This is a genomic window from Paraburkholderia haematera (assembly GCF_905220975.1).
Taxonomy (GTDB): Bacteria; Pseudomonadota; Gammaproteobacteria; order Burkholderiales; family Burkholderiaceae; genus Paraburkholderia; species Paraburkholderia haematera.
In genome coordinates, this window is the sequence record NZ_CAJNBK010000022.1 from 1 (window position 1) to 114,974 (window position 114,974).

Sequence of the window (114,974 nt, forward strand, 5' to 3'; positions counted from 1 at the left end):
AAGGTGGAATACCGCCACGACTGGGCGAACAAACAGGTGTTCCTGAAGAACGACGGTTCGTACGGCAAGTCCAACGACCTGCTCGCGACGCAGTTCATCTACTCGTTCTAAAACGACCCGCCTCGTCACGTGGCCCGGCTATTTCGCGGGCCACGCGCCAAGGCCTCTTCTGCATGCTCTGCCTATGCTCCGATTCTCAAACCAGCCTCACGTCGCCTCGTATTACGCAGCAACCGCCAACGACACCACGCGCCATCCCCCGCTCGAAGAGACCATCACTGTCGACGTCTGTGTGATCGGCGCGGGACTCACCGGCATCTCGACTGCATTGAACCTCGCCGAACGCGGTCACACGGTCGCGGTGCTCGAAGCATCGAAGGTCGGATGGGCCGCGAGCGGCCGCAACGGCGGCCAGTTAATCGGCGGTTTTGCCTGCGATATCGACACATTCGCGAAGTTCATGCCCGCGAATGACGTGAAGCGTGTTTGGGACATGGGGCTCGAAACCCTGGATATCGTCAAGGAGCGTGTCGCGAAGCATCAGATCGACTGCGACCTGACCATCGGTTATCTGACCGCGGCGAACAAGCCGCGCGATACGGACGCGCTGCAAAAATGGCGCGACGAAGCGCAACAGCGCTTCGGCTATAACGGCTACAGTTATGTCGATGCCGACGGCGTCTGCGACTATGTTCAATCGCAGCGCTACCTCGGCGGATTATTCGATGCCGACAGCGGTCACCTGCATCCTCTGAATTACACGCTCGGTCTGGCCCGCGCGGCACGCGCCGCCGGCGTACAGATTTTCGAAGACAGTTGCGTCACGGCGCTGCGTCAGGAAAACGGCCGGCATGTGGCTGAAACCGCGCGCGGCAAGGTGAATGCGCAATTCGTCGTGCTCGCCTGCAATACCTATCTCGGCGAACTCGCGCCGGATGTCGCCAGCAAGATCATGCCGGTCGGCACCTACGTGATCGCCACCGAACCGCTCGACCCCGATCGCGCCGAAGCGCTGATGCCCGCGAAAGCGGCCGTGTGCGACAGCCGCTTCGTGCTGGACTATTTCCGGCCTGCTCCCGACAACCGCCTCCTGTGGGGCGGCAAAGTCAGCTATTCGACGTTCGCGCCGCGCAACCTCGGCGAGGCGATGCGCCGCGACATGCTGAAGACCTTCCCGCAACTCGACGACGTCAAAATCGACTATGCGTGGGGCGGTTTCGTCGACATTACAATGAATCGCGCGCCGCATTTCGGGCGCCTGTCGCCTACCGTCTATTTCGCCCAGGGCTTTTCGGGCCATGGCGTGAATACCACGGGGCTTGCCGGTAAACTGATCGCCGAAGCCATCGACGGCCAGGCTTCGCGCTTCGATCTGTTCAGCAAGATTCGTCACCGCGACTTCCCGGGCGGCGCTACACTGCGCACCCCTGCCCTCGTGCTCGCGATGGCCTGGTATCGAATGAAGGATCTGCTTTGATGAATGCTCCGACTCCTGGCTCCGCTGGTTTCCACACCCTCGACCGCCGCGCCGATGCGCTGATCGCCAACTCCTACTACGAAGCGAGCGCGGCCCGTCCGCTTGCCGACGATCCGGTGCTCGACGGCACCGTGGAAGCCGACGTCTGCGTGATCGGCGCGGGTTTCTCCGGTTTATCGGTGGCGTTGGAATGCCGGGCGCGCGGTTTGTCGGTCGTCGTGCTCGATGCGCACCGCCCGGGTTGGGGCGCATCGGGCCGCAACGGCGGGCAGACGCTGGTCGGTTTCGCCAAAGACGAGATCATTGAGCGTCAACTCGGTCTCGACGGTGCGCGCGCCGCGTGGGCCATGTCGGTGGAAGGTGTGGGTCTGGTGCGCGAGCGCATCGAGCGTTACGGCATCGAGTGCGACTTCACCTCCGGCTATCTGACGGTGGCGACCAAACCGAAGCGCGTGCCGGATTTGCGCTCGTGGATGGAGTCGGCCTCACAACGCTGGGGATATACGAAACTCTCGTGGCTCGATACCGATGAAGTGCGTTCTCGCGTCGCGTCGCAACGCTATCTGGCGGGCGTCTACGATCCGTTTTCCGGCCATCTGCATCCGCTCAAATACTGCCTCGGCCTCGCCGACGCAGCACGTCGTGAAGGCGCTCAACTGTTCGCGCATTCGCCAGTGATCGAAATCGTGCGCGGCGCGCGCCCTGTTGTGCGGACCGCGAACGGCGAGGTGCGCTGCCGTTTCGTCGCCGCGTGCGGTAACGCGACGATCGGCGACGTGTTGCCTGCGCCGGTGGCCGCGCGCATTGCGCCGATTGCATCGTATATCGTCGCCACGGAGCCGCTTGGCAAAGCACGCGCCGACGCACTGATCAAAGGGCGCGAGGCGATTTGCGACAACAACTTCTTCCTCGATTACTTCCGCTTGTCGGCGGATCATCGTGTGCTGTTCGGTGGACGCGCGAGTTCGACCGGTGCGTCGCCCGTACAACTCGGCGAAGAGATTCGCAAGCGCATGATCGGCGTGTTCCCGCAACTCGGCGATGTGCGAATCGACTATGCGTGGGGTGGTTTTGTCGACGTGACGCGCAATCGCGCGCCAGACTTCGGCTCGATCGATCCGAACTACTTCTACGTGCAAGGTTTTTCCGGGCACGGTGTGGCGTTGACCGGCATTGCCGGACGCGTCATTGCAAAGGCCATGGCCGGTGAGACAGCGGCCTTCGATCTGTTCGCGCAGTTGCGGCATGCGCGCTTTCCGGGCGGGCCGGCCTTGCGCGGGCCGGCGCTCGAACTCGGGATGATGTATCACCGGATTCTCGAGTTGTTCTAGTCTGGGGTGCCAGTCTCTCCTGACGAAAGCCATCCCGGCCATCACCGCAGCGAGCGCGCTCATTCGGGCGACCGCGTGACGCAAGCTCGGCTCGCTGCGAGTGACGCGACTGCGTCACCCTGATCGGGGAATTGCCGCAAAGGCGCCTCGAGACGCACATCGGTCTACTTCTCGGGTCAGGCTGCGCACCGTTGCCACCTTATGAGCGGCCCTCACGCGCCGTACCATTCCTGCCCTTCCTGCCAAAACTGTGGTGTGGCGACGCAACGTGACCAGATGGTCCGTGTTCAGCTTAGTGAAGCTTCGCGTCATCGAGCGGTAGGAGCAATGCCGTCACGTCGACATCTTCGCCGAGTTCGGGCCAGTGCAACTGCTGCCGGTCAATCGAAATGGCGAAATGCCCACGTTCCATCGGCGACGCAGACTCAAGGAGCGGAAACAACTCCAGAGGAAAATAAGCGGCCCGGCCGTCTGCCAGGTCCAGCACCAAAAACTTCGCATCGAAATGCACGTTCACCGCAGCGCCTTTCATGATCAGCTCCTGAAGAGGAACAGCACTCCGAGCATAGAGTGCCGCGGCCCCTCATTCAAGCAGGAAAATCTGGCGTGAACACAGTGATGCCGCGCACCATCTGAAACCGGAAACGCCGTCTGCGCTCACGCAAACATCGCCTAGTTGCGACCGCTATGGATTATTGCTTCCGGAACGGGCAGCGGGACCATGGGATTGCGCAAAAACCTGTATGGATGTACAGTACTCTAAACGCAACTTCATAGACACGAGCAGGCATTTTTTTCCGGGAGAGGCTTCATGGATATGCGCGTTCGCAAGGCCGTCAGCCATCCAATGCCCGAAATTGCGGCGTTTGTCGCCGGCATGAAATCTGCGTTTGGCGAGCAGGAAATCGATGAAACCATTCGTCGTGGCCGAGCCGGGGAGCCGACCTTCTTTGCGAGCGAAAATGGCCACTCGGTGGGCACCGCTCGTCCGGTGGCTACGAATGTCTGGCGTGTCGACGGCGCCGTGCGTGACCGCCACTACTGTGACGGTTGCGACGGGTCGTGCGTCGGAGGGGATGTATCCTGCAGCGATAGACTGAATCGCATCGCCAAGGAGAAACAATAGTGAAACGGGTTGGCTGCGGGTTGCTTTTACTGGCGTGTACTTCGGCCGCATTTGCAGGTGAGCACTACGTCGAGGTCTGGAATCCGCCCGAAGCTCGGGGTGGATTGCTTCAGGGAACAGTCGCACCGAAGTCGCCTACGCCTAAGCGGCGTGTGCCCCATTTGGTAAAAACACGGGCGCATCGCCCGTCGACCACCGCCACGAAGCTGGCCGTGAAGCAGGGAACGGCCGGTGCAGGTGCGCGACACGTTACGCCTGACGTATCGGAAATCCCCCGTCTGATAACGCCCGAGGGGAACGTGCTGCGCGTTGATGCTCACAACGCGCATGTTGAGGTCGTGCGCTGATGGAATCGGGAAGCTACAAGGGATACCGCATCTTCGGTCACGCCATACTTCAGCAAGAGGACATCCTTTCGCCTGAACGATACGCCGGCAGCGGGACCATCACCCGCGACACAAAGATGGTTGAGGCCTCCGGGGTACTCGGTGTTTTTGATACGGAAGAAGAGGCTCAGCTCGCGGGGCTAGGTTGGGCGCGCGCCTGGGTCGATAGCCACGGCTAGCAGCGGCTTAAGCGGCTTAACGTCAGTCCGCAGCAGCCTATGCGGGGCGAATATCACGGCACCAGCATCGGCGATGGGCGTGAAGCTTCGAAAAGCCCGGTAAGTCTGGCCGCCGACTGTCATCCGGTTTACACCGACCTGAGTCAAATCGTCCTCCTCGCCGGCTGGGTCGCCAACGTAGGCAGAACAGACGTCCGTACCGTCGCGCTGGAACGGAAAAACCAGAACGGCGCGATCAAGACGCAATAGCCACCTGCTTTACTATTGCCGGTCGTCAATACCATACTGTCATACCTTTTCGTATTCCGCTTTTGAGGAGACGCCGATGACCGTTCAACTCACGCCCGAATTCGCGTCCAGATTCGCCAATCTCGCGCTCGCCCATCTCACGCGCGAGTATCCGAACAAACTGACCCACTCGCTTGCCGGTCCTCAAGATGTGCAAGGCCCGCGTGCTCTGCATCCAATTTTTTACGGCAGCTACGACTGGCATTCATGCGTGCATGGCTACTGGCTGATCCTGCATCTGCTCGACCGCTTTCCCGATCTGCCTGAAGCAGCACGCATCGTCGCGGTGGTCGACGCGCACTTCACCGAAGCGAACGTGGCCGGCGAGCTCGCGTATCTCGACCTGCCGCACAACCGCGGTTTCGAGCGCCCGTATGGGTGGGCGTGGCTGCTCGCGCTGAGCGCGCAACTCCATTCGCCGACACTACCGGAAGCAGCGCGCTGGTCCAAGGTTCTTGCGCCGCTTACCGAGGCCTTTGTCGAACGCTTCGAGGAATTTTTGCCAAAAGCGACCTACCCGTTGCGCGTCGGTACGCACTTCAACATGGCATTCGCGCTTGCGCTCACGCTAGATTTCGCACGACAAACGTCGCGTGAATCGCTTGAGGCGCTGCTGGTGAATACGGCGGAACGCTGGTTTCTGAACGATGTCGCGTGTCAGGCGTGGGAGCCTGCCGGCGACGAGTTCCTGTCGCCCTCGCTAATGGAGGCGGAGTTGATGCGGCGCGTGTTGGCGCCTGCGCAATTTGTCGAATGGTTCAGCCGCTTTTTGCCGGACCTCGGCGCGAAGAAGCCCGCCACGCTGTTCGAACCCGTCACCGTGACCGACCGCACCGACGGCAAGATTGCCCACCTGGACGGCCTGAATCTGAGCCGCGCATGGTGCCAGCGCTCGCTGGCGCGCGCACTGCCCGCCGGCGACGTGCGCCGCACGGTATTGTTCGACTCGGCCGAGCGTCATCTTCTGAGCGCCCTGCCGCACGTGGCCGGCGACTATATGGGCGAACACTGGCTGGGCACGTTCGCCACGCTCGCACTGGAAGCGTGAACGGTGATCCGACCGAGCGCTTGTTGAAGGCAAAAACGGCGCCGCAAGCGTGAAACGGTTTGAGCAAGCTACCGATTCGCGCCGCGAGCGCCGTGTTTTTTGCCGCGTGATTCAGCGTGATTCAGGCGTGATTCAAGCGCCGCCGGTTGCAACCCGGCGCGCGAATCCGCCGGCTCCGTGCATTACTGGCCAGTCAGCTTTTTAGGCTTCGGCGGCGCCTGAACCTTGTTGTACTGAAACTCGGGGGTCGCCTTCAAAGCATCCTTGGTCGCGCCAGCCAGATAGAAATTTCCAGAACGAATATCCAGCGCGGCGATCGGCACCGCTACGTCATGCGACGCCACGCCAAGAAATCCGCCGGCGGAGACGATCGCCGCGGACAGCGAGCCGTCGGGAGCGACCACCAGATCGCGGATCGAACCAATCTTCTCGTTCTGGTCGTTATACACCGCCTTGCCGAGAATGCTCTTCTTCACACTCCAGCCGCTCAGTAGCGCATTCGATTGCTCGACCGTGACGCTCAAAGGTTGTGTGCCGGCAACTTGCGCCTGCGCACCAAAGCTGGTTGCAGCTACCGCGACCACAACAACAAGTTTGCTCAAAGTCATTCCGTTCACTCCGTTCTTAATAGACTTGACCGGCGCATGGCCTGCGCCGAAGGAATCGCTGCAAAACGATGATACAGACTACCCGGCATACCTGCATTCAGCCGGGCTACGGCGACAACCGCATAACGGTAAAATCGAGTCCGGCGATAACGCCCGTTTAGAGGTGGAAGTTTGACTGAGCTTGAGCAGGGTTTCATTCTGACCCGACATTGGCGGGATACGCCCGCCGGCACGGAAGTGGATTTCTGGCTGGCAACAGACGGCGGGCCCCGTCACATCCGCCTGCGCCCTCAGCCTTCCGTGGCTTTCATTCCGGCAGAGCACCGGGAGCGCGCGGAAATGATCCTGCGCCGTGAGGCGCCGCTCGATCTGCGCCCGCTCGATCTGAGCGATTTCCAGCATCGGACGGTGATGGGGCTTTACTGCCCGCAGTACCGGCAATTGACGGGCTTCGAGAAACGCCTGAAACAAGGCGGCGTCGATGTCTACGAGGCCGATATTTTCCCGCCCGAGCGCTACATGATGGAGCGGTTCATTACCGCGCCGGTGTGGTTCGGCGGCGATCCTCAGCAAAACGGCCCGCTTCTGAATGGCGAATTGAAGCCGGCTACACACTACCGGCCATCATTGAAGCTGGTGTCGCTCGATATCGAAACCAGCGCGCACGCCGAGCTCTATTCCATCGCGCTCGAAGGGTGCGGACAGCGTCAGGTCTATATGCTCGGACCGCCAAACGGTGAAGATTGCGATGGCGGCGGTATCGACTTCGACCTCGAATACTGCGAAACCCGCGCACAGTTGCTCGAAAAATTGAACACGTGGCTGGAACGGCACGACCCCGACGCGATCATCGGCTGGAATCTGGTGCAATTCGATTTGCGTGTGCTGCAGCAGCACGCCGAACAATTGCGCGTGCCGCTGCGGCTCGGCCGCGGCGGCGCAGTGATGGAATGGCGCGAGCACGGTCACAAACAGAACCATTTCTTCGCAGGCGCCGCGGGAAGATTGATCATCGACGGTATCGAAGCGTTGCGCTCCGCCACATGGAGTTTCCCTTCGTTCAGCCTCGAATATGTAGCGCGTTCCGTATTGGGCGAAGGCAAGTCGATCGACAATCCCTATCAGCGCATGGATGAAATCCAGCGCCGCTTCGACGAGGACAAGCCTGCCCTTGCACGGTACAACCTGAAAGATTGCGAGCTGGTGACGCGCATCTTTGCGAAGACCGAGTTGCTGCCGTTTCTGCTGGAGCGCGCGACGGTCACCGGCCTGCCCGCGGACCGCAGCGGCGGATCGGTCGCGGCATTCACGCATCTGTATATGCCGAGGATGCATCGGCAAGGCTACGTCGCACCGAATCTCGGCGACGTAGCCGGTGCCGCGAGCCCCGGTGGTTTCGTGATGGATTCGCGGCCCGGCCTCTACGATTCCGTACTGGTGCTCGACTACAAGAGCCTGTACCCGTCGATCATCCGTACGTTTCTCATCGACCCGGTGGGTCTCGTGGAAGGCATGCGCAATCCCGGCGACGACCAGTCGGTGCCTGGCTTTCTCGGCGCACGCTTCTCGCGCACACACCATTGTTTGCCGTCGATCGTCGGCCAGGTGTGGCAAGGGCGCGAAGCCGCCAAACGCGAGCACAACAAGCCGCTTTCGCAGGCCTTAAAGATCATCATGAACGCCTTTTATGGCGTGCTCGGCTCCACCGGCTGCCGGTTCTTCGACCCGCGTCTCGCGTCGTCGATCACCATGCGCGGCCATGAAATCATGCACGCCACGCGTGAGCTGATCGTGGCGCAAGGCTACGAAGTCATCTACGGCGACACGGATTCAACGTTCGTGTGGCTGAAGCACGCGCATAGTGAAGAAGACGCGAGCCGCATCGGCCGTGCGCTCGTCGAGCATATCAACGCGTGGTGGCGCCAGAGCCTGCAGGCGCGTTTCGGGCTCGATAGCGCGCTCGAGTTGCAATTCGAGCGGCACTACAAGCGCTTTTTCATGCCGACGATTCGCGGCGCCGAGGAAGGCAGCAAGAAACGCTATGCCGGGCTGACTGTTTTGCCCGACGGCAGCGAGGATATCGTCTACAAAGGGCTCGAAACCGTGCGGACCGACTGGACGCCGCTCGCGCAGCAGTTCCAGCAGGAACTCTATGGGCGAATCTTCAGGCAACAGCCGTATCAGGACTATGTGCGCGACTACGTTCGCGATACGTTGTCAGGAAAACTGGACGATCAGCTCGTGTACCGCAAGCGGCTGCGCCGCTCGCTCGGCGAGTACGAGCGCAACGTGCCGCCGCACGTGCGCGCGGCACGGGTGGCCGACGAGTTCAACCGTCAACAGGGGCGTCCGTTGCAATACCAGAACGGCGGCTGGATCAGCTATGTCATGACGACCGCCGGGCCGGAGCCGCTCGAAACGTTGCGCTCCGCAATCGACTACGAACACTATCTGACGCGGCAGTTGCAACCGGTCGCCGACGCGATCCTGCCGCTATTGCGCGACGACTTTACGACCTTGATGTCGGGGCAGAAACAGTTGTTCTGACGGAAGGGACACACTGTCGGGACCATCGGCAACAGCACAGGCACGCCGACGCTGTAACAGGTTTTAAGTCTCCCTTCAGGACTTTTAAGGTCCAACTGGGTCACCATGCACGGCATCGTGATCTAATTTGTGGTACCGGCATCGCGCCCATTCATCGAGGAGTCCCCTATGCTGCACGGCTCGTTTTTGTCCGCCGCCAGCGTGGCCGCGGGATTGCCACCTGTCAAACGCGCATAGGCCGTTGTAATGAGTGACACTGCCCTGCCGAGCGCGATGCCGGCCGCGCCCATGGCGGCGCTCCCCCTGTCGCCCGCGCATACGCGTCTTCTGCTCCTGGGCCTCGGCCTCGCGACCGGGATGGAGTTCTATACGTTCGACAGCATGAACCTCGTGCTGGCCGATCTGACCGGCACGCTCGGCGTATCGGCGGACGAAGCGAGCTGGCTGCTGACTGTCTATAGCTGCGCCCTGTTCCTCGGCGTACCGGTCTCCGTCTGGATGGCCGGGCACTATGGCTACAAGCGCTTCCTGATCTCGACCATCGTCGTGTTCGCGATCGCCTCCATGGGGTGTGCGATATCCCCGAATCTCGAATCGATGCTGATCTGGCGCGCCGTCCAGGGGTTGGCCGGCGCGGGCCTCGTCGTATGGTGGCGGGCGAGCATCTACGTTCTGATGGCCAAACCGCAGCGCAGCCCTTCGTTGATGAAGGCCTCCACGCTGCTCTACTTATCAAGCGCGGCGGGGCTTCTGGTGAGCGGCTATATCACCGACCATTTCAACTGGCGGCTGATTTTTCTGCCGAATCTGTTGTACGCGGCCGGCGCGATATGGCTGCTGGCCCGCTACTTTCCGACGCTCCCGCCGCCCGCCTCCGACCGCGTGATCCGGACCGACTGGCTCGGCATCGCCCTCCTCGCGACGGCGCTGATCTCGCTTCAGATCATCCTCAATCGCGGTGAAATCGACGACTGGTTTGGATCCTTTCATATTCGCGTGCTAGCGTGGACGAGCGGCGCGGCTCTGCTTCTTTTCATTATCTGGCAAGCGACTCCGGCGAATCGAACGCCGCTCCTCTGGCTCGGCCTGCTGCGTGACCGCTACGTGCTGTCGTCCGCGCTGATCGGTGTCTTCACCGGCATGATCCTGTCGGGTAGCCTGTTCGTACTGCCCGAATTTTTGCGCAATCTGTCGACCCATACCCATAGTGCGACCCAGACCGGACAGATCATATGCGTCTATGCGTTGACGGCTGCGGCCATCCGGCCGCTCATGGTCGGTCTTATCGCGCGAATCGGTCAGCGCAAAACGATCGTGATCGCGCTCGTCATGTTGATCGCGTCGATGGTTCTGTTCAACCGCCTGCTGACGACGGACACGCCCGGCTATTACTACATTCTTCCGCTGATTCTTTACGCCTGCTGCCTGTCGCCGTTGCTACCCGCGGTGGGCAGCGGCACGGTAGCGAGAATCGAGCAGAACAAGCTGCTCGACGGCGTTTCGCTTTACATGACCTTCAGGCAGTTCGGCGCGTCGCTCGGGGTCGCGCTGCTGACCATTCTCATCGGGCATCGCGAGACGCTTCATTCATCGCGCCTCTTCGAACACCTGCGCCACGACAATCCGGTCACACGAGACTGGCTCGCGTCGGTGAGCGCAACGCTGGTCACACGCGGTGGTTATTCTCCTGTCGAGAGCCAACGCGCGGCGGTAAAAATGCTGGCCGAAGCAGGCGCGCACCAGGCCGCCACCCTCGCCTACGCGGACGCTTTCGCCTTCATGGCGGCGGTCGGTGTCATCGCACTGTGCCTCGTCCCCATCATTCCGCCGACCCCGGTAGCCAAAAAATAAGGAGCGCGGCCATGCGAACCCTGTCTCTTCGAAACTCTTTCCACACTCGCGAACGGAGCCAGCGATGAGCGACGCGCCCCCGGTTCAAAAACCGGCCACCCCGCCGCCGCCCGCTGTTGCGCCTGCGGCGCCCCCGCCGCCTGACAATCGACGCTGGCTGATCCTCGGCCTGCTCGTGTTGATCGTTCTGCTCGCGATCGCCGCGTATTTCCTGGTGCCGGGCCTGTACGAGCAAGAGACCGACGACGCCTATGTCGACGCGCATCTGGTCTCGGTCATTCCCAAGGTCCCGGCTTACGTGCAGACCCTTCATGTCAACGACAACAGCAAGGTGACCGCCGGCGAGCTCCTTGTCGAACTCGACCCGCGCGACTATGTCGTTCAGGTGGATCTGGCACGCGCCAATGTCGAGGCCACCATTGGGAAGCTCGAAGAGGCTCGCAATCAGGTCGCGGTGGCCGACGCCAATATCGGCCAGCAAAAGGCTGAGCTTGACGTTGCCCATGCCAATGCGAAACTTGCCGGCGCCAATCTGGCGCGGCTGCAATCCGTCTCCGATGTGCGCGCCGTGTCGTCGGAACGCGTCGACGAGGGAAAGGCGGCGGCCGACGGCACGCGGGCCTCTGTGACGGCGGCCCAGGTCAAGGTCGATGCACTACAGGCGCAGGCCACGCTTGCACGCGCCCAGGTGAAAACGGCGGAGGCCTCGGTCGCTCAGGCTCAAGCCATGCTCGCGCAAGCGACGCTCAATCTCTCATACACGAAGATCTACGCAACCGAGTCCGGCAGCGTCGCAAACAAAAGCGTCGAGAAAGGCAACTTCGTGCAGCCTGGACAAACGCTGTTGTCGGTCGTCCCGGACAAGCTCTTTGTGATCGCGAACTACAAGGAAACACAATTGACCTACGTTCGACCCGGTCAGTCGGTCAAGGTCTTCGTCGATGCGTTTCCGGACTTGCGGCTGCGCGGTCACGTCGACAGCATCCAGCGCGGCACCGGCTCGCACTTCGCGCTTCTGCCGCCGGAAAACGCAACGGGCAATTTTGTGAAGGTGGTGCAGCGCGTGCCGGTAAAAATCGAACTCGACAACCCAGGAGACGCGCTTAAATTGATCTCGCCGGGCATGTCTGTCGAAACGGAAATCTTCGTCAGGGAGCGCCCGGCATGGCTCGGCTTCGGAAACTAGCGGCAGCGCCGCCGAGTCGCCCTCCTTACCCGCGACGACGGATCGCAGGCCTGGGCGCAATCGTCGCGACATGGGCGGGACTCCTCACGGGTTGTACCGTGGGCCCCGACTACGTGCCGCCGAAACCCGTCATGCCGGCGGCATTTACAGAGCAAACCGGCTCGGCGGCAAATGCGGCAAGCACGGCAAAAGAAGCGCAAACGTCGCATGACGCCTGGTGGGAAGGCTTCGATGACGCGACGCTCAACGCGCTCATGACCGAAGCGCTGCATGCCGCCCCCGACCTCGCCATTGCCCAGGCTCGCGTACGTGAAGCGCGGGCCTTGCGAGGCATCGCAGGCGCGGAGCAATACCCCACCGCCAGCGCAGGCGCCCTATACGATCGGACTCACGGTAGCGCCAATGTGCCGGTCGGCGTGCCGCCTGGCGGCCTCGGTCCGGGCGCTAACGGCAATCTATGGCAGGCGGGTTTCGACGCTTCGTGGGAGATCGACGTATTCGGCGGCAAACGTCGCGGCGTCGAATCGGCCGATGCCTCGTATCAAGCCGCCGTGGCCGACATGGGCGACGTCGAGTTGACCTTGCTCGCGGAGGTGGCGCGCAACTACATCGAGTTACGCGGGGTGCAGCGGCAACTCGCCGTCGCGCGCAATAATTTGTCCATTCAGCAAGACTCGTTGTCGCTGACCCGGTCGCAATTCGACGCGGGCCTCGCCTCGCGTCTCGATGTACTGCGCGCACAGGCTCAAGTCTCCGATACCGAAGCCGCGATCCCAACCTTCCAGGCGGACGAACGCGCGTCCATTTATCGCATTGGCGCGCTGATCGGGCATCCGCCGGAAGAATTGCTTGCCCAGCTGGATACGCCCCAAGCGATTCCTTCGGCCGTGGCGGACGTGCCTGTTGGCCTTCCGTCCGACCTCCTGCGCCGCCGGCCGGATATCCGGGCAGCCGACCGCCGGATTGCCGCCGCGAATGCCCGTATCGGCGTCGCTCAGGCCGATCTCTACCCCCACTTCTCGCTGACTGGCGTTGCCGGCCTGGAGAGCCTGAACGCATCGACGTTTCTCACCGCGCCGAGCCGCTATTTCTCGATTGGTCCGAACATTAGCTGGCTCATATTCGACGCCGGTAAGGTCCGCTTCGCAATGCGTGCCGAAGAGGCGCGGACCGATCAGGCCGCGGCCGTGTACCAGCGAACGGTTCTGGGGGCGTTGCGCGATGTCGAAACCGCCCTCGTGTCTTATGCGCAGTCACACGTTCGGCGTGATCGGCTCGCTGCCGAGGTCGCCGCAGACCGCGAGGCGGTGACCATCGCGACGCGGCTCTACCGGCAGGGGCTCAATGACTTCCTCTCCGTGCTGGACGCAGAACGCTCACTGTACGCCGCCGACGACAAGCTGGCGCAAAGCGATCGTGATATGGCGCTTGCACTCGTCGCGCTTTACAAGGCGCTCGGTGGCGGCTGGCAGGAGGCGACCGACGCCGCCCATGTCGCCGCCGGGCAGCCCTGATGCAGGCATGTCATGACGAAATCACCGCCTATATCGACGACATGGCCAAGTTGTTGTCCATAAAACGAATGACTTGATTGCAATCGTTCAGATTGAGCCACGCTCGTGTTTCCACTAGCCCTCGCCGTGAATAGAATTAAAGGGCGTTAAACCGACGCGCTTCAGATCAAGCGGAGAGGTTCATCATGAAAGTCACTACGTTTTTCGTGGCCGTGCTTTTAAGCATTTCTTTTTCTACACCGGTCTTTGCCAATGAGCACATGCATGTGAATCACGACCACGAACACACGCGCTATCAACCAGTCCGCACGGACCGGAGCGGCTCGGATCAGAATACATCGGCTCAGGGGTCACAGAACAACACCCAGACCGTGCCGGGCAGCAAGTAAGAACGAAGAGCGCCCGTCTCGTCCTAGCGTGCGTAGCGGAGCAGGAAGTCCCGCAACGGCGGATTCACACTACCGGCATGCGTCAAATTCGGCGTGTGTCCCGCTCGGTCGACCAGAACAAGATCCTTGCAGTTCGGCAACCGGGCGGCGAGCGCCTCGGCGCAGTCAGGGCTGATGGCGGCGTCGTCGCGTCCGTGGAATACGATTGACGTATGCGTGATTTCGCCAAGACGCGGCGTGATGTCATCGCGCGATACAAGGGCATTGACCGGATGTTCGAAGTGATCCGCGCTGGCGTTCATCCATTTGCGAATCCATTCCGACGCCGCGTACTCGGGACCGAACAGAAACACCGACAGATTCTGCGCGACATTCTTCGCACCATTGCGTGCCCACTCCGCTTTCAGTTCTTCGAAAGACTGCTGGACCGCTTCGGAGTCGATATCGCTTCGTGTCGATATCAGGGCGATCGCCCGAAAACGATCCGGCTCCAGCAACGCCGCACGCATCGATATAAATCCGCCTTGAGACATGCCGACCAGCGATGCCGAGGCCACCTCCAGATGGTCGAGCAAGGCAATGAGATCGAGCGCCGAGTCCCAGTAGCTGAAGGCCCGGGTCACGGCGCCCGTCGCACCGAAACCCCGCTGGTCCCAGACGACGCACCGGAACTCATTACGGAGTTCCTCGATGTTCGGCTGGAACATGTCGCTATCCATCAGGAAGCCATGACTGAAGACAACGACAGGCGCCCCGGCAGGGCCGAACTCATCGTATGCAAAGCGTATCCCATCGCGTTCAAAAAACGGCATGCCTATCCCTACTTTCGAATAACACGGTGGATTCAATATAAGCCCACCTCCTCTGGAACACCTGACCGAAAGCGCCGATTGCTTGTCAAATCGTCCAGACTTTCCACACCCTGCATGCAGGTCGGAACAGGTTTCTACCCATTGACTGCACTCCTTACTTTTGATTAAGTGACGTCTATGCGAATTGTCGATAGACAAGCTTGCCGCAAGATCTCACCGCTTATTGAAGCGTCTTTTTTTGTATTCATGGAACCCGGCAAGCGTTACGCGCCGCCCCGTTCCACGAGGAGAAATGTTGGGTATGACGAACGTACCAATTGACGGAGACAAGCCCGTCTGGATTCTGCAAGGAAGTTTCGGGCGAGCAACGGTTAACTTCATTAGCCGTCCGCTTGTCGCTCACGCTCACGCCCAATACCAGTTCCTTTTCAAGCTTGGTGGAAGCAACAGCAATTTCCGCATCGGCGCGGACGATTGCGCGCTGACAGCGGAGCGGGCAATCTGTCTGAATCCGTGGGTCGAACACTCAAAAAGCGGCAGCGACGACGAACCCTCCTTGATCCTTTCCCTCGTCGTCGAAGCCCCCTGGTTGCGCCAGCAATTGAAACTCGCTGAAAGCGGCACCGCGAGTATTTTTCCGAAGGCTGAGGTTGTCGTGACGCCGGACGTGCGGCATCACGTGGATCGTATCGCCGCGGCGATCACCAACCACCTGGTCGCTCAGGACGACAATTGCATGCCCATTCTTGCGGATCTGGTGACCGCACTCGGTCGGGATTTTGCCGATCCTGCGTTGACGGCCGGCATTATTCCGTCAGGCAGACCGATTGATTTTCGCATCCGCAAAGCGGTGGATTTCATCAAGCACGCTTCAGTGACGAATCCCACGGTCGCCCAGGTGGCAGCTCAAGTCGGCCTGTCCAGGTCGAGATTCTTCCAGCAATTCCGGCTATGCATGGGCATTTCACCGCAGCACTATATCGACTGGGTCCGTATGTCTCATGCAATCCAGTTGCTTGGCGCTAGCAATAAACCGCTTTCCGACGTAGCCGAGGAGTTGGGGTTCGAAGAACACAGTCACTTCACGCGTTTCTTCGCACAACACATGGGTGTGCCACCCAGTGAGTTTCGCAGGCATTCGGTAACGCTGGATAATCAGCGTAGCTAAACGTTGGCGTGGGGCTCCGAACGATCCCCACACCCTTTTAAAGCCAGGATTGCTTCAGCCGGAATCAGGCCGCGGACTTCCGTACGCCGTAGCCACTTTCACTGATCGACGCGTCGGCGGCGACCGGATTGCCCAGCACGCCCAGCCCATCGATCTCGATCTCGACCCAGTCTCCCGGCCGCATATGCACCAGACCCGGCGTCGGGAAGGGGCCATACTGGCGCGAGAGATCGCGGCCCTCGACGTCATCCGGCTGAGGCTTCAACGCGCCAGGCGTTCCCATTGCGATCAGGTCGCCAGGCCGCAAACGATAGCCCTGACTCAGATAGCTGATCACTTGCGCCACGCTCAACAGCATGTCGTCGAGCGGCGCGCTCTGACGAACGACACCGTTAATGCGAGTCATGACAGTGTGCTTTGCAGGATCGCCAAATTCGTCGCGAGTCATCAGCCACGGCCCATAAGACCCGGATGCTTCGAAATTCTTGCCGAGACCGAATTGACGATTGTGCATCTGGAACTCGCGAACCGATCCTTCGTTGAGGCAGGTGTAACCGGCCACATGTTCGAGCGCTCGCTCCACCGGAATATAGCGGCCAGGCGTGCCGATCACGACACCGAGTTCGCCTTCATAGTCGAACGCGCGTGCAACGGATTCCACCGGCGCCAGGATCGGCTCGCCGGCGCCGACGTAGGACGCAGCCGTGCGCATGAAAAGGTGGGGAAATTCCTTCGACGTTTGAAGTCCCGTCTCCGCGATATGACTCTTGAAGTTCAACGCCAGTGCCCACATCGCGTTCGGGCGGTCCAGGAAGGGTTTGAGCGTGACGTCAGCGAGAGCCCGATCGCCTTGCCGCCCCTCTGCCGCTTGCCGCAGCCGCGTTAGCCCATCCTCCTGCTCCAGGATTGAAATCAGGCTGGAAGGAAGGTCCGGGGCAATGTCGGAGACAGCGATGAAATGGGTCGGGCTGGTGACGATACCGAGTGCGGTGCGGCCGCCGTCGGCGTAAGCAATAATCTTCATGATCGAAAGTATCTTTGCGTTGGATTAGAAAAGCTCGACGTGGCGAGACTCAGTGCTCCACCACGGCACGATCGGGAAACTTTTGCGCCGCTCTGCGGCCGATCAACGATAGGGCTGCGAGCGCGAAGATCGCAGCACCGGCAGGCACAACGGAGGTGAGGACAATGTCGCGTACCGGCCAGCCGAGCGACAGCAAACCACCGCCAATCGCAGGCCCGACGAAAGAGCCGACCCGCCCGATCGCATGCCCCCAGCCAACCCCGGTTGCGCGAATTTCCGGCGGATAGAAAGCGACGGCGAGCGCGGTCTGCCCCATGATGCCGTTGACCAGACCGGCGCCGATCACGCCGATGAGCAGCAACACGATGCCTGGCGCCACCGCCGCCTGACTAAGCCCGGTAATGCTGAGAATCACCAGCAACAGCCCCACCACCAGCGCCGATTTCACCTTGATCCTGCCGGCGAGCGTCATCATTGCGACAGCCCCGGTCATCAGGATGTTGCCGCTCAGGCCACCGATACTGAAAGCGGCCATGCCGACTGACGCATGCTCTGCCGAGAAGCCGAAATCCACCAGCAGCGTCGGCACCCAGAACAGCAACGCGTAGACGTCCATGAAGATCAGGAACGAAAATAGCCACAGCAGGCACGTGTAGGCACCCAGACCGTTCTCGAACAGCGCCTTGAGCGGGTTTGACGCACGCACGGCGGCGGTATTGGCTATCACCGGGGGGCGCGCCGGGAGGATGCGAAAGAACGCGGGGACCAGCAGGAAAGGCAGGACGCCGCCGGTCACGAAGATAGACTGCCAGCCGAAGTGACTCATCAGCGGGCCGCCCGTCACGCCGCCCGTGACCGCGCCAACGGACATGCCTGTCGTAATGAGCAGGGACGCCGCAACCTTATGCTTCGCGCCAATAATGCCGGCCGCCGCCGTAATCGCAATCGGCAACGCCGCACCCAGACCGATGGCCGCCGCGAGGCGCATGACGGACAAGCTCGCGATATCGCTTGCATACGACGTCAGCAGCGTGCTCCCGGCGAACAGCACCACGCTGGCGACACCCATGTAACGGTGTCCGAAACGTTGAGCGAGTGGACCGGAGATCATGAAGCCAATCGCCGCGCCAATGTTCGTCGCCACGAAAACGGTGGTGAAGAGCGCCGGCGCCAGATGCCATTCATGAGCGAGCTTCGGCACGACAAAGGAGATCGATGTCGTGTTGAAGCCGTCCATCACGATCACCAGGAAGCACACTAGCAAGGCCAGTAGCGGCCTTGCACGGCGTGTTGCGGCCAGCCCGCCCTCTATAGACGGTTTCGGGTCTTTCGCATTCATCGAATCATCTCCTTGCAACACGTGCTCGGGCACGCGACCCGGCCGAAATGCTATAGCCAGGCATCAGGCAACACCTGTTCAACTGTTGCGCCACCATGGCTTCAGGCCCGTATGGACGTTGCGATACGCTCTTGCAGCGCGGCGGAAAAAATGCGCTTCGGCAGCATGCAATGAATTCCCTTGGGCGGAATGGTCGAGTAGACGGTTCCGGTCTGATTGGCGTATTGCGTCACCCGAAAGCTGCCTGCCACGCTATAGATTCCGTAGCAATCTTCCGGTGCAATGCCGGTGGCGGCGGACAGCCAACTGATCATCTGGCGCAGGCAGGCAACCAGTGAATTCTCAAGCGAGTCGGAAAATCCGAAACCGATCCAGTGGTCAGGCGTCTCTGCCATCGGCACTTTCAGTGCGGCGCCCTTGTGCAGGATGTACTGAATGCGCATTTCTTCGAAGGCCGTCTCGATCGAGGTCTGATCGACGTTGCCCTCACCCGAGGCCCCCATGGAGCCGCCCGTCCAAACCCGCGCGCCGTCGACCTGTACCGGCAGGAAGATCGAGGTGTCCACACCCAGCACCGCACAGTCCAGATTGCCGCCGTAATTGCCGGCGAGATTCGCGCTGATGGGTTTCTCGCCGGTCGGTTGCGCGGCGATATACGCCTGAAACGGCTTGAGCGGAATATTGACACCCGGCACATACGCGGCTGCGGTCCTGTCCTTGTCGAATTTCAGATAGCGCAGGTAAGGCTTGAAATCGTGCGGCAATGCGCCGACGCCGGGAGGCGCGGAATTCCAGCCCCAGTCGATCGGGCGCATCTTCACCATGCGGCATTCGACCAGATCGCCCGCCTCGGCGCCAATGATCGAAACGGGCCCAATCAACGAGAAGGGACCGTTGGGGTACTTCTTGCGGATCGGCTCGCGCTCCTTGAAGGTCAGCCCATACTTGGCCTCATTGCCCCAATTGGTCCACGTGCCGTCATACCAGACGGTATCGCCGGACTTGATCGTGACCGCAGTCGGCGCGCTCGGCTCGATCTGCCCGACCTTGACCGTGTCCAGCGAAGGCACGAGCCTGATGGTCTGTCCGGTACGCGAGGCCGCGGCACTCCCCGCCTCCTGCGACGTGCCGCTTTGCGCGCGAACCGCGCCGGACAAACCCAAAGCACCTGCCGCAAACGCACCGAATCCCAGCTTCAGGATCGATCGGCGGCAAGCGTCGGTGGCATCAGATGTCGCGGCAAGCCTGTCGTCCACGGCGCTGGTTGTGGCCGCTGCATCACGTTGTTCTGTTTCGCGTTTCATGAAAATCTTCCCAATTTCGTTTCAATAGGACACGACGTGTCATCGCACAGTCGTTGCACCGATTGCTTCAATTGCACCCTTGACGACCTGATCGTCGATCTCCGAGGGCGCACCACTCGCACCAACCGCACCTAGCAGATGCCCGCCGACAAAGACTGGAAACACACCTCGTGCCGGCAGAAACGGCGCGAAATACCCCGCACCCGAAACATTGCTGTACTCCGAAGGATCGTCCCTGAAACGCTGCTCCAGCGTTGTACCGGACTGGCCACCCAGTGCCACGGAGGCAAAGGCTTTGCCACGGGCGAAATCGACGCTGGCAAAGGGCGCACCGTCCATACGCACAGCCATGATGAGGTGGCCTCCCGGATCGAGTACGGCGAAACTCATCGCGAGATGGCGGCTCTGTGCGGCTGCCGTTGCGATCTCAACAAGCTTCATGGCCTGCTTGATGCTCAGCGAATAGCTTGCAAGCGGGGCTGCGGCCTGCTGCGCCTGAGTCACGTCGGCGGCGCAAACGTTGCTCAGAAATACGAGGCACGCCGAACCAAGGAATGTGGCCAATACGGCCTTGCTTGACCGGGCGGAACGACAGAATCTCAAGCTAGTCTCCTCTTCATGACACCTCGAGCCGCGCTCGATAGATGAAGCTTATGCTGGGGAGCGCGCCTCGCTATAACCAAAGAGATCGCGCGCTTACCAGCAAGTCCGATAATCTTTGATCGGGCTTATCGCTGGGGATGCTGCCCCCAGCGCCGCCCTTGAAGTCGAGCGCTCTTACTGACCCGATCCGGACGCCGGTGCGGCCTGTTTCGATGCCGCTGCTTTACGCTCCGCGTCCATCAGATTCTGCGGATAGTTATCCTGATTGCCCGACTCCCGATAGCCGTTCTTTTCGAGTGCCTTCAACTCGGCGTTCTTCTTTTCCCGGCGTGCTTTGCTCGCAGCCTTACGCTGAGCTTTGGCGATCTGCTTGGGCGTGGAGGCGCTCATGGATGCGGACGCCTGCTCGCCACTAGCCGGTTGTTGAGCCATTGCCGTGGGCGCCTCGACAAGCACCAGACCAAGCGCTACGACGAGTGCAGTTGAAACTGCACGAAACTGGACCATGATTGAGTCTCTTTGAAAGTTGAATGAATGAAGACAGATGAACCGCGATGCCGCAAAGCTTTGTCGTCCGGCGCACGCCTTTCGCGCCGGACGACCGCCGGGCCGCTTGTTGCCTTGCTTATTGCCTTGCTTATAGCGTTGCTTATTGCCTTGCTTTGGCACCGCCAGGTGCGTCGCTTACTGAGTCGCGAATACCGTTACGCCGGCGCCCGCAAACTGCTCCGAATGGCCCGGGCCATGCGGCACAAAGACACGATGCGACTCACCGTCCACCGCTACCGAGTGCGCGCCCATCGTGGTCGGAACAATCGCGACGATGCTGCGCGTAGCGGCGTCGATAATGCCGAGCGCCGGGTCGAACTTCGCCGTCTTGCTGCCAACCTGCGAGACGTTATCCGCCGAACGGTGGCCGGCGGCCAGGAAGTAGCGATTGGACACCGCGTCATACACGACTTCGTCCGCGCCGCCGAACGGCAACTCGGCAACGGTTTTGCCGTTCGTACGGTCGATGATCACCGTGGTCTGCTTGCCACCCTCGTCCGGATCACATCCGACCAACGCATCGTTGCCCGGGCCCATTGCAAGGCCGGTCGGGCCTTCACAACCCTTCAGTGTGAATACGTTCGCAATGACAGGCTTGCCTTCGAGAACCGAGGCGACCGGAATCACATCCACCTCCCCCTTCGGGTTGGCTTTCGTGCCATCGTTGTTCAGTACGAAGTTCTTGCCCTTCGGGTCATATGCGCACGCTTCAAGACCGGTCGAGTCCTTCAACGTGAGTTTGCCGATCACTTCCTGCGTCTCGGTATTGATGAAGGTGGCAAAAGGCGGCTCCTCCGCGCCACTCGAGAACATCACGACATGGTGCTCAGGGTCCAGACAACTCTCGTCGGCGCGGATGCCGGACGAGCTGACGGTAATGGTCTTGACGAGCTTCTTGGTTGCCACGTCGATCACCTTGACCGAGTTGACATCGCCTACGTACACCAGCGACGTGCCCGGCACCGGCGTGACACCGGACGGCCCCGATTTGTCATGGTTAGGCCCAATACCGGCGAAGTTCGCCGAAATCTGGTCGAGCAGCGTGGCCGTTTTCGCGTCGAACACGTCGAGCGTGGCGTTCGCTCCGTCTGCAAGGTAGTACTTGCCGTCCGCCGATGCGCTGATATCGAAGCCAAACGGCTTGGCGCTCGTCACCGGAATATTCGCAACCCATTTGGGTGCGGTCTCCGCCGCGTCGCTCGCCCACGTATAAGCGCCGGCCGCCAACGTACCCGCCAAAGCCAGTCCAAGGTATGTGCGTTTCATGTGTTGACTCCTCCAATCGATCGTTAAAATTTCCAGCCGCAGCTGGGACGGGGAGCACTTCCCCAATTCGGTTATCACGACGCAGACAAACCCGCGTCATATGGGTGCCTAGAAAGCGTGATACATGCCGATACGCACGTCAGCCTGCTGACCCGCCAGCGAGGGCGAGAAGCTTCCGCCGATGACGGCGTCCACACCGGACGAAGCCTTCAGGTAGTCCGAGGAGATATAGACCTGGGTCCGTTTGGACAGCGAATAAAGCGCCGCTGCGGTCACCTGATTCCACGTGTGGCCTTCGAAGCCGGTGTGCTGATAGCCCAGCACCAGCTGCGCGGCGGGTGTGACCTGGTAGGTCGCGCCGGTTTCATAGACATGCATGACCGAGGTCTGGGCCTGGTACTTCAGGACCGTGTCGCTGAAGTCGCCGTAAAGCGTGAAGTCTCCAATCGCGTACGAAGCGCCGATCCCGAACGTTCCCAGAGAGCTGATCTGGAACTCCGGCATCAGATCGGTCGCGGCGTTATCCGCCACGGTGGCGACAGGCACATTGAAGAACGTGTGGACACCAATTTGCGCATAGGGGTCCAGCGTGGGCTTGGCCTGGTACGTGTACGCAGCGCCAGCGGTGAAAGGTCCATTGGCGTATTGCAAACCGGCACTCCAACCGCTTCCGTCGTGGAAGCTTCCCGCCGTATTGCTGAACCCGTACATCGCGCCAAACGTGAAACCGCCCCACACGGGACTCGTGTACTTGATGGAGTTTTTCAGGCGGTCATTGTTGGTGTGATCGAAGTCACCCTGGTGGATCGCGTAGCCGCTGCCGGAAGCGCCCACGTTGAACTGGCCAAAGAAGTCCGCGCTGAAATCGAACTGATTGCCCATTGTCAACGTGCCGTAGTCGGTCTGAAGACCCACCCAGGCTTGCTGACCAAACAAGGTGTTCGGCTGATTGAGCTGACCGTTGTTCAGGTTGAACAGAGTCGACAATTTGAACACGGTCTTGACGCCGCCGCCCATATCTTCGACGCCCGTCAATATCCACAGGTTCGGGAACAGCACACCGCTATCTGCCTTGTAATTGTGGTGACCGCCCTCGTTGTCGACGAACGTGATACCGTCGTCCAGTTTGCCCGCCATCGTGATGCTACTTTGCGCAAAGCTCGCACAGCTCAAACCCGCGCTGCACAACCCCGCACCGATGACCGCAGCAATCAGCCTTCTTTTCATGTCTTCCTCACTCGCTCTAAGTAATGGATTCACTGCCAGCCGCTTCCGAATTCACAGCTCGCTTTTATATATTCGTTGTACGAATCTTTCAGGCAGGAAAGGCGGCCAGATAAAACACACGATACGTCCGCAAGACAGCCGGATCATCCCGGCCATCGCCCTGGCCGGCTTACCGGCTCACCACCACGCCAAATCCTTCCTCAAGCTCAATCTATGCAAACCAAATGCAATCGATTGCATTCTATTCCGCAATCTCCGTTCGTCGAGGAATTTATCGACTCACGTTTTCCCTCGGTGTTTCGTTTGATCAGACGAGATTTATTAAACGATAGATTGCTTAATAGTCCGTACTGATTCAAATGCTTTCAGGAATATGGCGACAATCGATCGTGCCCATTCTCGTGATGCATTCCCGACCGATCTGGCTCGAGGTCGCGCTTGTGTCGACCGGATCGTTATCCAGATAATACGGAACATCGGCTTAAAGACCTTGACCTCGAAGTCTCGCCACTTATCAAAGCGTCCGTTTTCGTGACTAACGCTAGCGGCGGCTGGACCTGGCGGCAACGGCGGCAAAAAGAACCTGCAAGACGAACAACACAATGAGCGACAAACCACCCTGAGGTCGTTTATCGCCCGACTAACGTCAGCCGATCCGCTCTTTTCTGCCCCGTCCGAGCACGTCCGCGAGTACGGCAATGAGCAGAACGGCGCCAACGATCAAGGGTTGCCAGTTTGCGTTAAGGTTCAGGAGGTTCATCCCGTCGATCACGAGCGCAAGAATGAGGCACCCGGACAGCGTGCCCAGCAAACTCCCCGCCCCGCCGAACAGAGATGTGCCACCGATCAAAATGGCCGCGATCACGGGAAGCAGAAGCGGCTCGCCCATGGCTGAATCTGCTGCATTGACCCGCGCGAGATAGATGAGCGCCGCAATCCCGGACATCAAGCCACTGATCGTATAGACCGCAATTTTGCGCCGCCGTACCGGTATGCCTGAAAGCCGCGCAACTTCGCTATTGGCGCCGATCGCATAGATTTCCCGGCCGAAATTGAGTCCTCCCGTCACGATCGTCGCGCCAATGAGCACGAATACCATCATGTAGACAGGCAACGGTATGCCGCCAAGAAATCCTGTGCCCAGCGTTCTGAACCCCGCCGGAAACCCGTAGATTTCGTTACCGCCCATGTAATGGAATGCGAGCCCCTGCACGACCCAAAGCATCCCGTAGGTGGCGAGAAACGGCGGTAGCCGCAGCAACGTCACCGCAAGACCATTGAGCAGCCCGATCAGCGTGCTGCAAGAAAGCGCCATGACGGCCGCCAGAACCGGCGACCCGCCTGTCTTCATGACACCCGCCGCCAGACAGGCCGAGAGCGTAAGATTGGCCGCGATCGAGAGATCAAAGCCGCCGGACAGGATCACCAGCGTGAGCCCCGAGGCAAGCAGGAACATCAGGCTCGCCTGACGCAGAACGTTGAGCAGATTGGGGGTTGCGGAGAACGAAGACGTCGCGAAGGCCAATGCTATCCCGATCAGAACGATCAGCACGGCGCGGTAGATCAGCGTAGCCGTTTCCTCACGAACATGATGACGCACATCCAGTTGACTGACGCGGGACCACGTGAAGCGGGAGTTGTTCGGAATACTCATACTTTCGCTCCATTGACTCTGGACTTGCGCACACTATCGATAACAACAACGAGAAGCACCAGCATCCCGACAGACACCACCTGAAGCGAGGATTCAACGCCAAGGAGATTCAAGGCATTGCGCAAGACGCCGATCGTCAGAACGCCCATGACCGTGCCGAACAACCATCCTTCGCCACGTTCGAACGACGTGCCACCGAGCACCACGGCCGCAATCGCATCGAACTCCATGCCGATCGCCGAGGCGGGTTCGGCTGAATTCATCCGGCCGACCAGCACCAGCGCCGCCAATCCGACCATCAGGCCACCGAAGACATAGATCGCCATATGAAAGGCTTTGGCCTTGATACCGGCGAGAAGCAGCGCATCCCGATTGCCGCCGATGGCGAACACATAGGTGCCGAACCGGGTGTGATACAGCAGCAGATGAGTAAGCGCATAGGCAAGCAGCGCAAAGATCACCGGGAACGGAATGCCGAGAAGGGTCCACGCATAGAGCTGAGCCACGCTGGGGTTCGCGACGACAACCGCGTTGCCGTCCGTCAGCACTAGCGCGACACCGTGGGCAATGCCGAGCGTGCCCAGTGTGACGACAAAGGGCGGAAGCCCCAGTTTCGCGATAAGTGCGCCGTTGAAGAAACCGGTCAGCATCCCCACCGCCACTGAAGCACATAACGCCGGCGCGATGCCCCATCCCAAGCCCAGAGCCTGAGCGAAAACGACCGCACAGAGACTGAGGAGCGCCCCCACGGAGAGGTCGAGCCCCTCGCTCAGGATGACCAGCGTCATCGGCATGGCGATCATGAGCAGGATCGAGACCTGCAGGCCGATGTTGGTGATGTTGCCACTCGATGCAAATCCGGGCACACCGAGCATCGCCGCCACCACGAGTACCGCACTCGCCGCGACAATCGACGGCACAGGTCGCCGCTTTCGTATCACGCTGATTCTTTCAACCGTTGCTTCCATCATTTAACTCCCATGCATCGCCAGGCGAAGAATGTTCTGTTCGCTCAAGTTTTCTCTGGGCAATTCACCCGAGACCACGCCTTCGCGCATGACGTAGGCGCGATCGCAAACGTGAACGATCTCCGTCAATTCAGAACTGATGAGCAGAACGGCGGCACCGTCTTTAATCAGGTTCTCGATCAAGTTGAAAATTTCCGTCTTGGCGCCTATGTCAATGCCGCGCGTCGGTTCATCGAATATGAACAATCGGCATCCGGCACTGAGCCATTTACCAATTACGATCTTCTGCTGATTGCCGCCGCTCAGGACACGGGCACACTTGTTGGGGTCGCCAGGCGCGATCCGCAAGGAATCAATCAGCGCTTTAGTCGCACTCCTTGCTTTCTCCGCCTGATACCACCCTCTCGGAAAGAGTTTCCACAGGCTGGAAGTCAGCAGGTTTTCGTGCACTGAGCGCTTTAGCGCCAGCCCCTCCTGCTTCCGGTTCTCAGGAATCAGGCCCACGCCCATCGCTGCGACTTTGTGAGGACCGCCGGTCACCGCTTCTCCAAAAACGGTGACCTGGCCGGTTTGAATCGGATCCGCGCCGAAGACCGCCCGCACGACCTCTGTGCGCCCCGCGCCGACCAGTCCCGAGAGTCCGACGATCTCGCCGCACCGGACCTGCAGATCGACGCCTCGCACGCCGGTTGTCGTGGTCAGTTGGCGCACGTCGAGCGCGACCTTGCCCGGCTCGCCGAAATATTGGCGCTTGTACACCGTTCCGACTGCGCGGCCAACCATCAACGCGATCAGTTCATCGGGTGTCGCCGCGGTAGCCAGCATCGACTGCACCAGACGGCCGTCACGCAATACCGTGACACGGTCGCCCAGGTCGAACACCTCCTTCATGCGATGGGAGATATAGACAATCGCGACACCGGACTCGCGCAGCTTCCTGACGACACTGAACAGCGCCTCGGCTTCGCGATCCGAAATCGCGGCCGTCGGTTCGTCCATGACCACTACGCGGGCATGGTGCGAGAGCGCCTTTGCGATTTCCACCATCTGCTGTTGCGCGACGCCGAGGTCGGCCGCATAAGCATGGGTATCGTAGGCAAGGCCGAGTTCTTCGAGCGCGGCTCTCGCGTCGAGATGCATCTTGCGATGATCGATCAGGCCAAAGCGATTGCGCGGCTCGCGGCCCAGATAGATGTTCTGCGCAATCGTCAGATGCGGTACGAGGGAGAACTCCTGGAAGATCACCGCAATGCCGAGACGTTTGGCGTCGGCAGGCGACTCGATGGTGATCGGCTGGCCGTTGCTGAAGAACTCGCCGGAGTCGGCTCTGTACGCACCGAACAGGACCTTCATCAAGGACGACTTTCCTGCGCCGTTCTCTCCGAGAAGCATATGCACTTCACCGGCATACAACTGAAGGTCGACGTCAGTCAGGGCGCGCACACCCGGGAAGCTCTTGCAGATTTTGCGCAATTCCAGAAGAGGCACGCCATCGGTCGGAATCGTTGTTTCCATGTTTGCCTTCATTGTGTGACTTGAGCAGCCGCTGGTGATGCCGGCATCCCGTTCGAGCGACATCCGGCACCGCGGCAGCGCGAACGCTTGCCTCGTTAGTTACTCACGACGTCGCCCCACTTCGGACACTGCCGCTTGTCGCCCGGCACTTCGAATGGGGCGTAGTTCGTTTTGTCGATGACAATGCCCTTGATCAGAATGGTCTGCGGAACGGACTCCTTACGCACCGTTCTTACGGCCGCCATCGTGGCAATGCAGCCCATCTTGTAGCCGTTGAATTCGGCGGTCGCGAGCAGCCTGCCGTCCTTGATGGCTTTGACCGACTCCGGCACGCCGCCAATACCCACTACCTTGGTCTGCTTCTGACCCGCTGCCTCCAATGCCTCGATCGCCCCCATCGCCATCACGTCCGCCGCCGCGAGAACACCGTCGATTTTCGGATTCGACTGAATCAGGTTTTCCATCACCTGAAGCGCCTGCAAACGCTGATAGTTCGCAGGCTGGGAGGCGAGCAGCCTGACGTCAGGAAACTCCTCCAGTGCCTTGTGGAAACCGCGTACCCGATCATCGCTCGTGGTGGAACCCTTCACGCCCTCAAGAATGACGACATTGCCTTTCCCGCCCATGCTCTTCAGCAGATAGCGACCGACTTCCAGCCCGAGATTGAAGTCGTCGGCAACAACGACAGAGGCGAACTTGCCGCCCGCGACCCGGTCGTTGTAGTTGACGATCGGGATGCCGATCGCGTTGACCTTCTCGATCGCCGGAACGACGCCATGAGGATTGACACCCATGAACAGCACGACATTGGGTTTTCTGACGCTCACGTCTTCGAGCTCACTGAGCTGCTCGCCAAGATCGTTGGGCCGTGTCGGCGCGTAGTGGGTCACCGAAACGCCGAGGTCTTTGGCTGCCGCGTCAACGCCGGCATGGACGAGCGCGAAATGCGGATCGACCTGATTCTTGTAGAAGGCCGCCACGGTCTCGCCTGTTGCAAAAGCGCTTGAGCTTGCCGCGATGCCCAGTGCGAACGCGCAGGTGGTGAGAAGGTGTTTTTTTGCCAGTCGGCTGGTCAGTTCTGTGGTCAGTTTCAAGGTCGTCTCCGTTTAACAGTTTTTTGGTGGGCCTGAAGCGAGTGCCCGAATCCGGTACGCCGGCCCGAGTGCGGGAATGCATTTCGGGAAGCATGTCCAATCTTGCGCACCACTCATGCAATCGATTGCTTAAAAGCATCTCGATTATTAAGCCGTTGCTGCATCATGCTTGCCGTTCTGGTTCTTTTATCGTGCGACAATCTTTATGCAAACGTATGCATATACTAGCCCGACAGATACCTTTGTCAATTCATTTATGACGCTCTGTGCATAGGGTTTGTACTTGCAACATTGAGAGCAACCCTTTGCACCTATACAATGACTTCCATGGCCAAAACATCAGAATCCCGGGCAACAAACCGCGTCACCATTCGCGAAGTGGCGCTGCATGCGTCTGTCAACGCGTCGACGGTCTCGCGCGCCCTCAATCCCGCAACCCGCCACCTGATCGGCGACGAAGTCGTCCGCCGGGTGCTGGCGTCCGCGAAATCGCTTGGCTACCGGCAGAACAAGCTCGCGTCCGCGCTTCGCGGAGGCCAGTCACGTGTGGTCGGGGTGTGCCTGCCCGATATCGAGAACCCGGTATTCCCGCCAATCGTCTGTGGCATCGAAGAAGAACTCGCTGCCGTTGGCTATGGCGTTCTGATCGCCAACACCGTTGGAACCCTGGAAGACCAGGAACGCATGCTCGAACAGATGCTCGAGCGCCAGGTCGACGGCCTGGTCCTCGCCACCGCGGCCCGTCACGACCCGTTAGTACGCCGTTGCATTCTCGACGGCATACCTGTCGTGCTGGTGAATCGCGCGGAGGAAGGCGGACAGGTGCCGGAAGTCATCAACGACGACTTCCTCTCCATGAAGCTGGCGGTCGATCATCTCGTCAAGCTGGGGCACAAGCGAATTGCCCATCTCGCCGGCCCTGAACGCCTGGCAACCGGACTCTCGCGAATCCAGGGCTTCCAGATGGCGACGCAGCAGCATCGCCTGACCGGAACCGTTATCCTCGAGGCCGCCGAGTTCACGCGTGAAGCAGGTCGCGCGGCCTGCGATCAGCTTCTGAAAGAGCACAGAAGCGTGACCGCGATCATTGCCGCGAATGACCTGATCGCGCTCGGGTGCTACGACGTTTTTGCGGAACAACGTCTCGCCTGCCCTAAGGATATTTCGCTCATCGGTCATAACGACATGCCGCTTCTCGACATGCTCCATCCGCCACTCACCACGTTGCGCATCCAGCACAGGGAAATGGGCCGTCAGGCCGCAAGACTGCTGCTCGGGATGATTGCGGCACCGGGCGCAGCGCCGCACCGCATTACACTCCCCCCCGAACTGATGGTTCGCGGCTCGACCGCCATGCCGCGCAACGCGCCGCTGCGAGCGAGAACATCGAAAACCGCGCCCGCTTCCGCTGAGTGAGCACAGAAGCGCCAGGGTTCAACCTGAAGCGCCGCGTTCAGGCGGTCTAACGTCCTGACGGGCCAGCCATTCGCGCGGCGAATGGCCGATCCGCGATTTAAATAACGTCGAAAACGCGCTCGATGTGAAGCCGAGAGCACGGGCCGTCTCCGCCACGGAAATCCCGTGCACCAGTGCGCACATCGCCGCGCCGACCTGCACCTCCCGGCGCCATCGGCCGACACTGGCACCCAGTTCTTTGGTAAAAATCCGGCTCAAGGTACGGCAACTTACGCCAGCACGGTTTGCTGCATCTTCGAGCGCCACATCGCGGGTTGGATGCATGAGCAGCGACTCGCATAGCGCCGCGACACGGCTTCCCAATGACGGCATACGGACAGCAAAATTCCCTGCCATTTCAGGCATCGCGCGCAGCTCGTCGGCCAATAGCGCCACGACCGCTGCATATGAGCGCTCGACAATCGACCGCTGCGTCGCCGAGAAGATGGCGATCAATACGTCGGAGCAGTTCAGAACGCGCGCCACCGGTACAAAATCGGCACTCAGGCCGGTATCGATTCGAAGCACGCAAATATCGGCTTCGTACACCGCAGAAACGCTATGCGCGACGGCCGGCGGAAGCCAGATACCATGGCCCTGCGTCACGCAGTACGCGCGCCGCCCCGCCGTCATCCACACACCCCCTTGCCGCACATAGATAAAGCAGCCGGCAGTGACGGTTTGGGCGTACCGCTGTTCACCCGCGCCAAGCCGTATATCCGTCGCAACACCGGTGGACTGCATCATGCGCGACCCTTGTGGTCCGCCATGGAAAGCATGCGTACGGTCATCGCTCCCGTCGCCTCATCCACTGTGCTCAGGGTGCAGAAACGGCATTGCAAGCAGAATCTTTGCCGGGTTGCTGGAACGGTTGTGCAGTGCGCGCCGTTCGCCTGGCGCAATACGGCACGAATCGAAGGCCATGAGAACAGCCTCGCCACTTTCGGTTATCACGGTGACTTCGCCTTCCAGCACCACATAATGTTTCTCAACCGGCGACGCGCCCGATGTGGTGTAGCCGCCCTGCTCGATCGTCGAAACACCTAGCCACAGCGATTCTGCCGGTCCGGCTTCATGGCCTTGAAGCCGGACGCACCGCATCGAAAAGTGGTTGGGCGGAAAATATTCGGGTGCCCCTTCAAAGCGGGTGATGTTCATGGCTTGAGCAGAACCCGGTTAGCCGCCCCGCGGAAAACGGCCTGATACGCGAGCGCCGCATCGGAGAGATCGAAGACAAAATCGTCAACGATAGGGAACGGCTTCAACGTGCCACGTTCGAAAGCCGGCAACAACGCGTCGAGAATGAGCGCGCCTTCCGTGCTGTCGAGCGCGAGCGTGTCGATGCCGACATACGTATGCTGCCCCCGATAGAACGTGAAGATGTCAAACGGCACCGGGCGCTCGATCGTGGAGATGAAAATCTGCGTCCCGCGCACCGCCATGGCCTTGTTGGCCTTCTCAAAGTATGGACTGCCAACTGTGTTGTACACAATGTCCGCGCCATGACCATCTGTCAACTGACGAACCACCTCGTCGATGTCTTGCGACGATGCGTCGATCATGGTGACGTCGGCATTTGCATGGCCGATGTACGGTTCACTCTTGCGCTCGACGCCAAACACCTTGGCCCCGGCCTGGGTTGCGAGTTGAATCGCTGCCTGCCCCACCTTTCCGTTTGCACCCAGCACAAGGACCACGTCGCCTTGTTCCACGCCACCCGCCCGTTGCAGCCCTTCGAAGGCGGTAACAAACGGTACGCCGATCGCACCCGCCTCCTCCATGGTCAGATTTTCCGGTTTGACGCGCACGCTGCCCAAGGGCACCGCGAGATAGGCGGCATGCGTGCCGTCACGCCGGATACCGAGTTCGCCGCCGCTGCCCCACACTTCCTTGCCGAGCATCTCCTGCGGCCCCTCGACAACGACGCCGGCGTAATCCCGACCCGGTGTGCGCGGCCACACCGCGTGCGGCATGAAACCCAGCACGGCCTTGACGTCGCTCGGATTCACCGCGGCACTCACCACGCGCACGAGACACTCGGCAAAGTCGACGTCCGGCGCATCTTGCGCGCCAATATGCAGATCGAGCGAATCGATACCGGCGCTCTTTTCCAATACACGAACTGTTTTCATTTTCTATTTCCTAAAAGGTCAAGATGACAGGTCGAGCCGTTCTGTAACGCTCGGCGAGTGCCACGTAGCGGGCAGCCGAGGCTGCCATTCCCTCGAATTCTTCGTCGTTCAGCGTGCGCAGCAAACGCGCCGGATTCCCCGCCCACAACTCACCGGCACCCACCACCTTGCGAGGCGTGAGAACCGCCCCCGCAGCCAGCATGCCGCCTGACCGGATGACGGCTCCATCGAGTACGCGCGCGCCGAACCCGACAAACCCCGTATCTTCAATCGTGCAGGCGTGCAGAATCGCGCCATGGCCAACGGTCACGTCGTCGCCGATGATCACGGACAGACCGTTGGTCGTGCCGTGGATGACCGTGCCGTCCTGGATGTTCGTGCGCATGCCGATCACAATTTCCCGGACGTCGCCGCGCAGCACGCAGTTAAACCAAACAGACGACTGGCGGCCGATGCTCACGTCGCCAACCAGCGTCGTGCCATGGGCGACATAGACGCTCGGATCCACCTTCGGCGCGCCGAATACCGACGCGTCCTGAACCGCGCTCATCGGTTCAGGCCCAGAAGCTCGCGCGCTTCCTGGCTGGTCGCCAGTTCACCGCCCAGCGAATACACGATGTCGCGGGCACGCATGACCAGCTCCGCATTGCTTTCGGCGAGCACACCTTTGGCGATGTAGATGTTGTCTTCGAGTCCGACCCGCACATGGCCGCCCGCCAGCCACGCCTGGGCGACGATCGGGAACTCGAAGCGGCCGACACCGAAGGCCGACCAGACGGCCTCACGGGGCAGCAGATCACGTGCGTAAAGCAGCGTTTCCGGACTGGCCGAAAAGCCGTATTTGACGCCCATCACCAGGGTCCAAAGCCCCGGCCCGTCCAGCACGCCGTCTTTGATCAGGTCCAACGCGAGATGCAGGTCACCGGAGTCGAAAATCTCAAGCTCGGGCTTCACACCCGCCTCGCGGATGACGTTGGCCATGCGCGTGACATTCTTAGGTGTATTGATGACCACGTCGCCGCCGGAGTTCATCGTGTTCAGGTCGAGACTGCAGATGTCCGGCCTGAGCTCGAGAATATGCTCGACGCGCCTTTCCGGCGGCAGCAAGGTGGTGCCTGGCGCCGCGACTCGGGGGTCGGCGTCGCTCGGGATAAAGCGGCCGCCCGGGCCTGTGGTCAGATTGATGATGAGATCGGCATTTACCGCACGGATGCGCTCGATGACTTCCCGGTAAAGCGCCACATCCATCGAGGGCCGCCCCGTTTCGGGATCGCGCACGTGGATGTGAACGGCGGCCGCACCGGCACGCGCCGCCTCGAGCGAGGCGGTCGCGATCTGCGCGGGTGTGATCGGCAGCCCCGGGTGCTGCTCCGGTTTGGTGATATTGCCTGTTACAGCGCAGGTGATGATGGTCTTGCGGGAATGCATATTGAGCCTCGCTGCAACTAGTTCAGGCGACGGCCACCGTCCACGACGATGGTCACCCCAGTGCTGAATGTCAGATGAGTGGCGCAAGCCTCGATAGCCGCCGCGATATCGTCCGTCGTCCCGATGCGGCCGAGCGGCGTGGTAGCAGCCACCTTCTCGTTGAAGTCATCGCCACGGCCGGGAACGAAAGTTGTGTCGACCACCCCCGGGGACACGTTCAGCACGCGAATGCGAGGTGCAAGCGCGCGGCCAAGCGACGCCGCCATCACATCGAGCCCGGCTTTGGCCGCGCAGTAGGCGATGTTGCTGCCGACGCCCGTCGTGCCGGAAATCGATGAAACGTTGACGACGAGGCCGTCCCCCGACGCATCGAGCAATTCACGAAAAGCGCGGATGGCCGCGAATTGCCCGCGCCAGTTGACCTTCAGAATCTCGTCGATCAATTCGTCGGTGAGCGCATTCAGATCGGCATGCTTGACGGGTTGAGTGAAGCCCGCCGTGTTCACGAGAATGTCCGCGCGGCCATACCGGTCGCGCACCAGACCGGCCAGCGCGTTCAGGCGCTCGCTCTCGGTAATGGATGCCAGCGCCGCGCTGTGACCCTCGCCCGGCAATTCGTCGGCCACGCGCTGCGCCCGGGCCAGGTCACGCTGACCTACTACGACGACGCGGGCACCGGCTTTCGCAAGACGATGGGCAGCAGCAGCGCCGATACCGCCGGTTCCGCCCAGGATGACCGCAACCTTCCCTGAAAGTGTGTTGGACACGTAAGACCTCTTCTTTACTTGATGGGGGGAGTTGGGTAGGTCGGCGTTCCTTCGGCAAGGACGAAGTCGTAGTCGAGTGTGTAGTACAGCCTGTCTACGTCCCGCTGCGGCCCCGTGCCGGAATCGTGGCGCTCGAACGTGCCGACAAGGCGGCGGTTGACACCGAACACGACGTCGGAATTCAGGTGCTCCGAGTCGTCGGCAAACACTTGCGAGACCAGGGTTGCGTAGCCTTGCGCGATGATGACGAAGTGCAGATGAGCCGGCCGGAACGGGTGGCGATTCTGCTTTTCAAGCAGCACGCCGACCGGCCCGTCCGTGGGCACCGGGTAGCCCGCAGGACGTACGCTCTTGCAGGTGAACCGCCCCTCGCTGTCGGTATAGAAGTGGCCACGCAGGTTCTTGTCGGGCTGGCTCGAGTCCTGGTTTTCGTACAAGCCGACCGGCGAGGCCTGCCAGACGTCGACTTTGGCGTTGGCGACAGGCTCACCTTGGGTGTTGAGCACGCGGCCGTTCACGAAAAGCGGCGAGCCGGGTGAATTCTCGCAGGCGATGCACTCACCATTCGCGTACTGCGGCGAGTCGCCCCGGTAGAACGGCCCCAACAGTGCGCCCGGCGTGCGGCCGCTTGCGTCCGAGTTGTTCAGCAATGTAACCAGGGTCGAAAGACCCAGCACGTCAGCGAGCAGGACGACTTCATTGTGCTTGTCGTTGCAGGCCAGCCCGACCGCCCTCACGAAATCCAGGCCCTTTTCGAATTCCTCGTCGGTCAGCTTCACCTGCTTCAGGAAAGCATGACCATGCTCCACTAGCGCGTCGAGAATCTCCTTGAGCCGGGGATTATCGGTCTCGCTCATTGCCGCCTTGACAACCGCGGTTATCGAAGCGGGGTCGTCGACGATGTTCTTCAGATGGTTTGAATCTTCCACAGGTCACCTCCGTCAATGCAATCGTTTGCATAGTAAATTGCAAATGTGCCGATGTCAAAGCTTTAAGATGGCATAGTTAACCCTGATTACGCGGGAAATTGGAGTGGCAACGTGTGCGCTAACCGCGCAACCGATTGCATCTTGATGGCTTCTGCCACGCCGTTCAATCGCTATTGAATATTTTTCGTTGCGCGATGCGAATGACGACCGGCGTGAGCGCCGCGCCCTGACACGGGCCGTCGACGCACTGGCCGTCTTCGAAGCGGAACATCGCGCTGTGATGCGCGCACATCAGCAGTTCGGCGTCGTAGGCCCAGAACGTGTTGGGTTCGTAGTTCAGCGGAATCGAAAAATGCGGGCACACATTGCGATAGGCCCAGGCTTCGTCGCCACGGCGTAAGACGACAACGCCTGGCGCACCGGCTTGCCGCGCGGGAATTTCGAGCGCGCCGCCGTCAGGAATGTCGTCGAGCGCGCACAGGTAGACCGCTTGAGGTTCGGGACTCGCCGCGTTCATTGCACACCTCACGCACGATGGGGAGCCGACGGCGTTTCGACGACATCGGTCGAAGCGCCGTTACGCGAAACTTGCTGCACTGCGCCTGTATCGAGAAATACGACGCGCCGGCCCACCGGAAACAGTTGCAAACCGTAGCGGCGCGATACGAAACCCCATAGGCCTTGCGGAAAGAACATCGTCACGACAATGGCAAGCGCACCGAGGCCGATCAGATACCAGGTGCCGAAATCGGACAGGAACTGGTTCAGCACGAAGAAAATCAGTGCGCCGACAATCGGCCCTTCGAGCGTGCCCAGGCCGCCGATCATCACGATAAAAATACCGAATGCGGTCCAGTTCACCGAGAACGCGGCGTCGGGCGAAATGCGCAGATTGCCGACGAAGTACAGGCCGCCGGCCAGCGCCGTACCGCACGCCGATACCAGGTAGACAATCAACCTCGCGCGCTTCACGTCGACACCCTGGCTGCTGGCGGCCACCGCGTTGTCGCGCATCGCGGTCAGTGCGAGGCCGGCCTTCGAGCGCAGGAACAGATACAACAAGCCGATCGCCGCCGCGACAATGGCGAGAGCAAGCCATAGCGTCAGCGATTCGCGCAGCGCACGCGGCACGTCTTGCAGTGCGGTGAGACTGGTGCCGGAGCCGCCGCCGAGCACCGACACGTTCGCCACCGTCAGCCGGAACACTTCCGCAATCACCCATGTGCCGATTGCGAAGTAGCCGCCTTCCAGCCGGAACGCCACCAGCGAGACGGGAATCGCCACGACCGTCGCGATCACGGCCGCAATCGGCACCGCGACGAACGGCGAGATTCCACAATAGTTGGCGAGAATCAGCATCCCATAGCCGCCGATTCCGAAAAACGCCTGCTGACCGATCGACACCATCCCGCCATAGCCCGCCAGCAGATTCCACATCAAGGCGAACACCAGATACGACGCGAGCTGCACGAAGTCGCGCATCGCATCACGCCCGGCCCACCATGGCGCGCTCGCCACCGTCAGCGCCACGATCAGCAACACGACGATCGCCACGCGGCTCGCGCGGGTCGCGCGCCGTACTTCAAAGCCCCCTGCGGGCCCGTTCGATTGCATTGTCATGACGCGCCTCTATGCGGTTTTGGGCAGCAAGCCCTGCGGCCGGGCTACCAGCACGGCAAGGAACACCACGTGGCCGAGCCAGATACCCCAGCCGGGATCGAAGTAAAAGCCCACCTGCTGCGCAATACCGAGCGCCATGCCGCCGACGAAGGTGCCCCAGAACGAGCCCATCCCGCCGATGATCACCGCCTCGAACGCATACAGCAGCAACGCCGGGCCGTCGGTGGGCGACACCGCCGTGCGCATCGAATACAGCGCGGCGGCGACCGCGATCAGCACGAATGCGATACCCATCGCCAGCGCATAGGTGCGGCGATACGAGACGCCCATCAACTGCACGATCTCGCGATCGTCCGAGGTGGCGCGAAACGCGCGGCCAAGCGGCGTGCGGCCGAATAGCCACTGCATGGCGAAAGCCAAAGCAGTGGTGACGACCAACGTGACAAGCGGCAGATAGCCCAGCGTGATGCCACCCGCGCCGCCCGCGAGCGTGAGGCTCTGCGACTCGAAGCTACCCGTTGCGACCGACCGTGGATCGGCGGAGAACACCTGTTGCAACACGTTCTGGATCACGATCGACAATCCGAACGTGACGATCAGCGAAGGCAGCGGATCGCGGCTGCTGACCCGGTTGAGGAGCGTGTACTGCACCGCGTAACCTGCGCCAAACGCAATCACGAGCAGCAGAACCAGCGACACGGCGAGCGGCAGATGCGCGTAGTTCGTCAGGGCGAACAGCACGAACACCAGCAGCACGATGAAGTCGCCGTGCGCGGTGTTGGTGAGCCGCATTACGCCGAACACCAGCGATTGGCCCATCGCGAAGAGCCCGTACAGCGCGCCGAGCAGCACGCCCTGTACCACGAGATTGATGAATGTGTTCATGCCACCGCTCCAAAATACGCTTGCGTGATCGCTTCGTCCGACACCTCGGCCGATACGCCGGCCAGCGATACGCGTCCTTCCTGGAAGCAATAGAAACGCGACGACACACGGCGGGCCAGTTGCACGTCCTGCTCGACCACGATCGCGCTCATGCCGCCCGCGACGATCGCGGGGAGTGCCGCATAGATCTCGCGCACGATTACCGGCGCGAGCCCGAGCGAAAGTTCGTCGCACATCAGCAGATCAGGATTGCTCATCAATGCACGGCCGATCGCGACCATTTGCTGCTGACCGCCGGACAACGCGGTGGCCGCATGGTAACGGCGCTCCTGCAACGCCGGAAACAGCGCGTAGACGCTTTTCAGGTTCCAGCGACCCGGCCGTTTGGAGAACGCGCCGAGCAGCAGGTTCTCTTCCACGGTCAAGCTGGCGAACAGGCGCCGGCCTTCCGGCACGAGAGCAATGCCCTTGCCGACAATGCTCGCCGCAGCCGCGCCGCCGATCGGCGCGCCGCGATACAGGATCTGATCGGCAACATGCGGGCGCAGCAGTCCCGCCACCGATTTCAGAAAGGTCGACTTGCCCGCGCCATTCGAGCCGATCAGCGCGATCACCTCGCCGGGCGCGACCGTCACGTCGATGCCGAACAGCGCCTGGAAGTCGCCGTAAAACGCGCTCAACCCGCGGGTCTCCAGCAATGCCGACATGATCAAGCCTCCAGTCCGAGGTACACGCGCCGCACTTCGGGGTCGTCCATCACGGCGGCGGGCAGGCCTTCGGCGAGCCGCTTGCCGAAGTTGATGACGAGCAGCCGGTCGGCCACCGCGAGCAGCGCATGCACCACGTGCTCGATCCACACAATCGTCACGCCCGCCGCCTTGACGCGGCGAATCTCGTCGACGAGTTCGTGCGTTTCGGGTTCGGTCAGGCCGCCCGCGATCTCATCCAGCAGCAGCAGTTGCGGCCGCGTGGCCAAAGCGCGGGCCAGTTCGAGGCGTTTGCGGTCCAGCAGGCCCAGCGTGCCGGCCAGCTGGTTGGCGCGCGCCTTGAGACCCGTGCGTTCGAGCACATCCATGCAGACGTCGTAGGCGGCATGCTCGGCCAGTTCACCGCCGAAGGTCGCACCGACCAGCAGGTTTTCGAATACCGTCATGCCGCCGAACGGCCGCGGCACCTGATACGAGCGGCCGATCCCCGCCGCGCAGCGGCGATGCGGCGGTAAGTGGTTCACATCCGCGCCGTCGAATTCGACACGGCCCTGATCGGGCCGCACGTCACCGCTGACGAGATTGAACAGCGTGGTTTTGCCGGCGCCGTTCGGACCGAGGATGCCGTACGTTTCGCCGCGTTCCACTGCAAAGCTGATGTCATCGGTCACCTGCAGCGCGCCATAACGCTTCGACACGCCGGTTAGTCTGAGAACTGGGTTCATCGCCACTCTCCGCTATACATTCACGCGATCAGCTTGAGCGGGCCGGACAGCGGCACGTTCGGTGCGAGCTGGTTGTTGACGATGGCGAGATCGAAGGGATGCTTCTGTCCTGATCCTTGTGCACGGCGCCACTGGCCGCCGACCAGCGGCGTCTTCGCAACGTTCTTCACCGGCCCGCTGCCCCACGCGACATGACCGACCAGCGTATCGAGCTTCGTCGACGCCACGGCGTCGCGGATCGCTTCGTTCGAGTCGACATCTTTCGCGCGCTTTAACGAATCGACGGCGATTTCGAACAGTGCATGCGCGAAGCCGATCGGTTGCGTCCATTGTTTCGACGTGATGCGCTCGTAGTCGTCCGCGACTTGCCGCGCGCTTTGTCCCGTCAACGACGACTTGAACGGATGCGACGGCGACCACCACACCTCGGTAGAGAGTCCATCGCCGAGATCGCCGAGCGCTTCGATCGAAGTGGGAAACAGCAGTGCCTTGCCGATCGAAATGACTTTAGGCTTCAGGCCTTGCTGGCGCGCCTGCACGAGGAAGTTCTTCGCATCGGGTGGGATCACGACGCCGGTGACGATCTGTGCATTCGCCTGCTTGAACGACGAAATCTGCGCGGAGAAGTCCTGCGTCATGCTCTGGAAGCGGCCCGGGTCTTTCAGCGTGAAGCCCTTTTGCGCAAGCGCCGGCGGAAAACCGAGCTTTGCGTCGCCCCAGGCGTTGCCGTCGCCGTCGTTCGGAAACAGGCCGCCCACGCTGTGATTGGTCTGCACCGATTGCCACATGCCGGTGAAGACCGTAATCACGTCCTCCAGTCCCCAGAAGAAGTGGTACGTAAAGCGGAAGCCCTTCTTCGGATCGCCCTTTCTGCCGAAGAACCACGGCTGCCAGGGCACCACCGTCGATACGCAGGGCATCTCGTTCAGCTCGCACGCGTCGCTGACCGGATTCGCGGTCTCGGGCGTGCCGGATACGAGCATGATGTCGACCTTGTCCTTCAGGATCAGATCGTTGGCGACTTCACCGGCGCGATTCGGATTCGACTGGCTGTCCTTGACGACAATCGACACCGGATAGGTTTTTCCGCCAATGACGATGCCGTTTTTCAGCGCCGTCTGCATCTGCTGGATCGTGAAACGGTCTGCTTCGCCGAACGGCGCGAGCGGGCCCGTTTGTGGCGAGACGTAGCCGATTTTCAGCGTACGCGGGCCGGCAGCGAAGACGAGCGGCGAGAACGCCGAGGTTGACGCGGCGAGCGCGCCGCCCGCCGCGAGCGTGACGAAGCGGCGGCGCTTCGCATCGAAGGAATGGCTGTCCATGGTTGTCTCCTGAATATTTTTGTATGTGTTGGGGGCGCTCGCGCTAATCCGGCCGTCTGCCTTCGAAGGCAGCTTCCAGCAGCGCACGTAGCGGCGTTCGTTCGACCGGCCGCGGATTCCAGTACGGATTCTTCAGCGCGAGATCGAGCGCGACGTCGAGATCGGTTGCGCTCACTCCGATGTCTTTTAGCGCGGTCGGCGCGCCGTGATCGCGGGCCAGGTCGAAAACACCCCGGGCAGCGTCGTCGGCGTGCAATGCACGCGCAATGCGCTTCATTGCCTCGGGTGCGGCTTCGCGGTTATAGGCGAGTACGTGCGGCAAGACGATCGTGTGCGTCTCCGCATGCGGCAGATTGAAAGTGCCGCCGAGCGTATGGCACAGCTTGTGATGCAAGGCCATGCCGACGCTGCCAAGCACCGCGCCGCACAGCCATGCGCCATAAAGACATTCGCCACGCGCAGTGAGATCGTCAGGCTGCCGCATCACGCGAGGCAGGCCCTCGCCGAGCGCACGGATCCCGTCTTCCGCCATCAGCGCGATGATCGGATTCCTGTCCTGCGCGTAGAGCCCTTCTGCCGCATGCGCGATTGCGTTGATGCCGCTCGTCAGCGATAACGCGGGTGGCAGCGACGTGGTCAACGACGGGTCGTAGATCACGGTCTTCGGCAGCACACGCAGATCGCGGCCGGTCTTTTTGATGCCGCCTTCGGTGAGGCCGTAAATCGGCGTCATTTCGGAACCGGCATAAGTGGTCGGAATCGCGATGATCGGCAGCGCGGTTTCAAGCGCGATCGCCTTGCCGAGTCCCGTCGTCGACCCCCCGCCTATCGCGATGGCGCAATCGGCGCCCACCTGGGTGGCAAAGTCACGCGCCGCGCGAGCAGTTTCGATCGGCACGTGCATCACGGCTTCGGCATAGACGCCTGCCGCCCGCGAGCCGAGACTTGCCGCCAGCGCTTCGGCCTGGGCACGCTGTTGCGGCGTGGAGAGCACGATTGCCCGCGTCGCGCCGAGCAGACCGATTTCACGATCGAGCTGATCGAGGCTGCCCGCGCCGAAGATCACGCGTGACGGCAGGCCGTTGTAGATGAACGGTTCCATGGCGGTTCAGCGCGGGTAGTAAGGAGGAATCTGCGCATCCACGTTGACCCAGACCGACTTGGGCTGCGTGTATTCGCGCATCGCTTCGAAACCCATTTCGCGGCCATAGCCGCTCGCGCCGACACCGCCGAACGGCGACGCGGGGCTCACGCGCTTGTAGCAGTTGATCCACACCATGCCGGCGCGAATCTCGCGCGCCACGAGATGCGCGCGTTGGAGATCACGTGTCCAGAGACCCGCGCCGAGACCGTATTCCGTGCCGTTCGCGATCGCCAGCGCTTCTTCGTCCGTGCGGAAGGTCGTGACCGTCATGAACGGACCGAACACTTCTTCCTGCGATACACGATGCTCCGGCTTCGCTTCAACGATGGTGGGCTCGACATAGCAGCCATTCGCCAGCGCTGCGTCGTCGGGCGCCTTGCCGCCCGCCAGCACGCGACCGCCCTGTTCGCGTGCGACATCGACGAACGACAGCACGCGGTCGCGATGCTGGCGCGAGGTGAGCGGGCCCATTTCGGTCAGTGGATCGAGCGGATTGCCGATCCGGATCGTGCGGCTCAACGCGGTGAACTTCTCCAGCACTTCGTCAGCGATCGACTCATGCACAATCATCCGCGAGCCGGCAATGCAAGCCTGCCCCTGGTTATGGAAGATCGCGAACGCGGAGCCTTGCACCACGGCGTCGATATTGGCGTCGCCGAACACGATGTTCGCCCCCTTGCCGCCGAGTTCGAGCTGCACCTTCTTCAGATTGCCGCTCGAGGCCTGCACGATCTTGCGGCCCACTGCCGTCGACCCGGTGAAGGCCACCTTGCTGATCTCCGGATGCTCGGCGATGTACTGGCCGGCCACGTGACCCAAGCCCGGCAAAATATTGACGACGCCCTCGGGAAAACCCACTTCAGCCATCAGCTCGGCAATCGCGAGACTCGACAGCGGCGTGAGTTCAGCCGGTTTCATGATCACGCAATTGCCCGCGGCGAGCGCCGGCGCCATCTTCCAGCTCGTGAACATCAGCGGAAAATTCCACGGCACCACCTGCCCGACAATGCCGACGGGCTCACGCGTCATGTAATTCAGAAAGCCTTGCTCGACCGGAATCACCGAGCCTTCGAACTTGTCGGCCATGCCGCCGAAATAGCGGAACGTGGCTGCCGTGCGCGGCACATCGAGATTGCGCGTATCGCGGATCGGGTGGCCGGTGTCGAGCGATTCGAGACGCGCCAGAGCGTCGGCATTCGCTTCGATTGCGTCGGCGAGCTTGAGCAGCAGGCGCCCCCGCTCCATCGCGGCGAGATTGCTCCACTTCGGAAACGCCGCCTTCGCCGCCGCCACGGCAAGATCGACATCGGCGGGTCCGGCCATCGCGACGTCGGCGATCACCGAGTTGTCATGCGGATTGAGGGAAGCGAGGGTCTCGCCGTTTGCAGCCGGCACGAAGCGGCCGCCGATGAAGAGTTGCGTTTGCATATCAGTCCCGCGCAAAAAAAATCTGGACGTGACATTCCCCGCGGCGCCAGCAGTCTGGCGCCGTTCGATCGACGATCGGAGGGATGCCGGGGCGTTACATCTGGATCGGATACGGCGGCAGTTCGCCGCTTTCGTAGCGCCTGGGCAGATCGGGCGTGGCGTTCTCCCACACCAGCAGCATCGAACGCTTCTGCGAGTAGCCCTTGTGGCGGATATCGGCCGGCATGGCGGCGATATCGCCCGCGTTCATCGTGATGCGTGCACGCGGCTCACCGCTATCCTTGTCGGCGACGTCCCAGATGATCTGGTCGGACAGTTGCAGGAACCACTCGACACGGTCGTTGCCATGAAACACCGGCAGCACGAACTCCTCGGTGGTCGGACAGAACAGGCTCTGCTGGCAGACCGACGTGACCGACGGATTCCACGTCACGTCCGAGCGCGACAGGTACTTGAAGAGGCTGAACGCATGCAATGCGCCTTCAAAGCCTGGCTCCGCGTGGATCTCGGGTTCGTCCTGGACCACGTCCGCAAACTGGCGGTTGACCGGCAGGTCATCGCGCAACGGCGAATCGCCTTCGAGGCCGGGCATGCGCTTGGTGGCAATCCGCGTGCGCTCGATGGCCGCGATGTTGTCGCCATGTTTCGTGCCGAAGGCGGAGCCTGTTTCTTCGGGTGCGGCGAACGGGTCGAAGCCTTCGTTGACCCAGTCCCTCAGAATCGCCTTGAAAGTAGCCATGATGAGCGGCGTGTCGAACTGCTGCATGTGATCGATGCCCGCTTCCTTGAAACTCGCGTTGTACGCACCGGCGTACATGTCGACCTTGCCGTAGTGATTGCGCGTGCCGATCACTTCGTCGAAGTTGACCCAGCCGTAAAAGAAGCCCCAGGCCACGTCGCGCATCATGGCGCGCAGGAAGTCGTCGGCGTGCATCTGGTGTGAGCGGATCTGGCCTTTCGCGGGCCATTTGACCGTGGCGAAATAAGCGTCGCGGCTGAATTCGAAATCACCGAGGCGAAACGTGCGATATCCGGTCACCACGTCGGCTTCGCTCGCGGTGACGTTCTGCAGGGTGCTGGTTTTGTCCATGATGGGCTCCAGAAGAGGATCGTTCGTGTAGAGGGAATCAGTGGATGCAGATGTCGGCCCACTTCTCGACCGAATAGCGTCCGAGGATCGTCTGCACGAGCAGCACGCCCTTCGTCTTTGCTTCGAAGCGATACGCGGCGCCCGCGGGCAGCAGTGCCTGGTGGCCGCGGCGCAGCCGCACATAACCCATCGCCTGGCCTGCCGGCTGGCCTTCGAGCCGCACGCTGCCTTCGGTCTGCGCGTCGACCAGCGGTCCGTCCGAGGGCTTGATGAAATAGATATCGACTTCGCCGTCGAGCGCGACCGCGAATTCATCGTGTGACGCGGCAAACCACGGCGATGAGCCTTCCGCGCGCAGCGTCTCGATCACGTACTTGAGATTCTTGCCGACGACGATTTTCTCGTAGGGCGCTGCGCGGCTCGCGACGTCGAACACATTCGACATGGCGTAATGCTCCGGTTTGCCCTTGATGATTTCGATGGAGCCTTTGCGGAAATTGTCCAGGCTGCCGAACCAGGTCTGTTGCATGTCTGCCTCCAGTTGATCTACGAATCCATGAATGCGTTGCTTGGATCGAAGAGTAAGTGGCGGCAGGCGCAACAGCAATGTTCTGAGGGTCGGGAAACGCGAACCATGGGTGCTTGAAAATCACGCCAGGGAAACTACCTGGCGAAAAACCCAGGTAACCCGGGTGGTCCTCCAATGGTTCTTCGGTGGTGCTCAGTCTTCGGCCAGCTCCTCGCCGACGCTTTTCGTTTCGTCGTCGGGTGGCGCAATGCCGAGCGCCCTGTCCCACTGCGGTTCGCGCAGATAGCGGGCGCGCAGGAAGTCGACGAAAGCCTTGACCTTGGTGGTCGAGCGGTGTGACGCGGGATAGACCGCCGACAGCCATAACGGCGGCGCTGCGTACTCCGGCAGCACGCGTTCAAGGCGCCGCTCGAGCAGATCGGCGGCGGCGACCATCGTCGGCAGATAGACGACGCCCGCACCGGCTCGTGCAAACTCGAGCAGCAGATGCACGCTATTGGTCTTGAGCACGGGATTCAGTGCGATTTCGAAGCACTCGTTGCCGCGCATCAGCGGCCACTTGTCGCCCCAAGGATAGTACGAGTAACGGGCGAAATCGTGCCGCAGCAGGTCGAGCGGCGTCTCGATCACGGGCTCCTCCTTCAGATAACCGGGCGCCGCGCACAGCACGCCTCGCACCGGAAACAGCCGCCGCTCCACCAGCAGATTCGACGCCGGCGGATAGATCTGCAAGGCCAGATCGAAACCCTCCTGCACCGGATCGATCACCCGGTCGTTGACGGTCACGACGAACTCCACGCGTGGGTAAGCGGCGCGGAATTCGATCAGCGTTTGCGAAAAATGGCCAAGCGCGAAGCCCGGCAGAACGTGGATATTGAGCGTGCCGGCGAGCGCCTGCGGATCGCCGCGCGAGCGTCCGGACAGATCGTGGACCTTGTTGACCAGTTCGGCGCATTCGCGGTAATAGGTCTCGCCGAGTTCAGACAGGCGCACCGCGCGAGTTGAACGATGAAAGAGCGGCACGCCGAAATGGTCTTCGAGCTGCTTGACGCGCGAGGTCACCACCGATTTGGCGACGCCCAACTGGCGCGCGGCCCCGGCGAAGCTCTGCGCTTCCGCGGCCCGCACAAACGCTTCCATCGACATGAACAGGTCCATGCTGTCTCCTTCGGTTACCGTGGCCCGCAGCCCGCGTTGCTAACGGCAAGTGTAGCCTGCTTCGGGAATCCGGACGCCTTGCTGAACCACAGGCCGCACGCGTTATTCAAGGCTGCCATCACCACCATCACCGTCTTGCGCTCGACGCGGAGCCGACCGTCTGGAAGATATTGAAGAGGATCACCCGATCTGCAGATTCCGTCCGAAGTCGTCGATAAGGACCCGCAGCTTCGGCGAAGCGTAACGGCTTGCCGGCCACAAGATCCCGAAGGCAACGGTCTGGTCGATGAAATCGTCGGGCACGATCTGTCATGCACCGCTCGCCAGTGCATCGCGCACAAGCAAAGTCGGCAGGAAGATGCGGCCCTTGTTCGGAAGCGCCAGAACAACCGGCCCCGAAAATACAATTGTGATCACCATTGACTTATCGGAATCCAGCCCGCAAAATCGATGTCAATCACCATTGTGATTGGGTGGTCCCATCAAACTGTGCCGGCATAACGCGGCGCCACGCCACTGACATCTCCAATGGCGCTTAACGCGTCCCTACCGTTCGCCATATCATGGGTTGGACAGTACGGCCGCAATCGTGAGGTCACCGTCTTGTGATGACACATACCGTACATAAAGGATGGAGCAATGAGCACGTTACTCGAAGACGCAGTGCTGGCCCACGGTGGGATCGGCAACTGGAAGAAACACCGCGCGGCTTCCGCGAGCCTCGATATTGGCGGAGCGATATGGCAGCTTAAGGGCCAGCCCAACATGTTCAGAGACATCGAACTGGACGCGAGCCTGGAACAGCAGCACGTATCAATGACGTCGCAAACCGCAGGATGGAAAGGTGTGTTTACGCCGGACCGGGTGAGCATCGAATTGCCGGAGCAACACCGCGTCGAACAACGCGACGCACCGCGAACCTCATACGCGGACCATACGCAGGAAACGCAATGGGACCAACTGCACGCGCTCTATTTCTGTGGCTACGCACTGTGGAGCTATCTGAGCATACCGTTCCTCTACACCTACCCCGGTTTCGAAACGGAAGAACAAAGCGAATGGGAAGAAAATGGTGAAGTATGGCGGCGGCTGAAAGTCACGTTTCCGGACTCGATTGCCAGCCACAGCCGCGAACAGATTTCGTACTTCGGCGAAGACGGCCTGCTGCGACGCCACGACTATACGGTGGACGTGATGGGCGGCGCCAGGGGTGCGAACTATGCGTCGAACTATCGCGACGTAGGCGGCATCATGATTCCGATGTCGCGGCGCGTGTTTGCTTATGACGATACCGGGCGAAAAATCGATGATCCACTGCTGGTCTCCATCGACTTTCACGACGTCGCGTGGCGCGACAATTGAATCTGCGCGTTGATCTCGTCGTCACGACGCGAGGCCATGATCTGAGTCTCGATCTCGTTGACCTGTCGGTCGAGAAGTCGGTCGAGCAGCCGGTCGAACTGTTGCCGGAATGAGCCGGCTGCTCGCTTTTCGTTCAGGTCGGTCAGGTCGCGCACGAATGGATCAGGATGCAGCTACCTGGCCTTGAATCGCTGCCGCTGCTTCGCGCGGCTGCCCTGCCAGGGCGGCAACTGCTGCCTGGTCGAATTTTCCGAGGCGTTCCTGAAAGCTTTTGACAAAGCCTTCAAAATTGACTTCGGCATCGATCATGACGCGGACTATTTGTCTTTGGGTTTCAGATGTCTTCACTTTGGATTCCTTCCAGATTGCATTGGGTTAATACTTCAGTGCGCAGCCGCGGCGGCATCGCTTGAGCCGCCAGCCTTGCCTGGCTTCGTGATCCAGATAAGCGGAATGATGATGATCATGACGATCGCGGCTCCGTAGAACACGTCATTCAGTCCCAACATGGCAGCCTGCGTCTGTACCGTCTGATCGAACAACGCATACGAAGCGCCTTGTCCCAGACCAAGCAGCGAATGGTAGCTATCCATCTGCGCATTGAAGATCGGGTTGGTCGGGCTGGACTGCTGCGTCAGAATTTCATGGTGCAGGATCGTCCGGTTATTCCACACGACGTTCGCCAGCGATGTACCGATGCCGCCGAAGAACACGCGGCCGAAGGTGGACAGACCGGCAGCGGCCGGCACCTTTTCGGGCGGCTGCCCCGACAGGATGATCACCGTGAGCGGAGCGAAGAACAGTGCCATCGGAATACCCTGCAGCAGGGTCGGCAGAATGATGAATCCCTCGCTGATGTCGGTATAGAAATACGTGCGCATGAAGTAGACGATCGCGAAGCCGATGAACGCAAACGTACCGATGATCCGCGCGTCGGTACGCGGCAGGATCTTGCCCATGATGGGTGCGCCGATCACCGCGAAAATACCCAGCGGCGCCGTAGCGAGCCCCGCGTCGACGGCGCGATATCCCAGGTACTCCTGCATCCACTGCGGAAGCAGCACCAGCGTTCCGAAGAAGATGGCATACGCGATGGCAATGGAAATGGTGCCGCCAAGGAAGTTGCGCTGCTTGAACAGCGTCAGGTCGACAATCGGGTTCTTTTCCGTCAGCTCCCAGATAATGAAGGCCGCGAGACCGACCGCAGCGACGATAGCCAGCACGACAATCGTGCTCGACGAGAACCAGTCGAGATCCTTACCTTTGTCCAGCATCACCTGAAGCGACGACACCCACACGATCAGCAGCACCAGCCCGACAACGTCGATCGGCAGCTTTCTGGCCGGCGTATCGCGCTTGCGGTACAAAATCCAGACCATCGCGGCAGCGAACAGCCCGACCGGAATGTTGATATAGAAAATCCACGACCAGCTATAGCTGTCCGTCACCCAGCCGCCGAGCGAGGGCCCGACAATCGGCCCGGTCACCACGATCATCGAAAACAGCGCGAGTGCCAGTGAGGATTTTGCCTTTGGCCACGAACTGAGCAGCAACGCCTGCGACATCGGGATGAGCGGCCCGGCGACAGCCCCCTGCAGCGCACGCGCCAGCAACAGGATAGGCAACGTTGGCGCGATGCCGCACAGCCAGGAGGCGAACACGAACAACAATATCGAGCCGATGAACAGCCGGACCTGTCCCAGCCTCTGGGTCAGCCAGCCCGTCAACGGGATCGCGATTGCATTCGCGGCGGCAAAGACGGTGATGACCCACGTGCCTTCGTCGACCGATACGCCGAGGTTGCCGGAAATGGTTGGAATGGCCACGTTGGCGATCGACGAGTCGAGCACGGTCATGAAGCCCGCGAGGCCAACGCTCAGGGAACCCAGGGCGAGCGTCGCCCCGGTCAGAGGCGGGTGATTCGGATGGTTGGTGTCCATGGTGATACGGCTATCCTGTGTCTGGCAAGAAAGGCGCGGCGTCTTTCACGTGCCGCGGGCCAATGAGTTGAGGTCATTCGTTTTCAGCGATAATCCGCGCGATTGCGGCATCGGCCTCGTCGCCGTATTTGGCGAATACGTCGGTCTTATAGGTCGACGTAGACTCCGTACCGAGTTGTGCACCGGCAGGGTCCTTGACATTGACGTCCACGTTCATTGACAGGCCCACACGCAGCGGATGCTTCTCCAGTTCCGCGGGTGGAATCTCGATGCGCACCGGCAGCCGCTGCACCACCTTGATCCAGTTACCGGTCGCGTTCTGCGCCGGCAGCAGCGCGAGTGCCGATCCAGTGCCCGGCGTAAAGCCCACCACCTTGCCGTGATAGGTGACGGAGGAGCCGTAGACGTCGGCCCTCAGATCGACAGGTTGTCCAACCCGGATGTGACGAAGCTGCCACTCCTTGAAGTTCGCATCGACCCAGACCTGCTCGAGCGGCACCACGGACATCAGCGCTGCGCCGGGTGACACGCGCTGCCCGACCTGAACCGAGCGCTGCGCGATATATCCGGTCACGGGGGCCGGCAACGTAGTGCGCGCCTCAGCCAGGTATGCGTCGCGAACGTGGGCAGCGCTTGCCATGACGTCCGGATGTTTTTCGACCGACGTGTTAGCCGTCAACGCGCGATTAGCGCCGAGCTGTTGCTTTGCAGCGTCAAGCGCAGCCTGAGCCGATTTGACGGCGTCGCGTGCATGCGCGACTTCCTCGTCCGACACGGCTCCCGTCATGCCGGTGGAAAGCCGGCGCTTCAAGTCGTCCTGTGCCTTCGAAAGATCCGACTGGCGTTCAGCGATATCTGCACGATATCTGTCATCATCGGCGTACAGGCCATGGACTCTGCGAACGGTTTGGCCCAAATTGGCCTCGGCCTGTTGCAATGCAATCTTTGCGTCCGCGGGATCGATCTGGACGACCGGTTCGCCCTTCCTGACGATTTGCGTGTTGTCCGCGTTGACCGCGATGACGGTCCCCGTGATCTGCGGCGTGATTTGCACGACGTTGCCGTTGACGTATGCGTCGTCGGTATCTATGTGGTAACGGGCGTCAAGGAAATAGTAGGCGCCATACGCAGCGCCTGCGATCGCAAGCGAAGCCACCAGCAGTGAGAGCAGGAGTTTGCGTTTGCCGGGCTTCTTTTCCGGCTCTTTATTCAACTGTGACTGAGGTGCGTTCATTTGTAGCTCCAGTAAAGTTTGATGTGCGCCATCAGGGCGTTACGCCTGACGGCCGATCTGTTTGTTCAGTGAGTTGTCGTGCCGCCGGACGGCGCGGGAATCGGCGTCTCCGTGTTCGCCGCAAGGCCGGCGTGCGAAGCATCGAAACCGCCACCTAGTGCCTTGATCAGCCCGATCTGCATGCCGCGGCGGTCCATTTCGAGGTTCACGACGGCCGTTTCGGCTGCGAGCCGGTTGTCATCCGCATTCAGCACCTGCAGTTGCTGGTTCAAACCGGCCTTGTAGCGAACGAGCGCCAGTTGATAGGCTTTGGACTGCGCATCCAGTGCCTGCTGCGCATCGATCAGTTGACGGTCGGCCGAATGGATTTGCGTGACCTGCGTGGCAACATCGGATAAAGCGTTGATCAACGTCTGGTTGTACGTTGCGACGTCGTAGTCGAAGTCCGCGTAGCGGCCCTTCAGTTGTGAGCGCAGCGCACCGGCGTCGAAGATAGGAAGATGGATTGCGGGTCCCGCCTGAAGTTGACCGCTTCCAGCCGTCAGGAATCGCCCCCAGCCAAATGCGTCCAGTGCTGCTGATGCGGAAAGATTGACGTCCGGAAAGAACTCGGCCTTCTTTTCCTTCACATCGTGGATGGCTGCATCCACCTGCCAGTAGGCCGAAACAATGTCCGGGCGCCGCGAAATCAGGTCGGCGGGCAGGTTGTCGGGAAGCGCGACGCTATCCCCCTCTCCAAGCGATGGATTGGCGATCTTGAGGCCGCCGTCCGGTCCTTCACCCAGCAGGGCACCCAACTGGTAGCGTACGGTCGTGATCTGTCCGTCAAGGTCGCTGACGCTGGAACGGCTCGTCGCTGTCTCGCCATAGGCGGTCTGCCGCTCCACGTTGGTGTCGAGTCCCGCGCCAACGCGCCCATCCGTGATTCGCCCGATGTCCTCGCGATTCTTCACTTCACGCGCCTCGATATCACGCAAGGCATAGAGCTGCGCAAGATGGTTGTAGGTGCTTGCCACCGAAGCGGCCAAAGTGATGCGCACCTCCTCGGCTTCGGCTTCGGCGACCTTCTCCTCCGAGATGGACTGACGAAGCCGCTCGCGATTCTTACCCCACAGGTCGAGGTCAAACGAAGCACCGACGAGCGCGTTGTTCTCGCTCTGCCAGGTGCCGTTGACCGGCGGCGGCGTGGACCCATTAGCGCTATAGCGCTCGCGCGTCCACGAATAGCTGCCCGTCACGTTTGGATAGAGTGCGGAATGGGCCGTGCCGACAGAGGAAGACGCTTTCTCAATGCGTGCACGTGCCTGATCGATCGTCGGATTGCCTGCCAGCGCCTCGTCGATCAGTTTGGGCAGTTGCGGATCGCCGAACTGTTTGGCCCAATCCATTGCGGGCCACTGTCCGCCCTCGGCGGGCAAACTCTGCTTCGTCTCGAACGTCGCGGGAGGTGCGATCTGCTTGTCGCTCTTGATGCCGGCGTAGTTGACGCATCCAGCCAGGCCGAGCGCCGCTACTGCCGCGGCTATCGAGGCCGCCCATGCGCTCGCTCGCGGCTGGGCCCGGTAGTGATTTGTCATGGTGTCCATTTCCTTTCTCTCCTCTGGGTAACTTGGGTTCGTATTTCTTAAAGTGCATATGCACATCGTAGCGTTCAGTTGTTCACATATCGATGCACCGAAGTGCACGAGTTTGTTGCGTTGTGGTTACCTATCGGACACGTCGCTCGTCATGCGGAACAGTTCGCTTCGCAGAAGTGCGGCCTGTTGCGACCCAAAGCTACGTTCGAAGCAGGCCTGCGCAGCTGCCCAGTGAGCGGCCGCTTCGTCAAGCTTCGTCAACCCTCTGCTGGTGAGTACGACTTGCAGTCGCCGATTGCTTTGCCGTTCGGCGGGAGCATCGACGAGGCCACGCCGGAGCAGTGGTTTAAGCGCCCGCACGAGGGTCGTTCTGTCCATCATCATCGCCTTGGCCAACTCGGCCATCGTCAAACTCGAACAGCGGCCCAGCGTTCTGAGAACGCTGTACTGCGTGGGCGTGATGCCCGCCTCGGACAGATGACGCTCATAAAGCTTTGAAATATGTCGAGAGGCCTGACGAAGGGCAAAGCAGTCGTCGTCTAGAAGATCATTTGAGTGCATACGCACAGATTAACGCAGCGGCCACCGGCAGGCGATGCGGGCCGGGTGATCAGTTTGTTGCCGTTTCGCGCACCAATTGCCCTCAGGATTTTCTGGATTTCTGCGCTGGGCGGCGACTTGGCGCGTGCACGCGGTCCAGATCCAATCGGCTTCGATACCGAAGGCGGCCACTGATGCAGCCCTTTTATTCTCGCAGTGATTTGCGAGTCGCTTTACCCAAACTAGCGCGATGACGCCAGCGTTTCGAAAAAGGTGGCCGCATAGTCGATAAATGCGCGCACCTTGGCGGGCAGCAGCGTCCGGTTGCTGTAAGCGAGCCGGATTTCGATGCTGTCGTCGACGAGCTGGAAATCGGTGAGGAGCCGGACGAGCTTTCCCGAAGCCAACTCCTGGTCCACAAGGTCTTCGGGCACGACACCGATTCCGAAACCCTGCAGCACCATTTCACAGTTGAAAGCGGGACTGTTCGACGAAATATCGAAACGGCGCGGTACGCTCAGTTCTTCCTCGCCGTTCCGGAAGTCGATGCTGACGCGACGAATCGATGGCGACATCAGCACAAAATGATGGTTGGCCAATTCCGATGGGTGTCGCGGTATTGACGCGGTTTGCAGATACGCTGGCGTCGCGACGATGACCACCGGAATTCGCTCGAGCAGGCGTACAACGGTCGTCTCGCTCGTCACCATGTAGGGAACCACGATGCCAAGGTCGTACCCGTCGGCAACCAGGTCAACCGGCCGCTCGGTCAGTGTCACATCGAGTGCGACTTTCGGATGAGCCCGCTTGAAGCCGGCGATCAAGGGAACCAGCCGGTTTATCGTCGCCGTCGTATGGGCGACCAGACGCAAGACGCCGCCCGCTTCCCGCGTCTGGTTTGCTACGTCCGCTTCGAGCGCATCCAGATCGTCCAGGATGCGCACGCAGCCTTCGTAGAAACGCTCCGCGGCTTCGGTGAGCGAGATCTGTCGAGTGGTTCGGTGTAACAGCCGGCATCCCATCCGCTCTTCCAGCCCCGCTATTGCCCGCGACACCGCCGGCCGGGTCAGGCCATGCATATCCGCCGCTCGCGTGAAACTCTTCAATTCGACCACCGACCGGAAAACGCGCAGGCTTTCGACATATTCCATGGCGAGATCTCTTCGCTGAACGGCAACAAGGGTGGCCGCAATGCAGGGCCTGCGCCACCGGATATTTGAGTCCTCGGCCCCTCTCCAACCGTCGTTCCGAGGATAAGCCACTGTTGACCCGGCGATAGGCAGCAGTCTAAACCCGTCGGGCAGGCTCCACGCCCCAGCGCAGTACCTCACGATAGAAGTCGAAGTCTTCGCGCTTGCCCGCCGCACATGAGCCGCCATACGCGATATCGATCGCGACGTCCTGCTCCCGTTGCGGCGCCGGGCCTTGCGCCGGAAAGGCGTCCCTTCCTGGATGCATCCCGAAGCGTCGCTTTTTCGCGTCAGTTTCACGCCGCCTCGCCCGGCCCGTCCACAGGCCACACAGCCAGAAAAACACCTATGATTTAAAAGCGATTTTTCTCACAGAACGACATTTAATCACTTCAGGAAACAGCTTATTGTAAAAAAGTAAAAAGACTTTGGAACCGGTTCCATTTACCATGACGCCGAAATCCGACGACTGCCCGCGGGCGCCCTGGCGCGCTCTCATCTCGCGATAACGAACAACATGGCCCAATCTCCTCTCACCTCTCGCCGCGGCTTCTTACGCACGGCCGTCGCGCTGGTTCCCGCCGGGACCCTCGCCGGCTGCGAAGTCAGGCAGTCCGCCACCACTGCACAAGGATCGAACGGCGCCGCCTCCGGTGCCGACTACAAGCCGCACTTCTTCGACGCGAAGGAATGGGCGTTCGTCCATGCGGCCGTCGACCGTCTGATCCCCGCGGACAGCGAAGGCCCGGGCGCGCTCGAAGCCGGCGTGCCCGAATTCATCGACCGGCAGATGGACACGCCATACGCGCACGGCGCGCTCTGGTACATGCAGGGCCCGTTCACGCAAGGCGTGCCGGAACTCGGCTACCAGCTGAAGCTCGTGCCGCGCGATCTGTACCGGCTCGGCATCGCCGCGGTGAACGCGTACTGCACGAAGACCTACTCGCACACGTTCGACGCACTCGACGCACCCACGCGCGACACCGTGCTCACCGCACTCGAGAACGGCAAGATCGATCTCGCCGACGTCCCAGCTGATGTCTTCTTCGGCCAGCTGCTGCAAAACACCCGCGAAGGCTACTTCTGCGACCCGATCCACGGCGGCAATCGCGACATGGGCGGCTGGAAGATGATCGGCTTCCCCGGCGCGCGCGCCGATTTCATGGACTTCGTCAACCAGAACGGCCAGGCCTATCCGTATGGCCCCGTGTCGATCCAAGGAAAGCGCACCTGATGACCTCGCAAACCAAACCGCACGTCGACGCGGTCATCGTCGGCTTCGGCTGGACCGGTGCAATCCTCGCGAAGGAGCTCACCGAAGCCGGCCTCAAAGTGGTCGCACTCGAACGCGGCGAGTATCGCGACACCTATCCGGACGGCGCGTATCCGAACACGATCGACGAGCTGACCTACAACGTCCGCAAGAAGCTGTTCCTCGATCTCTCCAAGACCACCGTGTCGATTCGTCATAACGTTGGCGATACGGCGCTGCCTTATCGGCAGCTTGCCGCGTTCCTGCCGGGCGAAGGCGTCGGCGGCGCCGGGCTGCATTGGTCGGGCGTGCATTTCCGCATCACGCCGGAAGAACTGCGCCTGAAGAGCCACTACGAAGAACGCTACGGCAAGCGCTTCATTCCGGAAGGCATGACGATCCAGGATTACGGGGTCAGCTACGAAGAACTCGAGCCGCATTTCGACTTCGCCGAGAAAGTGTTCGGCACCTCGGGCCAGGCTTATCAGGTCAACGGCAAGGTGGTCGGCGACGGCAACGTGTTCGAAGCGCCGCGCAGCGACAACTTCCCGCTTGCCGCCCAGTTGAACACGTACTCGGCCGAGCGCTTCGGCAAGGCCGCGCGCGAGATCGGGCTGCACCCGTACCGCCTGCCTTCCGCGAATACGTCGGGGCCGTACACGAACCCGTACGGCGTGCAGATGGGGCCGTGCAACTTCTGCGGATTCTGCAGCGGCTACGCGTGCTACATGTACTCGAAGGCATCGCCGAATCTGAACATCCTGCCTGCGCTGAAGCAGTCGCCGAATTTCGAACTGCGCTCGCGCTGCCACGTGCTGCGCGTCGAACTCGACGATACGAAAAAACGCGCCAAGGGCGTGACGTATGTCGATCCGGCGGGCAACGAAGTCTTTCAGCCCGCGGATCTCGTCATCGTCGCGGCGTTCCAGTATCACAACGTCCACCTGCTTCTGCTGTCGGGCATCGGCAAGCCGTATGACCCGATCTCGGGCGAAGGCGTGGTCGGCCGCAATTTCGCGTATCAGAACCTCTCGACCATCACCGCGTTCTTCGACAAGGACACCTTTACGAATCCGTTCATCGGCGCGGGCGGCAACGGCGTCGCCGTCGACGACTTCAATGCCGACAACTTCGATCACGGTCCGCTCGGCTTTGTCGGCGGCTCGCCGTTGTGGGTAAATCAGGCCGGCACCAAACCGATCAGCGGGATCGCGACCCCGCCCGGCACGCCGAACTGGGGCGTGGACTGGAAGAAATCGGTGAAGGACCACTACGCCCACACGATTTCGATGGACGCGCACGGCTCCAACATGTCGTATCGCGACGTGTTTCTCGACCTCGATCCGACCTATCGCGATTCATACGGCCAGCCGCTGTTGCGCATGACCTTCGACTGGAAGGACAACGACATCAAGATGGCGCGTTACGTGACCGGACAGATGCACAAGATTGCGCAGCAGATGGGGCCGAAGGCCATCAACGTCTATACGCGCGAATTCGGCGCGCACTTCGATTCGCGCCGCTATCAGACGACTCATCTGGTCGGCGGCGCCGTGATGGGCACCGATCCGAAAACGAGCGTGCTGAATCGCTATCTGCAAAGCTGGGACGTGCACAACGTGTTCGTGATGGGTGCGTCGGCGTTCCCGCAAGGCATCGGCTACAACCCGACCGGACTCGTTGCCGCCCTCGCCTATTGGTCGGCGCGCGCGATCCGCACGCAATATCTGAAGAACCCCGGGCCGCTGGTGAGCGTATGAAGAAGATCGATATCCAACGCCTGGGTCGGGCATTCAAACGCGTGGGCGCAGCATCGTTCTGCGCAGTTGCGACGTTGTCCGCACCGCTCGCCGTGCAAGCGGCGACTCAAACACAAACACAAACACAAACCCAGCCTCAGGCCAACGCGGCCCTGATCGCGCACGGCGAATATCTCGCGCGAGCCGGCGATTGCATTGCGTGTCACACGGCGCAAACGGGCAAACCGTTCGCGGGCGGCCTGAAGTTCGACACGCCGATCGGCGCGATCTATTCGACCAACATCACGCCCGATCGCAACACCGGTATCGGCTCATGGACCTTCGCGCAGTTCAATCGCGCGGTGCGGGCCGGCGTGCGGCCGAACGGCGACACGCTGTATCCGGCGATGCCGTACCCTTCGTATGCGCGTTTGAGCGAAGACGACATGCACGCGCTCTATGCATACTTCACGCAAGGGGTCGCGCCGGTGAACCAGACGAACCGTCCGGTCGATATCGTCTGGCCGCTGTCGATGCGCTGGCCGCTCGGCATCTGGCGTTACCTGTTCGCCCCTGATCCAGTGGCGTTCAATTCGAAACACTATGCCGATCCGGTGGTCGCACGCGGTGCGTACCTGGTGCAGGGCCTCGGCCACTGTGGCGCCTGCCACACGCCGCGTGCGGTGACGATGCAGGAACGCGCGTTGAGCGATCTCGACGGCGCCGAGTTCCTCGCGGGTGGCGCGGCGATCGACGGCTGGACCCCGTCGAGTTTGCGCGGCAATCCACGCACCGGCATCGGCTCGTGGAGCGAAGCGGATCTCGTGCAATTCCTGAAGACCGGACGCACGCTGCACACCGCGGCATTCGGCGGCATGACCGACGTCGTGCAGCACAGCATGCAGCACATGAGCGACGCCGACCTGAGCGCGATCGCGCGTTACCTGAAGACGCTGCCGTCGACCGATCCGAAGGAAACGCCGTACGTGTACAACGATACGGCGGCTCGCGCGCTGCGTACCGGCGACGCCACCGCACCGGGCGCCGCCGTGTACCGCGACAACTGCACCGCCTGCCACCGCAGCGACGGCCGCGGCTACACACGTGTTTTCCCAGCACTGGGCGGTAACCCGGTCGTGCAGGGCAAGGACGCGACCTCGCTGATTCATGTGCTGCTGACCGGCAACACGCTCGAAGGCACGAAGACCGCGCCGTCTTCGTTCACGATGCCGGCCTTCGGCTGGCGCCTGAACGATCAGGAAGTCGCCGACGTCACGAACTTCGTGCGTAACAGTTGGGGCAACACCGGTTCGACGGTCAGTGCGACAGATGTCGCCAAGGTTCGCAAGACCGTCCCGGTGCGTGCGCCCGGGATGCCGCCCGGCGCAGCACTCACTTCACTCAGCCACTGACATCGCGCTTCTTGCAACGCGTCCGCAATCGGGGCGCGTAGCAAGAGGCGCGCAAGCCGCTTCCTCCGCTTCGCGCAGCCGGCTCCGTTGTTCAGGAGCGGACTGCGTGCGCGCGGAATAAAGAGAGATCGCCATGCAGGCGACCTGAGATAGACGATCCAACCAAGCTATAACTACGATGAAAAAGCAATTGATTGCTGCACCCTTGCTGTTGTCTTTCGCGGGCATCGCGTCCGCACAGAGTTCCGTCATGCTCTACGGCATCGTCGACGCCGGCATCACGTATCGCAGCAACGAGCGCACCGGCTCGCCTGGCGCTTACACGGGACACTCGAACGTCGCGATGACGAGCGGCAACCTCTCCGGCAGCCGCTTCGGCATCAAGGGCCAGGAAGATCTTGGCGGTGGCTGGAACGCCCTGTTCCTGCTTGAAGACGGCTTCGACATCACGAACGGCAAGACTGGCCAGAACGGCGGGCTGTTCGGGCGTCAGGCGTTCGTCGGCATTGGCAGCCAGCAATACGGCACGGTCACGCTTGGCCGCCAGTACACCTCCCTGAACGACTTCGTCGCGCCCGTTGCGCCGGTCGCGATGGTCGGCGGCTACGGTGCGCATCCGGGCGACATCGACGATCTCGATCAGACCGCGCGGGTCAACAACTCGGTCAAGTACACGAGCGCGAACTACTCGGGCTTCACGTTCGGCGCGCTATATGGGTTCGGTGGTCAGCCGGGCAGCCTGAAGCAGCAGAACACATGGAGCTTGGGCGCGGCGTACGGTAACGGCCCGCTGCATGTGGGCGTCGGCTACGAGCGTTCGGACAACAGCAAGAGCGGGCCGAAAGACTCGACGGTCGGCAAATGGAGCGGCACGGACGACGGCCTCTTTAATTCGTCGATCAACGAAGGCTACGCGAGTGCGCAATCGCAACAGATCATTGCCGCGGGCGCCACGTACAATTTTGGCCCGGCCATCGTCGGTTTGAACTACAGCAACGTGCAATACCGCTCGGGCGCCGATTCATTGTTCAATGGGCATGCAACGTTCAACATCGCAGGCGTGTTCGGACAGTGGACGATCCGCCCGGCCGTGCAACTGTTCGCAGGGTACAGCTACACGCGCGGCGGCGAAGTGGACGGTGTGGATGAGCGCGCGCAATATCACAACGTGACGCTCGGCGCGCAGTACAACGTGTCCAAACGCTCCACGGTCTATCTGATGGGCGGCTATCAGCACGCGTCCGGTATGACGCTGGATGCGCTCGGCAATCCGGTCGCGGCGAGCGCATCGGTCAGCGACAAGGGCAATAGCCACTCGTCGGACACGCAGTCGCAGGCAATTGTGAGTATTGGCTTGCGGCACCGGTTCTAACGGGTTCGGGCGGCGCTCAGTGCTGTTGCGGGATCGCGTTGATCATCTCGAAATGACGCGCTTCCGTCTCGTCGTCAGCGGGGAACATGCATTCGATACGCAGTTCCTGCGCGGCGACGGTTCGCGGCGTGCCCACGGTGGCGACCATTGAAAAGTAGTTCAGAACCTTGCCGTTCTTGACGAAGCCAAGCGGTATCACCGGCATGCCCGCAGCAGCGGCCCCTGCTCCCGAGGGGCTCTGCGAATCCTGCAAGTCGGTTTGCACGTCAGGATAGGCACGCAATGCGGCAAGCAACTCACGCGTCTGATCGTCGACCACGCGACCGACCGACTCCCGATAGACACGCTGAATCAGGCTATTCGCTACCGCCGGCCAATCGGCAACGAAGGGACGCAATCCGTCCGGATCGAAAATCAGATGCAACATATTGCGCGGCCCCTTGCGCGCAGCCATGTCGATAAAGCAATTGAAGAAACGCGGTGCCGATTCGTTGGTCATCAGCACGTTCCAGTAGCGATCCATGACGAGCGCGGGAAATGGCTCGTGCTGCCGCAACATTCGCCCGAGCGCATGGGTGACGCTCTGCATTTCCTGCGCGTTCCAGGCGCTCTCGGCATACATGGGCGCATAGCCCGCTGCAAGCAGTAGTGTGTTGCGTTCGCGCAGAGGAATGTCGAGCGTCTGGGCGATGTCCATCAGCATCTGACGGCTCGGCACGCTGCGTCCGCTTTCGATAAAACTGATGTGCCGCTGCGAGACACCCGCGTTGAACGACAAGTCCAACTGGCTGATACCGCGCATGTCTCTCCAGTGGCGCAACAACGCACCGAGTTCGTTCGGCGGCGTCTTCCTTTCGGGATTCGCTGGATTCATCGGTCTCTTATCCGCAAGTCGATATGAATCGGGTTGGGTGACCTGTGGTGCCGGAGCATCGTGGATGTCCGGCGCCAACGGGTCATTCGAACCGCGCCGCTCAGCATACTCCCTGTTGCTGAGCGGTCGTTCAAGACACGACCTATGCGGTCCAGGCATACTCCTGGAACGGTGCTTCAAGCGGAGGATGGGTGATGTTGCCGGCGTAGTTCGTGATAGTGGAAGCGGCCAGCACCGTGAGAACTTCGAGCACCTGGTCCCGGCGGAATCCCGCCTCGATAAACGGGTTCACGTCATGGTCATTCAGGTGTCCGCGCTTTTCGATCGCCGTTTTCGTCAAGATCGAGAGTGCTGCATGCCTGCTATCAGCGGGTGCGCGGCCGTCGCGAATCGCTTCGACATCGGCCGGTGAAAGGCCCTCTTTCAGTGCAAGGGCCGTGTGAAATGCGACGGCCCATGAGCACGCGTTCGTCACTGCGTTGGTCAGCAACAGGGTCTGTATCTGCGCTTCCGTAAACGTGCCCGCATGCACCTTCTGGAAGATGCCGATGAAGCCGCCAATCAGCACCGGCGATTCAGCCATCGCGCCCGCGATGTTCGGGACAAGGCCGAAGTTCTGCTCGAGCTGCCGCAATACCGGCTTCGATTGTTCGGGTGCGGATTCAATCGTATGAATGTGAAACGTCGACATGATGTGTCCTCGGTCGTAAGCGCGGCTCGGAATGAGTTGCGCGATGACCGAAGATTAGGCGTGAGCGCGCGGCTCGCCAATTACCTCGGATGTAATAGGTTTTCGTAGGCGGCACACGGCCAAGCAACCGTTCGCGGAAAAGAAAAAAAGGCCGGGCGTGAACCGCACCCCGGCCTTTCTCACTGCAAAACCGACAAATCAGAACCGGTGAACGATGCCCACACCAACCGCAAACTGACTGCCCGAGGAAGACGGCGCGCTGTTATACCCATCGCCGAGCGTCGCCGTGGCATCGATGATCTGCCCGGCCCCATTGGTTCCCAACGTCTTGCCCTTCGCCTTCTGATAGGCCTCCAGCGCGTACAGCCCTGTGCGCTTGGACAGCGAGTAATACTCCGAGAGATTGAACTGGTGGTATTGCGCGTTGTCCTGAATGCCGTTCGCGCGCGTGGCACGGGTATAGCTGTAGCCCGCGCCGAAATCCCACGTAACGGCCGGCTTCCAGTGCAGAACGAGCCCCCCTGTATTGAAGATCGCGGTGTCGTGGAACTTCGAGCCGCTGCCCGGAATGTACTGAACGTTCGAATAGGTCGCCGTGACATCCCACGCGCTATTGAACGTGTAGCCGCCGCCTACCGCGAAACGCTGTTGTGCCTGCGCGGTCTGGTAGCCGTTGGTCAGCGCGGAAACGCCAATCTGCGAGCCGCCGTTCGTGGTGGTCGAATCCGCGCCCCACGCGCCGCCGCCCGAGGTCGAATTGTTGATCCGCGAGAAGCCGACTGCGAGGCCCACCGGGCCCATTGCATACTGAACCGCGGTCGACCAGGTCGAGCCCTGGTTCGTGCTGCCCGCCACGCCGCCGAGCGAATACGAGCCGCTCACCGTCAGGCCGTACAGCTTCGGCGACGTGTACTCCAGCGTGTTGTTCGCGCGGTAGATCGTGTCGAGACCGTCGATATCGCCGGGATGCGCGCCGTAGTAGCCGGTAATCCAGGTGGTCGGGCTATACGGCGAGAGCAGTTGGTAATACGAAGCATATTGCCGGCCCGCTGTGAACGTACCATACGCCGGGTTGGTCAAGCCGACCCACGCCTGGCGGCCGAAGATCGCATTGGTGTATTGCTGACCGCCGTTTGCCGAATTGAAGCCGGACTCGAGCTGAAAGATCGCCTTCGTGTTTCCGCCCAGATCTTCGCCGCCTTTCAGGCCGAAGCGGCTGCCCGCATACACGCCGGGCGTCATCTTGACGGCTGACTTCCCGCCGCTGGTGCTGCCGAGGGTCGACTGATTGCTCGTATAGGAAATGCCGTTGTCGACAATGCCGTACAACGTGACGCTGCTTTGCGCGAACGCCGGCATGGAAGCCGCGATCGCCGCCCCGAACAACACAACGTCTACTCGCCTGATACCTTTGTTCATTCTGCAGATCTCCAATTCATACGCGTTGTTGAAATTTTTATCCATCGGCACGGTCGCCAGCGCTTCCTCAAGCCCGGACGCTATTGCCCTTTTGGTTGCAGGAGCCGCTTTACCGTCAAGGCCAAGGGGACGGTGAAGAAGATATGGGACATGAAGCCGCCAATGATCACGGCCGGGTCGTAGTAGTTCGGGTGGTTATCGGAGGCGATCATGATCGCCACGTGCATCGCGATCCATGCGACAACCGCGTAAAACAGCGCCACGAAAGTCGCTTCGTATCCGCGCCGCCGAAAGTACGGCCAGATCGCCGCAAATAGCACGCCCCACGCGGACGCGAAGACAAAGTGAATGCCCGTGCCGACGATATAGGCCCACACGCCGAGCGACTCCTGCACCTCTTTGCCGAACACGAGTCCCGTCGCGTTGCGTGGAATGCCCGCCAACGGCATCAGGTGCTGCGCGCCTACCCAGATGAGCGCTTCGTAAATCCAGATGATCACGGCACCGATCAATCCACCGGCCACACCCGCGCGAAGCATCGCCATGCGGTTTGGCCATTCCACCTTGTTCGGCGCCACGCCCGTATTGAGCCCACTTCCACTCGCGCTGAAATCTCCACTCATGTCTCTCTCCGTCAACTACTTCAGGTTAGGGATACCGTGCGCACAGCAGCCAACGCTGCCGTCGCATAAGACCGCTGCAAACGCATTCAGGCGTCGGCCACCGGACTGGTGATAAAACGCAGCGCGAGACGGTTCACGACGATCGCCGCAGCAGCAATCAGCGCGGGCACCGCGAGCACCGCGAATACGGTTTCGAAGCTGAATCCGAGCGACAGCAGCGCGCCACCCACGAGCGAGCCCAGAATGCCGCCGAGCCGGCCGAACCCAAGCATCCAGCTCACACCGGTTGCGCGGGCACGTGTCGGATAGCACGTCGGCGCGAGTGCATTGAGACCGGTCTGCGCGCCACTCATGAAAAAGCCGGCACAGGTAACGAGAACCGGCAGCAGATTCGACTTCAGCGTCCCCATGCCCAGCGCGAAGATGAGCACACCCCCGAGCAGATACGCCGCGCCGATCACCGCATTGCGATCCATGCGGTCCATCGCGAAGCCAACCGCCACGGCGCCCACCGTGCCGCCCAACTGGAACATGCCGGTAATCGCGGCAGCGCGCTCGACGGGCAAGCCGGCGTCCTTGATCAGCGTGGGCAGCCAGCCGGTCAGCAGATAGATGATCAGCAGACCCATGAAGTACGTGAGCCACAGCATCAGCGTGCTGAACGCGTAGCCGTCCGCGAACAGCATGCGCACCGGTGCTTTCGCAGCGATCACCGGTTCGGGCGCGGTGAAGCGCACGTCCTGACCGAAGACATGCCCGCACACGCGGCCGAGCGTTGCCGCGATGCGCTGCGCCGGCATTTTGCGCACCAGCATCAACCGCGCGGATTCGGGCAGCAGCCACAGCAGCAAGGGAACACTGAGGATCGGCAAAATGCCGCCGAACATGAACACCGCGCGCCAGCCGAAGTGCGGGATCAGCGAGGCCGCCACGAATCCACCGGCACCGGACCCAAAGTTAAAACCGGTGAACATGATCGTGAGCAGCAGCGAGCGGCTGCGCGACGGCACATATTCGGAGAGCAGCGTGGTCGAGTTCGGCATCGCGGCGCCGAGGCCCAGACCCGTCAGAAAACGCAGCGTGACGAGTTGCATGGGTGAAGCGGCGAAAGCGCAGATCAGGCTGAAGAAGCCGAAGCAGAGCACGGAGGCAACCAGTACTTTCTTTCGTCCGATCCGATCGGCAATCGGCCCCGCGGCCAGCGCACCGATCGCGAGGCCGACCATCGCGGCGCTCATTACCGGACCGAAGGCGGCCCGGCTAACACTCCAGTCATGCATGATGACGGGCGCGACAAAACCCATCACGGCCGTGTCCAGACCGTCCATCATGACGATCAGAAAACATAGAACGAGGACCAGCCACTGGTACGCCGACACCTTGCGTGCATCGATAAACGCCTTGATGTCGACTGAGTTTGCAGATTTCATGCGTGTCTCCGGAGAAAATAGTTTCCCGCCCCGGTGTTCTGTCGAACCCGGGGTCTTCCTTGTATCGAAGTGAAAAACCGCCAAACAGATGCGGCGCAGCGTCGAGTCGTCCTAGACGGCGTCCGGTACCCTGCGCGTTTTCAGAAACGCTTCGAGTGTTTCGCCTCGCATGCTGGCGTACATGCCCAGGTTCGTGATCTTCACCACCCGCGCAAATTTCTCGAGAACGAAGAAACACACGCCATAGCGGATCAGGCCGATCCAGTCGGTGTTGTCGACGAGCGTGCGCTCTTCTGCCGTCAGATTGGCCGCGTCGTATGCGGCGGCCCGGTTCTCGAGCCAGAGCGTGCGAGCCGGCGCTTCACGCATCTGCCAGAAAAAGCGGTTCAGGCGCATCGCCTTCATGCTCTGGCGGATATCGAACGGATACGTGCCCGTCAATTCCTCGATACCGGTCAGTTGCGGGTTCATTGCGCCACCTCGTCTTCGTAGAGGGTCACGGCCATGGCGGTGCTCGTCGCAAGGTAGTAGCTGCGATGCAGTTCACGAACCGTGGGGCCCAGCGCACCGCGCATGGCGAGCCACATGATCGTCTCCACGCTCTCCGCGCCGCCGAGGCGCACATAGTCGACGTGCTTCATCGCGGCAAGACGCTGCGGGTCACGGACGATCAGATCGAGGAACGCCATGTCCCAATCGGTATTATTGAAACCGCTTCGCTCCCCGTGAACCTGGTGAGACAGGCCGCCCGTGCCGACCACCACCACGTCCAGATCCTGCTCGAACGATTCGATCGCGCGGCGCAGCGCCTGACCGAGGCGGTAGCAGCGGTTCGCGGTGGGCAGCGGATATTGCAGCACGTTGACTTCCATCGGTACGAGCGACATCGGCCAGCCGCCGTCGTGCGGCACCATCAGCGAGAGCGGCGAATTACATCCGTGATCGAGTGCGCGGTCCTGGAAGATCGTCAGATCGAACTCGTCGTTGACGAGCTGCTCCGCGATGTGGATAGCCAGATCGGGATGACCGGCGATGTCCGGCAGCGGGCGCTTGCCCGCGCCTTCGTCCGCGAATGTATGGTTAGCCGACACACCTAACGCGAAGGTCGGATAGCAATCGAAGAAAAAACTGTTGGCATGGTCGTTGTAGAACATCACCATCACATCCGGCTTACGTTCGGCAAGCCAGTTGGCCACCGGTTCGTAGCCTTTAAAGAGCGGCGCCCACGCGGGGTCGTTCTGCTTGCCCTTGTCGTACGCCATGCCGATCGTGGGCACATGCGACGTGCCGATTCCACCAATGATTCTTGCCATATTCCGTTGTCTTCCGTTGCTTCGTGCCGCGCCAGCGTGCGCTGATCGGATAGGTCGCCGCTACCGGGCGGGCAGCCATTGCAACCCTCTTGAGATGCAACAATATGGATCGTGCAGGCTCGCCGGAAGTACGGGTAAACCACATCCGTACCGGTTAAATTGCTCGCAAGGACCCTGATTGCCCGTTGCCGGTGCTCGAACAAACTCGGGAAGCCGCGCTGGATATAGGGATTCGGGTGTCCCGGGTGAGCGTCCCGCATCCGGGTCCATGCCCCCAGCCATTCACGCGCGATAAACAAAACAGATGTCTGGGAAACGAAGTCGCAAGCCGCCTGCCAAGCGTGGTACGGGAGGTGATGCGTCGCTATACTTGATGGCCTCGAATGAGTAGAGACCCATGAACGAGATCACCCAGCACACGATCGCGGAGGCGTTGAACATCCGCCGGCCGGAGCGGCGCCGTCCGTGAGCAACAAAGAACTTCTCAATCTGGCGCAACTGCGCGCCTTCCGACTCGTCGCCGATATGGGCAGCGCAACGCGCGCGGCGGCCGCGCTCTTTCGCGCTCAGTCGGCCGTGACCCGTTCGGTACAGGAACTGGAGTCGGCACTCGGCGAGCCCCTCTTCGATCGCGGCCCCTCAGGCATGCTCCCAACGCCGGTTGGCCGCGCCGTGTTGCAGCGATGCGAACGCATCTTCGCCGAGCTGGAAGAACTTGCACGGTGGTGCGGCGCGCGGCAGGCGCGCCGGCGGCCGACCGCAGACGGCGCGCTTCCGGCCTATCTGCTCAACACGCGGCGGCTTCAGCTATTCATTGCGTTAGCGCGACATCGGCACATGCCCAGTGCCGCGAAGACATTCGGTATCAGTCAGCCGGCCGTGAGTACCGCGATTCGCGTGCTGGAAAGCGGCTCCGGCCTGAGTCTTTTCCATCGAAGCCCGCGTGGGATCCAGCTCACTACGGAGGGCGAAACGTTTCTGCTTCACGTACGCCGGGCATTGAACGAACTACGGCACGTGCCCGACGATATCGCGGCTTTGCACGGCAAGATTCAGGGCGCGGTGACGGTCGGCGCGTTGCCGCTCGGGCGCACACTGCTCCTGCCAAGGGCGATCGCGCGAATGACCGCGGAGCATCCAGGCGTGCGGGTCGTCACCGACGAAAGCGCTTACGAGCTGCTCGTCGCGGGCCTGCGAGCGGGCGATATCGACTTCATTCTCGGCGCGCTGCGCGACAACGACGCGAGTAGCGGCCTGAAGAGCGAGCGCCTGATGTCGGAAGATATGGTGGTTCTGGTGCGCCACGATCATCCGTTCACGCACGCGCGCGATCTGAGCGTCATGGACCTGCGCGACGCGCAGTGGGTCTTGCCCCGCAGCAATGCGCCGGCGCGCGCCCTGTTCGAAGCGCAATTCAAGCGTCTGAAAGTGAAACCGCCCATGCCCACGATCGAGACCGCGGACCTCGCGGTGATTCGCGGGCTGCTGCTCGGTACGGACATGGTCGCGGCGCTTTCAGGCCAGCAACTGCACTATGAAGTTCAGTCCGGTCAGTTGGCCGTGCTCGACGTGCAGTTGCACAACACCCGGCGCGACATAGGGTTGACCGTGCGTGCCGCCGGCACGCCCTCACCTGCCGCGCGTGCGTTGATCGATGCGATCCGGCTATCGGTTGTCGATGTGACTCGCACGATCGGCATCGCCGCTGGTTAGCCGCTGGTTAGCCGCTACGCGCTTTCCTATCCCGCGCACATAGCACGGCATTTGCCGTATCGCCAGCGTTACCGCGGCAAAATCTGTGGAATTCTGATTTACCGAAATCGCGCAGAATACATTGCTGTTGGCTTGGTCGAATAGGGACGATCAAGACAACGGAAGCAACATGAAAACCCAACCTCTTTTGTTAGCGCTATTCGCGGTCGCCGCGTTCTGGAGCGTCGATTCCCAGGCCGCACAGCCGGATTACGCCTATTCGACGACCGTGCATCTTTCCGACGGAAAAGCGCTGCAGTGCGCCGTGAACGAGCCATTGAGCGCCGTGAGCAACGCCAGTACCACGCTCACCCGGCGCGAAAAAACGGAAGCCGACGTATTGGCAACCCGCCGATTGCGCCTGGCCAGCGGGCCCACGTCTGACTATCCGTCACCGTACACCGCGCCCAACGTCACGTGCGCGGCTGCCGGTTGACGTTGAGCGGCACGGCAGAGTTCGGGCGGCTCACTCGGTGCGATGCGGGACGTCGTTGGGGAAAGGATACGGGGCGTGAGGTCCCGGCCATTCCGCTGCCGGCGGACCGCGGAGCGCATCGCACGCGGCGAGACCTGCCAACAGGTTGCACGTGAGTAACGCGGCGCAGATGCACCGGAGTACTGCTCGACCGTTCATCGCACACCTCCTCGCATCTGGCAGATACGCTACTTCTTGGACCGCCAATCGGCGTGGCAGGTTGCACCTGACCCGGCTCGACCGTTACGTAGCCAGCACGTGGTCAGCGGCGGCGTACGCGTACGGTGCATGAAGATTCCGGTGCCGTCCGCTGGATTCCTCGGCCGACGACCTATCGTTTTCATGCAGCCTGAAGACGGCCACCGCATCGACGAGCGCGCGCGCCTGATCTTCCAGCGACGCAGCGGCCGCCGCGGCTTGCTCGACCAGCGCGGCGTTCTGTTGCGTCGCGTTGTCCATCTGCGTCATGGCGGTATTGATCTGAGCAATACCGCGCGACTGCCCTTCGGAGGCTGCGCTGATCTCGCTGACGATGCCGGTCACGTTGCGGGCCGCCGTGACAATTTCGGCCATCGTCTCGCCCGCGCGTGTCGCGAGTTCGGCGCCGTTTCTCACCTTCGCAACCGAATCGCCGATCAGTTCCCTGATCTCTTTCGCCGCTGCGGCCGAACGTTGCGCAAGCGCGCGTACTTCGCCCGCTACCACCGCGAATCCGCGCCCTTCCTCGCCGGCACGTGCAGCTTCGACGGCCGCATTCAAGGCGAGTATGTTGGTCTGGAACGCGATGCCCTCGATCGCGCCGATGATATCGACGATCCGCTTTGAACTCGACGACATGTCCGCGATCACGTCGACAACCTGGCCGACCACGTCGCCACCGCGTACCGCGATCTCCGAGGCGCTCTCCGCGAGCGCACTGGCCTGCCGCGCGTTATCGGCATTTTGCCGGACCGTCGCCGTCAAATCTTCCATGCTCGACGCGGTCTCCTCCAGCGTCGCCGCCTGCAGTTCCGTACGCGTCGACAGGTCGGCATTGCCGCTCGCGATCTCGCCTACGCCGTGCGTGATGGCCGCTGTTCCCTGACGCACCTGGCTCACGGCAGCAACGAGCCCCGCCTGCATCCGGCCGAGTGCAGCCATCAACCGGCCCATTTCGTTGACGCCCAGCGTTGCGATCTCACTGGCCAGATCGCCGGCGGCAATGCGCTCGAAATGACGAATGGCGGCGTCGATAGGCCGCACGATCGAATTCGTCAACGCGGATCGCGCGAAGAGGCCGAGGATCATTGCGGCAGACCCAATCGCACCGAAGAGCCAGAGCAGCCTATGAAAATCCTGTTGCGCCGATGCAAAGCGCGCTTGTTGCTGTTGTGCCTGAAAATCCTCGAGCGCGAGCGCGGCGTTCCGGTAGTCACCGAACAGCGTGTCCGGCGCCTGCCGTTGTGTCGTCCGGAATGACATGAAATCGTTCTGGTCGAGCGCGGCGATTTCAGGGGCAAGTGCCTGTTTCATCAATAGCTCGCGCTTCACGCGCAATGCGTCGGTCAGCTTCCCCTCAAGCTCATTGGACGGTGGTCGCGCGGTATAGGCCGCCAGCTCGCGGTTGCTGGCCGTCTGCTCCGCATGCACTCGCGCGAGCACCGCATCGGTCGGCTTTCCTTGCGCGACCAGCGTTTCGTACGCACCGAGATCGACTCGCACCTGCTGAAGCGCTTCGCTGCTGGCGCTCAGGTGTCGCAGCGCAGTCGTCTCGTCGCTGACCATCCTGTCGAGCGCCGTATTGGCCGTTTCGAGACCCGCAATCGACGTGGCGATCACCAGCATCAACGCCGCCGTGTAGCCGGCAATCGTGATGGTCAGAGCAGTCCGGATACTGGTATTTCTGAACATGGCTGTCTTCCTCGGCCCGCTGAGCAAAAAAAGCGGCGGACGGACAAGTCCGCCGCCGCCAGTAGGAGCAAATCGATGAACCAATCAGCGTGAATCTGATTCCCGCATCAGAAGCGGGTACGCACGCCCGTGGTCAGTTCGAGCTGGTTGTTCGAACCGAACGTGGTGCCGACGGTGTAGCCGCCATGCAGCTTCATGTAGTCGCCGGCCAGATACACTTCAGTGCGCTTGGACAGGTGATAGAACGCCGACCAGTACAGCGTTTCCTTGTAGCCGTTGTGAAGACCTGACGTCGGGTCGAAAGCGCCGATGTTCGCGTTCGGGATATCGCCGTCGACGTTATAAGCGGCGTTGTGCACGCGCATCTGCTGATAACCGAGTTCGTAGTCGAACGGACCCTTCGGCGACAGCTTGAGCGACGCCGTCCACGCGTTGTCCTGACGCTGACCGAGCGCACCCTGATTACCCAGGTAACGGAAGTAACCCGCATTGGCACGCAGAATGCCGAACGTGTAGTTGCCGCCCACCGAGAACGACTGGTTGGTAAAGCCGACGCGATTCACGTGGCTATAGAAGCCCGACAGATTGAACGGGCCGCCGTTGTACCCGAGTGCTGCCTGGTAGTTGGAATTGGAGCCGAAACTCGTCGAGTTGCCGAACGCGTAGCCTGCGCTCGCGAAAATGCCGTTGCTGAACAGCTTCTTCCACGCCACGCCATTGTTATAACGTGTGCCGGTCGCGCTGGCAGCGTAGAAAATCATCTGCTTGAAGTTATTCGAATTGGTCCAGCCGCCCTCTTCCGTCGTCAGGCGCGCGGAGCCGTACGGGTCGCCGTAGATCGTCGATGCGTCACGCGCGATCGTGTTCTGGAAACCTGCCGTGATCTTGCCGAACGTGTCGTTCTCGATGCCGACCCATGCGTCACGGTCGAAAATCTGGCCCGGATCTTCCATCTGGCCGTTGGCGACAACGTATTCGCTTTCAAGCCGGAAAATGATCTTCGATCCGCCACCGATGTCTTCCGCGCCCTTCAGGCCCCAGCGGCTGCCGCTGAACCACGGTTCACCGTCGTTGCCCATGCCGATAACGTGATTGCCGTTGGCATCCGCATGCGTCCGATAGGTCGGTACGCTCAAATCCATCAGGCCGTAGAGCTGAACACTCGATTGGGCGTACGCGCCGGTTGCCGCGAAAGCGCTTGCCGTAGCGGCCAAAGCCAGATACTTTTTCTTCAAGATCGTCTCCTCAAATTACTACGTTGAAATTTTCTTTCTCGCCGGCTACGGTGATTGCTGTCCAGAGATCCGGACATCGGCCCCGAGCAGCCGATAAGCGCAATCCTAGTTATCTCAATCCTTCACGCACCTTTCCCGTGTTATTTGTACAACTAAGTGCATTTACTGATGTACATCACAAAATCGGCGTTCACTGCCGTGCGCTCTGCACGAAGTGACCGGTGCTGCGAACGCGGCACCGGCGGAGCTAGGAATCACGCAGCAACAGACAAGCTGCAGCAACCGGCGAGCGTCGGCTTACTTCGAACCGGTGAACTCGTTGGTGTAGGTCTTTGCGAGCTCGATATGCTTGCCTTTAACCGACGGATTGAACGCCGACAGCACCTTCAGCACGGTCTCCGGACCGTCCGCAGGCATCTTGCCGTCCTTCGTAAACATCGGCAGCGACGCTTTCAACGCGCTCACGTAAAGCGGTTTGTCTTTCTGATAGTCGTCGGGCATCTTGGCGGCAATTTCTTCCGCGCTATGCGTGTGGATGAATTGCATCGTGCGAACGAACGCGTGCGCGAGCTTTGCTGCTTCAGCCTTGTGGGAATCGGCCCATGCCGCCTGGACGTAGAGGCTCGACGCCGGGTAGGTACCGCCCAACGCCGCCTTCGTGCCTTCAACCGAGCGCATGTCCACGAGCACCTTCGCGTCGCCCGACTTCTGCAATGCCGAGACCGTCGGCTCGGTCGTCATGCCGGCGTCGATGCGGCCTTGCTTGATCGCCGCGATGAAGCTGGCGTCAGCGCCCACCGGCAGCATCGTATATTCCGTGGACTGGATGCCGTGTTGTCCGGCAAGGTATTGCGTCAGGAAGCTTGTCGACGAGCCGAGGCCGGTCACGCCAAGCGTCTTGCCCTTCACATCCGCCATCGACTTGACCGTATCGGCTGCCTTGGTCGACACCATTTCGACCTCGCCCGGCACTTGCCCGAACACGACGATCGCCTTGACGTCCTTGCCTTTGGTTTGCAGATCTATCGTATGGTCGTAGAAACCGACGACGGCCTGAACGGCGCCGGCCAGCAGTTCATTTTCAGCGTCAACGCCTGCCGGCTGCGACAAAAGTTCGACATCGAGCCCTTCGTCCTTGAAATAGCCGAGCTGTTCGGTCAGGCGCGCCGGCAAATAGATCAGCTTCGTGATACCGCCCACCATGATCGTGATCTTCTCGCCTTCGGCGGCTGTCGCGTGTTGCGACGCAAGGCTGAACAGCAGGCTGGAAGCAACGGCGATATGGCGCAGCGTGCGATAGCTAGGGGTCATCGATAGTCTCCGTTATTGTCCGGCACGGCGGAATGCCGCCCGTCTGCATCGATGGGGCGATTCTAGGGGACCGAATCCTTCCCTCGGCTTTCACGGAGACTCAGGTTCCATACGGGATTTCCATGAGAGGCGGCCACGCCGCCGTGCATGACCTGCCCAGGGATGCCCAGGCTCTGCTTACGTTTGAATAACGTATTCACGCCCTGTTTTTTGGGCTGTGCGGCTGGACGGTAAGAACTTACTGAACGACTAGGTAAAGTGGGGACCCATGCCGGGCGCGCAAAAAAAGCCAAGGCGGTGAAGCCTTGGCCTGGAGGATTCGGCCGGTTGAGAGATCCGGCGGAATCCGAAGGCGGCTACTGCGCCTGAGAACGCAGCAGCTCGCCACAAGGTGTCGCGGTTTCGGCGTCACCCGAATCGATATCTACCGCTCAATGGCGGGCGTTGCGCCAATGCGGCCAATAATGACGATGGTCCAGCTGCCTGAGCCGCCTTCGACGCACCTGCTCCTGGTAATAATGAGCGGCGACGCACACGGGTGCCATCGCCAGCACGAACGAACCCACCACGATCCCGACTGCTTCACTCATCACAACCTCCATTGCAGAACTGACGGCTTCACTGCAAGTGTTGCCCCCCGTTGATTGCAATGTTGGCTCCGGTTACGAAGCCGGCGTCGCGCGAGCACAGATACAGCACGAGTGCGGCGACTTCGTCAGGCTGCCCGAGCCGGCCGACCGGAATCTGCGGGATGATCTTCGTCTCGCGGATATCCTCGGGCACTGCCATCACCATCTTCGTCGCGATATAACCGGGCGAGATCGTGTTGACGGTGACGCCCTTCTTCGCCACCTCAAGCGCCAGCGATTTCGTGAAGCCATGCATGCCGGCCTTCGCCGCCGCATAGTTGGTCTGGCCGAACCCGCCTTTGGAGCCGATGATCGACGACACGTTGATAATGCGCCCCCAGCCACGCTCGACCATGCTGTCGCACACCGGCTTCGTCATGTTGAACACCGAGTCGAGATTGGTCCGGATGACGGCGTCCCAATTGACCTTGTCGAGTTTCTTGAAGCTGGCGTCACGCGTGATGCCGGCGTTGTTGATCAGAATGTCGACCGGTCCGACTTCCGTTCTGATTTGCGCCATGCATTTTTCGCACAAGTCGTAATCGGCGACGTCGACCGTGTAGGCGAGGAATTGCCGTCCCTGCTTTTCCATCCGCGAGAGCCACTCGTTCGCACCGGTATTGCCCGGCGAACAGGTCACCACGACCGCGTACCCGGCGTCATGCAGCTTGATGCTGATCGCTTCGCCAAGTCCACCCGTCCCACCCGTCACCACCGCGATCTGCTTTGCCATCGAATCCTCCTCGTAAAAGCCGGCGTCATGCTCATCTGGAGCAACACTACTTTCAGCCCATGAACTGGAGACTGAAAGATGGATCACCAATCCATCAGGAATCCTTCATATATTACAAATAACTTCTCCGCGGGCATTGCTGCCCGCGTGAGTTCTAGCCCTTGGCACCCGTGGTGACGGGAGCCTGCGCGGAGTTGCTTCGCGCGGCCTTGGCCGCTGAGGCTGTGAGCGCATCGAAATTACTCTCGGCAACCTGCACGGCCTGTTGCCCGGTTTTCTGCAGCGTTTCGTACAGGGTCGTGGTGGCGGCAATCGCGGATTTCCACGCAACGATTGCGGCTTCCGAACCTGCGGGAGCGCGCTTCGCCGCATCTTCTACAAACGCCTGCACGCGATCGTTATACCGCGCGTAGTTCGCCTGCGCGAGTTGCGCGACTTCAGCCTGTGTGGTCGTTGCGATATCGAACACTTGCCGGCTGTATGACAGCGATTTTTCCGCGAGGGGTCCGGTGAAACCTGCTTGCAACACAAACCATTGCTGCGGCTCCGTTGTGTCTGACACCTTCGAGATGTTCTCCTGCGCCTCGGCCAGCGTGGCCCTGACGACCTGCAAGTTCAGAGCGACCAGTTTTTCGGCGCCTTCAAAGACCTTTCCGGCCACCCCGAAGAATGCGTCGAGGTTCGACTTTGCGGCAGCAACATGCTCGGGACTCAGTAGAGTCATTATTGAATTCCTCAAAATTCGGTCCGGCGCGCAAAGCCCGATTGGACGGGTGTGTTGCGACGGATCGCGATGGTGAATAGATCGAAGTGCAACGACGCTTGCCGTGGGGTGCGGCGGTACTCGTGGGAAAACTGCTGGCGGCAAACGCCGCATTTTCATTCAGGGCTGTGAGACGAACGGCGCGGATGCCTAGCGCATTCGGCCAACCGCCTTGAGAACGGAATCCCCGTCGCTTGTGATCTGAGGACGTGAGCGTCCTGACGCGAGGTCTTCCAATGATATGAGTTGTCGCTCGAGCAGGGCGTCGAGTTCGGCGCGGCCCAGCTCAATCTGATCCGGCGCGTCTTTGATGAGCATTAGGGTAGCGAATTCATGGGGACTCAGCATATCGTCTCCTCGATTAATGTGACTGCACGGGAAGTATTAATTACCCCCTCTAACGCGAATGCCCGGCAAATAGTTCTGCCGTCTCCACAAAGCGATCATTCGAGAAATCGCATCGGGAGACATGATGATAACCGCTCAATTTTCGATTGCAATATGCGGGATGCTTTTTATTGAATCACCCATTTCGTCTGTCGAATACCCGGCCTCGAAAGGCGCCCGCGCCGGCATCCGCAGCGGCATCGTTCATTCCAGAAAATGCCCGACTGACATGGCTTTCGAGGTGATCAGGCCGGCGCCACAAGGTTTGAACAGACGACTTACTTAACAATATCCATTCATTCTGATTTCATTGGGTTGATTTATACCTGAAGATTATATTTACAGGCTGGCACTTTAATGCCGCGATCATCCCTACGCTGAGATTGCGAAAGATTTATTACAGCGCACACGAATTTTTGAAATTACCGGAATTTCAATCTACGCAAAGACCTGCGCGCATTTATCGGAGCGAGCCCCGCGTGACCTCTTCTTTCACGCATTTCCAGGTGCCCAATGTCCGCGCGGAGCTGGTCCCGTCCCCAAGATGGGTGTGTTATTTTTATTCGGGATGCTCAGTAAAATAGTGTCGGCGCGTTCACGCGCAAAGCAGCGTTGTTCTATTTGGAATCGCCAATACGGGCGTCGCCCGCGTCAGCCCTGCAGGCGATTCGCATCAGGTCGCCTATGCCCACTGCGGCCACACAGTAGAAGGAATGGCCACTGCCCCATCCAGGAGCCACCTTGCCGAGCGTAAAAGCGCGGCGCCCAGCACTCGTTATCGGATCCGCGCCGCCGATACCATCGATCTGACGCGGATCGAGCGAGCCCATCACGGCAAGCAGAACACGGTCTCGTTCCAGGGGATCGGCCGGCAAATCCTACGCCATAAAATAGGCGCCTTTCGACGTGCCGCCGCACATCATCATGCACGGAATACACGTTTGTGCGCGGCTCGACATGGCCTCGCCTCTCTGTCAAAGATCCTCGGCCGAGGTGACGTAGCGCAGGCCCTTTTGCGTGAGCTTCTCGCGCATCGCGTAGTAGTCGAGACCCAGCGTGCCGCCGGCCAGCACCGAACGCGTCTTTTCTTCCTTCGCCATGCGTGCTCGCGAGGCCTCAGCAACGCTCGCCACGGTATCGAACGGAACGACGACCACGCCGTCGTCATCCGCGACGATAACGTCGCCGGGATTCACGATCTGCTGCGCGCATACCACTGGAATATTCACCGAGCCAAGCGTTTCCTTGACCGTGCCTTGCGCGGACACGGCCTTCGACCAGACCGGGAATCTCATTTCCCTGAGCGAGGCGACGTCACGGCAACCCGCGTCGATGATCAGCCCGCGCACGCCGCGAGCGGCCAGCGAGGTAGCGAGCAGGTCGCCGAAATAGCCGTCCTCGCAAGGCGAAGTCGGCGCCACGACGAGAATGTCACCCTCGCGGCATTGCTCGACGGCGACATGCAGCATCCAGTTGTCCGACGGCGGCACCAGCACCGTTATCGCAGAACCCGCGATAGCCGGCCCCGAGTAGATCGGCCGCAGGTACGAAGCAAGCAGGCCGAGACGGCTCTGTGCCTCGTGAACGGTAGCAGCGCCCGCATGCTGCAGCACGGCGACGTCGCGCGGATCGGCGCGGCGGACTGTCGTCACCACAATGCCTCGCTTCATGCCAGATCTCCCGTCACGGCCGGTGTGATGCGCTGATAGCCTTCCGCGTACCGGATATCGCGCGTGGCTGTGATGCCGATATTGCGTTTGGCCTGCACGCCGCGTTGCAGGGCGACGCGCGTGTAGTACTCCCACAGGTGCTCCTGGCCCGCCATGCACTCGATCGCGCGGCGCTTGGTTTCCCAGACCTCGGTGATATCGAGGAACGTATTGGGCGTCCATTCGCATTGTTCGGTTTGATGCGGCTCGAACGCATAGACAGGCGGCGCACCGGCCACTTTCTGACCGGGATGGTGACCTTCGGCCTGGGCGATGATTCGCGCCTCCTGCGCCACGTGCATGGCGAGCGGATGGTCGAAGTTGTACGGGTCTTTCTGCGAGTGGCTCAATACGAACGCCGGTTGCAATTCACGGTATACGTCGACGAGGCGCATCAGGGCCTCGTCCGATACTCGCAACGGGTAGTCACCGAGGTCGAAAAATTCGACTTCCGCACCCAGGACGTCCGCGGCCCGCTCGGCCTCCTCCCTGCGCGCCCCCTTGACCTTCTCGATCGTCATTTCGCCCTTGCGCCAGAGCCTGGCCGACTCGCCACGCTCGCCGAACGAAAGGCACACGACCTTCGCGCGGTATCCGTTCTTCTTGTGCAGAGCGATTGCGCCACCGGCCCGCCACACAAAATCGGCGCTATGCGCGCTCACCACCAACATCGCCTTGTCTGCCATTTCCAAGCTACCCGTCTTCACTATGTGATGGGCACCATTGTAGGATTCGAAGGGGGTCTGGAAGCACCTAAAGGAGCGTGTAATACCATCTAATATTTTTATCGCGAGGTGCCGGCTCAGCGCTGGGGCCGGCGATTTTTCTGCCAGAATGGAGCGCGCGAAGATTTCGTTGCCCACATCCACGCGTCTTACGAATCCGGGAGCAAACGTAAATGGATAAGCGTCAATTTCTAGCCAGCGCAGCCGTGCTGGGCGCCACCGCCGCGCCTGCATTTGCCAGCAAGCGCGTGGGCCAGGGAGCGTGCGCGGCATCTCCCGTGGTTCTGACCATTGCGGGCGCGATCAAGCGCAGCAATCGCGGCGCACTCGACCCGGCGTTCGATCAGTTGCTGGCCAAGCATCAGGTGAAATTTTCGCAGGCGTATGGGGTCGATCTTCCGTTGATCGCGAGCATGCCGGTGGTGACGATCAAGCCCACCATCGAATACGATGCCCGGCCGCACACCTTGAGCGGCCCGTTGCTCAGCGATGTGCTCGCACATGTCGGCGCGCCGGGCGCGGGAAGCACGCAAATCGTCATGCGCGCGGTCGACGGCTATGCCGTCATGACGACGCTCGACAAAGTGCATGACTACCGCATGATCGTGGCGACGCATATGGACGGCAAGCCGCTGCCTCTCGGCGGCCTGGGACCGCTATGGGTGGTCTACGACCCTGACTCTATCCCCGAACTCGCGGGCAAACCGCTAAAGGATCGCTTCGTGTTGTCGCCGTGGGGCTTCTACCAGATGCAGGTGACCGAGGCGTAATGGCTGCGCGTGCGTGGCACGACGGCTGCGCGTGCATGGCACGACACGACGGCACCTGCGCCGCTCCACGCCCGCCTCAGAACAGATGATGGATCCCGCTCAGGAACACCGTCTGCTTTCCGCCTGACGCCGCCCCAATCCCAAGCGTATTCGCGACTGCCCCGCCACCTGCGGTCTCGAACATCAGGTCCGCGTAGAGTTGAGTCGTTTTTGACAGCGAATACACGTTCGCCACGGTGAACTGGGTCCAGCGGCGCCCGGCGAGTGTCGCGGTCCACATCCCCGCCGCGATTTCCTCCGCAGGCGTCAAGCGCACGTTGAAGCCGCCGTCGATCGTGCGAAAGTGCTCGCTGCCGCCGTCCGACTGGATCCGCACATCCGTGGCGAGCGCATGCAGTGTCACGCGTTCAAAGCGGTACGATCCACCGATTCCCATGTCGCGCACCTGTTTCGCGTTGAAGGTTGCACCAGGCGCGAGTGCCTGTCCTTCGAACGAGGTCAGGCCGAGTCCGTTGGAAAGCGGCAGCAAACGATCGCGGTATTCGGAATACACCGCCACCAGCTTGAGCGGCCCATTCGTATAGTTGGCGCCGAAACTGAGGGTCCGCCCGTTGGTGTTGCTGGCCGACGCGCCGGGAAATCCGTAGAGCGCGCCGAAACTCAGTCCGCTGTAGTTGGCGCTTTTCCATTTCACCGTGCTCGACAGTTGCACCGGCAAGGTGCTTCCAAGACCATCGAGGTTGCCGGGATGAAACGCGGAAAAGTCGCCCAGCAGTTGACCGGTCGACACCGATCCGAGCCAATCGAAATTCCAGTCGGTTTGACGGCCGAGCGTCACGGTGCCGAACATGGGATCGGACAGTCCCACGTAGGCCTGGCGATTGAAGAAGGTACTGCTGCTGGCAGACGCGCCCGTTGTCGTGACAAAACCGCTTTCGAGCCTGAATACCACCGAGCGGCCCGCGCCGATGTCTTCGACGCCCTGGAAGCCGAAGCGGTCGGCCTGGAACGTGCCTTGCTCGGCGATATAAGCGTGGGCGCCGTGCAGGTTGCTCACGTAGCCGAGGCCCGCGTCGAGACTGCCGTACAGCGTGACACTGCTCTGGGCATTGGCCGTACTGGAACAGACGAACGCAGCCACGCACGCGATAACCGTCGTGCGAAAAGCGAAATTGTTTTTCATGGAAAAGAGTTGAAGCGTTCGAGGGAGAACTGCGAAGGCGTGCGTTAAACGTTAAGGCCTGCGATCAAATTGCCTGGACCTTCTCCACGGGCCTGAGGCGCCATACGCCGAAAACCAGATTGACGACGATTGCGGTGAGCGTCCCCGCCGCCATGCCGTTGCCCAATACGATCTGCAAATAGCCAGGGAAAGCGGCATACACGTTGGGAACCAGAATCGGCAGCAAACCCACAACGAGCGCCGCAGCGAGCGTGTACTGATTGCCGCGCGCATGCAGGTCGACCTTGCCGAGCAGGTTGACGCCCATCACACCGATCATCGCGAACACGATCAGTGCCGTGCCGCCCACCACCGGCGCGGGAATCGCGTAAGCAAAGCGCCCGAGCGGCGCAAACAGTGCGATGACCATCAGCATCGCACCGGCCGTCGCGGTCACGTAGCGCGAGCGTACACCGGTGGTCTGCACGACACCGATATTCTCCGCGCTCGTGATGATGAGCGAGGTGCCCAGCAGCGAGCCGAGGAGCGACGCCGCCGCATCGCCGCGAATGGTCCGCGGCACGTCGCGGCGCATGTCGATCTTCCTGCCGGTAATCTCGCCGACGGCAACCGTCTGACCCGTTGCCTCAGCCATCGAAATGACACTGAAAATCAGCATCGGCAGCGCGGCAAGCACGTCGAAACGAGGCATGCCGAAAGGCAGCAGCGCCGGCAACGTAAAGAGCGGGCCGGCCCACATGCCGCCTGCAGGCATCAGCCCGATTGCCCAGCCTGCACACGTGCCGATCGCGAGGCCGATCAGCACCGCAAGCCGCCCCGCCGTGCCCTTGAACAGACGCGCCACGGCCAGCGTGGCCACGATCGTGAGCAGCGCGAGGCCAAGCGACTGCGGCCGCGCGAAGCCAGGTGTTCCCGGCTGCCCGACGACGATGCCGGCATAGATCTTGATGAGACTCACCGAGACGAGCAACAGCATCGTGCCCACCACCACACGCGGGAAAAACCGCAGGCAGCGCGCGAATACCGGCAGCACGAGCCAGTAAAACAGGCTGGTGAGGATCGCCGCGCCCGCCGCGGTGCGCAAATCCGTCTGCGTGGCGATGACGGCGAACAGCATGGCGGGCGCGCCGCCCGGCACCATCACGAAGGGCAGCCGTGAACCGATCGGCCCCGCCCCGAGCGATTGCAGCAGTGTGCCTGCACCGCACGCAAAGAAGGTCGCGCCGATCAGGTGCACGGTCATGCCCGATGAGAGCGACAACATTCTCGACACCAGAAAAACCGCGGTGACGGGCGAAGCCGCCATCGACAGGACATGCTGCAAACCGAACAGCACGAGTTGCCACGCGGGCAAGCGCGCACCGACGCTATGGGCGGCTGGATCGGGATTCACGTTACCCCCAAGGGATCACAACACGGCGTTCAGGCGCGCAGCCACGGCAATTGCTCGCGGCTGTAGCGGAAGGTCTGGAAGACACTGTTCAACTGGCCGGGGCCGGTTTTGCGCGCCGCTTCGTCCGGGTATTCGCCGAACCAGGGGATCACGTATTCCCACACCACCTCGCCCGCGGGCGTCACTTCGAAGAGGCGGCCGGTTGCCGATTCGGTGATGTGCGTGTTGCCATTCGCGAGCCGCTGCGCGTTACCCATGAAGGCGCTGTAGAACGCATTCACCATGTCGTCCGCGTACGACCACACGACTTCGTGGGTCGCCGGATCGATCTCCAGCACGCGCGAAAAAGCCACGTGCGCGCCGGCGCGGAAATTGCCGTTGTCGAACGTGAGGATGTTGCCGTTGGCGAGCGCTACGGGTGCGTGCTGGTGCGACACCACGCTCGGCGGAATATGCATCGTGACGTCGCCAGTTTTGCGCTCGACGGCGATGATGCCCGACGTGGTGCGCAGGCTCATCAGCACCTCGCCTTTCGCATTCACGCCGAGCCCGTTCACGAGCGGCCAGTGATACCGACCGAAGCCGGACGCGATCGGAAAGTCCTTGGGCTTGAGGTGCTCCCACGCTTTCCACTCCCACACCAGCTCGCCCGCCCGATTGACTTCGCGGATCACGTCGCCATACATGACTTCCTCAGGACCGTGCGCCGTGCCACCCGGCACGCGCTCGGCAAACCCCGGCGGCACCGGCGCACACGCGGCGTAAAGCAGATTGCCGTTGGCGAGCCACTGCGCGTCATGGTGATGCGCCGGATCTTCGTAGTGCCAGACCACCTCGCCCCCAGGCGTGACTTCTGAGAAGTCGCCGCCATGCCACATCGACCACGGTGCGTAGCGGTTTTCCGATTTTGCGTGGTTGCCGTTGTAGCCTAGATTGCCGTTGGGAAGAATCACGGCATGCCGTCCGGCCCGCACGGGCATCTTCCACTCGTGAACGACCGTGCCTTCGATATCGATGAGATACACACGGCCGCCTGTCGTTTGCGGTGCAATCAGCGTATACCCGCCGGCCGAAGCTTTGGGGTCGCAAGCGATGAGGCCGACGCCGCGGCGCCGCTGGGTAATTTGATCGACTGTCGTGGTCACGGTTCGCTCCGTTAAGATGATGAAGCGAAATCTAGGCTATCCGATCCGTCAATAAAATCTGATTATTCTTTACGGCCCGTATGGAAAAACTATACGGTTAATTTATGCGTCCAATATCGCAGACATTCCGCTGTTTCGACGAGGTGGTCAGACGCGGTTCGATCCGCAAGGCGGCCGATTCGCTGCACCTGACCGCTGCTGCGGTGCATCAGCAGATTCTAAATCTGGAGGAGCAGGTCGGCTCGCCGCTGTTCGACCGTTTGCCGCGCGGCATGCAACTCACCACGGCCGGCGAGATCATTATTGCTGCGGTGCGGCGCGGCCAGCGCGATTTCGATAACGCGATGACTCAGGTGGAGGACCTGCGTTCGCTGCGCCGCGGGCATATCAACCTGGCGGTGTCGCCTTCTTCCGCCGAGCAGTTGGTACCCGATGCCATTCAGGCGGCCATGAAAAGCTATCCGGGCGTGACTTACAGCGTGCGCTCGGGCAACGGCGAGAGCATCCTCAAGTGGGTGGAGACGGGTGAAGCCGACATTGGCTATGGACTGCGCCGCAAGCCGCCGCCCGGTGTTGTGGAAGTACGGGCTTTCTCGCAGCACCTTGGGCTTGTTACGCCGCCCGGGCATCCGCTGACGAAGCTCGGCAAGCGGCCTCGGCTGCGCGACTGTCTCGACTATCCGCTCATCCTCATGACGCCGGATACCGAGTTGCGGGCCATGGTGGACCAGATCGATCACCGGGAGCAGCGCAAGGCGCGTCCGCTGGTGGAGACGAGTTCAGTTTCAATGGTGCGCCGGCTCGTTGCCGACGGTGTCGGTATCGGCTTTCTGATTGCGGAGAACGTGGCGGAAGACGTGACGCAACGCAAGCTTGCGTGGACCGCGCTCGCCGATGCCGGTGCGAAGTCGTTCAGTTGTCTTTATCAACGCTCGGACCTGACCACGACCGTCGCGATGAGCATGTTCCTGCAGTTCCTCGGTCAGGCGATCGAGGTGACTGAGAGTCAGTTTCACGGGTCGGGGAGATTGGGGCGCAAGCGTGGGCAACGGGTCAAATGAGGTATTCCAGCTTTAGCCTTCTGGCACGGCGGTATACTTTTCCTTCCCTCATAGCGGTACGACCCACGACTCCACCATGGAACACGTCACCTTCAGGACCGCCGTTTTCGCCGATCTGCCTGCCATCATCGGCCTGTTGGCGGACGACAAGCTCGGCAGCCAGCGCGAGACAGTCAGCAACCCCATGGATGAACGCTATGTTGCCGCGTTCAAGGCGATCGAAGCGGACTCGAATCAGCGGCTCGTCGTTGCCGTCGACAGGGAAGCCGTAATCGGCACGCTGCAACTGTCGTTCATACCCGGCATCGCTCGCCGAGGCGCATGGCGCGGGCAGATCGAAGCCGTTCGGATCGCTACGGCGTACCGCAGCACGGGCATCGGCCAGCACATGTTCGAATGGGCGATCGCCGAGTGCAAATCGCGCGGCTGCGCAATCGTGCAATTGACAACCGACAAGGGTCGCCCGGACGCGCACCGGTTCTATGAAAAACTCGGCTTCGTTGCGAGCCACGAAGGTTACAAGATCATTTTTTAGCGCTGCGGAATTCGGTGGCATTCTCGGCTAAAAACCGCTCCACACAGGCCTGCCTCACCCGCTCGACAGCGACGGACCACCCCTCGCCCGCCGCCCGGCGAAACAACCGCAGCGTGTGCGGATACCACGGCGAATCGCTGCGCTCGTGCATCCAGCGCCAGTCGACGTCTTTCTCCGGCAGCATCACCCAGCACGGTTTGCCCAACGACGCGGCCAGATGCGCCATGGACGTATCCACGCAAATCACCAGATCGAGTTGCTCGATGATCGCGGCACTGTCCGCGAAATCGTTCACCGCCGAGCCGAGGTCGAGCAGCGGCTGACCGTCAGGCGGATTGCGCGCCTCATCCTCGCCCTGGCCTTTTTGCAGACTCACGAAGCCCAGGCCCGGCACGCTCCAGAGCGGCGCGAGCATGGCCAGCGTTGGGATCGACCGGTTCGCGTCGTTATGGTGTTTCGCATTGCCCTTCCACACCAGACCGATTTTGCGGCCGGGCGGCAGGGTCTCGAGTATCGGCCGCCACTTTTCGACGAGCGACGGCGCGGCCCCAAGGCGAACCGCGCGCGGAATCGTGTCGACGGTCGTGCGTAAGTGCAACGGCGCGCTAAGCAGGCTCGTCCAGCAATCGTAGGTGGATGCGGCCACGCGGGCCAGCGCGGTATCGTGATCGAGCACGGCATCGACGCCGTCCACCGAAGCCATCACCCGGTGCAAAGCAGGCGCGCACGCAAAGGCGATATGCGCGGCCCCTTGCGCCTTGAGCAAGGCGAAATAGCGGCTGAATTGAATCATATCGCCGAGCCCGTCTTCCTGCCAGACCAGCAAGGACTTGCCGGAAAGCGTGTCGCCTTGCCACTGCGGACAACTCAGCATGGCGCGCGTCTTGTGATGCACGAAACCCGGCTGGTCGTAGCGGCACTCATACAAGCGCCAGCCCTCCTCGAACCGGCCCATGCCGAGCAACAGCACGGCCAGACCGAACCTCGCATCGCCGTAATCGGGGCGTAAAGCAAGCGCCCGCAGGTAAGCGGCTTCGGCTTCGGGCAACTGCCTGAGTTGCGCTAGCGCGGCGCCGACATTGTAGTGAGCCTCAGCCAGATCGGGACAAAGCGCGAGCGCCTGCGCGAAGGCCTCGACGGCTTCGGGCAAACGGTCGAGCTGACGAAGCACGCAACCAAGGTTGTTATGCGCGTGGACGATGTCAGGCCGAAAGCGAATGGCTTCCCGGTAAGCCGCCTCGGCCTCGGGCAGACGCTCCAGGCTGGACAACGCAAGGCCGAGGTTGTAGTGCGCCTCAGCATAATCCGGGCGATGTGCGATCGCCTCCCGGTAGGCTGCTTCAGCTTCGGGCAAACGCTTGAGATCGGCCAGCACCGCGCCGAGGTTGAGGTGAGCCTCTGCGTAATCCGGGCGGATGGCCAGCGCGAGCCGGCAAGCCAGTTCAGCCTCCGGCAAACGGAACATCGCCTTCAGCACGCAGCCGAGGTTATTGAGCGCCTCGGGATACTGGGGCTTGATGGTCAGCGCCTGCCGGTACGCGGCGTCCGCGTCGTCAACACGGCCGAGATCCATGAGCACATTGCCGAGGTTGTTGTGCGCCTCGGCATGCTCGGGCAGCCCGATCAGCGCCGCGCGGAAGGCCGCTTCGGCTTCGTGCAGGCGCCGCAGTTCGTACAGCACGATAGCCCGGTTGTAGTGAGCCTCGGCGTAGTCGGGGCGGATCGCAACAGCCTGTCGATACGACGCCTCCGCCTCGTCCCGGTACCCCATTCCGTAGAGCACGGTGCCCAGATTGTTGTGCGCGTCGGCCTGGCCGGGCCGCAGCGCGACCAGTTGCCGGTAGACCGCCTTGGCCGCCGAGAGGCGCCCGAACGATTTGAGCAGCATGCCGAGACTGCTGTACACCTCGGCGTAACCTGGTTTTGCGCGCAGACATTGGCGCCAATAGTTTTCCGCGTCCGTCAGATTGCCCAAGGCATACGAGCAGGCCCCCGCAATATTCAACGCGTCGGCCCGTGCGTCTTCCGTTACGCCGGCGTGCGGCGCGAGGACCGGCTTCACCAGCGACCAGGCATCGGCGAATTGTCCGGCCGAGCAAAGCGACGCCGCCTGCTGATTGATATCGGTTATCGAGGATGCGCGCGTCTGCGTGGATGTCATGAGTCGTGGGAGCTGGGGTCGGCGGCGGAACATGTACCACGCAGCTTACGGGAATCGGTCACGCGGTAACGCCCGGAAATGAGCGGGTTTCGGGCTTCTAATCCGGCGCTATAGGCGGAATCACACGAGAAGAGAACGCGCGGCAGTGCTAGAATCGCCCGCTTCTTTACATTCATCGACATGACTCTACGCTCCCGCAACCGCATGACCGCATGGCTTGGCCTGATCGCCATGTGGCTCGTCGTGTTCGCGCCGGTCGTGAGTCAGATGCTGGTTTCGAACCGCGCGCACGAACCCTTCGCCGCGCTCTGTTCGGCGCTGCCGCCGGGCAACCCGAACCTTGCGAGCCAGTCCGCGCAAGCCGGCCCCGCGCCGGTCCAACTCAGCCACGACGACGCCTTCGGCGCATGCGGCTACTGCCACCTGCTCGAACACCACGTCGCCATGCCAGGCGTCGCAGCCGCCGAACCGCCAGCCGCGTTCGCGCTTGCCGGCACCGCGCCGCCCGCCCTCTCCACCCGCTTCACGCCGCTCGGCGCGTTCCCGTCCGGACGCCCGCGAGACCCGCCCGCCGTTTCCTGATCGCTGTTGTTCCTGATCGCGCATCTTGCCGCACCCGCTGAGGGGGCGCGCGATCGCCTGTTCAATGCATCAAGGAAACGTTCATGCTCAACTTCGCTCTGCGAAGGCTGCCCTTTTGCGCCCGCCGCGGCGCCCGGCGCATTCCATCCGGTCGACGACCGCTGTCGCGGCTGCCGCTGCCGTATTTTCCGGCGTATTGGCCAGTGCTAGTTCCGGCATTCGTGCCGGCATTTATCGCCTCACCGGCTCATGCGCAAAGCGCGCCCGCCGACGCCACGCTGCCTGCTGTCAGCGTCACCGCCAACGCCAATGCAGTCGCTACCCCGCGCACCGTCGACCCTAACCTGCCGGCCTCGGTCGAGACCGTGACGCGCGCACAGTTCGACAACTGGAATGTCGTCAACACCGAAGACGTGTTGAAGTACATGCCGAACCTCGCCGTGCGCAAGCGCTTTATCGGCGATCTGAATTCGATTATCGCCGTGCGCGGCACCAGCAACACACAGAGCGCGCGTGGCCTCGTCTACGCGGACGGCCTGCTGCTCAGCAATCTGCTTGGCAACAGTTATTCGTTTCCGCCACGCTGGTCGATGGTGTCTCCGGACGATATCCAGCAGGTGGACGTGATCTACGGGCCGTTTTCCGCGCTCTACCCGGGCAATTCGCTGGGCGCCACGGTGCTCATCAGCACTCGCATGCCGAAGAAATTCGAAGCCAATGCGGATGTCAAAGCCTTCACGCAGCATTTCAGCCTGTTCGGCGTGAATCAGAATTTCAATGGCAGCGAGGCGAGCGCTTCGCTCGGCAACCGGATCGGGAAGTTCTCGTTTTTGCTGGGTGTGAATCACCTCGAGAACACGAGCCAGCCGTTGCAATTCGCCACGCTCGCCAAGTCCAGCACGCCCGCGAAAGCCGGCGATACGCCGGTTACCGGCGCGTACTTCTACAACAACCAGACCAATACGCCGACCGCGGTGCTCGGCGTGAACGGCGAAGGGATCGAACACACGGTGCAGGACCAGTTCAAGCTGAAGATGCAGTACGACTTCACGTCGACCCTGCAGGCCGCCTTCACGCTCGGCTACTGGCACCAGACCTATAACAGCACGACGTCGAGTTTCCTGCGCGACGCGAACGGCAACCCCGTATACAGCGGCAAGGTCGCGATCGGCGGCTACGAATACACGATTCCGGCGGCCGCCCTCGCCCCGAGTCTCGGCCACAGCGAGAACTGGCTGTACGGCCTCACGCTGAAAACCCGCAACGCCACCGGTTGGAACGGCGAAGCGATCGCTTCGTACTACGACGTCAGCAATAGCGTGGCGCGCACCGCGAGTTCGGGTGTGCCGGGCAACGGCCCCGGCACGGTGATCTTCGGCGACGGCACAGGCTGGAAGACGCTCGATCTGCGCAGCACTTACACGCCCGTCAACCCACAAGCGGGGTTGACGAACCACGCGCTGAGCTTCGGCTATCACTACGACAACTACTACCTCGACAACGAGAGTTACAACACGCTGAACTGGCGCGACGGCGCGGCCACGTCATTCGCCAATGCGTTCGCCGGCAAGACGCAGACTCAGGCGCTGTACGCGCAGGATGCGTGGCACTTTCTGCCACGCTGGAAACTGGTCTACGGCGTACGGTACGAAGACTGGCAAGCCTATGGCGGTTCACAGACGCTGCCCGGCAGGGCCTTTCCGTACAGCGACGCGAACCAGCATCATTTCTCGCCGAAAGCCTCGTTGTCATTCGATGTCACCGACGATCTGATCTTGCGCGCTTCTATCGGCCGCGCCTATCGGTTCCCGACGGTGGGCGAGATGTTCCAGGGGCAAATCAACGGTTCGTCGATCGTCAACAACAATCCGAACCTGAAGCCTGAAGACGATCTCTCGAAAGAGCTGACCGCCGAATGGGCACATTGGAATGGCGTGTTCCGCTTCTCGCTGTTTCAGGACGACGTGAAGAACACAATCTTCAGCCAGACCGATACGACCGTGATTCCTAACGTGACGAACTTCCAGAACATCGGCAAGGTGCGTTCGCGAGGCGTCGAAACGAGTTACGCCGGGCAGGACGTATTCGTGCGCGGCCTCGATCTGCTGGCGAGCGTGGCGTACACGCAGTCGAAGATCATCGCGAATGCGCAGAACCCGGCGACCGTCGGCAAATACTTCTATCGGATTCCGCTGTGGCGCGCCAATCTCGCCGCGACGTATCACATCGACGAACGTGCGGCGCTCACGCTCGCCGCGCGTTACTCCGGCCGCGAATACAACACGCTCACCAACACCGACACGAATCCCAATGTTTTTGGCGGCACCAGTTCGTACACGGTGGCAGACGCGAAGTTCACGTTCAAGCCGACAAAACTGAGTGAAGTCAGCATCGGCGTCGACAACCTCTTCGACGCGCGCTATTTCGTCTATCACCCGTATCCGGGCCGCACGTTCTACGTGGAAGCGAAGCTGCGCATGTGAACACGCGATCGGCATGCGCGTGGTGCGCTCGTGTTGTGCTCGCCAGGCGCTCGATGCGCCCGATGTGCTCGATGCATCCGCGAGTTGCAAACCCGCGCATGCATCGCTGCGCATGCCGATCGACCCACAATTTTCTTCAGGAGGATTGAATGTCCACCACCACCGCTCAACGCACGACTTCGGCAACGGGCGCCACGAGTGCCACAAGCGCCGGCTACCGGACCCTCTGGCGCTGGCACTTTTACGCGGGCCTCTTTGTGATGCCGTTTCTGGTGGTGCTCGCGATCACCGGCACGCTGTATTGCTTCCAACCGCAAATCGAGCCGCTGCTTTACCCGCATCGTCTGATCGTCGAACCGCAAGCCACGCCCAGATTGACTGAAGATGCCTTGCTTGCCAAAGCTCGCGCGGCAATGCCGGGCGACGCGCGCGCGGTGACGGCGCCCATTGCGAACGCACCGGATCGCAGCACCGAGTTCATCTTTCGTCTCGCCAATGGTGAAAAGCAGAGTGTCTATCTGAACCCATACAGCGGCGAAGTATTAGGCACGCTGAGCGTCGAGCGCCGCTTCATGCAGGTGGATCGCATGCTTCATCGCAAGCTGCTGCTCGGCAAACCAGGCGAGTTACTGATGGAGTTGGCCGCATGCTGGACACTCGTGATGATCGGCACCGGCATCGCACTCTGGTGGCCGCGCGAGAAAACCACTGCACGCGCGGCGCTGGTGCCACGTTTCTCACTGCAAGGCCGCGCGCTTTGGAAGAACCTGCACGCCGTGATGGGCATCTGGCTCGCGCTCGGCGCGCTCGTATTCGTGCTGAGCGGTCTGCCGTGGACGGGTTCGTGGGGTAAGCAGTTCAAGGCACTCGCGAGCGCCGCCAATCTTGGCGCGCCGCCGGGATCGTGGGGCGGCCTGCCGTTGCGCTCCACCTTGCCTGGCATGCACGCCGGCGAACCTCCTGGCACTGCGGATACAAGCGCCGAAACGCAAGCGGCTCACGGAGCCCACACTGTCCAGCCATCAGTCCATGAACACGACGAGCACAGCGCCCACGCGGCGAACATGGATTCGATGCCGGGCATGGTGATGGACGACCTGCCCTTGCCGCTCACGCCATGGGCCGTGGGCAACACGCCAGTACCGCAATCCGCCGACGCACACACGGCGCAGACGCTGCCGCTCGGACGCGTCGTTGCGCTCGTCGCATCGCTCGGTGTGCCGAGCGGTTACGACATCGTGTTGCCCGCCTCCGTTACGGGCGTCTACACCGTCTCGTACTTTCCCGCCGACCCGAAAGACGAGCGCACGCTGTACATCGACCAATACAGCGGCGCGGTGCTGAAAGACATTCGTTACGGCGACTACGGCGCGGTGTCGAAGGCCGTTTCGTACGGTACGTCGTTGCATATGGGCCGCTATTTCGGCGTTGCCAATCAGATCCTCTGCGCCGCGATTTCACTTGGGCTTGCGGGGATGGCCGTGACCGGCTGCGTGATGTGGTGGAAGCGGCGCCCGCAGCGCTCGCTCGGCGCGCCCTCCCGCGAGCGCGCCGCGCCGCCGATGCGCGGCTGGAAAACCGGCCTGGTTCTGCTCGGCATCGTCTTCCCATTGATGGGCGCCACACTGCTCGCGGTGTGGCTCGCCGACCGCACGCTTTTTGGCCGCGCCGCGCGGCAATCTGCTTAATGCTTCATTTCCGCTGACAGAACCAAGGAGCACATCATGAAGACGTCACGCCAACTTCTACTCGCCGCCTTGCTGTGCGGATCATCTATTCAGGCCTTCGCAGGCGCCGCGGCAACCGCAAGCGTATCGGGCTGCTGGATCCGCGCCTTGCCGGGCGATCTGCCGTCGGGCGGCTATTTCAAGGCCGTCAATGCGGACAGCGGGCGCGTCAGGCTGAAGCCCAGGCACATCAGTTAGCCCTCGACATGCGCACGCTCACCCAGTGGCTCAGTCATGACATCCTGGCGCTGGCGGGGCCGGCCCTTGCCACGCGACAGACGCTGTTCGACGTCGTCGTCCAGGAGCTCGCCGCCCGCGAGCCGCAGGATGCGCGACGCATCCGCCCGGTGCGCGTTGCGCTGCAGAGCCAGCGTGATGACCTGTTGGCGTTCGCCGGCGTGCTCGATGCGAAACTCGCCGGGATCGCGCAGGCCGCGGGCGTCCCCGACGATCTAGTGCGCGCCGCTTGCCTATTGCACCGCAATGCCGACCACATCGCGCGCGTACTGGCAAGGCTGGGGGCGGTTACGATCAAAACTGGGCAGCCAGTTCCACGCCGTCTTCGCCGCCGTCGCCCAGGTCATAGAACACACGCCGCGCAGCAGTGCGCTGGTGGAAAACCTCAACTCGCGGCTGCACAACTACTTCACGCTGCGGCGCCATATGGGCAACTCGTACCTTGACCTGCAGCGGTTCTTCCTGAACCATCGGCGCTTCCTGCGCAGCCGGCGAGCTCAACGCAACGACAGGAGCCCGCGTGAGCTGACGACCGATCAGAATCATCCGCACTGGCTCACGCTGCTCGGGCTCGGTCCTCGTCAGCCTCAGCGGACCTGAAGCGGGGAGGTCCACGACCTCCATTTATATTGCATTGCTAGCTAATCTGGCCTTAACAGGCGGGACGACGTTCGTCCGTGTCACCCAAATTCGGCCGATTCTGAACCACGCCGTATGATCTTGATCGTCGACTATGAGTTCAAGTACGAACTTATCGTTTGCGATAGCACAGGCGACGGGCTCGAACCAGGTTGCCAACGAATCTGCATTGACGGCAATCGCGATCTTCGCTCTCCCATCGGCTCCTGGCTTGATTTGCAGAAGCGTGTCTGCCTCCAACAGTTTCAGCGCCTGAATGTGCAGAAGAAGCGTCTGCCCGGCGGGGGTCGGAGTAACCCTGTCACGTATCAACAGTGGCGTTCCGAGAGCCTACTCCAGTGCAAGGATTCGCTGAAAGACCGCACTACGAGTGACGTTCAGCACGCGAGCCGCCCGGCCGAAATGCCGTGCTTCCGCAACCACAGCAAACGTTTCGAGCTGTTGCTGATCGATATTCATATTTTAGAATCGTCACCGTGCCTGCACGACCAAGCGACCCGCGAAGCGGCTCCTCATTGATAGGCGCAAACAAGTCGATCCCGCAACCCGTACGTTCCGACGACCGCCGTGCTACCCCCAGGTCTCATCATCAAGTACTGTTCCAAATCGACCCGCACGAAATTCCGAGAACGCCTTAGAAAGCGAAGACGCACTTTCAAATACAAACGGTCCCTCCTGAAACACAGGCTCGTCAATTCGGGGACCGGCGAGCACGACGAAATGGGAGGTACCAAGAGAAGCCAATCGCACAAGCGCCTCGCTATCTCCAGCGCCGGCGCAAACGGCCTGATCGCCATACTTGACAACTCCGTCCTGAGTTACCAACGTACCTTCAATTACATATATCCAGGCGTTCCACTGCGGTGCTAATGGAACAAACAGACTTTCTCCTTTGCGCGTGATAAAGCCGTCCAGCATCAGGACCGGTCTTGGAACCACTGCTGGCGATCTCGCACCGTTGAATTCGCCTACTACAACCCTTACTGTCCATCCTCGTCCCGTCACAACCGGAATATCGCGAGCTTTCACTCGAAAAGAGTCTGGTTCGATCCATTTCATAGCAGCAGGAAGATTCACAAATATCTGCAAAGCGTGTATGTGCGCTGCGGAACTCTTCGGCTTTTGAGTGTGCAAAACACCACGTCCAGCAGTGGTCCAGTGAAGATCGCCTGCACCGAAAACCGTTGACTTGCCAAGCGAGTCAACACTGATCATCTCACCAACAGTGTCTTCGAACGTGAGCGTCACCGCAGAAAAACCCGCATGCGGATGCACGTCGAACGTTGGTTCCCACATATGAAAATGATCGACCAGAACAAACGGCGACATTGATTGCGCACCAAACTGCCGATATCGAAATTGCGAAATGGTGCAACCATTGCCCACTACGAGATGGGTACCGGCAACGGTTCTGGAGAAAACCAGATCATCGGCCGTCGACGTATTCACGTTGGCTCCGACGGGATTCATCATGAAGTGAGTCCGCTAAAGAATAGGTTGTTCGAAGATGACGGGCTGAAGTCTGCAGCGTCGGCGCCAATCGGAATATGGCGCTTTTCCATTGTCGTCCTGTACCAGCCTCGTCGAGTGGGGTTTCCTTTCGACCAAGTCTGCGCACACTGTATGTCAATGCGCCTTCCTTCTGAAAGCCACCCGCAGAGAAGCAATGTCTCGCCACTGGGAGGGTGCAGTAGACGCAGCTACGCCTTCACACGAGTAATGCACACACTCAAGGCTAGTAGCAGGTTGGCCAAATCTAGACGAGTTAGAGACGGGCCCTTCCACTTTTTCAATCATCCACCACTGCTTGACAAGAATCGGACGATGCTCCGGACCCCGACAGTAAAGAGAGAACGTCAATTCTCTGACAACCGTAGCCACTCGTTTCCAGACGCCAAACCGGACAGCAGACGACCCATCGCGAGCATCCGGTTCGCCTTTCGAAACCCACCAAGTTCACACGGTAAGAGGAGAATGGCTAGCATCAGTGAACCGAAGCTTCGCCGAGCGGCCCCGTCTTCACCGTGGTATCTAAATTTTCAATATTGTTAATCGCCAAAGCGGTGTTGTTTGGCATTTTTTCGCCTCGTACAGTACGTTCACTACACGCACAGCGATCGTAAAAAAGTCGCCTACCCGTGCGGATGGCGAGATCGAAGGCTTGGATCCGCGACCGGATCGACACTATCAGTCGTCGGCGTCATCTAACCCTCGTCTATACCAGTCGAGCAGCTATTAAAGGCTCGACGTAGCGACGCAACTGCAATTGCACTTCTCCAGTACAGGATGAAAAGTACATGATTACCCAAACTGAATGCTTGGTACTTGACGCGGCTGACACCTTGGCAGACCGCCGCTCGCGTTTTGACCTGCCCCCAGACACGATTTATCTAGACGGTAACTCGCTTGGTGCCATGCCAGCGAATGTGCCTGGCCGTATTAAACAAACACTTGAGCAAGAATGGGCCCGCGGCCTGATCCGCTCTTGGAACGACGCTAATTGGTATCCGGCGCCACAGCGCACCGGCAACAAGATCGCCACACTTACCGGCGCCGAACAAGGCGAAATCATCGTCGCCGATTCCACCTCCGTAAATCTCTTCAAGGTTCTGGTCGCAGCTAAACGGATGCGAGCCGGGCGTCGCGTAATTCTTGCAGAAAAAACGAACTTTCCGACGAACGTCTACATTGCCACAAGCGTCGCGCAATTAACGAACAGCGAATTGCGCTGCGTAGATCCAGACGAGGTGCTCGCCACAATTGACGAGAACACAGCAGTCGTCTCACTGACGCACGTGAACTACAGGACAGGGAAACGGTATGACATGGAGGCTATCACCCGTAGAGCACACGAAGTCGGGGCATTGATTGTTTGGGACCTATGCCACTCAGTCGGAGCGATGCCGATTCATCTGAATCGTAGCCAAGTCGACTTCGCTGTCGGCTGCGGCTACAAGTACCTAAACGGTGGCCCGGGTGCACCATCATTTGTTTTCGTTGCACGTCGTCATCTCGATTCTGTCCAACAGCCGCTTACCGGTTGGCATGGACATGCCAGACCGTTCGACTTTACGCACGAATACGTTCCTCATTCCGGCATTGAACGAATGCTAACCGGCACTGCGCCGCAAATCGGAATCCTCACGCTTGAGGCCGCATTGGAGGTATTCGACGGTATCGACCTAGACGTCCTTCGCGACAAAAGCGTGTCCCTCGGTAACCTCTTTATCGAACTGGTCGATCAGGAACTCGAAGGTCTAGGCTTCTCAGTAATTTCTCCCCGTGATGCACAAGAACGAGGCAGTCAAGTTTCTTTGTTGCATGAACAAGCGCACGCAATTACACAGGCACTGATCTCACGCAACGTAATCAACGGTTTTCGAGCGCCTGACGTCCTTCGTTTTGGCTTGGCACCGCTCTATGTACGCCACATCGACGTTTGGAACACCATCACAGCGCTTAGGGAAATCACCGAAACACGGGCGTGGGACAGCGACGCATTCAAGATTCGCAAGGCAGTTTCCTAAGATGCAGTGAATTCCCACTAGAACGAAGCACGGGCGGCAAACGGCAACGAGTGCCGAGCCGCCTCAGCCAGGAGATAAAGCCATGACCCAGCAGCACCGGCGCTTCGACACAATTGTCGATCGCGAAAAGGGACTTCACCGCAGTTTGTCCACCGGACAGCTATCGATGATTGCGATAGGAGGCGCTATCGGTACCGGACTCTTTCTCGGTAGCGGCTTCGCTATTGGTTTCGCTGGACCCAGCGTATTGATAAGTTACGCAATCGGCGCCCTGATCGCATTGCTACTCATGGGGTGTCTAGCCGAAATGACTGTCGCACATCCCGTCTCCGGATCCTTTGGAGCCTACGCCGAGTACTACATTGGCCCTCTCGCTGGGTTCCTCGTACGGTACGCGTACTGGTCGTCTCTCGTTTTTGCCGTAGGCACAGAGGTTACAGCCATCGCCGTATACATGAAGTACTGGTTTCCCAGCGTGCCAGGATGGTACTGGATCATCGGCTTTTCTGCTGCACTGATTGGCATCAACTTGCTGAGCGTCAAGGTATTTGGCGCCGTTGAATATGTCTTTTCCATGATGAAGATCATCGCGATCGTTGGCTTCATTATTCTCGGTGCCTACGTCGTATTCTCCTCAACGTCTAGTTCAGGAGTCGGGTTCTCTAACTACACGTCTCATGGCGGATTTTTCCCGAAGGGCGTGTGGGGAACTTGGGTAGCAGTGATCGTGGCAATCATCAGCTATCTGAGCATCGAAATGATCGCGGTGGCCGCCGGCGAGGCACACGATCCTCAAGTGGCCATTACCAAAGCGTTTCGAGTAACGATGCTCCGACTCGTCATCTTCTATCTGCTGACCCTCGCTCTGATGCTGGCGATAGTCCCGTGGAATCTAGCAGGCACGGACGAAAGTCCCTTTGTCAGGGTGATGGCCGCCACGCAAATACCGGGCGCAGCTGGTGCAATCAACTTTGTGATTCTCGTTGCGGCTCTATCTGCCATGAACAGCCAGCTGTACATCGCCACGCGCATGATGTTCAGTCTGTCTCGCGCGGGCCAGGCGCCGCGTCTCTTTGGACGGTTGAATTCCCGAGGTATTCCTGGATCTGCACTTTTCCTGTCAACAATCGGTATAGCACTAGCCACAGCATTGAACCTGATTTATCCGGGCACTGCCTTCGTACTGATGTTGTCCGTGTCGATGTTCGGAGCCATGTTCGCATGGTTGATGATTTTCGTTACGCACCTGTTTTTTCGGCGGCGGAATCGTGATGCCCTGCTCGTATTTCGGATGTGGGGCTTCCCTGTTACCACGATTTTCGGAATTCTTTTAATAATTTCGTCACTTATCACGACATACTTCACACGTGAGTTCAAGATGACGCTCATTACGGGTGTTCCGTTTCTTCTAATCCTATCCCTCATTTATTTCACGTGGTTTAGAAAAAACGAATCAACAAAATCATCTCTTATCTCTCAAGCACTCGAACAGGAAAATTGAGCCGCGGGGAACCGTTTCGTCAAATCCGCCTCGGAACCAGCTGACTGATTGTGCCTAAATTCGCAACGATGGCGGCACTCAAGGTCGCCGTCATCCCTGTTGCAAACATTCGGCCCGCACAAGATGAGTCATCAATAAAAATACAATTCGCCATTAAATACCTTCATAAAATCATTATAAAATAATCGTCAACGCAAAACATTTTCAGGAGACAAAAATGAATTTTCGTAAGTTAGGATTACTATCAACAATTCTTGCGTGCAATGTCACGTTCGCACAGAGTTCGGTGACCTTATATGGGGTTGTTGATCAAAGCCTTCGGTACACAACGAATTCAGATTCGAAAAATAACGGTGTTGTCCAACTGACAAACGGAGCTATGAATAACAGCCGTTGGGGAATGAAAGGTTCCGAGGATCTCGGTAAAAACCTGACAGCGATTTTTCAATTAGAAAATGGATTTGATCCACAAACCGGCCGTATGGACAATAGCGGCCGCTTGTTCGGTAGATATGCATATGTCGGGCTACAAAGCGAGCTCGGGACGCTGCAACTGGGACGTCAACCATCCGAGGGCTTCTACTTCTTTGGGTACCTCGATCCTCTCACGGTTGGAAATTACACAGCCAATCAATGGCCGTACTTTCTGACACAGGGTTGGTTCGACAACGTGGCAAGATATTATGTTTCGATAGGTAATCTGGAAATCGGCGGAAGCTATGGATTTGGTCAGCAACCTGGACAATTTAGCGCGAATTCGTCTTGGGGGATTCACTCCAAATACACAGTGTCGGGCCTGACCATCGGAGCTGTATACCAAAACGCTCGCAATGCACAGGCCCGTCCACAGCAAATGTGGGGGCTCGCTGCGACCTACGTAGTGGGAGCCGCCACGCTGTCGCTGGGATACATTGGTGGCGAAGATAAAAGCGGCGTAGTTGATAGTTTCCTAAACGACCCCAGCAAGAACGTCACACCCGGTTCATTTTCTAAAGCCCCCCGGAAGGACGCTATCGGGTACACAGGCATTTCTTATCAGTTTTCACCTGCGATCTCCGCAACGGGAGCCTTCTATTATGATAAAGCGAAGGACGTCAATGGTTATAACGGAAACTCCGGAACGCGTTATACGGCTGTATTACTTGTCGATTATTCACTTTCTAAATCGACGACATTGTATGGCACCGTGGATTTCAACAAAGTCAGTGGAGGGAATGACGCAGAGCTTCCCGGGAAAAATAATCAAACAGGAGTCGCAATCGGCTTGCAACACCGATTTTAGTCACGACGTACAACTCATTTAATTCCGTATACCTGACCAATTTCATCTCGCGCAATTCTATACCGAGTCAGTTTTCTCGCCTTCTGGCGGACAAATTTTCACGCTTGCGCGAGACGCAATTGAACCTCATCTGGATATTGAAAAATGAACTCAAACCGATTCTTCCTCGTCCTATCCGTTGCTCTTTTGAGCTCAATCCTCGCCTCTCGAGCTGCTTTCGCAGATCGTCTGGACGACATCAGAAATTCAGGCACCCTCCGTGTCGCAGTCCTTAGTGAAGATATGCCGTTCGGCTTTATTGATTCAAAATCCAATCGCCTGGTCGGTATGGACATTGATTTCGCGGAGCAAATGGCGGACAAACTCCACGTAAAGTTACAATTCATCCCCACCGACGCACCGAACAGAATACCGCTTCTAATTTCTGACAAAGTCGACTTAGTAATCGCGAATTTGACAATCACAGCCGAACGGAAACAGGACATTTCTTTTAGTATCCCGTATTTTTCGTCCGGGCAGCAATTTCTTGCAAGAAAGGGCGTACTCACCTCCAGATCACAACTAGCGCACATGACCATCGGGACCGACAGCGGAACGACTAATGAAAGCACCATTCGTCGCGAATTCCCAACGGCATCAATAGCGACATTCAGCAATTTGACGTCTTTGCTTTCGGCTCTCGACTCCGAAAAAGTACAGACAATCACATTGGATGGACCTGAACTCGCAAGCTTGATTGATGAGCACAACGACAAAGATAAATATGAAATATCTTCGTTCTCCATTTCAAAAGACTACATCGGAGTCGGAATTCCGAAAAACGAATGGAGTCTTGTGGATTTTGTGAATGCGTCGTTACTCGACTCTGAAAGAAGTGGGGCCGCGCTTAAAATCTACAACAGATGGTTTGGTCCAGAGACAAAAACTCCCCTACCTAGAAATTTCGAAATCGGCGATAGGGACTAGAGTGTTATTTTGCCTCCAGAATTAACTCCGTTTTCATAAATTCTACCGGTACATTCGTTCGCCGGGAAGTTTCGTCAACAACCATCGTACCTTGGGAATAAAATGAGCACTAACCTTTCGCCGCAACGTCGTTATTCGCCCCAGCATCAGGCAATGCATTGGATAACTGCACTACTCATGTTTTCCCTGCTTCCCACTGCATGGGTAATCGTCTCGATGAAGGAAGACACACCTGAATTTTTATTCTGGCTGACAATTCACAAAAGCCTTGGACTGCTAATTCTTTTTATCACGTGTTTCAGACTCATCTGGAGAATCTACGATCGCCCGCCCCATCTCCCAGCGAGCGTGTCCTTATCAAACAGGTATGTCGCACATATCGCTTCGGGAATACTTTTCGTTGTTATGATTGTGATGCCGGTGACAGGCTACCTTTGGACAACTGGCCACGGGTACGACGTTGAGTTGTTCGGAATCTGGACGATGCCTGAATTCGCTTGGAAAAACCGGGCGCTCGGCGATATTTGCGCCGCCATTCACAAATTTGGACAGTACGTCGTCTACGTGACTATTGGAATGCATATTCTGGGAGTTGCCTATCATCTAATTTTCAAGAAGGATGGCGTACTGGGAAGGATGCTCCCCCTCCATGCAACGGAACCCGAGGATGGGCAGTTGCCCTGATCCGATCCAAGATTCCGAAATCGGGCAAATCTGCTTCCCGCACGAAGTACGATCCTGCATAAAAGTCGCATCGGGTCTTCAAGGCAATTGAATCTTGCCTGATCTGGTATGCCCACAGCTTCCGATTGGTTGTGGGTCTGCCCCCCCTCGAGCGACTGGCGCTGCATTTGATGGACGCGCCGGAGCATGCGTGCCTTTTTCCTATCTCCGGTGTCTGATGTCTTGGATCCGACGTCTCCTCGTTCAAGCGGAACGCGACACATGCGTGCCCCAAATTGATAGCTGTCTTCAGGCAATGTTCCAGCACCCAGTTCGTATCCACGAGAATGCAGTCTTCGGGGTTGGCCGTTCGACCGCGACGTTCATCCTCGACTTAACAACAGCAACACGACGTGCCTACAACCCTGTCGCCACATTCACCGACGCAGGTCCACAACCCACGCCAAGCCGTTCACGGCGGAAGCAAACCCAAAATCGAATCCGACATCCATTGGGCTGTCGGTCCAATGGCGGTATCACGCAGGTGTATCAAGAATAGAGGCATATTGGCGCTTCGCGGATCAATCTCGTAGAGATTGAGTTTGACAAGTGGTCCGGAAGCAAGGTCATCTGCTACGAGTTCGCGAGGCATAAATCCCCAGCCCAATCCAGCTCGAAGCATCGCATGCTTCGAGCTGAAGTCTGTCGTCGATATCTGATTCGTCGAAAGAACAAAAAATGTACGCCTGCTCGACATATCGGTGAGATCGGTCAGAACGATCTGCGCCCAGTCCCTTAACACGTCGCGTGTCACCGCTCCGCGCCGCACGCACACGCTTTGTGGGGTGGACACGGGGATCAGTTCAACTGAAAAGATCATCTGAGCAACGAACTCCGGCGCAATATCTGGCAACGAACCTTGAACGCCAAGTTGGTACCGGCCACCGGTGAGCATCTCCGCCCCCCATCAGGTCCGTCTTCAAGCGCAGGGACACCGTCGGAAACGTTCGTCGATACTCAATTACCAACTTCACTATACAAGCCATAGGAAACATCGCATCCAACACCAATGACACCTCCGGCTCGAGTCCCTGTGACAGGTGCGGGCGCGCGACTTAAGCCGGTCAGCGCGATCGACGATCGTACAGGTATCGTCTAGCAATGCGTTGATATGCATCGTGAGTGTTGGTTTCCATTCGCCCCGATCGAATAACTTGACGCCCAGCCCTTCTTCGAGGTTAGCAATCGAATTGCTAACCGCAGATTGCGCACGTCGCAAATGTCTACCTGCTTTGGAAAAGCTACCTTGGTCTGCGATCGCGAGAAACGTGCGTAACTGGTCGAGGCTTACCTTATCGATCATGATCGTCAAATTCGATGAATTCAATCAGAATTTGATCTCTTTTTAACCGTCGCCCGTCACTTCATAGTAGACACGAAAAGATAAATCTCACCTCGCCTCCCGAAACTGATACGGGAGTTTTTAAATGCAAAATGTTGTAAATATACAGTATCAAATTTCAATAATCTTTGTTTATATTTGACATCTAATTTTCGATGAAATCAAACAAAGTCAATACCACTCCAGTGATTTTTATCACGTTGTTCGTCACATCTGTCGCGAGCGCCCAACAAAGCGATTCGCGCTCCGATATACTCAAACAAGTACAGAGATCGACTCAGGCGACAGAGGGCCACAAAGACAACGACGACCAATCAAATCATGTCCGGCATCCGAAAACAGCAGACGATATTAACAATCCTAAGTTATCTAAGGAAACGCTTAGTCTTTACCACGGTCATTAATAGCATTCCCAATTAAACATTTCGTACAGCGGCCTGTCAGATTTAATCCGCAGGCTGACCGCTATTGCGATCTTCCCGAGCCAAAAAATTAATTTCCTTGCAGTTTCTGTGCCTTTCATTCCAACATATATAAGTGCACCCATTCACTTATGTCGTCATCTTGTTGCAGGAAATGCCGCGTCGACGAGACATTGAAAGAATTTTGGAGAAAAATCACCTCCAACGCGCCCCCTCCCTCCGAGGGACCAGGCCAGACCGGAGTTCGTTGCTCCGGCCAAATCGATCCCGCGTCGATTCAAATCCTGGGAAGTTACGCCTGATCTCATTTTGATAAATGGCCTCGACCGAACGCAAGCACCGGGTTTCCACACCATGGCACTTTCCTGCGCACTACGCGAGGCCGGAACTCCGACATCAGTGAATACCATAACTACTTGAGAGAGCCAGCGGTAGCTCCGCTATGAGAAAGTCAATGAACCGGCGAACCGCCGGCGCAACGCCCCTGCGTGATGGCGTTATAACGGAGACCACGGCCGGCCGACCGCCATATTCCGGCAGGAGCCGCTCAAGCCGGCCCGCTGCGATATCTTCCTTAACGAAGTATTCAGGAAGTGCTGCCATACCGACCCCATCGATCGCCGCCTGACGAATGGTGACCATGTCATTTGACCGCAAACGTGCCTGGAATTGCACTCGTTCGTACGGTGCGTCTCCCTGCCGCAGGTCCCAGGTAGACACGGTCCCGGTCTCGCGATGATCTAGACCCGGAATCTTCCTAAGATCGGATATCTGATTCGGACGTTCTATTGCATCGAGAAATGACGGACTTGCTACGACGACAAGTTGGACGCTGCACAGGTCACGCTGGATCAGCGTAGAGTCTTCGAGAACTTGCTCATGCAAACGTAATACAAGATCGAAGCGTTCTTCGATGAGATCCACGGCCCGGTTTGTAACATGCTCGATAACGTTGATCTTCGGATGTATCGACATGAAACGTGGCAACAGTTTCGCTACAACGACCTGTCCCAGCACTGTAGGACAACTGAACCGAAAATTTCCCGCGGGTTCGCTTGCACGCTGCTGCATGGCGACTTCCGCATGCTCCGCGGCCGCGACCACATCCAGGCAATGGCGATAGAACGCCTCGCCGGCATCCGTAGCGATGAAGCTTCTTGACGTTCGCTGTATGAGTCGCACCCCTAAATTCTCCTCGAGGTCGATCAAACGACGACTGATGCTCGATTTCGGTTGATTCAAAACTTGGCTTGCCGCAGTGATACCACCGCAGTTGACCAACTGCACAAATAAATTAAAGTCGTTAAAGTCTAACATCGGCATACGCTGACCCCAGCGTCCCGTTGGTGGAATGATCCTTCCATATTACCGGCTTTTTGAGGCCCACGTAATCGCGTAAGTTTCGTTCTTGTAGTCAAGAACGCATTTGCATAAATTTTCTAGAAAATTTGCTCGAAGAGACTACGGAAGTGAAATTTTAGCCGGCAGAGTGATGAAACGACAGCTGAAAATTTTCGCCTCCCTAGACGAGGTCTAGCGTGTTTGGACCGGGCGTGTCGTGTGCTTCATTGACCTCGATCACGGCCGCACTCTGGCAATCACATATTAACGGTCCGTGTTTGGCGTTCCCGTCATTGTTTTTCCGACGATCAACCAACTCTTCTCCCTGGACAACTCTATGTCAACGCCTAAAAAAGTCGCCACGCTCGTCGGTAGCGTACGCAAAGCATCTTTAAGTAAGAAGCTGGCCCTTCACCTCCAGTCACTTGCACCATGCGGACTGCAACTGGAGATCGTGGACCTGGGCAATCTTCCGTTGTTCAACCCGGACGAAGAAGCTGCGCCCCCGTCTCAATGGGTGTCATTCCGGGAGCAGGTTTCGCGGTCCGACGCAGTTCTTTTCATCACCCCAGAATACAACCGGTCAATTCCCGCAGCACTAAAAAACGCCATTGATATTGGGTCACGTCCCTACGGGCAGAGTGTATGGAATGCGAAGCCTGGCGCGATTATTTCGCTTTCTCCCGGTGCCCTAGGCGCATTCGGCGCCAATCATCACTTGCGCCAATCACTAGTATTTCTAAATGTCCCAACGTTGCAGCAGCCAGAGGCATATATCGGAAATGCTGAGAAACTGTTCGACGACAGCGGATCCCTTGTACCAGCAACCCAAGACTTCGCGATCACCTACCTTCGTGTTTTCGAACAATGGATCAATTCGAACATCACGCTTCCAGAGTGAATTTGGTTAAATTAGCCGCAGACATCCTAATGCCGTGCCGCTGTCGGTAAAGGTTGAATAACCAAGCCCGGTTTCGCGAAAAATTGCCATGAAGCATGAAACTGCAAACTCCCAGCACCTTAAAGTTTTCACAACGGTGGTCGAGACGGGCAGCTTTTCGCGGGCCGCGACTCAGCTAGACTGCACTCAATCCGTTGTCAGCTACACGATAGCAAGCCTCGAGTCGTATCTAGGGGTATCGCTGTTCGAGCGGACTCGTAGACGACCTGTCCTGACCCAGGTCGGGCGAGCAATTCTCGCTGAAGCTCGCAACATCGAAATGAAAATGCTGGACCTAAGAGCGCGGACGTCAGAATTCAAGCTCGGCGTAGAAACCGAGCTCTCTGTCGTAGTGGATGTAATGTTCCCATCAGCGCACCTGACGGATGTTCTCGTGCGATTCGCTCGTAGTTTCCCGAATGTTGCGCTCAACATCCGCATTGAAGCACTTGGCGGCGTTTTGCAAATGATTCTGGACAAGAGCTGTGAGATTGGGGTTTCGGGTGTGATTCACCCATGGCCAGACACCGTGGAAGTCGCCATACTTGGATCTGCGGAACTCGTACCCGTGGCTAGTCCACGACATCCCCTCGCGAACGTTACTGGCACCGTGTCTATGTCGGAACTTCGAAACCATACTCAATTGGTGTTGTCGGACCGCTGCGCTATAACTAAGAATCAAGATTTTGGCGTCTACGCTACGCATACATGGCGAATTGCCGATCTGACCACTAAGCATGATCTACTACGGACAGGCTTTGGATGGGGCACGATGCCTAGAGATAAAGTCAGCAAGGATCTAGAGACGGGGGCACTTGTTATCTTGAATTTGGGAAGCATGAGATCAATCTCATACGCCCTTCACATGGTGACTCGTATCGAGGAAGCACATGGCCCAGCGGCGGACTGGCTGGCCAAAGAACTGGCAATTCCAGAATAAACAAGTGGAACTCGCGATCAAAATCGCCATCTCATCTGCAGCGTGAGCGGCACCTCAGGTCAATTTACATGCGCCCCTGTCGACTGGAGTCTTCGCAGATTTTTCGTTGACCAATGCGGCGAGATGCCGAATATCCACGAAAACGGAAGTTCGATATGGTCCTTGAAGCAACCCTCCTCTTTCATTCGATAACTGACTTCTGCGAGATGCGTCAGAAACCCGTCCAAAGTGCCATGTCTTGTGCGGATGTGGCTCCGTCTGTGCCTCAAGCACCGTCGACCATTATGACCCGTAGTACGGCATGCATTTTTTCCCGTTCACGCGCAGTGCACGACGTCTCACACGTCAGAGGTTTTTGCATTTCTCTCACGCGTGCACTGTGATCGAATAGACATACGGCACCACTCCGCATGTAGAGCCACATTGAGGTCGCGAAGCATCGTCCAACGGAAGCATCCGTGCTGAAATTGCCCGGTTACACCAAAAATCTGAACAGCGGCATCTCAAGAAAATCGCTCAACAGGTCCCATATAAGGCCCGATTGTCGATCGCGGATTGGCAACCTACTTCGAACCCCAGCGTTCCAATGTCATTACCTTGAAAAGCCCCGATTCGACGAACGGTGATGCGTCGATCCAGGCACGCGCCACCGCCAAACCTTCAGCCTCGACGACAAGACACGTTCCGATGGGCGCCCCATCCACCGAGTAAAGTGCACCACCATGAATCATGCGACTGTCTGCAGGTCGCAAATTGTATTCCCGTTGGGCAACGGCCTTACCGTCACGAAGTTTTCCCGAGTCCGCATGATCGATACCGCGGAAAATGAATAACTGCTTTTCCATTGACTTTACTCTCCTTTTCAAGCGGCTTCTTGCACGTTCGCGTTTGTGTAATTGCTGTTCGGACAAAGCTCGATACTACAAGCGGTGCGACTCGACAAAGTCCCATGCGTCGAACGCATCGTTCGCGCTCATGGAGCACAGGCTCACGGTGATGAGGAAGTCGTACGTCCGGACAAGCAACTGGGCATGGCAAGATGAATCATGGCACCGTTGATCTCGACACTCTTCGGGATACCGTACAACCTAGGGGAAGACGATGTCGGCAGCTGGTCAGTGCGAAAAACGGATAATTGTTGAAACAAAATTAGGGACAACCACAACGGCCGACGCAATGCAAAAGAACCTCCAACAGCGTAAGTCAACAACCGAGTTCAATGGCGGCAGCGCCGGCAACGCCGTGCTTCTTCGCTTCAGCCTAGATGCAGTCGTTGGTCGAACGGAAGCTGTTTTTGCCGAGATCGCCGAGGTCCGGGAACGGTTCGTCAAGCGGGTATTGCGTGAAGTCGTGGTGCTCGAAGAAAAGGCCCAGATAAGCGAGCGCCTCCTCTACCGAGATCAGGTTCGCCAGCTTTACATGGATGTGCCTTGTCTTAAGGCGTGCGCGGAGCGCATTCACGTCGATAAATCGCTGTGTATCCTCGAATGATGCCTGAATGGCGAGCTTCACCGCTCGCCGCTATCCGCACTAGCCCACGCGCCGCAAGAATTCCCGTGCGAAAGTGAAAAGCGTCGACTCTTCGCCCGCCCGCCCCACCAATTGCACAGCGGTTCGCGGTCCCTTCTGATGGCCATGCGCGGCTGGGATCGTCAGAACCGGCAACCCAGTCAGAGAGAACGGCCTGGTGAACAGACCTGCCGCATCGGCAGCCTTTACTTCGTTTCCGTTGAGCATCACGTTGGCTTGGTTGATGACGAGAGCGTTGATCGGCACCACCGGCGCAACGATGACATCTACGTCGTCGGCATCGAAGACTGCCCGCACGGATCTTCCAAGACGATCCTGAGCGCGCCTAGCAAGTTCGTAGTCGGTCATCCGGATGCTGGCCGCAGCCGACAGTCTCTCTGCGATTGAGTCACTATAAAGACTAGGCATGTTCCGTAGTCTTGCCGAATGGTTCGCAACTGCTTCGAACGCCGTGAGCAGCGAGGCGGCCGCTAGGCTTTCCTCGATATGGGTCAATGCAAGATCTGGACTTTCGGGCCATTCGGATCGGACTTTGGCAAAGGCCTCGCGCACGGGCGCACTGCTGAGATGTCGATAATCGCCCGTTGCGAAACCCGGCACCAGTTCTCCATGACTAGCTAGACTCGAATCGGCTGGATTCAACGCGAACCAAACGGACGCGAGAGTATCCAGCGAGCAGGCGAGAATTCCGGCGTGATCAAGGCTTGGTGCAAGCGGCATGCTGCCCGTCAGCTGCAGGCCGCCGTAGGTCGGTTTCAGTGAAAAGATTCCACAGAAGGCGGCGGGCACTCTAACCGAACCGTTGGTGTCAGAGCCCACGGCGAAAGGGACGATGTCCGCTGCCACGGCAACCGCCGAGCCGCTCGATGATCCCCCGGTGTACAGTTCGCGATTCATCGGGTTAATGACCCGACCGTGGTGCGGGTTGTCCCCGAGAAATCCGTACGCGTACTCATCCATATGAGCGGTACCGAGAAGTATTGCACCCGCATCCGCGAGCCGACGTACGAGCCAAGCATCTTGGTCTGCTACCGCTATGGAGTCATCGGTGGGGCCGCCCGCCAGTGTCCGAATCCCTTTCACATCAAAAAGGTTCTTGACCACGTACGGCATACCAGCGAGCGGCGGCACCGATAGTCCAGCAGTGGCACGGCTGTCCAGCCGTGCGGCTTCCTGCAGCGCCCGGTCGCGCAATATCTGTGACATGCAGTTCCACTCGTCAGCGGATGCGCGATCTATGGTGCGCACAATCTCCTCTACGATCGTTTTAGCCATCACAATTCACCGGCTTCGTGGACGAAATCTCCTGGAGGCGCCATAGAAAGTCTGCGCACGCCGACAACCGGTCCACGCTGGCGCTGTGAGGCAGCCAGTTCGACCCAGCCGGCAATGCACCTTTGTCGATCGCGCTCAATTGCCCCAACAACCGGTATGGCAAGCCGATTTCGTCCATCTACTTGCCATCCACCGATTGCGGCGCTAGCTCGGGGCGCCATTGAGCACGACGCATACGGATGATGTCCACGCTCGCGTAGAGCCCTGCACGGCGGAATGGCTCGTTGACAGAGAAGGCTTCCGCTTCGGCACGGCTTCCAACATTGAGAATGAGCGTACTACCCACCCTCGTCTCGCCGTCTTCGTCGAGCATCGCGCCGCCGAGCACGATAAGTCCCGCATGGTCCGCGAGATAAGCGAGATGGGCTTCCTTGTGCATCGTCCGAACGTGCACCGACACCCGCGGGTTGTCCTTGCAATAAAGGATGTAGAGCATGTCTTATCTCCAGTCGTCACCGGTCCACTGCGGTGTTTTGGTCGGATCGGGAAGTACCGAGCTGCACTTCTTGCAGGTGCGTAGGTGCTCGTCCTCGTTAAACTCCTGGACGTAACGCTTGAGATTTGTTTCTATATCCTCGCACCAGAAATACACACTATGTAATTTGTTTCCGCAGTTCTCGCAGAACCACGCGATTCCGTCTTCCTCACCTTCCAAACGTGGTCGCTCGATGACCACCCCGACACTACCTGGAGGACGCCGTGGCGAGTGAAAGACGTTCTTTGGGAGATGGAAAATCTCGCCCTCGTTGATGCGATGCCGGACCACCTTGCCGTCCTCGACAGTGTCAACAAATATGTGGCCGTGCAACTGATAGAAAATTTCGTCCCACGGGTCGATGTGGAAATCGTTGCGTGCGTTCGGACCTTTAATGATCTGAAAAATGAAATCGGTTTTCTTGAAGACTTCCCGATTGCCGATTGCGCCAAGCGACGTTGGCAAATGCTCTTCCGTCCACGCGTCTAGGTTGAACGCGTCTGGTATTTTCATTTTCTTCTCCTGCATCTAGTTTCAATTCGATGTGTTGTTACTTGGCCGCAAGATCGCCTGCATACGCTTGAGCAAGAATAGCGTGTACATCGCCGACGGCGACGGGCCGCGGATTCGCGACGGGTGTTTCCAAGACCAGTCGCGCCACTGCCGGTATCTGGGCAGTTGTCAGCCCAAGCGACTTAAGGGTTGGAGGCGCTCCAAGTCGTATGGATAATTCCGCCAAACCTCTCGCCAAAGACCGTCCGGGGAACAGTCCGCTCAACTGAGCGAGAGCCGCCGCATGGTCAAAGTTCCAGTCGACGGAATAGGGCAAAAGAACGGTATGTGTCTGCGCGTGCGGAAGTCCAAACGTTCCGCCCAGTACATGACAGATGCGGTGATGCAGTCCCATCCCTACTTGGGATAGCACCTCACCACAGAGCCACGAACCGGTTAGGCACAATACTGCCGCTTGATCTGATTGACCCTTCGATGCGGCAAGCTCCTGCAAACCCGCTACCATCTTGCGGATACCGGTTTCGGCCAACGACTGCGTAAGGGGGTTAGCTTGCGGTGCATACAGCGCCTCGATTGCGTGAGCAACCGCGTTGATGCCGCTACACACGGCGACATCCAACGGCAGGCTCCCGAGAAGAGAGTGATCGTAGATGATCGTTTTCGGCAGGACGGCGGGATTTCTGACGGTGTGCTTCACCCCGTTTGCGGTCAAGCCAAAGTTCCATGTCACTTCTGAGCCGGAGAAGTTTGTCGGAATGGCAATGATCGGAAGACCCAAGCGGTCGCTCACTGCCTTAGCCGTATCGAGCGACGACCCGCCACCGAAGACCAGCAGTCCGTCAGCATCGCAGTTGCGCGCTGCCTCGACAGCACCGACGACGCTAGCCTCCGGCACATGCGGTACGACATCCGTAAATCTGCCGCCGGACAGCCGCTTCGCATCGTTGCCCCCAACGGCATCGAAATGCCGCGCCAGTTCGTCAGAACTGATGAGGAGAAACCGCTGTATGCCCGCAGCGGAAATCTCGTCCGCGAGTACGTCGACAATCGCCCTACTCCAAACGATGCGATGTCCTCGAAGATCAAGCGCAAAGTCCGCGCTCTTTGTGCTATCGGCCATAAGACCACCCCCACCGATCAATCGACGCCATCGCGAACAGTCCGGCGTTGTAGAACGGTTCGGCGCTGAGCCATGCCTCCACGTCCTGCTTTGAGTCGGCCTCAAGAATCAGGCATGACCCGATAGTTTGATCCTGAGCGTCATACAGCGGGCCGCCGTAAATCATCTTCACCGACGCCTCCTGACGTACATATTCTCGATGTGACTCGAGCAAGGTGTCGCGTATCCGATTCAACCCATCGTGATCGATGCCGCGAAATACAAAGAACAATCTATCCAATCTAACCTCCATTCATATCCACCATGACGCCATTGCACGCCTGATTCAGGGAAGGCCGCGCGCCGGAAAACGGCTTACGGCTATATTCGGTATCGGTAAGAAAATCAAGGAACGTCGAATAAAATTCGACGACACTGACTTCTCACTTCAGTTAAGCCGCGTGCCATCGATCGGACCGTAGCATTCGCAAATGATAATTGGCCGGTAGCGTGTTCGGCGTCTCATTCAAGCCCGTCGGCGAGCGCATTTTTGAATTGGATCGATCCGGCCACGGTTTTGAGTTGGCCCCGTCTATCGCGGAGCCGCCAACCAACTTCAATAGCCCTCCCGCGCTACATTCCCGACCGCACCAAACGCCATTCGGACAAAGCTTTCCAGAGCGCTCAGCATCATTCCTTTGAAGTAGCTTGCGCACGCACGTTGTGCGTCATGAGCAACAAGCTGCGAAGACGAATAGCGCCTAGAGACGAATACGATGCAATAACTCCAACCACCACGAATCCGCCCCGGTAAATTTCGAACGACTATTACATCGGATGCAGCGCGAAGACCGCATACCGCAAGCGATAACCGAAATGGCACTAAACTTTCATCCATAAGTTTTCCTACACTCTCCGACAACGCGAAAAGCAAATGGTTTGACCTAGAAGAGATGGTCGCCACTTGCCCATTCGCCAACAACGGATTCAAGCTCCGCATCAAGAGTGAGTCACCAATCGACGGTCAATCGTGAAATTTCACAATGGAGCCCGCCTATCGAATGTCTTGAGTGCTTCCGCCCGCACACGCGAGGCTACGATAGCAACCGTTCGCGCACCCACTCGGTTGATCGACGTCACGCAATATGAAGAGAGCTCTCTCCGTAGGAAACTTCAGTTCGAGTTTGAGTCGCGATGGCTGGCAACCTCATATCACCACAAGGCCACCTAGTTATTACCCAACAGCCGAACAGCGCGCTCAACATCTAAGGAAGGTCTGCGCAACTCGTTTTCGGAGCGCCGACCTTTTTGCCAATTAAATCCTATGTGTGATTAGAGTCTGCTGACATGGGCCGTCCGGCTTTTGAACCGTTACGGCCATCCACAGGTTGCCCAGCGCAAACAGCGTCGTGATCTGGCCAGTGTTCTTCATCAACCCGCGGTACCGTGTCTTCGTGTAGCCGATCTGCCGCTTGAGAACACGGAACGGATGTTCAACCTTGGCGCGGATACCAGCCTTCAGACGTTCGATTTCATCGTATATCGCGTCCAGCCGATCGCTCAGGTCCAGTTGTCTGCGCCTGCCTGGTTTCATCGCGACATGCCAGCGAACCGAATTCGCCTTGCAGCGTTTTTCGATACCCTGATAGCCGTCGTCAGCGTACACATCCGTTTCCTGGCCGTGCAATAACGCTTCGGCTGCATTGATATCGTGAACGTTGGCCGCTGTACCGATGACGGTGTGAACTAGGCCGAACTCCGCGTCCACGCCGACGTGGGCCTTCATCCCGAAGTACCATTGATTCCCCTTCTTCACCTGGTGCATTTCCGGGTCACGTTTGCCAGGGCCGTTCTTCGTCGAGCTGGCTGCTGAAATCGAGGTAGCGTCGACCGCGGATCCTGTCTCGAGCATCAAGCCTTTTTCGCTCAGGATCTCATTGACCAGTGTGAGCATCTGCGCTGCCAGCCCGTGCGTTTCGAGCAGGTGACGGAACCGGAGAATCGTGCTCTCGTCCGGCAAACGCGTCACACCCCCGTCCAGCCCTGCAAAGTCGCGGTAAAGCGGCACGTCATAAAGGGCCTCTTCCATCGCCGGGTCCGACAGACCAAACCACTGCTGCATGAAATGGAACTGCAACATCGTCGCAATCGGGAACGGCGGTCGCTCAGTCTTACCGGTCGGATAGTACGGTTCGATCAGCGCAATCAATCTCGCCCAAGGCACAACGCGCATCATCTCATCAAGAAATTCCCGCTTGCGCGTGCGTTTCGTTGAAAGATCCAGACCAAGACCAAGCTGTGTCATCAAGGCACTCCTTAAACTTTCCTATCTCCCAGGATAGTCCACCCGGACGTCGACGCCATGACTTTTGCAGACCTTCCCTAAGCCGAACTCGTTGGAAATGACTTTGCAGTCTCCGGATCTCTCAACATGTCTGTGCATCCATCGAGGTTCCATTACATCACGAATCAGAGGCTCGCAATCGTCCCATCGACTAGACGATCATTCCATCTGGAGGGACTATCATGGGTTCCGACACGGCATCGACCCGTGCGATATGACGATAAGATGTAAAGTGTGGTCATTACGGCTCCGGTGCAAATCGGAGAAGCCAGTAGGTTAAGCTCCGGTTTTGACTAGCGCGGGCAGGCTATGAGTAAGCTGACAGACGTCGACAGGCTGTTTAACGGCCGCCACTTCGACCACGAAGTCATCGTCCTGTGTGTGCGTTGGTACCTGCGTTACAAGCTCGGTTTTTGAGACCTCGTTGAAATGATGGCCGAGCGCGGGCTGTCGCTCGCGCACACCACGATCATGCGCTGGGTCAAACGCTTCACGCCGGAGTTCCTCAAGCGCTGGGACCGGTTTGCAAAATCCGCGGGTCGCTCGTGGAAAGTCGACGAAACGTATGTGAAAGTCCGTGGCAAATGGGTCTATCTTTACCGTGCAGTTGACCGCGCGGGAAAGACGGTCGACTTCCGGCTCAGCGCCAGGCGCGATGTCGCTGCGGCCAAGGCTTTCTTCGCGAAAGCGATCAGGAGTCAAGGGCTCGCTCCGAAGACAATCACACTGGACGGTTACGCTGCGTCTCACCGCGCGGTGCGGGAAATGAAGGCGGACCAGTTTCTGCCCGCGGACACGACGTTGCGATCGTCGAAGTATTTGAACAATTTGATCGAGCAGGATCATCGCAACATCAGGTCCAGGGTCAACGCAATGCTCGGCTTCAAACGCTTCAGGAATGCGGCCATTACGATATCGGGCGTGGAGTTGATGCATGGCATTCGCAAAGGTCAGTTCAACCTCGCACGGTTGTGCCTCAAAGATACCACTGCGCCCGCTGTTTGGAAGTCAGTCCTTTCAGCACGATGATGCAATAGTGAATACACCGTCTTTCGCTTGCGCCCGAAATTTGCACCACAGCCGAAAGCAGCAGCTAAGAGGCTCGAGTTCGAGTTGGATTCGCTGGCATGACGAATCTTATTCGTGGCAATTAAATAAAAAATTTATTAATAATTTTTTCACTTAGGCAGACTAAATTCAAAACGGCGGTATGGCAATGTTTCGCGGAAGGTGTTCTCCGGTTGATTTCCTAATCAGACATGACGGAAACCAGTGCGAACAAATTGGAATGTCCAACACTCCCATCGCCCAGATAGCCCAGAATCTTGAGGTGAACTTCTACCCGCACCTGATTGCCGATATGTCTCAATTCGCACTTATATAGCGATGCGGTTTTGTTTTCTTTATCGTAGACATAGGGCCACCTGCTGATCTCCTGCGCGACCGGGGTATCGGACAGAGTCTTGTAGTCCAGAAGGACTGTGGGAGAATTCAGCGTCACTACCGAGCCGACGTCAGCAAAGCTGGTCGAGAATTCATGGGGTAGTACCGACTGATGTGGCAAAGCCGGAGGAATCATCGTTCAACCGCCGTGGTGAATTGGAGGACGTTCATCGGAGAATGGGCGCGTGCAGCGGTGCTTAGGCCGCCGACCGATATATGGAGCGCGTGAACATTGGTTCGCTCCGGAACCTCCTTTCGCTGCTGATCAATCCCACGGTCTAGTAATGACGACACTTTACATCTTATCGTCATATCGCACGGGTCGATGCCGTGTCGGAACCCATGATAGTCCCTCCAGATGGAATGATCGTCTAGTCGATGGGACGATTGCGAGCCTCTGATTCGTGATGTAATGGAACCTCGATGGATGCACAGACATGTTGAGAGATCCGGAGACTGCAAAGTCATTTCCAACGAGTTCGGCTTTAACATCATTCACATGGGGGATGTGGTCGCGAAAAAGATCGCCAGCTCCCAGGAAACGAAAGTCGGCCTACTCGCAACGGCAGGCACGGTGAAGTCGGGAGTTTACGCAAATTCACTGACGAGATACGGGATAGATTGTGTTAAGCCCGATAGCTTTGAACTCCAGCTTCTTATGGCCGGAATCTACGACGGAGTAAATGCAGGCAAGTACGACGTTGGACGCGGTTGTTTTGTAGACGCGGTTGTTTTGTAGACGCGGTTGTTTTGTAGACGCGGTTGTTCACATGGCGAGGCTGACGGGCACGACGTGTTTCCTGATGGCATGTACTGAGATTCCACTGGTGCTGACTAATGGAGACGTACCTGCAGCCTTTATGCTCCACGCCCCATCTCAACTTACTGCTCGTGAATTGGCTCTTATAGCTATAAACAAGTGACTCAGGCTAACGTGCAGCCGCAACTATGCCGACCAATGGGCTAGACGTCATGAGTTAGAAATTGGCTTAGCAGCACCCGCACGATTGTCGGTCTGAATTTGCACACGCGAGGCATCGCGTTTAGACGGTGCGGACAACGCAACGCCGACTTTGTACTACTAACGACGTACTCCGCTCCTGCGGAGCCATGCGTTGTAAGGAGGCGATGATGAATTCAGCGCACAGTACTCTGCGTTTGTTGGTTGACAAATGGCTCGGCCTGAACCTTGGGACGCCAATTAGGGTCACGGCGTTCGGCCGGCGACCTTCGAGTCGGCGACGCTATGTTCGCGTCGAGGCATTGCGACCCGCGGGCGCGCTGACAATATATTTCTTCCTCCACGACGACGGCAATTGGTGTGTATTTCCGCCTGCACCAGAACGTCCAGCGATGACCGCTTTACGGTGGGCAGCCTGATCGTGGAGTCCGTCGGCGGAAGCCGCCCCAACGCCCTATTGTTATGGAGGCTCCGGTGCAAATCGGAGAAGCCAGTAGGTGAAGCTCCGGTTTTGACTAGCGCGGGCAGGCTATGAGTAAGCTGACAGACATCGACAGGCTGTTTAACGGCCGCCACTTCGACCACGAAGTCATCGTCCTGTGTGTGCGTTGGTACCTGCGTTACAAGCTCGGTTTTTGAGACCTCGTTGAAATGATGGCCGAGCGCGGGCTGTCGCTCGCGCACACCACGATCATGCGCTGGGTCAAACGCTTCACGCCGGAGTTCCTCAAGCGCTGGGACCGGTTTGCAAAATCCGCGGGGCGCTCGTGGAGAGTCGACGAAACGTATGTGAAAGTCCGTGGCAAATGGGTCTATCTTTACCGTGCAGTTGACCGCGCGGGAAAGACGGTCGACTTCCGGCTCAGCGCCAGGCGCGATGTCGCTGCGGCCAAGGCTTTCTTCGCGAAAGCGATCAGGAGTCAAGGGCTCGCTCCGAAGACAATCACACTGGACGGTTACGCTGCGTCTCACCGCGCGGTGCTGGAAATGAAGGCGGACCAGTTTCTGCCCGCGGACACGACGTT

The 114,974-nt window shown here is 59.7% G+C and carries 110 protein-coding genes and 4 pseudogenes (1 of these 114 running past the window's edge); 40 read left to right on the top strand and 74 right to left on the bottom strand.

Features of this window, described 5'->3' with window-relative positions:
• The 3 genes from KHO23_RS27185 to KHO23_RS27195 form a co-directional block, all read left to right on the top strand.
• The coding region (locus KHO23_RS27185) for a DUF3138 family protein (RefSeq protein WP_211615109.1) at nt 1–111 on the top strand (111 nt) is incomplete at its 5' end.
• A gap of 73 nt (nt 112–184) precedes the next feature.
• Nucleotides 185–1,477, top strand: coding sequence for an NAD(P)/FAD-dependent oxidoreductase (locus KHO23_RS27190; RefSeq protein WP_211614877.1), 1,293 nt, complete (start codon nt 185–187; stop codon nt 1,475–1,477).
• A complete protein-coding gene (locus KHO23_RS27195; protein WP_211614880.1) occupies nt 1,477–2,808 on the top strand; it encodes an NAD(P)/FAD-dependent oxidoreductase in 1,332 nt (443 codons plus the stop codon). Before KHO23_RS27190 ends, KHO23_RS27195 begins: the two co-directional genes overlap by 1 nt.
• A 292-nt stretch (nt 2,809–3,100) precedes the next feature.
• Here the strand turns inward: KHO23_RS27195 and KHO23_RS27200 are convergent, their stop codons facing one another.
• Nucleotides 3,101–3,340: a DUF2442 domain-containing protein gene (locus KHO23_RS27200; protein ID WP_211614882.1), complete on the bottom strand. Its 240-nt coding sequence runs from the start codon at nt 3,338–3,340 to the stop codon at nt 3,101–3,103.
• A gap of 279 nt (nt 3,341–3,619) precedes the next feature.
• On the opposite strand from KHO23_RS27200, the gene KHO23_RS27205 reads away from it, so the two are divergent.
• From KHO23_RS27205 to KHO23_RS27220, 5 genes are all read left to right on the top strand, one after another.
• Complete coding sequence (locus KHO23_RS27205) at nt 3,620–3,934, top strand: hypothetical protein (protein ID WP_211614884.1); 315 nt, start codon at nt 3,620–3,622, stop codon at nt 3,932–3,934.
• A 20-nt stretch (nt 3,935–3,954) separates the two neighbouring features.
• Entirely contained in the window at nt 3,955–4,281 is a 327-nt protein-coding gene (locus KHO23_RS35690; protein ID WP_407946079.1) for a hypothetical protein, read from the top strand.
• Nucleotides 4,281–4,499 carry a hypothetical protein gene (locus tag KHO23_RS27210; protein WP_211614886.1) on the top strand — a complete coding sequence of 73 codons (219 nt, stop codon included), beginning with the start codon at nt 4,281–4,283 and terminating at the stop codon, nt 4,497–4,499. The genes KHO23_RS35690 and KHO23_RS27210 overlap by 1 nt, the downstream gene beginning before the upstream one ends.
• Before the next feature lie 39 nt (nt 4,500–4,538).
• A complete protein-coding gene (locus KHO23_RS27215; protein ID WP_211614888.1) occupies nt 4,539–4,748 on the top strand; it encodes a hypothetical protein in 210 nt (69 codons plus the stop codon).
• A gap of 76 nt (nt 4,749–4,824) precedes the next feature.
• Nucleotides 4,825–5,835: a DUF2891 domain-containing protein gene (locus KHO23_RS27220; RefSeq protein ID WP_211614891.1), complete on the top strand. Its 1,011-nt coding sequence runs from the start codon at nt 4,825–4,827 to the stop codon at nt 5,833–5,835.
• A 182-nt stretch (nt 5,836–6,017) separates the two neighbouring features.
• On the opposite strand, the gene KHO23_RS27225 is transcribed toward KHO23_RS27220, so the two are convergent.
• A complete protein-coding gene (locus tag KHO23_RS27225; protein WP_211614894.1) occupies nt 6,018–6,443 on the bottom strand; it encodes a PRC-barrel domain-containing protein in 426 nt (141 codons plus the stop codon).
• 171 nt (nt 6,444–6,614) lie between these two features.
• Between KHO23_RS27225 and KHO23_RS27230 the strand changes: the two genes are divergently transcribed.
• The 5 genes from KHO23_RS27230 to KHO23_RS27250 all read left to right on the top strand — a co-directional run bounded on the left by KHO23_RS27230 (nt 6,615) and on the right by KHO23_RS27250 (nt 13,930).
• On the top strand, nt 6,615–8,990 hold the full coding sequence (locus tag KHO23_RS27230; protein ID WP_211614897.1) for a DNA polymerase II: 2,376 nt from the start codon (nt 6,615–6,617) through the stop codon (nt 8,988–8,990).
• A gap of 246 nt (nt 8,991–9,236) precedes the next feature.
• On the top strand, nt 9,237–10,841 hold the full coding sequence (locus KHO23_RS27235) for an MFS transporter (RefSeq protein ID WP_236067006.1): 1,605 nt from the start codon (nt 9,237–9,239) through the stop codon (nt 10,839–10,841).
• A 64-nt stretch (nt 10,842–10,905) separates the two neighbouring features.
• Nucleotides 10,906–12,027: an HlyD family secretion protein gene (locus KHO23_RS27240; protein WP_211614900.1), complete on the top strand. Its 1,122-nt coding sequence runs from the start codon at nt 10,906–10,908 to the stop codon at nt 12,025–12,027.
• Nucleotides 12,006–13,541, top strand: a complete 1,536-nt coding sequence (locus KHO23_RS27245) for an efflux transporter outer membrane subunit (protein ID WP_268963942.1) — start codon at nt 12,006–12,008, stop codon at nt 13,539–13,541. Before KHO23_RS27240 ends, KHO23_RS27245 begins: the two co-directional genes overlap by 22 nt.
• A gap of 185 nt (nt 13,542–13,726) precedes the next feature.
• Nucleotides 13,727–13,930 (top strand): hypothetical protein, encoded by a 204-nt coding sequence (locus KHO23_RS27250; protein ID WP_211614904.1) that lies wholly within the window; start codon nt 13,727–13,729, stop codon nt 13,928–13,930.
• A gap of 23 nt (nt 13,931–13,953) precedes the next feature.
• On the opposite strand, the gene KHO23_RS27255 is transcribed toward KHO23_RS27250, so the two are convergent.
• Entirely contained in the window at nt 13,954–14,742 is a 789-nt protein-coding gene (locus KHO23_RS27255) for an alpha/beta fold hydrolase (RefSeq protein WP_211614906.1), read from the bottom strand.
• Nucleotides 14,743–15,043: 301 nt separating this feature from the next.
• Between KHO23_RS27255 and KHO23_RS27260 the strand changes: the two genes are divergently transcribed.
• Complete coding sequence (locus KHO23_RS27260; RefSeq protein WP_236067016.1) at nt 15,044–15,910, top strand: helix-turn-helix domain-containing protein; 867 nt, start codon at nt 15,044–15,046, stop codon at nt 15,908–15,910.
• 64 nt (nt 15,911–15,974) lie between these two features.
• Here the strand turns inward: KHO23_RS27260 and KHO23_RS27265 are convergent, their stop codons facing one another.
• The 11 genes from KHO23_RS27265 to KHO23_RS27315 form a co-directional block, all read right to left on the bottom strand.
• On the bottom strand, nt 15,975–16,934 hold the full coding sequence (locus KHO23_RS27265) for a fumarylacetoacetate hydrolase family protein (RefSeq protein WP_211614910.1): 960 nt from the start codon (nt 16,932–16,934) through the stop codon (nt 15,975–15,977).
• Nucleotides 16,935–16,983: 49 nt separating this feature from the next.
• Nucleotides 16,984–18,273, bottom strand: coding sequence for an MFS transporter (locus tag KHO23_RS27270; RefSeq protein ID WP_211614912.1), 1,290 nt, complete (start codon nt 18,271–18,273; stop codon nt 16,984–16,986).
• Nucleotides 18,274–18,374: 101 nt separating this feature from the next.
• Nucleotides 18,375–19,577 (bottom strand): acetamidase/formamidase family protein, encoded by a 1,203-nt coding sequence (locus tag KHO23_RS27275; protein WP_211614913.1) that lies wholly within the window; start codon nt 19,575–19,577, stop codon nt 18,375–18,377.
• A 39-nt stretch (nt 19,578–19,616) separates the two neighbouring features.
• Complete coding sequence (locus tag KHO23_RS27280; protein ID WP_236067009.1) at nt 19,617–20,141, bottom strand: GlcG/HbpS family heme-binding protein; 525 nt, start codon at nt 20,139–20,141, stop codon at nt 19,617–19,619.
• A gap of 213 nt (nt 20,142–20,354) precedes the next feature.
• Complete coding sequence (locus KHO23_RS27285) at nt 20,355–20,687, bottom strand: hypothetical protein (protein WP_211614915.1); 333 nt, start codon at nt 20,685–20,687, stop codon at nt 20,355–20,357.
• A 177-nt stretch (nt 20,688–20,864) separates the two neighbouring features.
• Nucleotides 20,865–21,995: a YncE family protein gene (locus KHO23_RS27290; RefSeq protein WP_211614918.1), complete on the bottom strand. Its 1,131-nt coding sequence runs from the start codon at nt 21,993–21,995 to the stop codon at nt 20,865–20,867.
• A 108-nt stretch (nt 21,996–22,103) separates the two neighbouring features.
• Nucleotides 22,104–23,222: a porin gene (locus KHO23_RS27295; RefSeq protein WP_211614921.1), complete on the bottom strand. Its 1,119-nt coding sequence runs from the start codon at nt 23,220–23,222 to the stop codon at nt 22,104–22,106.
• Between the two features lie 646 nt (nt 23,223–23,868).
• Nucleotides 23,869–24,774, bottom strand: coding sequence for an ABC transporter permease (locus KHO23_RS27300; RefSeq protein WP_236067010.1), 906 nt, complete (start codon nt 24,772–24,774; stop codon nt 23,869–23,871).
• Nucleotides 24,775–24,872: 98 nt separating this feature from the next.
• Nucleotides 24,873–25,751, bottom strand: coding sequence for an ABC transporter permease (locus tag KHO23_RS27305; protein ID WP_236067017.1), 879 nt, complete (start codon nt 25,749–25,751; stop codon nt 24,873–24,875).
• Nucleotides 25,752–25,847: 96 nt separating this feature from the next.
• Complete coding sequence (locus KHO23_RS27310) at nt 25,848–27,359, bottom strand: sugar ABC transporter ATP-binding protein (protein WP_211614930.1); 1,512 nt, start codon at nt 27,357–27,359, stop codon at nt 25,848–25,850.
• 95 nt (nt 27,360–27,454) lie between these two features.
• Nucleotides 27,455–28,453 carry a sugar ABC transporter substrate-binding protein gene (locus KHO23_RS27315; RefSeq protein ID WP_236067011.1) on the bottom strand — a complete coding sequence of 333 codons (999 nt, stop codon included), beginning with the start codon at nt 28,451–28,453 and terminating at the stop codon, nt 27,455–27,457.
• A gap of 327 nt (nt 28,454–28,780) precedes the next feature.
• Between KHO23_RS27315 and KHO23_RS27320 the strand changes: the two genes are divergently transcribed.
• Nucleotides 28,781–29,869 carry a LacI family DNA-binding transcriptional regulator gene (locus KHO23_RS27320; RefSeq protein ID WP_211614932.1) on the top strand — a complete coding sequence of 363 codons (1,089 nt, stop codon included), beginning with the start codon at nt 28,781–28,783 and terminating at the stop codon, nt 29,867–29,869.
• An 18-nt stretch (nt 29,870–29,887) separates the two neighbouring features.
• Here KHO23_RS27320 and KHO23_RS27325 read toward each other — a convergent pair whose 3' ends face one another.
• The 18 genes from KHO23_RS27325 to KHO23_RS27410 form a co-directional block, all read right to left on the bottom strand.
• The gene (locus KHO23_RS27325; protein ID WP_211614934.1) at nt 29,888–30,655 is read right to left on the bottom strand and encodes an AraC family transcriptional regulator; all 768 of its coding nucleotides are present in this window, start codon (nt 30,653–30,655) and stop codon (nt 29,888–29,890) included.
• A gap of 57 nt (nt 30,656–30,712) precedes the next feature.
• A complete protein-coding gene (locus KHO23_RS27330) occupies nt 30,713–31,066 on the bottom strand; it encodes a cupin domain-containing protein (protein ID WP_211614937.1) in 354 nt (117 codons plus the stop codon).
• Entirely contained in the window at nt 31,063–32,040 is a 978-nt protein-coding gene (locus KHO23_RS27335) for a quinone oxidoreductase family protein (protein WP_211614940.1), read from the bottom strand. Before KHO23_RS27335 ends, KHO23_RS27330 begins: the two co-directional genes overlap by 4 nt.
• Before the next feature lie 10 nt (nt 32,041–32,050).
• Nucleotides 32,051–32,590: a gamma carbonic anhydrase family protein gene (locus tag KHO23_RS27340; RefSeq protein ID WP_211614942.1), complete on the bottom strand. Its 540-nt coding sequence runs from the start codon at nt 32,588–32,590 to the stop codon at nt 32,051–32,053.
• Nucleotides 32,587–33,468: a BKACE family enzyme gene (locus KHO23_RS27345; protein ID WP_211614944.1), complete on the bottom strand. Its 882-nt coding sequence runs from the start codon at nt 33,466–33,468 to the stop codon at nt 32,587–32,589. Before KHO23_RS27345 ends, KHO23_RS27340 begins: the two co-directional genes overlap by 4 nt.
• A 17-nt stretch (nt 33,469–33,485) precedes the next feature.
• On the bottom strand, nt 33,486–34,235 hold the full coding sequence (locus KHO23_RS27350) for an SDR family NAD(P)-dependent oxidoreductase (RefSeq protein ID WP_211614946.1): 750 nt from the start codon (nt 34,233–34,235) through the stop codon (nt 33,486–33,488).
• A 14-nt stretch (nt 34,236–34,249) separates the two neighbouring features.
• Nucleotides 34,250–35,092 (bottom strand): dioxygenase family protein, encoded by an 843-nt coding sequence (locus KHO23_RS27355; protein ID WP_211615121.1) that lies wholly within the window; start codon nt 35,090–35,092, stop codon nt 34,250–34,252.
• A 235-nt stretch (nt 35,093–35,327) separates the two neighbouring features.
• Nucleotides 35,328–35,681 carry a Rieske (2Fe-2S) protein gene (locus tag KHO23_RS27360; RefSeq protein WP_211614949.1) on the bottom strand — a complete coding sequence of 118 codons (354 nt, stop codon included), beginning with the start codon at nt 35,679–35,681 and terminating at the stop codon, nt 35,328–35,330.
• A gap of 8 nt (nt 35,682–35,689) precedes the next feature.
• On the bottom strand, nt 35,690–36,784 hold the full coding sequence (locus KHO23_RS27365; protein WP_236067012.1) for a branched-chain amino acid ABC transporter permease: 1,095 nt from the start codon (nt 36,782–36,784) through the stop codon (nt 35,690–35,692).
• A 9-nt stretch (nt 36,785–36,793) separates the two neighbouring features.
• A complete protein-coding gene (locus KHO23_RS27370; protein ID WP_211614952.1) occupies nt 36,794–37,669 on the bottom strand; it encodes a branched-chain amino acid ABC transporter permease in 876 nt (291 codons plus the stop codon).
• Nucleotides 37,666–38,376 carry an ABC transporter ATP-binding protein gene (locus KHO23_RS27375; protein ID WP_211614955.1) on the bottom strand — a complete coding sequence of 237 codons (711 nt, stop codon included), beginning with the start codon at nt 38,374–38,376 and terminating at the stop codon, nt 37,666–37,668. The genes KHO23_RS27370 and KHO23_RS27375 overlap by 4 nt, the downstream gene beginning before the upstream one ends.
• A 2-nt stretch (nt 38,377–38,378) precedes the next feature.
• Nucleotides 38,379–39,101 (bottom strand): ABC transporter ATP-binding protein, encoded by a 723-nt coding sequence (locus tag KHO23_RS27380; protein ID WP_211614958.1) that lies wholly within the window; start codon nt 39,099–39,101, stop codon nt 38,379–38,381.
• Between the two features lie 20 nt (nt 39,102–39,121).
• A complete protein-coding gene (locus tag KHO23_RS27385; protein ID WP_211614961.1) occupies nt 39,122–40,423 on the bottom strand; it encodes an ABC transporter substrate-binding protein in 1,302 nt (433 codons plus the stop codon).
• A 43-nt stretch (nt 40,424–40,466) separates the two neighbouring features.
• Nucleotides 40,467–41,525, bottom strand: coding sequence for a maleylacetate reductase (locus tag KHO23_RS27390; RefSeq protein WP_211614963.1), 1,059 nt, complete (start codon nt 41,523–41,525; stop codon nt 40,467–40,469).
• Between the two features lie 6 nt (nt 41,526–41,531).
• On the bottom strand, nt 41,532–42,995 hold the full coding sequence (locus tag KHO23_RS27395; protein WP_211614965.1) for an aldehyde dehydrogenase family protein: 1,464 nt from the start codon (nt 42,993–42,995) through the stop codon (nt 41,532–41,534).
• Nucleotides 42,996–43,089: 94 nt separating this feature from the next.
• On the bottom strand, nt 43,090–44,085 hold the full coding sequence (locus KHO23_RS27400) for a hydroxyquinol 1,2-dioxygenase (RefSeq protein ID WP_211614968.1): 996 nt from the start codon (nt 44,083–44,085) through the stop codon (nt 43,090–43,092).
• 37 nt (nt 44,086–44,122) lie between these two features.
• Nucleotides 44,123–44,614, bottom strand: coding sequence for a cupin domain-containing protein (locus KHO23_RS27405; RefSeq protein ID WP_211614971.1), 492 nt, complete (start codon nt 44,612–44,614; stop codon nt 44,123–44,125).
• Nucleotides 44,615–44,806: 192 nt separating this feature from the next.
• Nucleotides 44,807–45,772: a LysR family transcriptional regulator gene (locus tag KHO23_RS27410; RefSeq protein ID WP_115777101.1), complete on the bottom strand. Its 966-nt coding sequence runs from the start codon at nt 45,770–45,772 to the stop codon at nt 44,807–44,809.
• Nucleotides 45,773–46,411: 639 nt separating this feature from the next.
• Here KHO23_RS27410 and KHO23_RS27415 point away from each other — a divergent pair.
• Nucleotides 46,412–47,134 (top strand): hypothetical protein, encoded by a 723-nt coding sequence (locus tag KHO23_RS27415; protein WP_211614974.1) that lies wholly within the window; start codon nt 46,412–46,414, stop codon nt 47,132–47,134.
• Here KHO23_RS27415 and KHO23_RS27420 read toward each other — a convergent pair.
• The 8 genes from KHO23_RS27420 to KHO23_RS27455 all read right to left on the bottom strand — a co-directional run bounded on the left by KHO23_RS27420 (nt 47,107) and on the right by KHO23_RS27455 (nt 53,883).
• Nucleotides 47,107–47,289, bottom strand: coding sequence for a hypothetical protein (locus tag KHO23_RS27420; protein WP_211614976.1), 183 nt, complete (start codon nt 47,287–47,289; stop codon nt 47,107–47,109). The two genes, KHO23_RS27415 and KHO23_RS27420, sit on opposite strands and share 28 nt — an antisense overlap.
• 7 nt (nt 47,290–47,296) lie before the next feature.
• Nucleotides 47,297–47,482: a hypothetical protein gene (locus tag KHO23_RS27425; RefSeq protein WP_211614979.1), complete on the bottom strand. Its 186-nt coding sequence runs from the start codon at nt 47,480–47,482 to the stop codon at nt 47,297–47,299.
• Between the two features lie 35 nt (nt 47,483–47,517).
• A complete protein-coding gene (locus KHO23_RS27430) occupies nt 47,518–49,074 on the bottom strand; it encodes a DHA2 family efflux MFS transporter permease subunit (RefSeq protein ID WP_211614983.1) in 1,557 nt (518 codons plus the stop codon).
• A 73-nt stretch (nt 49,075–49,147) separates the two neighbouring features.
• Entirely contained in the window at nt 49,148–50,308 is a 1,161-nt protein-coding gene (locus KHO23_RS27435) for an HlyD family secretion protein (protein WP_211614984.1), read from the bottom strand.
• 65 nt (nt 50,309–50,373) lie between these two features.
• A complete protein-coding gene (locus tag KHO23_RS27440) occupies nt 50,374–51,894 on the bottom strand; it encodes an efflux transporter outer membrane subunit (protein ID WP_211614987.1) in 1,521 nt (506 codons plus the stop codon).
• Nucleotides 51,895–52,011: 117 nt separating this feature from the next.
• On the bottom strand, nt 52,012–52,446 hold the full coding sequence (locus KHO23_RS27445; RefSeq protein WP_211614990.1) for a MarR family winged helix-turn-helix transcriptional regulator: 435 nt from the start codon (nt 52,444–52,446) through the stop codon (nt 52,012–52,014).
• 221 nt (nt 52,447–52,667) lie between these two features.
• Nucleotides 52,668–53,576 carry a LysR family transcriptional regulator gene (locus KHO23_RS27450; RefSeq protein WP_211614992.1) on the bottom strand — a complete coding sequence of 303 codons (909 nt, stop codon included), beginning with the start codon at nt 53,574–53,576 and terminating at the stop codon, nt 52,668–52,670.
• Nucleotides 53,577–53,712: 136 nt separating this feature from the next.
• The gene (locus KHO23_RS27455; protein ID WP_211615128.1) at nt 53,713–53,883 is read right to left on the bottom strand and encodes a hypothetical protein; all 171 of its coding nucleotides are present in this window, start codon (nt 53,881–53,883) and stop codon (nt 53,713–53,715) included.
• Between the two features lie 249 nt (nt 53,884–54,132).
• On the opposite strand from KHO23_RS27455, the gene KHO23_RS27460 reads away from it, so the two are divergent.
• The 4 genes from KHO23_RS27460 (at nt 54,133) to KHO23_RS27475 (ending at nt 59,390) form a co-directional block, all read left to right on the top strand.
• Nucleotides 54,133–54,849: a gluconate 2-dehydrogenase subunit 3 family protein gene (locus KHO23_RS27460; RefSeq protein WP_211614995.1), complete on the top strand. Its 717-nt coding sequence runs from the start codon at nt 54,133–54,135 to the stop codon at nt 54,847–54,849.
• Nucleotides 54,849–56,627: a GMC family oxidoreductase gene (locus KHO23_RS27465; RefSeq protein WP_211614998.1), complete on the top strand. Its 1,779-nt coding sequence runs from the start codon at nt 54,849–54,851 to the stop codon at nt 56,625–56,627. The genes KHO23_RS27460 and KHO23_RS27465 overlap by 1 nt, the downstream gene beginning before the upstream one ends.
• On the top strand, nt 56,624–58,018 hold the full coding sequence (locus KHO23_RS27470) for a c-type cytochrome (protein ID WP_211615000.1): 1,395 nt from the start codon (nt 56,624–56,626) through the stop codon (nt 58,016–58,018). Before KHO23_RS27465 ends, KHO23_RS27470 begins: the two co-directional genes overlap by 4 nt.
• A 178-nt stretch (nt 58,019–58,196) precedes the next feature.
• On the top strand, nt 58,197–59,390 hold the full coding sequence (locus KHO23_RS27475) for a porin (protein ID WP_211615002.1): 1,194 nt from the start codon (nt 58,197–58,199) through the stop codon (nt 59,388–59,390).
• Nucleotides 59,391–59,406: 16 nt separating this feature from the next.
• Here the strand turns inward: KHO23_RS27475 and KHO23_RS27480 are convergent, their stop codons facing one another.
• From KHO23_RS27480 to KHO23_RS27510, 7 genes are all read right to left on the bottom strand, one after another.
• On the bottom strand, nt 59,407–60,264 hold the full coding sequence (locus KHO23_RS27480; protein ID WP_211615003.1) for a helix-turn-helix domain-containing protein: 858 nt from the start codon (nt 60,262–60,264) through the stop codon (nt 59,407–59,409).
• A gap of 142 nt (nt 60,265–60,406) precedes the next feature.
• Nucleotides 60,407–60,955, bottom strand: a complete 549-nt coding sequence (locus KHO23_RS27485) for a carboxymuconolactone decarboxylase family protein (RefSeq protein ID WP_211615005.1) — start codon at nt 60,953–60,955, stop codon at nt 60,407–60,409.
• Nucleotides 60,956–61,153: 198 nt separating this feature from the next.
• Nucleotides 61,154–62,374 (bottom strand): porin, encoded by a 1,221-nt coding sequence (locus KHO23_RS27490; RefSeq protein WP_211615007.1) that lies wholly within the window; start codon nt 62,372–62,374, stop codon nt 61,154–61,156.
• A gap of 80 nt (nt 62,375–62,454) precedes the next feature.
• Entirely contained in the window at nt 62,455–62,997 is a 543-nt protein-coding gene (locus KHO23_RS27495; protein ID WP_211615010.1) for a hypothetical protein, read from the bottom strand.
• 86 nt (nt 62,998–63,083) lie between these two features.
• The gene (locus KHO23_RS27500; protein ID WP_211615013.1) at nt 63,084–64,427 is read right to left on the bottom strand and encodes an MFS transporter; all 1,344 of its coding nucleotides are present in this window, start codon (nt 64,425–64,427) and stop codon (nt 63,084–63,086) included.
• Between the two features lie 111 nt (nt 64,428–64,538).
• On the bottom strand, nt 64,539–64,898 hold the full coding sequence (locus KHO23_RS27505) for a protocatechuate 3,4-dioxygenase (protein ID WP_211615016.1): 360 nt from the start codon (nt 64,896–64,898) through the stop codon (nt 64,539–64,541).
• On the bottom strand, nt 64,895–65,740 hold the full coding sequence (locus KHO23_RS27510) for a gallate dioxygenase (protein ID WP_211615018.1): 846 nt from the start codon (nt 65,738–65,740) through the stop codon (nt 64,895–64,897). Before KHO23_RS27510 ends, KHO23_RS27505 begins: the two co-directional genes overlap by 4 nt.
• 465 nt (nt 65,741–66,205) lie before the next feature.
• Here KHO23_RS27510 and KHO23_RS27515 point away from each other — a divergent pair, with 465 nt between their 5' ends.
• Both KHO23_RS27515 and KHO23_RS27520 read left to right on the top strand, forming a co-directional pair.
• Nucleotides 66,206–67,453 carry a LysR family transcriptional regulator gene (locus tag KHO23_RS27515; RefSeq protein ID WP_211615020.1) on the top strand — a complete coding sequence of 416 codons (1,248 nt, stop codon included), beginning with the start codon at nt 66,206–66,208 and terminating at the stop codon, nt 67,451–67,453.
• Nucleotides 67,454–67,622: 169 nt separating this feature from the next.
• Nucleotides 67,623–67,928, top strand: a complete 306-nt coding sequence (locus KHO23_RS27520; protein ID WP_211615131.1) for a hypothetical protein — start codon at nt 67,623–67,625, stop codon at nt 67,926–67,928.
• A gap of 282 nt (nt 67,929–68,210) precedes the next feature.
• On the opposite strand, the gene KHO23_RS35580 is transcribed toward KHO23_RS27520, so the two are convergent.
• The 10 genes and pseudogenes from KHO23_RS35580 to KHO23_RS27565 all read right to left on the bottom strand — a co-directional run bounded on the left by KHO23_RS35580 (nt 68,211) and on the right by KHO23_RS27565 (nt 77,310).
• Entirely contained in the window at nt 68,211–69,857 is a 1,647-nt protein-coding gene (locus KHO23_RS35580) for a methyl-accepting chemotaxis protein (RefSeq protein ID WP_211615021.1), read from the bottom strand.
• Between the two features lie 107 nt (nt 69,858–69,964).
• A complete protein-coding gene (locus KHO23_RS27530; RefSeq protein WP_211615022.1) occupies nt 69,965–71,092 on the bottom strand; it encodes a porin in 1,128 nt (375 codons plus the stop codon).
• 297 nt (nt 71,093–71,389) lie between these two features.
• Entirely contained in the window at nt 71,390–72,403 is a 1,014-nt protein-coding gene (locus tag KHO23_RS27535) for an ABC transporter substrate-binding protein (RefSeq protein ID WP_211615024.1), read from the bottom strand.
• Between the two features lie 431 nt (nt 72,404–72,834).
• A complete protein-coding gene (locus KHO23_RS27540) occupies nt 72,835–72,993 on the bottom strand; it encodes a hypothetical protein (protein WP_211615026.1) in 159 nt (52 codons plus the stop codon).
• A 28-nt stretch (nt 72,994–73,021) separates the two neighbouring features.
• A complete protein-coding gene (gene phbB, locus KHO23_RS27545; protein ID WP_211615028.1) occupies nt 73,022–73,765 on the bottom strand; it encodes an acetoacetyl-CoA reductase in 744 nt (247 codons plus the stop codon).
• A gap of 154 nt (nt 73,766–73,919) precedes the next feature.
• On the bottom strand, nt 73,920–74,489 hold the full coding sequence (locus KHO23_RS27550; protein WP_211615030.1) for a phasin family protein: 570 nt from the start codon (nt 74,487–74,489) through the stop codon (nt 73,920–73,922).
• Nucleotides 74,490–74,678: 189 nt separating this feature from the next.
• Nucleotides 74,679–74,876: a hypothetical protein gene (locus tag KHO23_RS35190; RefSeq protein WP_236067013.1), complete on the bottom strand. Its 198-nt coding sequence runs from the start codon at nt 74,874–74,876 to the stop codon at nt 74,679–74,681.
• Nucleotides 74,877–75,685: 809 nt separating this feature from the next.
• A pseudogene (locus KHO23_RS35490) lies at nt 75,686–75,874 on the bottom strand (PrpF domain-containing protein); the annotation flags it as partial.
• Between the two features lie 15 nt (nt 75,875–75,889).
• Nucleotides 75,890–76,585 (bottom strand): 4-carboxy-4-hydroxy-2-oxoadipate aldolase/oxaloacetate decarboxylase, encoded by a 696-nt coding sequence (locus tag KHO23_RS27560; RefSeq protein ID WP_211615033.1) that lies wholly within the window; start codon nt 76,583–76,585, stop codon nt 75,890–75,892.
• Complete coding sequence (locus tag KHO23_RS27565) at nt 76,582–77,310, bottom strand: PIG-L deacetylase family protein (protein WP_211615126.1); 729 nt, start codon at nt 77,308–77,310, stop codon at nt 76,582–76,584. Before KHO23_RS27565 ends, KHO23_RS27560 begins: the two co-directional genes overlap by 4 nt.
• Nucleotides 77,311–77,522: 212 nt before the next feature.
• Between KHO23_RS27565 and KHO23_RS27570 the strand changes: the two genes are divergently transcribed.
• A complete protein-coding gene (locus tag KHO23_RS27570) occupies nt 77,523–78,119 on the top strand; it encodes a molybdopterin-dependent oxidoreductase (RefSeq protein WP_211615036.1) in 597 nt (198 codons plus the stop codon).
• A 76-nt stretch (nt 78,120–78,195) separates the two neighbouring features.
• Here KHO23_RS27570 and KHO23_RS27575 read toward each other — a convergent pair whose 3' ends face one another.
• The 3 genes from KHO23_RS27575 to KHO23_RS27585 form a co-directional block, all read right to left on the bottom strand.
• Nucleotides 78,196–79,302, bottom strand: a complete 1,107-nt coding sequence (locus tag KHO23_RS27575; protein ID WP_211615039.1) for a porin — start codon at nt 79,300–79,302, stop codon at nt 78,196–78,198.
• A 64-nt stretch (nt 79,303–79,366) separates the two neighbouring features.
• The gene (locus KHO23_RS27580; RefSeq protein ID WP_211615041.1) at nt 79,367–80,695 is read right to left on the bottom strand and encodes a uracil-xanthine permease family protein; all 1,329 of its coding nucleotides are present in this window, start codon (nt 80,693–80,695) and stop codon (nt 79,367–79,369) included.
• Nucleotides 80,696–80,724: 29 nt separating this feature from the next.
• Nucleotides 80,725–81,840 (bottom strand): aryl-sulfate sulfotransferase, encoded by a 1,116-nt coding sequence (locus KHO23_RS27585; RefSeq protein WP_211615042.1) that lies wholly within the window; start codon nt 81,838–81,840, stop codon nt 80,725–80,727.
• A gap of 104 nt (nt 81,841–81,944) precedes the next feature.
• Between KHO23_RS27585 and KHO23_RS27590 the strand changes: the two genes are divergently transcribed.
• Nucleotides 81,945–82,901: a LysR family transcriptional regulator gene (locus KHO23_RS27590; RefSeq protein WP_211615044.1), complete on the top strand. Its 957-nt coding sequence runs from the start codon at nt 81,945–81,947 to the stop codon at nt 82,899–82,901.
• Nucleotides 82,902–82,977: 76 nt separating this feature from the next.
• Nucleotides 82,978–83,436: a GNAT family N-acetyltransferase gene (locus KHO23_RS27595; protein ID WP_211615046.1), complete on the top strand. Its 459-nt coding sequence runs from the start codon at nt 82,978–82,980 to the stop codon at nt 83,434–83,436.
• Here KHO23_RS27595 and KHO23_RS27600 read toward each other — a convergent pair.
• Nucleotides 83,426–85,597, bottom strand: a complete 2,172-nt coding sequence (locus KHO23_RS27600) for a tetratricopeptide repeat protein (RefSeq protein WP_211615048.1) — start codon at nt 85,595–85,597, stop codon at nt 83,426–83,428. The two genes, KHO23_RS27595 and KHO23_RS27600, sit on opposite strands and share 11 nt — an antisense overlap.
• A gap of 180 nt (nt 85,598–85,777) precedes the next feature.
• Here KHO23_RS27600 and KHO23_RS27605 point away from each other — a divergent pair, with 180 nt between their 5' ends.
• The 6 genes from KHO23_RS27605 (at nt 85,778) to KHO23_RS35750 (ending at nt 91,784) form a co-directional block, all read left to right on the top strand.
• Complete coding sequence (locus KHO23_RS27605; RefSeq protein WP_211615049.1) at nt 85,778–86,179, top strand: DUF2946 domain-containing protein; 402 nt, start codon at nt 85,778–85,780, stop codon at nt 86,177–86,179.
• An 83-nt stretch (nt 86,180–86,262) separates the two neighbouring features.
• Complete coding sequence (locus KHO23_RS27610; protein WP_211615051.1) at nt 86,263–88,662, top strand: TonB-dependent receptor; 2,400 nt, start codon at nt 86,263–86,265, stop codon at nt 88,660–88,662.
• 149 nt (nt 88,663–88,811) lie between these two features.
• A complete protein-coding gene (locus KHO23_RS27615) occupies nt 88,812–90,350 on the top strand; it encodes a PepSY-associated TM helix domain-containing protein (protein WP_211615053.1) in 1,539 nt (512 codons plus the stop codon).
• 36 nt (nt 90,351–90,386) lie between these two features.
• Nucleotides 90,387–90,587, top strand: a complete 201-nt coding sequence (locus KHO23_RS27620; RefSeq protein ID WP_211615055.1) for a copper chaperone PCu(A)C — start codon at nt 90,387–90,389, stop codon at nt 90,585–90,587.
• A 285-nt stretch (nt 90,588–90,872) separates the two neighbouring features.
• The gene (locus KHO23_RS27625; protein WP_211615056.1) at nt 90,873–91,226 is read left to right on the top strand and encodes a hypothetical protein; all 354 of its coding nucleotides are present in this window, start codon (nt 90,873–90,875) and stop codon (nt 91,224–91,226) included.
• Nucleotides 91,227–91,340: 114 nt separating this feature from the next.
• On the top strand, nt 91,341–91,784 hold the full coding sequence (locus KHO23_RS35750; RefSeq protein ID WP_236067014.1) for a hypothetical protein: 444 nt from the start codon (nt 91,341–91,343) through the stop codon (nt 91,782–91,784).
• Nucleotides 91,785–91,835: 51 nt separating this feature from the next.
• On the opposite strand, the gene KHO23_RS27635 is transcribed toward KHO23_RS35750, so the two are convergent.
• On the bottom strand, nt 91,836–92,738 hold the full coding sequence (locus KHO23_RS27635) for a pirin family protein (protein WP_211615058.1): 903 nt from the start codon (nt 92,736–92,738) through the stop codon (nt 91,836–91,838).
• 824 nt (nt 92,739–93,562) lie between these two features.
• On the opposite strand from KHO23_RS27635, the gene kynU reads away from it, so the two are divergent.
• From kynU to KHO23_RS27660, 5 genes are all read left to right on the top strand, one after another.
• Nucleotides 93,563–94,792, top strand: a complete 1,230-nt coding sequence (gene kynU / locus KHO23_RS27640; protein ID WP_211615061.1) for a kynureninase — start codon at nt 93,563–93,565, stop codon at nt 94,790–94,792.
• An 82-nt stretch (nt 94,793–94,874) separates the two neighbouring features.
• Complete coding sequence (locus tag KHO23_RS27645) at nt 94,875–96,293, top strand: amino acid permease (RefSeq protein WP_211615064.1); 1,419 nt, start codon at nt 94,875–94,877, stop codon at nt 96,291–96,293.
• A gap of 217 nt (nt 96,294–96,510) precedes the next feature.
• The gene (locus tag KHO23_RS27650) at nt 96,511–97,575 is read left to right on the top strand and encodes a porin (protein WP_211615065.1); all 1,065 of its coding nucleotides are present in this window, start codon (nt 96,511–96,513) and stop codon (nt 97,573–97,575) included.
• Between the two features lie 144 nt (nt 97,576–97,719).
• A complete protein-coding gene (locus tag KHO23_RS27655; protein ID WP_211615068.1) occupies nt 97,720–98,541 on the top strand; it encodes a transporter substrate-binding domain-containing protein in 822 nt (273 codons plus the stop codon).
• 102 nt (nt 98,542–98,643) lie between these two features.
• On the top strand, nt 98,644–99,225 hold the full coding sequence (locus tag KHO23_RS27660; RefSeq protein WP_211615071.1) for a cytochrome b: 582 nt from the start codon (nt 98,644–98,646) through the stop codon (nt 99,223–99,225).
• Nucleotides 99,226–99,676: 451 nt separating this feature from the next.
• On the opposite strand, the gene KHO23_RS27665 is transcribed toward KHO23_RS27660, so the two are convergent.
• The 3 genes from KHO23_RS27665 to KHO23_RS27675 form a co-directional block, all read right to left on the bottom strand.
• The gene (locus KHO23_RS27665; RefSeq protein WP_211615073.1) at nt 99,677–100,159 is read right to left on the bottom strand and encodes a substrate-binding domain-containing protein; all 483 of its coding nucleotides are present in this window, start codon (nt 100,157–100,159) and stop codon (nt 99,677–99,679) included.
• 78 nt (nt 100,160–100,237) lie between these two features.
• The gene (locus KHO23_RS35700) at nt 100,238–100,567 is read right to left on the bottom strand and encodes a helix-turn-helix domain-containing protein (RefSeq protein WP_211615076.1); all 330 of its coding nucleotides are present in this window, start codon (nt 100,565–100,567) and stop codon (nt 100,238–100,240) included.
• Between the two features lie 857 nt (nt 100,568–101,424).
• Nucleotides 101,425–102,351, bottom strand: coding sequence for a LysR substrate-binding domain-containing protein (locus KHO23_RS27675; RefSeq protein ID WP_211615079.1), 927 nt, complete (start codon nt 102,349–102,351; stop codon nt 101,425–101,427).
• Nucleotides 102,352–102,706: 355 nt separating this feature from the next.
• Between KHO23_RS27675 and KHO23_RS27680 the strand changes: the two genes are divergently transcribed.
• Together KHO23_RS27680 and KHO23_RS27685 are read left to right on the top strand one after the other, a co-directional pair.
• On the top strand, nt 102,707–103,270 hold the full coding sequence (locus KHO23_RS27680) for an NADPH-dependent FMN reductase (RefSeq protein WP_211615080.1): 564 nt from the start codon (nt 102,707–102,709) through the stop codon (nt 103,268–103,270).
• 88 nt (nt 103,271–103,358) lie between these two features.
• A complete protein-coding gene (locus tag KHO23_RS27685) occupies nt 103,359–104,249 on the top strand; it encodes a LysR family transcriptional regulator (RefSeq protein WP_211615082.1) in 891 nt (296 codons plus the stop codon).
• A gap of 563 nt (nt 104,250–104,812) precedes the next feature.
• Here the strand turns inward: KHO23_RS27685 and KHO23_RS27690 are convergent.
• The 8 genes and pseudogenes from KHO23_RS27690 to KHO23_RS27725 form a co-directional block, all read right to left on the bottom strand.
• Nucleotides 104,813–105,094 carry a YciI family protein gene (locus tag KHO23_RS27690; protein ID WP_211615084.1) on the bottom strand — a complete coding sequence of 94 codons (282 nt, stop codon included), beginning with the start codon at nt 105,092–105,094 and terminating at the stop codon, nt 104,813–104,815.
• A gap of 418 nt (nt 105,095–105,512) precedes the next feature.
• Nucleotides 105,513–105,644: pseudogene (locus KHO23_RS35205) on the bottom strand (LLM class flavin-dependent oxidoreductase); the annotation flags it as partial.
• A gap of 135 nt (nt 105,645–105,779) precedes the next feature.
• A complete protein-coding gene (locus KHO23_RS27700) occupies nt 105,780–107,054 on the bottom strand; it encodes an amidase (RefSeq protein ID WP_211615088.1) in 1,275 nt (424 codons plus the stop codon).
• 178 nt (nt 107,055–107,232) lie between these two features.
• Entirely contained in the window at nt 107,233–107,550 is a 318-nt protein-coding gene (locus KHO23_RS27705; RefSeq protein ID WP_211615090.1) for a YciI family protein, read from the bottom strand.
• Nucleotides 107,551–107,553: 3 nt separating this feature from the next.
• Nucleotides 107,554–108,102 carry a 3-hydroxyanthranilate 3,4-dioxygenase gene (nbaC, locus tag KHO23_RS27710; protein ID WP_211615092.1) on the bottom strand — a complete coding sequence of 183 codons (549 nt, stop codon included), beginning with the start codon at nt 108,100–108,102 and terminating at the stop codon, nt 107,554–107,556.
• A 37-nt stretch (nt 108,103–108,139) separates the two neighbouring features.
• Complete coding sequence (locus KHO23_RS27715; RefSeq protein ID WP_211615094.1) at nt 108,140–109,222, bottom strand: maleylacetate reductase; 1,083 nt, start codon at nt 109,220–109,222, stop codon at nt 108,140–108,142.
• The gene (locus KHO23_RS35495) at nt 109,212–109,514 is read right to left on the bottom strand and encodes a YciI family protein (protein WP_268963944.1); all 303 of its coding nucleotides are present in this window, start codon (nt 109,512–109,514) and stop codon (nt 109,212–109,214) included. Before KHO23_RS35495 ends, KHO23_RS27715 begins: the two co-directional genes overlap by 11 nt.
• A 1,002-nt stretch (nt 109,515–110,516) precedes the next feature.
• Complete coding sequence (locus tag KHO23_RS27725; protein WP_211615097.1) at nt 110,517–111,506, bottom strand: IS5 family transposase; 990 nt, start codon at nt 111,504–111,506, stop codon at nt 110,517–110,519.
• Between the two features lie 348 nt (nt 111,507–111,854).
• On the opposite strand from KHO23_RS27725, the pseudogene KHO23_RS27730 reads away from it, so the two are divergent.
• Nucleotides 111,855–112,574: pseudogene (locus KHO23_RS27730) on the top strand (IS6 family transposase).
• Nucleotides 112,575–112,794: 220 nt separating this feature from the next.
• Here KHO23_RS27730 and KHO23_RS27735 read toward each other — a convergent pair.
• Nucleotides 112,795–113,124: a hypothetical protein gene (locus tag KHO23_RS27735; protein WP_211615100.1), complete on the bottom strand. Its 330-nt coding sequence runs from the start codon at nt 113,122–113,124 to the stop codon at nt 112,795–112,797.
• A gap of 1,365 nt (nt 113,125–114,489) precedes the next feature.
• Between KHO23_RS27735 and KHO23_RS27745 the strand changes: the two are divergent.
• Nucleotides 114,490–114,974, top strand: a pseudogene (locus KHO23_RS27745) (IS6 family transposase); it runs 226 nt beyond the window's last position.

Excerpts from the sequence above, each read along its gene's own strand:
- KHO23_RS27190 (WP_211614877.1), top strand. The coding sequence starts at position 185 with ATGCTCCGATTCTCAAACCAGCCTCACGTCGCCTCGTATTACGCAGCA.
- KHO23_RS27195 (WP_211614880.1), top strand. The coding sequence starts at position 1,477 with ATGAATGCTCCGACTCCTGGCTCCGCTGGTTTCCACACCCTCGACCGC.
- KHO23_RS27200 (WP_211614882.1), bottom strand. The coding sequence starts at position 3,340 with ATGAAAGGCGCTGCGGTGAACGTGCATTTCGATGCGAAGTTTTTGGTG.
- KHO23_RS27205 (WP_211614884.1), top strand. The coding sequence starts at position 3,620 with ATGGATATGCGCGTTCGCAAGGCCGTCAGCCATCCAATGCCCGAAATT.
- KHO23_RS27210 (WP_211614886.1), top strand. The coding sequence starts at position 4,281 with ATGGAATCGGGAAGCTACAAGGGATACCGCATCTTCGGTCACGCCATA.
- KHO23_RS27215 (WP_211614888.1), top strand. The coding sequence starts at position 4,539 with ATGCGGGGCGAATATCACGGCACCAGCATCGGCGATGGGCGTGAAGCT.
- KHO23_RS27220 (WP_211614891.1), top strand. The coding sequence starts at position 4,825 with ATGACCGTTCAACTCACGCCCGAATTCGCGTCCAGATTCGCCAATCTC.
- KHO23_RS27225 (WP_211614894.1), bottom strand. The coding sequence starts at position 6,443 with ATGACTTTGAGCAAACTTGTTGTTGTGGTCGCGGTAGCTGCAACCAGC.
- KHO23_RS27235 (WP_236067006.1), top strand. The coding sequence starts at position 9,237 with ATGAGTGACACTGCCCTGCCGAGCGCGATGCCGGCCGCGCCCATGGCG.
- KHO23_RS27240 (WP_211614900.1), top strand. The coding sequence starts at position 10,906 with ATGAGCGACGCGCCCCCGGTTCAAAAACCGGCCACCCCGCCGCCGCCC.
- KHO23_RS27245 (WP_268963942.1), top strand. The coding sequence starts at position 12,006 with ATGGCTCGGCTTCGGAAACTAGCGGCAGCGCCGCCGAGTCGCCCTCCT.
- KHO23_RS27250 (WP_211614904.1), top strand. The coding sequence starts at position 13,727 with ATGAAAGTCACTACGTTTTTCGTGGCCGTGCTTTTAAGCATTTCTTTT.
- KHO23_RS27255 (WP_211614906.1), bottom strand. The coding sequence starts at position 14,742 with ATGCCGTTTTTTGAACGCGATGGGATACGCTTTGCATACGATGAGTTC.
- KHO23_RS27260 (WP_236067016.1), top strand. The coding sequence starts at position 15,044 with ATGACGAACGTACCAATTGACGGAGACAAGCCCGTCTGGATTCTGCAA.
- KHO23_RS27265 (WP_211614910.1), bottom strand. The coding sequence starts at position 16,934 with ATGAAGATTATTGCTTACGCCGACGGCGGCCGCACCGCACTCGGTATC.
- KHO23_RS27270 (WP_211614912.1), bottom strand. The coding sequence starts at position 18,273 with ATGAATGCGAAAGACCCGAAACCGTCTATAGAGGGCGGGCTGGCCGCA.
- KHO23_RS27275 (WP_211614913.1), bottom strand. The coding sequence starts at position 19,577 with ATGAAACGCGAAACAGAACAACGTGATGCAGCGGCCACAACCAGCGCC.
- KHO23_RS27285 (WP_211614915.1), bottom strand. The coding sequence starts at position 20,687 with ATGGTCCAGTTTCGTGCAGTTTCAACTGCACTCGTCGTAGCGCTTGGT.
- KHO23_RS27290 (WP_211614918.1), bottom strand. The coding sequence starts at position 21,995 with ATGAAACGCACATACCTTGGACTGGCTTTGGCGGGTACGTTGGCGGCC.
- KHO23_RS27295 (WP_211614921.1), bottom strand. The coding sequence starts at position 23,222 with ATGAAAAGAAGGCTGATTGCTGCGGTCATCGGTGCGGGGTTGTGCAGC.
- KHO23_RS27305 (WP_236067017.1), bottom strand. The coding sequence starts at position 25,751 with ATGCTCGGTGTGCCCGGATTTGCATCGAGTGGCAACATCACCAACATC.
- KHO23_RS27310 (WP_211614930.1), bottom strand. The coding sequence starts at position 27,359 with ATGGAAACAACGATTCCGACCGATGGCGTGCCTCTTCTGGAATTGCGC.
- KHO23_RS27320 (WP_211614932.1), top strand. The coding sequence starts at position 28,781 with ATGGCCAAAACATCAGAATCCCGGGCAACAAACCGCGTCACCATTCGC.
- KHO23_RS27325 (WP_211614934.1), bottom strand. The coding sequence starts at position 30,655 with ATGATGCAGTCCACCGGTGTTGCGACGGATATACGGCTTGGCGCGGGT.
- KHO23_RS27330 (WP_211614937.1), bottom strand. The coding sequence starts at position 31,066 with ATGAACATCACCCGCTTTGAAGGGGCACCCGAATATTTTCCGCCCAAC.
- KHO23_RS27335 (WP_211614940.1), bottom strand. The coding sequence starts at position 32,040 with ATGAAAACAGTTCGTGTATTGGAAAAGAGCGCCGGTATCGATTCGCTC.
- KHO23_RS27340 (WP_211614942.1), bottom strand. The coding sequence starts at position 32,590 with ATGAGCGCGGTTCAGGACGCGTCGGTATTCGGCGCGCCGAAGGTGGAT.
- KHO23_RS27345 (WP_211614944.1), bottom strand. The coding sequence starts at position 33,468 with ATGCATTCCCGCAAGACCATCATCACCTGCGCTGTAACAGGCAATATC.
- KHO23_RS27355 (WP_211615121.1), bottom strand. The coding sequence starts at position 35,092 with ATGAGCGAGACCGATAATCCCCGGCTCAAGGAGATTCTCGACGCGCTA.
- KHO23_RS27360 (WP_211614949.1), bottom strand. The coding sequence starts at position 35,681 with ATGAACGCGGCGAGTCCCGAACCTCAAGCGGTCTACCTGTGCGCGCTC.
- KHO23_RS27365 (WP_236067012.1), bottom strand. The coding sequence starts at position 36,784 with ATGACAATGCAATCGAACGGGCCCGCAGGGGGCTTTGAAGTACGGCGC.
- KHO23_RS27370 (WP_211614952.1), bottom strand. The coding sequence starts at position 37,669 with ATGAACACATTCATCAATCTCGTGGTACAGGGCGTGCTGCTCGGCGCG.
- KHO23_RS27375 (WP_211614955.1), bottom strand. The coding sequence starts at position 38,376 with ATGTCGGCATTGCTGGAGACCCGCGGGTTGAGCGCGTTTTACGGCGAC.
- KHO23_RS27380 (WP_211614958.1), bottom strand. The coding sequence starts at position 39,101 with ATGAACCCAGTTCTCAGACTAACCGGCGTGTCGAAGCGTTATGGCGCG.
- KHO23_RS27385 (WP_211614961.1), bottom strand. The coding sequence starts at position 40,423 with ATGGACAGCCATTCCTTCGATGCGAAGCGCCGCCGCTTCGTCACGCTC.
- KHO23_RS27390 (WP_211614963.1), bottom strand. The coding sequence starts at position 41,525 with ATGGAACCGTTCATCTACAACGGCCTGCCGTCACGCGTGATCTTCGGC.
- KHO23_RS27395 (WP_211614965.1), bottom strand. The coding sequence starts at position 42,995 with ATGCAAACGCAACTCTTCATCGGCGGCCGCTTCGTGCCGGCTGCAAAC.
- KHO23_RS27400 (WP_211614968.1), bottom strand. The coding sequence starts at position 44,085 with ATGGACAAAACCAGCACCCTGCAGAACGTCACCGCGAGCGAAGCCGAC.
- KHO23_RS27405 (WP_211614971.1), bottom strand. The coding sequence starts at position 44,614 with ATGCAACAGACCTGGTTCGGCAGCCTGGACAATTTCCGCAAAGGCTCC.
- KHO23_RS27410 (WP_115777101.1), bottom strand. The coding sequence starts at position 45,772 with ATGGACCTGTTCATGTCGATGGAAGCGTTTGTGCGGGCCGCGGAAGCG.
- KHO23_RS27415 (WP_211614974.1), top strand. The coding sequence starts at position 46,412 with ATGAGCACGTTACTCGAAGACGCAGTGCTGGCCCACGGTGGGATCGGC.
- KHO23_RS27430 (WP_211614983.1), bottom strand. The coding sequence starts at position 49,074 with ATGGACACCAACCATCCGAATCACCCGCCTCTGACCGGGGCGACGCTC.
- KHO23_RS27435 (WP_211614984.1), bottom strand. The coding sequence starts at position 50,308 with ATGAACGCACCTCAGTCACAGTTGAATAAAGAGCCGGAAAAGAAGCCC.
- KHO23_RS27440 (WP_211614987.1), bottom strand. The coding sequence starts at position 51,894 with ATGGACACCATGACAAATCACTACCGGGCCCAGCCGCGAGCGAGCGCA.
- KHO23_RS27445 (WP_211614990.1), bottom strand. The coding sequence starts at position 52,446 with ATGCACTCAAATGATCTTCTAGACGACGACTGCTTTGCCCTTCGTCAG.
- KHO23_RS27450 (WP_211614992.1), bottom strand. The coding sequence starts at position 53,576 with ATGGAATATGTCGAAAGCCTGCGCGTTTTCCGGTCGGTGGTCGAATTG.
- KHO23_RS27455 (WP_211615128.1), bottom strand. The coding sequence starts at position 53,883 with ATGCATCCAGGAAGGGACGCCTTTCCGGCGCAAGGCCCGGCGCCGCAA.
- KHO23_RS27460 (WP_211614995.1), top strand. The coding sequence starts at position 54,133 with ATGGCCCAATCTCCTCTCACCTCTCGCCGCGGCTTCTTACGCACGGCC.
- KHO23_RS27465 (WP_211614998.1), top strand. The coding sequence starts at position 54,849 with ATGACCTCGCAAACCAAACCGCACGTCGACGCGGTCATCGTCGGCTTC.
- KHO23_RS27470 (WP_211615000.1), top strand. The coding sequence starts at position 56,624 with ATGAAGAAGATCGATATCCAACGCCTGGGTCGGGCATTCAAACGCGTG.
- KHO23_RS27475 (WP_211615002.1), top strand. The coding sequence starts at position 58,197 with ATGAAAAAGCAATTGATTGCTGCACCCTTGCTGTTGTCTTTCGCGGGC.
- KHO23_RS27480 (WP_211615003.1), bottom strand. The coding sequence starts at position 60,264 with ATGAATCCAGCGAATCCCGAAAGGAAGACGCCGCCGAACGAACTCGGT.
- KHO23_RS27485 (WP_211615005.1), bottom strand. The coding sequence starts at position 60,955 with ATGTCGACGTTTCACATTCATACGATTGAATCCGCACCCGAACAATCG.
- KHO23_RS27490 (WP_211615007.1), bottom strand. The coding sequence starts at position 62,374 with ATGAACAAAGGTATCAGGCGAGTAGACGTTGTGTTGTTCGGGGCGGCG.
- KHO23_RS27495 (WP_211615010.1), bottom strand. The coding sequence starts at position 62,997 with ATGAGTGGAGATTTCAGCGCGAGTGGAAGTGGGCTCAATACGGGCGTG.
- KHO23_RS27500 (WP_211615013.1), bottom strand. The coding sequence starts at position 64,427 with ATGAAATCTGCAAACTCAGTCGACATCAAGGCGTTTATCGATGCACGC.
- KHO23_RS27505 (WP_211615016.1), bottom strand. The coding sequence starts at position 64,898 with ATGAACCCGCAACTGACCGGTATCGAGGAATTGACGGGCACGTATCCG.
- KHO23_RS27510 (WP_211615018.1), bottom strand. The coding sequence starts at position 65,740 with ATGGCAAGAATCATTGGTGGAATCGGCACGTCGCATGTGCCCACGATC.
- KHO23_RS27520 (WP_211615131.1), top strand. The coding sequence starts at position 67,623 with ATGAAAACCCAACCTCTTTTGTTAGCGCTATTCGCGGTCGCCGCGTTC.
- KHO23_RS35580 (WP_211615021.1), bottom strand. The coding sequence starts at position 69,857 with ATGTTCAGAAATACCAGTATCCGGACTGCTCTGACCATCACGATTGCC.
- KHO23_RS27535 (WP_211615024.1), bottom strand. The coding sequence starts at position 72,403 with ATGACCCCTAGCTATCGCACGCTGCGCCATATCGCCGTTGCTTCCAGC.
- KHO23_RS27540 (WP_211615026.1), bottom strand. The coding sequence starts at position 72,993 with ATGAGTGAAGCAGTCGGGATCGTGGTGGGTTCGTTCGTGCTGGCGATG.
- phbB (WP_211615028.1), bottom strand. The coding sequence starts at position 73,765 with ATGGCAAAGCAGATCGCGGTGGTGACGGGTGGGACGGGTGGACTTGGC.
- KHO23_RS27550 (WP_211615030.1), bottom strand. The coding sequence starts at position 74,489 with ATGACTCTACTGAGTCCCGAGCATGTTGCTGCCGCAAAGTCGAACCTC.
- KHO23_RS35190 (WP_236067013.1), bottom strand. The coding sequence starts at position 74,876 with ATGCTGAGTCCCCATGAATTCGCTACCCTAATGCTCATCAAAGACGCG.
- KHO23_RS27560 (WP_211615033.1), bottom strand. The coding sequence starts at position 76,585 with ATGAAGCGAGGCATTGTGGTGACGACAGTCCGCCGCGCCGATCCGCGC.
- KHO23_RS27565 (WP_211615126.1), bottom strand. The coding sequence starts at position 77,310 with ATGGCAGACAAGGCGATGTTGGTGGTGAGCGCGCATAGCGCCGATTTT.
- KHO23_RS27570 (WP_211615036.1), top strand. The coding sequence starts at position 77,523 with ATGGATAAGCGTCAATTTCTAGCCAGCGCAGCCGTGCTGGGCGCCACC.
- KHO23_RS27575 (WP_211615039.1), bottom strand. The coding sequence starts at position 79,302 with ATGAAAAACAATTTCGCTTTTCGCACGACGGTTATCGCGTGCGTGGCT.
- KHO23_RS27590 (WP_211615044.1), top strand. The coding sequence starts at position 81,945 with ATGCGTCCAATATCGCAGACATTCCGCTGTTTCGACGAGGTGGTCAGA.
- KHO23_RS27595 (WP_211615046.1), top strand. The coding sequence starts at position 82,978 with ATGGAACACGTCACCTTCAGGACCGCCGTTTTCGCCGATCTGCCTGCC.
- KHO23_RS27600 (WP_211615048.1), bottom strand. The coding sequence starts at position 85,597 with ATGACATCCACGCAGACGCGCGCATCCTCGATAACCGATATCAATCAG.
- KHO23_RS27605 (WP_211615049.1), top strand. The coding sequence starts at position 85,778 with ATGACTCTACGCTCCCGCAACCGCATGACCGCATGGCTTGGCCTGATC.
- KHO23_RS27610 (WP_211615051.1), top strand. The coding sequence starts at position 86,263 with ATGCTCAACTTCGCTCTGCGAAGGCTGCCCTTTTGCGCCCGCCGCGGC.
- KHO23_RS27615 (WP_211615053.1), top strand. The coding sequence starts at position 88,812 with ATGTCCACCACCACCGCTCAACGCACGACTTCGGCAACGGGCGCCACG.
- KHO23_RS27620 (WP_211615055.1), top strand. The coding sequence starts at position 90,387 with ATGAAGACGTCACGCCAACTTCTACTCGCCGCCTTGCTGTGCGGATCA.
- KHO23_RS27625 (WP_211615056.1), top strand. The coding sequence starts at position 90,873 with ATGCCGACCACATCGCGCGCGTACTGGCAAGGCTGGGGGCGGTTACGA.
- KHO23_RS35750 (WP_236067014.1), top strand. The coding sequence starts at position 91,341 with ATGATCTTGATCGTCGACTATGAGTTCAAGTACGAACTTATCGTTTGC.
- KHO23_RS27635 (WP_211615058.1), bottom strand. The coding sequence starts at position 92,738 with ATGATGAATCCCGTCGGAGCCAACGTGAATACGTCGACGGCCGATGAT.
- kynU (WP_211615061.1), top strand. The coding sequence starts at position 93,563 with ATGATTACCCAAACTGAATGCTTGGTACTTGACGCGGCTGACACCTTG.
- KHO23_RS27645 (WP_211615064.1), top strand. The coding sequence starts at position 94,875 with ATGACCCAGCAGCACCGGCGCTTCGACACAATTGTCGATCGCGAAAAG.
- KHO23_RS27650 (WP_211615065.1), top strand. The coding sequence starts at position 96,511 with ATGAATTTTCGTAAGTTAGGATTACTATCAACAATTCTTGCGTGCAAT.
- KHO23_RS27655 (WP_211615068.1), top strand. The coding sequence starts at position 97,720 with ATGAACTCAAACCGATTCTTCCTCGTCCTATCCGTTGCTCTTTTGAGC.
- KHO23_RS27660 (WP_211615071.1), top strand. The coding sequence starts at position 98,644 with ATGAGCACTAACCTTTCGCCGCAACGTCGTTATTCGCCCCAGCATCAG.
- KHO23_RS27665 (WP_211615073.1), bottom strand. The coding sequence starts at position 100,159 with ATGCTCACCGGTGGCCGGTACCAACTTGGCGTTCAAGGTTCGTTGCCA.
- KHO23_RS35700 (WP_211615076.1), bottom strand. The coding sequence starts at position 100,567 with ATGATCGATAAGGTAAGCCTCGACCAGTTACGCACGTTTCTCGCGATC.
- KHO23_RS27675 (WP_211615079.1), bottom strand. The coding sequence starts at position 102,351 with ATGCCGATGTTAGACTTTAACGACTTTAATTTATTTGTGCAGTTGGTC.
- KHO23_RS27680 (WP_211615080.1), top strand. The coding sequence starts at position 102,707 with ATGTCAACGCCTAAAAAAGTCGCCACGCTCGTCGGTAGCGTACGCAAA.
- KHO23_RS27685 (WP_211615082.1), top strand. The coding sequence starts at position 103,359 with ATGAAGCATGAAACTGCAAACTCCCAGCACCTTAAAGTTTTCACAACG.
- KHO23_RS27690 (WP_211615084.1), bottom strand. The coding sequence starts at position 105,094 with ATGGAAAAGCAGTTATTCATTTTCCGCGGTATCGATCATGCGGACTCG.
- KHO23_RS27700 (WP_211615088.1), bottom strand. The coding sequence starts at position 107,054 with ATGGCTAAAACGATCGTAGAGGAGATTGTGCGCACCATAGATCGCGCA.
- KHO23_RS27705 (WP_211615090.1), bottom strand. The coding sequence starts at position 107,550 with ATGCTCTACATCCTTTATTGCAAGGACAACCCGCGGGTGTCGGTGCAC.
- nbaC (WP_211615092.1), bottom strand. The coding sequence starts at position 108,102 with ATGAAAATACCAGACGCGTTCAACCTAGACGCGTGGACGGAAGAGCAT.
- KHO23_RS27715 (WP_211615094.1), bottom strand. The coding sequence starts at position 109,222 with ATGGCCGATAGCACAAAGAGCGCGGACTTTGCGCTTGATCTTCGAGGA.
- KHO23_RS35495 (WP_268963944.1), bottom strand. The coding sequence starts at position 109,514 with ATGGAGGTTAGATTGGATAGATTGTTCTTTGTATTTCGCGGCATCGAT.
- KHO23_RS27725 (WP_211615097.1), bottom strand. The coding sequence starts at position 111,506 with ATGACACAGCTTGGTCTTGGTCTGGATCTTTCAACGAAACGCACGCGC.
- KHO23_RS27735 (WP_211615100.1), bottom strand. The coding sequence starts at position 113,124 with ATGATTCCTCCGGCTTTGCCACATCAGTCGGTACTACCCCATGAATTC.